This window comes from Polaromonas sp. (assembly GCF_036676035.1).
Taxonomy (GTDB): Bacteria; Pseudomonadota; Gammaproteobacteria; order Burkholderiales; family Burkholderiaceae_C; genus Polaromonas.
The window spans coordinates 1-108,779 of sequence record NZ_JAKFDR010000099.1; the positions used below are offsets into that span (position 1 = coordinate 1).

General features: G+C 62.3%; 106 protein-coding genes, 4 tRNA genes and 1 pseudogene. 47 read left to right on the forward strand and 64 right to left on the reverse strand.

Annotated elements, in window-relative coordinates:
* Positions 1 to 153: 153 nt before the first annotated feature.
* The 8 genes from V6M61_RS14790 to V6M61_RS14825 all read left to right on the forward strand — a co-directional run bounded on the left by V6M61_RS14790 (position 154) and on the right by V6M61_RS14825 (position 10,381).
* Complete coding sequence (locus V6M61_RS14790) at positions 154 to 2,403, forward strand: hybrid sensor histidine kinase/response regulator (protein ID WP_332777347.1); 2,250 nt, start codon at positions 154 to 156, stop codon at positions 2,401 to 2,403.
* Between the two features lie 214 nt (positions 2,404 to 2,617).
* A complete protein-coding gene (cheB, locus tag V6M61_RS14795; RefSeq protein ID WP_332777348.1) occupies positions 2,618 to 3,715 on the forward strand; it encodes a chemotaxis-specific protein-glutamate methyltransferase CheB in 1,098 nt (365 codons plus the stop codon).
* Positions 3,702 to 5,489 (forward strand): PAS domain S-box protein, encoded by a 1,788-nt coding sequence (locus V6M61_RS14800; protein WP_332777349.1) that lies wholly within the window; start codon positions 3,702 to 3,704, stop codon positions 5,487 to 5,489. Before cheB ends, V6M61_RS14800 begins: the two co-directional genes overlap by 14 nt.
* A gap of 66 nt (positions 5,490 to 5,555) precedes the next feature.
* A complete protein-coding gene (locus V6M61_RS14805; RefSeq protein WP_332777350.1) occupies positions 5,556 to 7,256 on the forward strand; it encodes a response regulator in 1,701 nt (566 codons plus the stop codon).
* Between the two features lie 9 nt (positions 7,257 to 7,265).
* Entirely contained in the window at positions 7,266 to 8,252 is a 987-nt protein-coding gene (locus V6M61_RS14810) for a response regulator (RefSeq protein ID WP_332777351.1), read from the forward strand.
* A 63-nt stretch (positions 8,253 to 8,315) separates the two neighbouring features.
* Positions 8,316 to 8,762 (forward strand): VOC family protein, encoded by a 447-nt coding sequence (locus V6M61_RS14815; RefSeq protein WP_332777352.1) that lies wholly within the window; start codon positions 8,316 to 8,318, stop codon positions 8,760 to 8,762.
* Positions 8,763 to 9,142: 380 nt separating this feature from the next.
* Complete coding sequence (locus V6M61_RS14820) at positions 9,143 to 9,781, forward strand: DUF502 domain-containing protein (protein WP_332777353.1); 639 nt, start codon at positions 9,143 to 9,145, stop codon at positions 9,779 to 9,781.
* 27 nt (positions 9,782 to 9,808) lie between these two features.
* Entirely contained in the window at positions 9,809 to 10,381 is a 573-nt protein-coding gene (locus V6M61_RS14825; RefSeq protein ID WP_332777354.1) for a glutathione S-transferase family protein, read from the forward strand.
* Between the two features lie 136 nt (positions 10,382 to 10,517).
* Here the strand turns inward: V6M61_RS14825 and infA are convergent, their stop codons facing one another.
* The 4 genes from infA to V6M61_RS14845 all read right to left on the reverse strand — a co-directional run bounded on the left by infA (position 10,518) and on the right by V6M61_RS14845 (position 16,016).
* Positions 10,518 to 10,778 carry a translation initiation factor IF-1 gene (infA, locus tag V6M61_RS14830; RefSeq protein ID WP_332777355.1) on the reverse strand — a complete coding sequence of 87 codons (261 nt, stop codon included), beginning with the start codon at positions 10,776 to 10,778 and terminating at the stop codon, positions 10,518 to 10,520.
* 52 nt (positions 10,779 to 10,830) lie between these two features.
* Positions 10,831 to 11,070 (reverse strand): hypothetical protein, encoded by a 240-nt coding sequence (locus V6M61_RS14835; RefSeq protein WP_332777356.1) that lies wholly within the window; start codon positions 11,068 to 11,070, stop codon positions 10,831 to 10,833.
* A gap of 349 nt (positions 11,071 to 11,419) precedes the next feature.
* Complete coding sequence (locus V6M61_RS14840; RefSeq protein ID WP_332777357.1) at positions 11,420 to 12,469, reverse strand: response regulator transcription factor; 1,050 nt, start codon at positions 12,467 to 12,469, stop codon at positions 11,420 to 11,422.
* 4 nt (positions 12,470 to 12,473) lie between these two features.
* Positions 12,474 to 16,016, reverse strand: a complete 3,543-nt coding sequence (locus V6M61_RS14845) for a hybrid sensor histidine kinase/response regulator (RefSeq protein WP_442957787.1) — start codon at positions 16,014 to 16,016, stop codon at positions 12,474 to 12,476.
* A gap of 163 nt (positions 16,017 to 16,179) precedes the next feature.
* On the opposite strand from V6M61_RS14845, the gene V6M61_RS14850 reads away from it, so the two are divergent.
* The 9 genes and pseudogenes from V6M61_RS14850 (at position 16,180) to V6M61_RS14890 (ending at position 21,641) form a co-directional block, all read left to right on the forward strand.
* On the forward strand, positions 16,180 to 16,482 hold the full coding sequence (locus V6M61_RS14850) for an urease subunit gamma (RefSeq protein ID WP_332777358.1): 303 nt from the start codon (positions 16,180 to 16,182) through the stop codon (positions 16,480 to 16,482).
* Between the two features lie 38 nt (positions 16,483 to 16,520).
* A complete protein-coding gene (locus tag V6M61_RS14855) occupies positions 16,521 to 16,706 on the forward strand; it encodes a hypothetical protein (RefSeq protein ID WP_332777359.1) in 186 nt (61 codons plus the stop codon).
* 7 nt (positions 16,707 to 16,713) lie between these two features.
* Entirely contained in the window at positions 16,714 to 17,019 is a 306-nt protein-coding gene (locus V6M61_RS14860) for an urease subunit beta (RefSeq protein WP_332777360.1), read from the forward strand.
* A gap of 24 nt (positions 17,020 to 17,043) precedes the next feature.
* Positions 17,044 to 17,712 carry a LysE family translocator gene (locus tag V6M61_RS14865; protein ID WP_332777361.1) on the forward strand — a complete coding sequence of 223 codons (669 nt, stop codon included), beginning with the start codon at positions 17,044 to 17,046 and terminating at the stop codon, positions 17,710 to 17,712.
* A gap of 31 nt (positions 17,713 to 17,743) precedes the next feature.
* The gene (gene ureC, locus V6M61_RS14870; protein WP_332777362.1) at positions 17,744 to 19,522 is read left to right on the forward strand and encodes an urease subunit alpha; all 1,779 of its coding nucleotides are present in this window, start codon (positions 17,744 to 17,746) and stop codon (positions 19,520 to 19,522) included.
* A 9-nt stretch (positions 19,523 to 19,531) separates the two neighbouring features.
* A pseudogene (gene ureE / locus V6M61_RS14875) lies at positions 19,532 to 20,047 on the forward strand (urease accessory protein UreE); the annotation flags it as partial.
* A 9-nt stretch (positions 20,048 to 20,056) separates the two neighbouring features.
* Entirely contained in the window at positions 20,057 to 20,797 is a 741-nt protein-coding gene (locus tag V6M61_RS14880; RefSeq protein ID WP_332777363.1) for an urease accessory protein UreF, read from the forward strand.
* 37 nt (positions 20,798 to 20,834) lie between these two features.
* On the forward strand, positions 20,835 to 21,491 hold the full coding sequence (gene ureG, locus V6M61_RS14885) for an urease accessory protein UreG (RefSeq protein ID WP_332777364.1): 657 nt from the start codon (positions 20,835 to 20,837) through the stop codon (positions 21,489 to 21,491).
* Positions 21,492 to 21,551: 60 nt separating this feature from the next.
* Positions 21,552 to 21,641: transfer RNA gene (locus V6M61_RS14890), tRNA-Ser, on the forward strand.
* A 9-nt stretch (positions 21,642 to 21,650) separates the two neighbouring features.
* Here the strand turns inward: V6M61_RS14890 and rtcA are convergent.
* The 4 genes from rtcA to V6M61_RS14910 form a co-directional block, all read right to left on the reverse strand.
* A complete protein-coding gene (gene rtcA / locus V6M61_RS14895) occupies positions 21,651 to 22,688 on the reverse strand; it encodes an RNA 3'-terminal phosphate cyclase (protein WP_332777365.1) in 1,038 nt (345 codons plus the stop codon).
* A gap of 18 nt (positions 22,689 to 22,706) precedes the next feature.
* On the reverse strand, positions 22,707 to 23,522 hold the full coding sequence (locus tag V6M61_RS14900) for a nucleotidyltransferase domain-containing protein (RefSeq protein ID WP_332777366.1): 816 nt from the start codon (positions 23,520 to 23,522) through the stop codon (positions 22,707 to 22,709).
* A 59-nt stretch (positions 23,523 to 23,581) separates the two neighbouring features.
* Positions 23,582 to 24,808, reverse strand: coding sequence for an RtcB family protein (locus V6M61_RS14905; RefSeq protein WP_332777367.1), 1,227 nt, complete (start codon positions 24,806 to 24,808; stop codon positions 23,582 to 23,584).
* 512 nt (positions 24,809 to 25,320) lie between these two features.
* Positions 25,321 to 26,895, reverse strand: coding sequence for a vWA domain-containing protein (locus V6M61_RS14910; protein WP_332777368.1), 1,575 nt, complete (start codon positions 26,893 to 26,895; stop codon positions 25,321 to 25,323).
* A 205-nt stretch (positions 26,896 to 27,100) separates the two neighbouring features.
* On the opposite strand from V6M61_RS14910, the gene rtcR reads away from it, so the two are divergent.
* On the forward strand, positions 27,101 to 28,702 hold the full coding sequence (gene rtcR, locus V6M61_RS14915) for an RNA repair transcriptional activator RtcR (RefSeq protein ID WP_332777448.1): 1,602 nt from the start codon (positions 27,101 to 27,103) through the stop codon (positions 28,700 to 28,702).
* A 676-nt stretch (positions 28,703 to 29,378) separates the two neighbouring features.
* Here rtcR and V6M61_RS14920 read toward each other — a convergent pair.
* The 7 genes from V6M61_RS14920 to V6M61_RS14950 all read right to left on the reverse strand — a co-directional run bounded on the left by V6M61_RS14920 (position 29,379) and on the right by V6M61_RS14950 (position 34,740).
* Positions 29,379 to 29,588 (reverse strand): DUF1059 domain-containing protein, encoded by a 210-nt coding sequence (locus V6M61_RS14920; RefSeq protein ID WP_332777369.1) that lies wholly within the window; start codon positions 29,586 to 29,588, stop codon positions 29,379 to 29,381.
* A gap of 205 nt (positions 29,589 to 29,793) precedes the next feature.
* A complete protein-coding gene (locus tag V6M61_RS14925) occupies positions 29,794 to 30,009 on the reverse strand; it encodes a hypothetical protein (protein ID WP_332777370.1) in 216 nt (71 codons plus the stop codon).
* Between the two features lie 18 nt (positions 30,010 to 30,027).
* The gene (gene hemW, locus V6M61_RS14930) at positions 30,028 to 31,236 is read right to left on the reverse strand and encodes a radical SAM family heme chaperone HemW (protein ID WP_332777371.1); all 1,209 of its coding nucleotides are present in this window, start codon (positions 31,234 to 31,236) and stop codon (positions 30,028 to 30,030) included.
* Between the two features lie 132 nt (positions 31,237 to 31,368).
* Positions 31,369 to 31,971, reverse strand: coding sequence for an RdgB/HAM1 family non-canonical purine NTP pyrophosphatase (gene rdgB, locus V6M61_RS14935; protein WP_332777372.1), 603 nt, complete (start codon positions 31,969 to 31,971; stop codon positions 31,369 to 31,371).
* A 42-nt stretch (positions 31,972 to 32,013) separates the two neighbouring features.
* Positions 32,014 to 32,742 (reverse strand): ribonuclease PH, encoded by a 729-nt coding sequence (rph, locus tag V6M61_RS14940; protein WP_332777373.1) that lies wholly within the window; start codon positions 32,740 to 32,742, stop codon positions 32,014 to 32,016.
* Positions 32,743 to 32,833: 91 nt separating this feature from the next.
* Positions 32,834 to 33,736, reverse strand: a complete 903-nt coding sequence (locus V6M61_RS14945; RefSeq protein ID WP_332777374.1) for a PP2C family protein-serine/threonine phosphatase — start codon at positions 33,734 to 33,736, stop codon at positions 32,834 to 32,836.
* Positions 33,733 to 34,740, reverse strand: a complete 1,008-nt coding sequence (locus tag V6M61_RS14950; protein WP_332777375.1) for a serine/threonine protein kinase — start codon at positions 34,738 to 34,740, stop codon at positions 33,733 to 33,735. Before V6M61_RS14950 ends, V6M61_RS14945 begins: the two co-directional genes overlap by 4 nt.
* Before the next feature lie 81 nt (positions 34,741 to 34,821).
* Here V6M61_RS14950 and V6M61_RS14955 point away from each other — a divergent pair, with 81 nt between their 5' ends.
* The 4 genes from V6M61_RS14955 (at position 34,822) to V6M61_RS14970 (ending at position 38,995) form a co-directional block, all read left to right on the forward strand.
* Positions 34,822 to 35,730: a YicC/YloC family endoribonuclease gene (locus V6M61_RS14955; protein ID WP_332777376.1), complete on the forward strand. Its 909-nt coding sequence runs from the start codon at positions 34,822 to 34,824 to the stop codon at positions 35,728 to 35,730.
* 61 nt (positions 35,731 to 35,791) lie between these two features.
* Positions 35,792 to 36,412, forward strand: a complete 621-nt coding sequence (gene gmk, locus V6M61_RS14960; protein ID WP_332777377.1) for a guanylate kinase — start codon at positions 35,792 to 35,794, stop codon at positions 36,410 to 36,412.
* Between the two features lie 22 nt (positions 36,413 to 36,434).
* Positions 36,435 to 36,638, forward strand: coding sequence for a DNA-directed RNA polymerase subunit omega (gene rpoZ, locus V6M61_RS14965; RefSeq protein WP_332777378.1), 204 nt, complete (start codon positions 36,435 to 36,437; stop codon positions 36,636 to 36,638).
* Between the two features lie 110 nt (positions 36,639 to 36,748).
* Positions 36,749 to 38,995: a RelA/SpoT family protein gene (locus V6M61_RS14970; protein ID WP_332777379.1), complete on the forward strand. Its 2,247-nt coding sequence runs from the start codon at positions 36,749 to 36,751 to the stop codon at positions 38,993 to 38,995.
* Positions 38,996 to 39,167: 172 nt separating this feature from the next.
* Here V6M61_RS14970 and greB read toward each other — a convergent pair whose 3' ends face one another.
* The 4 genes from greB to hrcA form a co-directional block, all read right to left on the reverse strand.
* On the reverse strand, positions 39,168 to 39,731 hold the full coding sequence (greB, locus tag V6M61_RS14975; RefSeq protein WP_332777380.1) for a transcription elongation factor GreB: 564 nt from the start codon (positions 39,729 to 39,731) through the stop codon (positions 39,168 to 39,170).
* A gap of 65 nt (positions 39,732 to 39,796) precedes the next feature.
* Positions 39,797 to 39,873: transfer RNA gene (locus V6M61_RS14980), tRNA-Arg, on the reverse strand.
* A 37-nt stretch (positions 39,874 to 39,910) separates the two neighbouring features.
* Positions 39,911 to 39,987: transfer RNA gene (locus V6M61_RS14985), tRNA-Ile, on the reverse strand.
* Positions 39,988 to 40,013: 26 nt separating this feature from the next.
* Positions 40,014 to 41,033: a heat-inducible transcriptional repressor HrcA gene (hrcA, locus tag V6M61_RS14990; RefSeq protein WP_332777381.1), complete on the reverse strand. Its 1,020-nt coding sequence runs from the start codon at positions 41,031 to 41,033 to the stop codon at positions 40,014 to 40,016.
* 48 nt (positions 41,034 to 41,081) lie between these two features.
* Here hrcA and V6M61_RS14995 point away from each other — a divergent pair, with 48 nt between their 5' ends.
* Genes V6M61_RS14995 through rapZ form a run of 3 tightly spaced genes read left to right on the forward strand, consistent with a single transcriptional unit; the run spans position 41,082 to position 44,495 of the window.
* A complete protein-coding gene (locus tag V6M61_RS14995; RefSeq protein WP_332777382.1) occupies positions 41,082 to 41,957 on the forward strand; it encodes an NAD kinase in 876 nt (291 codons plus the stop codon).
* Between the two features lie 22 nt (positions 41,958 to 41,979).
* A complete protein-coding gene (recN, locus tag V6M61_RS15000) occupies positions 41,980 to 43,623 on the forward strand; it encodes a DNA repair protein RecN (RefSeq protein ID WP_332777383.1) in 1,644 nt (547 codons plus the stop codon).
* Positions 43,620 to 44,495 (forward strand): RNase adapter RapZ, encoded by an 876-nt coding sequence (gene rapZ / locus V6M61_RS15005; protein WP_332777384.1) that lies wholly within the window; start codon positions 43,620 to 43,622, stop codon positions 44,493 to 44,495. The genes recN and rapZ overlap by 4 nt, the downstream gene beginning before the upstream one ends.
* A gap of 30 nt (positions 44,496 to 44,525) precedes the next feature.
* Here rapZ and mutY read toward each other — a convergent pair whose 3' ends face one another.
* The 3 genes from mutY to mutM all read right to left on the reverse strand — a co-directional run bounded on the left by mutY (position 44,526) and on the right by mutM (position 48,548).
* Positions 44,526 to 45,599 carry an A/G-specific adenine glycosylase gene (gene mutY, locus V6M61_RS15010; RefSeq protein WP_332777449.1) on the reverse strand — a complete coding sequence of 358 codons (1,074 nt, stop codon included), beginning with the start codon at positions 45,597 to 45,599 and terminating at the stop codon, positions 44,526 to 44,528.
* A 76-nt stretch (positions 45,600 to 45,675) separates the two neighbouring features.
* The gene (locus V6M61_RS15015; RefSeq protein ID WP_332777385.1) at positions 45,676 to 47,658 is read right to left on the reverse strand and encodes a dynamin family protein; all 1,983 of its coding nucleotides are present in this window, start codon (positions 47,656 to 47,658) and stop codon (positions 45,676 to 45,678) included.
* Between the two features lie 74 nt (positions 47,659 to 47,732).
* Entirely contained in the window at positions 47,733 to 48,548 is an 816-nt protein-coding gene (gene mutM, locus V6M61_RS15020) for a bifunctional DNA-formamidopyrimidine glycosylase/DNA-(apurinic or apyrimidinic site) lyase (RefSeq protein WP_332777386.1), read from the reverse strand.
* A gap of 76 nt (positions 48,549 to 48,624) precedes the next feature.
* On the opposite strand from mutM, the gene V6M61_RS15025 reads away from it, so the two are divergent.
* The 7 genes from V6M61_RS15025 (at position 48,625) to pth (ending at position 54,746) form a co-directional block, all read left to right on the forward strand.
* Entirely contained in the window at positions 48,625 to 50,379 is a 1,755-nt protein-coding gene (locus V6M61_RS15025; protein ID WP_442957788.1) for a tetratricopeptide repeat protein, read from the forward strand.
* A 14-nt stretch (positions 50,380 to 50,393) separates the two neighbouring features.
* The gene (locus V6M61_RS15030) at positions 50,394 to 50,903 is read left to right on the forward strand and encodes a lipoprotein insertase outer membrane protein LolB (RefSeq protein ID WP_332777388.1); all 510 of its coding nucleotides are present in this window, start codon (positions 50,394 to 50,396) and stop codon (positions 50,901 to 50,903) included.
* A 101-nt stretch (positions 50,904 to 51,004) separates the two neighbouring features.
* Positions 51,005 to 51,865 (forward strand): 4-(cytidine 5'-diphospho)-2-C-methyl-D-erythritol kinase, encoded by an 861-nt coding sequence (locus V6M61_RS15035; RefSeq protein ID WP_332777450.1) that lies wholly within the window; start codon positions 51,005 to 51,007, stop codon positions 51,863 to 51,865.
* Between the two features lie 108 nt (positions 51,866 to 51,973).
* A tRNA-Gln gene (locus V6M61_RS15040) sits at positions 51,974 to 52,050 on the forward strand.
* Positions 52,051 to 52,252: 202 nt separating this feature from the next.
* The gene (locus V6M61_RS15045) at positions 52,253 to 53,227 is read left to right on the forward strand and encodes a ribose-phosphate pyrophosphokinase (protein ID WP_332777389.1); all 975 of its coding nucleotides are present in this window, start codon (positions 52,253 to 52,255) and stop codon (positions 53,225 to 53,227) included.
* Between the two features lie 87 nt (positions 53,228 to 53,314).
* The gene (locus V6M61_RS15050; protein WP_332777390.1) at positions 53,315 to 53,977 is read left to right on the forward strand and encodes a 50S ribosomal protein L25/general stress protein Ctc; all 663 of its coding nucleotides are present in this window, start codon (positions 53,315 to 53,317) and stop codon (positions 53,975 to 53,977) included.
* 157 nt (positions 53,978 to 54,134) lie between these two features.
* Entirely contained in the window at positions 54,135 to 54,746 is a 612-nt protein-coding gene (gene pth / locus V6M61_RS15055; protein ID WP_332777391.1) for an aminoacyl-tRNA hydrolase, read from the forward strand.
* 937 nt (positions 54,747 to 55,683) lie between these two features.
* Here the strand turns inward: pth and V6M61_RS15060 are convergent.
* The 5 genes from V6M61_RS15060 to V6M61_RS15080 all read right to left on the reverse strand — a co-directional run bounded on the left by V6M61_RS15060 (position 55,684) and on the right by V6M61_RS15080 (position 60,050).
* On the reverse strand, positions 55,684 to 55,968 hold the full coding sequence (locus V6M61_RS15060; RefSeq protein ID WP_332777392.1) for a YfhL family 4Fe-4S dicluster ferredoxin: 285 nt from the start codon (positions 55,966 to 55,968) through the stop codon (positions 55,684 to 55,686).
* Positions 55,969 to 55,970: 2 nt separating this feature from the next.
* Complete coding sequence (coaD, locus tag V6M61_RS15065; RefSeq protein WP_332777393.1) at positions 55,971 to 56,480, reverse strand: pantetheine-phosphate adenylyltransferase; 510 nt, start codon at positions 56,478 to 56,480, stop codon at positions 55,971 to 55,973.
* 83 nt (positions 56,481 to 56,563) lie between these two features.
* Positions 56,564 to 57,214: a 16S rRNA (guanine(966)-N(2))-methyltransferase RsmD gene (gene rsmD, locus V6M61_RS15070; protein WP_332777394.1), complete on the reverse strand. Its 651-nt coding sequence runs from the start codon at positions 57,212 to 57,214 to the stop codon at positions 56,564 to 56,566.
* Positions 57,211 to 58,566 (reverse strand): M16 family metallopeptidase, encoded by a 1,356-nt coding sequence (locus V6M61_RS15075; RefSeq protein ID WP_332777395.1) that lies wholly within the window; start codon positions 58,564 to 58,566, stop codon positions 57,211 to 57,213. Before V6M61_RS15075 ends, rsmD begins: the two co-directional genes overlap by 4 nt.
* Positions 58,567 to 58,610: 44 nt before the next feature.
* Complete coding sequence (locus V6M61_RS15080) at positions 58,611 to 60,050, reverse strand: M16 family metallopeptidase (RefSeq protein ID WP_332777396.1); 1,440 nt, start codon at positions 60,048 to 60,050, stop codon at positions 58,611 to 58,613.
* A gap of 80 nt (positions 60,051 to 60,130) precedes the next feature.
* On the opposite strand from V6M61_RS15080, the gene ftsY reads away from it, so the two are divergent.
* Positions 60,131 to 61,216: a signal recognition particle-docking protein FtsY gene (ftsY, locus tag V6M61_RS15085; RefSeq protein WP_332777397.1), complete on the forward strand. Its 1,086-nt coding sequence runs from the start codon at positions 60,131 to 60,133 to the stop codon at positions 61,214 to 61,216.
* 115 nt (positions 61,217 to 61,331) lie between these two features.
* On the opposite strand, the gene V6M61_RS15090 is transcribed toward ftsY, so the two are convergent.
* Entirely contained in the window at positions 61,332 to 62,123 is a 792-nt protein-coding gene (locus V6M61_RS15090) for a GntR family transcriptional regulator (protein ID WP_332777398.1), read from the reverse strand.
* 118 nt (positions 62,124 to 62,241) lie between these two features.
* Here V6M61_RS15090 and V6M61_RS15095 point away from each other — a divergent pair, with 118 nt between their 5' ends.
* The 7 genes from V6M61_RS15095 (at position 62,242) to V6M61_RS15125 (ending at position 68,043) form a co-directional block, all read left to right on the forward strand.
* Entirely contained in the window at positions 62,242 to 62,523 is a 282-nt protein-coding gene (locus V6M61_RS15095) for a flagellar biosynthesis protein FlgA (RefSeq protein WP_332777399.1), read from the forward strand.
* Positions 62,524 to 62,622: 99 nt separating this feature from the next.
* Positions 62,623 to 63,798, forward strand: a complete 1,176-nt coding sequence (locus tag V6M61_RS15100; RefSeq protein WP_332777400.1) for a UxaA family hydrolase — start codon at positions 62,623 to 62,625, stop codon at positions 63,796 to 63,798.
* 40 nt (positions 63,799 to 63,838) lie between these two features.
* Entirely contained in the window at positions 63,839 to 64,738 is a 900-nt protein-coding gene (locus tag V6M61_RS15105) for a hydroxyacid dehydrogenase (protein WP_332777451.1), read from the forward strand.
* The gene (locus V6M61_RS15110) at positions 64,738 to 65,748 is read left to right on the forward strand and encodes an Ldh family oxidoreductase (protein WP_332777401.1); all 1,011 of its coding nucleotides are present in this window, start codon (positions 64,738 to 64,740) and stop codon (positions 65,746 to 65,748) included. Before V6M61_RS15105 ends, V6M61_RS15110 begins: the two co-directional genes overlap by 1 nt.
* Positions 65,749 to 65,830: 82 nt before the next feature.
* Entirely contained in the window at positions 65,831 to 66,802 is a 972-nt protein-coding gene (locus V6M61_RS15115) for a Bug family tripartite tricarboxylate transporter substrate binding protein (protein ID WP_332777402.1), read from the forward strand.
* A 364-nt stretch (positions 66,803 to 67,166) separates the two neighbouring features.
* The gene (locus tag V6M61_RS15120) at positions 67,167 to 67,628 is read left to right on the forward strand and encodes an Mpo1 family 2-hydroxy fatty acid dioxygenase (RefSeq protein ID WP_332777403.1); all 462 of its coding nucleotides are present in this window, start codon (positions 67,167 to 67,169) and stop codon (positions 67,626 to 67,628) included.
* Between the two features lie 97 nt (positions 67,629 to 67,725).
* Positions 67,726 to 68,043 carry a hypothetical protein gene (locus V6M61_RS15125; RefSeq protein WP_332777404.1) on the forward strand — a complete coding sequence of 106 codons (318 nt, stop codon included), beginning with the start codon at positions 67,726 to 67,728 and terminating at the stop codon, positions 68,041 to 68,043.
* Between the two features lie 15 nt (positions 68,044 to 68,058).
* Here the strand turns inward: V6M61_RS15125 and V6M61_RS15130 are convergent, their stop codons facing one another.
* The 3 genes from V6M61_RS15130 to V6M61_RS15140 form a co-directional block, all read right to left on the reverse strand.
* Positions 68,059 to 68,898 (reverse strand): nucleotidyl transferase AbiEii/AbiGii toxin family protein, encoded by an 840-nt coding sequence (locus V6M61_RS15130; protein WP_332777405.1) that lies wholly within the window; start codon positions 68,896 to 68,898, stop codon positions 68,059 to 68,061.
* Positions 68,870 to 69,925 carry a type IV toxin-antitoxin system AbiEi family antitoxin gene (locus tag V6M61_RS15135; RefSeq protein WP_332777406.1) on the reverse strand — a complete coding sequence of 352 codons (1,056 nt, stop codon included), beginning with the start codon at positions 69,923 to 69,925 and terminating at the stop codon, positions 68,870 to 68,872. The genes V6M61_RS15130 and V6M61_RS15135 overlap by 29 nt, the downstream gene beginning before the upstream one ends.
* Positions 69,926 to 70,236: 311 nt before the next feature.
* Positions 70,237 to 70,581, reverse strand: coding sequence for a hypothetical protein (locus V6M61_RS15140; RefSeq protein ID WP_332777407.1), 345 nt, complete (start codon positions 70,579 to 70,581; stop codon positions 70,237 to 70,239).
* A gap of 512 nt (positions 70,582 to 71,093) precedes the next feature.
* Here V6M61_RS15140 and rpoH point away from each other — a divergent pair.
* Positions 71,094 to 72,038 carry an RNA polymerase sigma factor RpoH gene (gene rpoH, locus V6M61_RS15145; protein ID WP_332777408.1) on the forward strand — a complete coding sequence of 315 codons (945 nt, stop codon included), beginning with the start codon at positions 71,094 to 71,096 and terminating at the stop codon, positions 72,036 to 72,038.
* 85 nt (positions 72,039 to 72,123) lie between these two features.
* On the opposite strand, the gene V6M61_RS15150 is transcribed toward rpoH, so the two are convergent.
* The 5 genes from V6M61_RS15150 to V6M61_RS15170 all read right to left on the reverse strand — a co-directional run bounded on the left by V6M61_RS15150 (position 72,124) and on the right by V6M61_RS15170 (position 76,481).
* On the reverse strand, positions 72,124 to 72,732 hold the full coding sequence (locus V6M61_RS15150) for an SCO family protein (RefSeq protein ID WP_332777409.1): 609 nt from the start codon (positions 72,730 to 72,732) through the stop codon (positions 72,124 to 72,126).
* Between the two features lie 11 nt (positions 72,733 to 72,743).
* The gene (gene cyoE / locus V6M61_RS15155) at positions 72,744 to 73,664 is read right to left on the reverse strand and encodes a heme o synthase (protein WP_332777410.1); all 921 of its coding nucleotides are present in this window, start codon (positions 73,662 to 73,664) and stop codon (positions 72,744 to 72,746) included.
* Positions 73,661 to 74,824, reverse strand: coding sequence for a COX15/CtaA family protein (locus V6M61_RS15160; protein WP_332777411.1), 1,164 nt, complete (start codon positions 74,822 to 74,824; stop codon positions 73,661 to 73,663). The genes cyoE and V6M61_RS15160 overlap by 4 nt, the downstream gene beginning before the upstream one ends.
* Positions 74,825 to 75,028: 204 nt before the next feature.
* A complete protein-coding gene (locus tag V6M61_RS15165) occupies positions 75,029 to 75,745 on the reverse strand; it encodes a hypothetical protein (RefSeq protein WP_332777412.1) in 717 nt (238 codons plus the stop codon).
* Complete coding sequence (locus V6M61_RS15170; protein ID WP_332777413.1) at positions 75,726 to 76,481, reverse strand: SURF1 family protein; 756 nt, start codon at positions 76,479 to 76,481, stop codon at positions 75,726 to 75,728. The genes V6M61_RS15165 and V6M61_RS15170 overlap by 20 nt, the downstream gene beginning before the upstream one ends.
* An 18-nt stretch (positions 76,482 to 76,499) precedes the next feature.
* Between V6M61_RS15170 and V6M61_RS15175 the strand changes: the two genes are divergently transcribed.
* A complete protein-coding gene (locus tag V6M61_RS15175) occupies positions 76,500 to 76,721 on the forward strand; it encodes a twin transmembrane helix small protein (RefSeq protein ID WP_332777414.1) in 222 nt (73 codons plus the stop codon).
* 58 nt (positions 76,722 to 76,779) lie between these two features.
* Here V6M61_RS15175 and V6M61_RS15180 read toward each other — a convergent pair whose 3' ends face one another.
* The 7 genes from V6M61_RS15180 to V6M61_RS15210 all read right to left on the reverse strand — a co-directional run bounded on the left by V6M61_RS15180 (position 76,780) and on the right by V6M61_RS15210 (position 82,730).
* Positions 76,780 to 77,661, reverse strand: coding sequence for a cytochrome c oxidase subunit 3 (locus V6M61_RS15180; RefSeq protein ID WP_332777415.1), 882 nt, complete (start codon positions 77,659 to 77,661; stop codon positions 76,780 to 76,782).
* 72 nt (positions 77,662 to 77,733) lie between these two features.
* Complete coding sequence (locus V6M61_RS15185) at positions 77,734 to 77,943, reverse strand: DUF2970 domain-containing protein (protein WP_332777416.1); 210 nt, start codon at positions 77,941 to 77,943, stop codon at positions 77,734 to 77,736.
* Positions 77,940 to 78,569 carry a cytochrome c oxidase assembly protein gene (locus tag V6M61_RS15190; protein WP_332777417.1) on the reverse strand — a complete coding sequence of 210 codons (630 nt, stop codon included), beginning with the start codon at positions 78,567 to 78,569 and terminating at the stop codon, positions 77,940 to 77,942. Before V6M61_RS15190 ends, V6M61_RS15185 begins: the two co-directional genes overlap by 4 nt.
* 17 nt (positions 78,570 to 78,586) lie before the next feature.
* Positions 78,587 to 78,697: a cytochrome oxidase small assembly protein gene (locus V6M61_RS15195; protein ID WP_332777418.1), complete on the reverse strand. Its 111-nt coding sequence runs from the start codon at positions 78,695 to 78,697 to the stop codon at positions 78,587 to 78,589.
* 21 nt (positions 78,698 to 78,718) lie between these two features.
* Positions 78,719 to 80,344, reverse strand: a complete 1,626-nt coding sequence (gene ctaD / locus V6M61_RS15200) for a cytochrome c oxidase subunit I (RefSeq protein WP_332777419.1) — start codon at positions 80,342 to 80,344, stop codon at positions 78,719 to 78,721.
* 109 nt (positions 80,345 to 80,453) lie between these two features.
* A complete protein-coding gene (coxB, locus tag V6M61_RS15205; RefSeq protein ID WP_332777452.1) occupies positions 80,454 to 81,668 on the reverse strand; it encodes a cytochrome c oxidase subunit II in 1,215 nt (404 codons plus the stop codon).
* 150 nt (positions 81,669 to 81,818) lie between these two features.
* Positions 81,819 to 82,730, reverse strand: a complete 912-nt coding sequence (locus tag V6M61_RS15210) for a biotin synthase (RefSeq protein ID WP_332777420.1) — start codon at positions 82,728 to 82,730, stop codon at positions 81,819 to 81,821.
* A 65-nt stretch (positions 82,731 to 82,795) separates the two neighbouring features.
* Here V6M61_RS15210 and V6M61_RS15215 point away from each other — a divergent pair, with 65 nt between their 5' ends.
* On the forward strand, positions 82,796 to 83,545 hold the full coding sequence (locus V6M61_RS15215; protein WP_332777421.1) for a ComF family protein: 750 nt from the start codon (positions 82,796 to 82,798) through the stop codon (positions 83,543 to 83,545).
* Positions 83,546 to 83,577: 32 nt separating this feature from the next.
* Positions 83,578 to 84,048 (forward strand): tRNA (uridine(34)/cytosine(34)/5-carboxymethylaminomethyluridine(34)-2'-O)-methyltransferase TrmL, encoded by a 471-nt coding sequence (trmL, locus tag V6M61_RS15220; RefSeq protein ID WP_332777422.1) that lies wholly within the window; start codon positions 83,578 to 83,580, stop codon positions 84,046 to 84,048.
* A gap of 164 nt (positions 84,049 to 84,212) precedes the next feature.
* On the opposite strand, the gene V6M61_RS15225 is transcribed toward trmL, so the two are convergent.
* Positions 84,213 to 84,668: a MaoC family dehydratase gene (locus V6M61_RS15225; RefSeq protein ID WP_332777423.1), complete on the reverse strand. Its 456-nt coding sequence runs from the start codon at positions 84,666 to 84,668 to the stop codon at positions 84,213 to 84,215.
* Positions 84,669 to 84,745: 77 nt separating this feature from the next.
* A complete protein-coding gene (locus tag V6M61_RS15230; protein ID WP_332777424.1) occupies positions 84,746 to 85,363 on the reverse strand; it encodes a ParA family protein in 618 nt (205 codons plus the stop codon).
* A 36-nt stretch (positions 85,364 to 85,399) separates the two neighbouring features.
* On the opposite strand from V6M61_RS15230, the gene kefF reads away from it, so the two are divergent.
* Positions 85,400 to 86,035: a glutathione-regulated potassium-efflux system oxidoreductase KefF gene (gene kefF / locus V6M61_RS15235; RefSeq protein ID WP_332777425.1), complete on the forward strand. Its 636-nt coding sequence runs from the start codon at positions 85,400 to 85,402 to the stop codon at positions 86,033 to 86,035.
* Between the two features lie 53 nt (positions 86,036 to 86,088).
* Positions 86,089 to 87,915, forward strand: coding sequence for a glutathione-regulated potassium-efflux system protein KefC (gene kefC / locus V6M61_RS15240; protein WP_332777426.1), 1,827 nt, complete (start codon positions 86,089 to 86,091; stop codon positions 87,913 to 87,915).
* An 89-nt stretch (positions 87,916 to 88,004) separates the two neighbouring features.
* Here the strand turns inward: kefC and V6M61_RS15245 are convergent, their stop codons facing one another.
* The 7 genes from V6M61_RS15245 to V6M61_RS15275 form a co-directional block, all read right to left on the reverse strand.
* Complete coding sequence (locus tag V6M61_RS15245; RefSeq protein ID WP_332777427.1) at positions 88,005 to 88,379, reverse strand: type II toxin-antitoxin system VapC family toxin; 375 nt, start codon at positions 88,377 to 88,379, stop codon at positions 88,005 to 88,007.
* A gap of 7 nt (positions 88,380 to 88,386) precedes the next feature.
* Entirely contained in the window at positions 88,387 to 88,584 is a 198-nt protein-coding gene (locus tag V6M61_RS15250; RefSeq protein ID WP_332777428.1) for a type II toxin-antitoxin system VapB family antitoxin, read from the reverse strand.
* A gap of 121 nt (positions 88,585 to 88,705) precedes the next feature.
* Positions 88,706 to 89,152: a hypothetical protein gene (locus V6M61_RS15255; protein WP_332777429.1), complete on the reverse strand. Its 447-nt coding sequence runs from the start codon at positions 89,150 to 89,152 to the stop codon at positions 88,706 to 88,708.
* A gap of 110 nt (positions 89,153 to 89,262) precedes the next feature.
* On the reverse strand, positions 89,263 to 91,332 hold the full coding sequence (locus V6M61_RS15260) for an AIPR family protein (RefSeq protein ID WP_332777430.1): 2,070 nt from the start codon (positions 91,330 to 91,332) through the stop codon (positions 89,263 to 89,265).
* Positions 91,332 to 92,297, reverse strand: a complete 966-nt coding sequence (locus V6M61_RS15265) for a PD-(D/E)XK motif protein (protein WP_332777431.1) — start codon at positions 92,295 to 92,297, stop codon at positions 91,332 to 91,334. Before V6M61_RS15265 ends, V6M61_RS15260 begins: the two co-directional genes overlap by 1 nt.
* Positions 92,290 to 94,941, reverse strand: a complete 2,652-nt coding sequence (locus V6M61_RS15270) for a Z1 domain-containing protein (RefSeq protein ID WP_332777432.1) — start codon at positions 94,939 to 94,941, stop codon at positions 92,290 to 92,292. Before V6M61_RS15270 ends, V6M61_RS15265 begins: the two co-directional genes overlap by 8 nt.
* On the reverse strand, positions 94,938 to 96,416 hold the full coding sequence (locus V6M61_RS15275) for an ATP-binding protein (RefSeq protein ID WP_332777433.1): 1,479 nt from the start codon (positions 96,414 to 96,416) through the stop codon (positions 94,938 to 94,940). The genes V6M61_RS15270 and V6M61_RS15275 overlap by 4 nt, the downstream gene beginning before the upstream one ends.
* Positions 96,417 to 96,561: 145 nt before the next feature.
* On the opposite strand from V6M61_RS15275, the gene V6M61_RS15280 reads away from it, so the two are divergent.
* Positions 96,562 to 97,056 carry a very short patch repair endonuclease gene (locus tag V6M61_RS15280; RefSeq protein ID WP_332777434.1) on the forward strand — a complete coding sequence of 165 codons (495 nt, stop codon included), beginning with the start codon at positions 96,562 to 96,564 and terminating at the stop codon, positions 97,054 to 97,056.
* On the opposite strand, the gene V6M61_RS15285 is transcribed toward V6M61_RS15280, so the two are convergent.
* The 12 genes from V6M61_RS15285 to V6M61_RS15340 all read right to left on the reverse strand — a co-directional run.
* Entirely contained in the window at positions 96,995 to 98,620 is a 1,626-nt protein-coding gene (locus V6M61_RS15285) for a DNA cytosine methyltransferase (protein ID WP_332777435.1), read from the reverse strand. The genes V6M61_RS15280 and V6M61_RS15285 overlap by 62 nt on opposite strands.
* A gap of 105 nt (positions 98,621 to 98,725) precedes the next feature.
* Complete coding sequence (locus V6M61_RS15290) at positions 98,726 to 100,831, reverse strand: serine/threonine-protein kinase (RefSeq protein WP_332777436.1); 2,106 nt, start codon at positions 100,829 to 100,831, stop codon at positions 98,726 to 98,728.
* 100 nt (positions 100,832 to 100,931) lie between these two features.
* On the reverse strand, positions 100,932 to 102,014 hold the full coding sequence (locus V6M61_RS15295) for a type VI secretion system-associated FHA domain protein (protein WP_332777437.1): 1,083 nt from the start codon (positions 102,012 to 102,014) through the stop codon (positions 100,932 to 100,934).
* 41 nt (positions 102,015 to 102,055) lie between these two features.
* Complete coding sequence (locus tag V6M61_RS15300; RefSeq protein ID WP_332777438.1) at positions 102,056 to 102,946, reverse strand: adenylate/guanylate cyclase domain-containing protein; 891 nt, start codon at positions 102,944 to 102,946, stop codon at positions 102,056 to 102,058.
* A gap of 217 nt (positions 102,947 to 103,163) precedes the next feature.
* Positions 103,164 to 103,925 (reverse strand): sulfite exporter TauE/SafE family protein, encoded by a 762-nt coding sequence (locus V6M61_RS15305; RefSeq protein ID WP_332777439.1) that lies wholly within the window; start codon positions 103,923 to 103,925, stop codon positions 103,164 to 103,166.
* 66 nt (positions 103,926 to 103,991) lie between these two features.
* Entirely contained in the window at positions 103,992 to 104,534 is a 543-nt protein-coding gene (locus V6M61_RS15310) for an NADPH-dependent FMN reductase (RefSeq protein ID WP_332777440.1), read from the reverse strand.
* A gap of 30 nt (positions 104,535 to 104,564) precedes the next feature.
* A complete protein-coding gene (locus V6M61_RS15315) occupies positions 104,565 to 104,867 on the reverse strand; it encodes a Dabb family protein (RefSeq protein ID WP_332777441.1) in 303 nt (100 codons plus the stop codon).
* A 22-nt stretch (positions 104,868 to 104,889) separates the two neighbouring features.
* Complete coding sequence (locus tag V6M61_RS15320) at positions 104,890 to 105,195, reverse strand: YciI family protein (protein WP_332777442.1); 306 nt, start codon at positions 105,193 to 105,195, stop codon at positions 104,890 to 104,892.
* A 1-nt stretch (position 105,196) separates the two neighbouring features.
* Entirely contained in the window at positions 105,197 to 106,072 is an 876-nt protein-coding gene (locus tag V6M61_RS15325; RefSeq protein ID WP_332777443.1) for a sugar ABC transporter substrate-binding protein, read from the reverse strand.
* Between the two features lie 133 nt (positions 106,073 to 106,205).
* Complete coding sequence (locus V6M61_RS15330) at positions 106,206 to 107,189, reverse strand: ABC transporter permease (RefSeq protein ID WP_332777444.1); 984 nt, start codon at positions 107,187 to 107,189, stop codon at positions 106,206 to 106,208.
* A complete protein-coding gene (locus V6M61_RS15335) occupies positions 107,186 to 108,100 on the reverse strand; it encodes an ABC transporter permease (protein WP_332777445.1) in 915 nt (304 codons plus the stop codon). Before V6M61_RS15335 ends, V6M61_RS15330 begins: the two co-directional genes overlap by 4 nt.
* 52 nt (positions 108,101 to 108,152) lie before the next feature.
* Positions 108,153 to 108,779 (reverse strand): ATP-binding cassette domain-containing protein (locus V6M61_RS15340; protein WP_332777446.1); only part of this gene is annotated, 627 nt, incomplete at its 5' end.

Sequence of the window (108,779 nt, forward strand, 5' to 3'; positions counted from 1 at the left end):
GGTGGCCGGCGCGATGGAGAGCATCAAGCAGGCCAGCACGCAGAACGTGGCCAGTGCCCAGCAGCTGGAGGTGGCCGCGCGCAACCTGGACGAGCTGGGCCAGCGGCTCAAGCAAATGGTCGAACGCTACAAAGTGTAGTCAACAAGATCATCATGAGCACCAAAGAAGACAAGTTCCTGCAGCAACTTCGGGCGACCTTCAAGGTCGAGGCCGAGGAGCATTTGCAGGCGATCGCGGCAGGTTTGCTGGAGCTGGAAAAAACGTCTTCAGCCAAGGCGCAAGGTCAGGTTGTGGAGACGGTGTTCCGCGCCGCGCACAGTTTGAAGGGAGCGGCACGGGCGGTGGACTTCACCGAAATCGAGTTGCTGTGCCAGTCGATGGAGGATGTGTTCGCCAGCTGGAAGCGGCAGGAAAACGTGCCGTCGTCCGATGCACTCGACACGCTGCACCGCGCACTCGATGCCGTCACCGGGGCACTGGCCGCGCCTGCAGGCTCCGCTGCGCAGCCTGCTTTGTCACTGCTGCGCCAGGCCTTGCGCCCGTTCGCAAGCGCTTCCTCTTCGGCCCACCAGGAGCCTGCCGCGGCAGACCCGCCCGCGATCGAGCTTGCTGCAACTGCTTCGCCTGTCGCAACGGGAAAAATGCCGCCCCAGGATACCGTGCGCGTCGCGGTATCGAAACTGGAGGCCCGGCTGCTGGAGGCCGAGGAAATGCTCACGGCAAAACTGACTGCCGACCAGCGGGTGGCCGATTTGCGCGAACTGTCCGGCCGCTTTGATGCCTGGCGCAATGCCTGGGCGGAGGTCGAACCGCAAGCGCGCCAGCTGCGCCAGCAGCCCGCACAGCCCGCCGCGGGGCTGGCCCGGCTCCTGGATTTTTTTGACTGGAGCCTGGACTACGTCAGAGCCGTGGAAAGCAAGGCCGTGGCGCTGGAGCGGACGGCGCAGCACGACCGCCATGCCATTGGAAAACTGGTGGACGACCTGCTGGAGGATTCGAAGAAGCTGCTGCTGCTGCCGTTTGCGACGATTTCGGCATCGTTCCCGAAACTGGTGCGCGACCTGTGCCGCGATCAAGGCAAGGAGGCCGACCTGACGGTCCATGGCGAGGACATCGAGATCGACAAGCGCATCCTGGAGGAGCTCAAGGACCCGCTCGTTCACCTGCTGCGCAACAGCGTCGACCACGGTATCGAGACACCCCAGTCGCGCACGCAACTGGGCAAGCCTGCCCGTGCCACGATCACGCTTGCCGTGTCTCAGGTGAGCGGGAGCAAGGTGGAAATTTCCGTGTCCGACGACGGCGCGGGCGTCGACACCGCCAAGGTCAAGGAGTCGGCCATCAAGCAGGGGCTTGTCTCGGCGGACGAGGCGCGCCAGTTGGACGACGCACAGGCGCAGACGCTGATTTTCCAGGCCGAAGTGAGCACCAGCGCGATGATCACCCGGCTGTCCGGTCGTGGCCTGGGCCTGGCCATCGTGCGCGAGAAGGTCGCAAAACTAGGGGGCACCGTTACGGTGGAGAGTCAGCCGCATCGGGGAAGCTGTTTCCGCATGGTGCTGCCGGCTGTGCTCGCGACGTTTCGGGGAATTCTGATCGAAGCCGAGGGGCGGCTGTTCGTGGTGCCCACCTTCCACGTCGAGCGTGTGGCGCGTGTGAAGGCCGACGAGGTTCAGGCCGTGGAAGGCCGCGAAACCATCGCCTTGGGCGGACGCGCCATGGCCCTGGTCCGGCTGGCCGAGGTGCTCGAGCTGCCACTCGTGCCGCGCAACGGCGAGCCGCCCGCCGACACGCTGGTCGTCGTCCTCGGCGTGGCCGATCAGCGTGTTGCGTTCGCGGTCGACGCCGTGCTCGACGAACAGGAAGTACTGGTCAAGCGCCTGGACAAACCGCTGGCGCGCGTGCGCAATATCGCCGGTGCCACGGTGCTCGGCTCCGGTCAGGTGGCGCCCATTCTCAATGTGGCTGACCTGCTCAAATCTGCCCGCAAAGCGGGCGGGGTGGCGCTGCGCGTTGCGGCTGGCGCGAAGCCGGTGGAGGCCGGGACCGTGCTCGTCGCCGAGGATTCCATCACCTCCCGGATGCTGCTCAGGAGCATTCTGGAATCCGCTGGCTACAAGGTCAAAACTGCGGTGGACGGGATGGAGGCTCTCACCCTGTTGCGCACCGAAAAATTCGAGCTGCTGGTTTCCGATGTGGAAATGCCCCGGCTGAACGGCTTTGACCTGACGCAAAGGATTCGCGCGGACAAGAAACTGGCGGAATTGCCGGTGGTGTTGGTGACGGCGCTGGAAACGCGGGAGGACCGCGAGCGCGGCGTGGACGTGGGTGCCCATGCCTACCTGGTCAAAAGCAGCTTCGACCAGAGCAACCTGCTCGAGGTTGTCAGGCGGTTGATTTAAAGGTGTTGGAGGCAATATGGTTCAGTTACTCAGCAGTCCGTAACAAAGGCGACGCCGCCCATGCTGTCATTCTGAGCAAGGCGAAGAATCTTGCCGGCATACCAAGATCCCTTCGCGCAGCCTGTCCTGAGCTCAGTCGAAGGGCTCAGGATGACAAAGCATGTCGCACTGCTTTCGGACTGCTGAGCAAGAATTTGGGAGGCGTGGAGCTTTTATGACCGACGACAAAATCAAGGTTCTGGTGGCGGAAGACTCGGCGGTGATACGCATGCTGCTGGTGCAACTGCTCGAGTCGGATCCGCAGATCAGCGTCATGGGCGCCGTCAGCGACGGCCGGGCTGCGTTTGATTTCGTCCAAAGCAACAAACCCGATGTGGTGCTCATGGACATCCATATGCCGCAGCTCAATGGTTTCGAAGCGACCCGGCGCATCATGGAAACGAAACCGGTGCCCATCGTTATTTGCAGCGCCACCTCAAATACCAAGGACCTTGTTTTCACCTTCGAGGCGATGGAAGCGGGCGCCATTGCCTGCGTCGAAAAGCCTTTGAACCGCGAGCGCGACGATTTCGAAGCGCTGGCCGCGCACATGCTGGAGACCGTGAAACTGATGTCCGAGGTCAAGGTCGTACGCCGCACGGCCCGTGCGCGCCGCAACTACTCCCCGCCCGAGGCGCATCCCGTGGCACCGCCGCAGCGCGCCGAGGCGCAGATCAAGTTGATCGGCATCGGCGCGTCCACCGGGGGGCCACCGGTGTTGCAGGCCCTGCTTGCGGCCTTGCCGAGGGACTTTCCCGTGCCCTTGCTGGTGGTGCAGCATATTACGCAAGGATTTCTGCCCGGCATGGCCGACTGGTTGAGTCTCACCACCGGCCTGCAGGCTCACATCGCTTCCAGCGGAACTCGCCCGCTGCCGGGCCATGTGTACCTGGCACCCGACGATTTTCATATGGGCATCGGCAGCGACGGCACAATTATCTTGACCCAACAGTCGCCAGAGAATAACCTTCGACCTGCGGTGTCGTTTTTGTTCCGCTCGCTGGCCGACGTGTACGGCCCCAACGCACTGGGCGTGTTGCTGACCGGCATGGGCAAGGACGGCGCTGAGGAACTGAAAGCCATGAAGAACAAGGGTGCCATCACCATCGCCCAGGATAGGGATAGCTCGGTGGTGCATGGCATGCCCGGTGTCGCCATCGCGCTGGGTGGCGCCACCCATGTGCTGCCGGCGGACAAGATTGCACAGACGCTGGTCACGCTGGTCAACCGCAGTAATGGCATCGCAAGAAACTCAGATCATGGGAACCCGTAATACGCCATCATCCAGTTTGCCCGTGAAAATCCTGATCGTGGAAGACAGCCCCACCCAGGCCCAGAAGCTGCGGCACATTTTCGAGGCGCATGGCTACGAAGCGCGCATCGCCAGCAACGGCCGCATCGCGCTGGAAATGGCGCCCCAGTTCCGGCCGGCGGTGATTGTCAGCGACATCGAGATGCCGGAAGTGGATGGCTACGAATTGACCCACCGGATCAAGGCGAACCCCGCTCTTCGCGACATCCCGGTCATTCTCGTCACCAAGATGTCCGATCCCGGGGACGTGATCCGCGGGCTGGTGTGCGGCGCCGACAACTTCGTCCTCAAGCCTTACGACGAGCGCTATCTGCTGAGCCGCGTGCAGTTCATGCTCGTCAATCGCGAGCTGCGCGAGGCACAGGATGCCACCATGGGCATGGAAATCGATTTCGACGGCCAGAGGCATTACATCACCGCCGATCGCCTGCAGATTCTCAACCTGCTCTTGTCCACTTACGCCGCTGCCGCCCAGCGCAACAAGGAACTCCACCAAAGCCAGGAAGAACTGCTGCAGGTGAATACCAGGCTGACCGAATTGACGTTTGAACTGGAAGACCGCGTGAACCAGCGGACCCGGGAACTGGAACGGTCCCACGACGAGCTGCGAGAGAGCGAAGCGCGTACCCGGCTCACTATCAACACGGCGTTGGATGCCGTAGTGACCATGGATGCCCAGGGCATCATCTGCGACTGGAACACGCAGGCGGGCGCCATTTTCGGCTGGATGCCCGACGAGGCCGTCGGCAAACCGATGGCCGAACTTGTCATCCCGCCACGATATCGCGATGGCCATGCGCGCGGGCTGAAGCATTTCCGGGCTACCGGCGAGGGGCCGTTGTTAAACCGGCGCATCGAAACCACCGCCTTGCACCGGGATGGCCACGAGTTTCCCGTAGAGTTGTCCATTACGCCGATGACGGTCAAGGGCGTCTGGATGTTCAGCGGATTTGCGCGGGACATCACTGAACGCAAGCAAGCGGAAGAACAGATCCGGCGTCTGAACGAGGGGCTGGAGCAGCGCGTCCATGAACGGACGGCCCAGCTCGAGATCGCCAACAAGGAACTGGAGAGCTTCAGTTACACGGTGTCGCATGACCTGCGTTCTCCGCTGATCGTGATCGACGGCTTTACCAGCATGCTCGAGAAGATTTTTGCCGACCGGCTGGACGAAAAAGGCGCGAGGTATTTCTCCCTGATTCACAGAAACACCCAGCGCATGGGCGCGCTGATCGACGATTTGCTGGCCTTTTCCAAGCTCTCCCGCCAGACTGTCGCCAAGGGCGAAGTGGACATGAACCGGCTGGTGCGCAAGGTGGTGGAAGAAGCGCTGCAGGATCAGCCGGACGGCCATGCGCCAAAGATCGAAGTGGGCGCGCTGCCGGTGGCCGTGGCGGACTCCCGCTTGCTGCGCCAGGTCTGGACGAACCTGGTCTCCAACGCGATCAAGTACAGCAGCAAAACGCCCAACCCCGTGATCGAAGTGAACGGGCGCACGGAGGGCATGGAAAATGTGTACTCGGTGCGGGACAACGGCGTCGGCTTCAGCATGGATCACTACGACCAGCTGTTCGAGGTGTTTCAGCGCCTGCATCACACCAATGACTTTGAAGGGACCGGTGTGGGACTGGCCATCGTCCGTCGGGTCGTGACGCGCCATGGCGGGCGCGTATGGGCTCAAGGCAAGGTCAATGAAGGTGCTGAATTCTATTTTTCGCTGCCTGCCGCGAGGTGATCGGCCGATGGTCGCCATCGGTCACGCTGGTTAACCGCAGCAATGGCATAACGAGGAGATCAAGTCATGAGAACCCGTAGTACACCATCGTCCAGTTCGCCCGCGAAAATCCTGATCGTGGAAGACAGTCTTACCCAGGCGCAGAGATTGCGGCATATTCTCGAGGAGAGCGGGTACGAAGTGAGCGTCGCCAGCGACGGCCGCATCGCGCTGGAAATGGCGCCCCAGTTCCGGCCTGCGGCGATCATCAGCGACATCGTGATGCCGGAAGTGGACGGCTACGAATTGACCCGCCGGATCAAGGAGGACCCTGCCCTTCGCGGCATCCCGGTCATTCTCGTCACCGCGATGTCCGATCCCCAGGATGTGATCCGCGGGCTGGAGTGCGGCGCCGAAAACTTCGTCCTCAAGCCTTACGACGAACGCTATCTGCTGAGCCGCGTGCAGTATGTGCTCGTCAATCACGAACTGCGCAAGGCGCAGGATGCCAGCATGGGCGTGGAAATCCATTTCGACGGCCAGAGGCATTACATCACCGCCGATCGCCTGCAGATTCTCAACCTGCTGCTGTCCACCTACGCCGCCGTCGCCCAGCGCAACAAGGAACTCAGCGAAAGCCAGGAAGCCCTGGAGCAGCGCTCCGCACAGGTGTTGTCGGCGAACCGCTTCCTGGATTCGATCATCGAAAATATTCCCGATGCGGTGATCATGAAGGATGCGGCCGAGCTGCGGTTTGTCCGCATCAATCGTGCCGGCGAGGAATTGATGGGCTACACGCGCGAGGAATTGCTCGGCAAGACCGAACACGACTTCTTCCCCAAGGAAGAGGCCGACGCCTTTACCGCCAAGGACCGTGAAACACTGGCGCATGGCAGGGTTGAGAACATCCCTGAAGAGCCGATTCACACGCGTAACAAGGGCTTGCGCGTCCTGCACACGAAAAAGGTTCCGGTGTTCGACGAGTATGGCCAGGCTAGCCATGTACTGGGGATTTCCGAGGACGTCACCGAGCAAAGGAAAATGGAACGCGAAATCCGACGCCTGAATGCCGCGCTGGGCGAATGGGCGTCCCATCTCGAAGCCAGCAACAAGGAACTGGAAAGCTTCAGCTACTCGGTGTCGCATGACCTGCGTTCTCCGCTGATCGTGATCGACGGCTACACAAACATGCTCGAGAAGGTTTGCGCCGACCGGCTGGATGAAAAAGGAGCAAGGTATTTTTCCCTGATCCACAAAAACATCAGACGCATGGGCACGCTGATCGACGATTTACTGGCCTTTTCCAAGCTCTCCCGTCAGCCTGTCGCCAAGGGCGAGGTGGACATGAACCAGCTGGTGCGCAAGGTGATAGAGGAAACGCTGCAGAAACAGCCGAATGGCAATGCGCCAAAGATCGAAGTGGGCGCGCTGCCGGCCGCCTTGGCGGACCCCGGCTTGCTGCATCAGGTGTGGACGAACCTGGTCTCCAACGCGATCAAGTACAGCAGCAAAACGCCCAACCCCGTGATCGAAGTGAACGGGCGCACGGAGGGCATGGAAAATGTGTACCGGATCCGGGACAACGGTGTCGGTTTCAGCATGGATCACTACGACCAGCTGTTCGAGGTGTTTCAGCGCCTGCACCACGCCAGTGACTTTGACGGGACCGGCGTGGGGCTGGCCATCGTCCATCGGGTCGTGACGCGCCATGGCGGGCGCGTGTGGGCTCAAGGCAAGGTGAATGAAGGCGCCGAATTCTTTTTTGCGCTGCCTGCCGCGATGTCATGAAAGGCCTCCATGCATCCTGAACTTTCGCCAACCGAAGAGTTGGTCAATCAAGGGCTTGAGCCCATCGTGCTGCGCGCCTTGCAGCGGTTCCGCGCCCTGCTTCCAAGCGAGGTTGAACTGGCCCTGGCGCTGACGCACGAAGATCCTCGCGTACGCGCCCATGCCGATAGGCTGGAACAGGCACTGCTGAGTGTTTTTATCGTGGCATGGCATTCCATGCTGGGCGTGGCGACGCAGGTCGTCGTGGAGATGAGCGAGGTCTTGCTGGATGACGTCGTGCTGGACCTGGATGCAGACAAATTGCAGGGCGGGCTGCCGCCCAGGCGCTACGCACGGCTGGTCGTCAGCAACAGCAGCCAGGTGACACCCGGCCCTTTCCATACGCTGGTGCCAGCGCCCGCGCTGATCGACGACAGGCCAGCCAGCGCGCACCGTCTCCATCTGGCGCAGGTACGCGACATCATTGCCCAGCACCAGGGCACGATGACCGTGTCCCCGGAACCAGGCCGAGGAACCGCTTTTGATATTTACCTTCCGACCGCGCTGCCGCTGGAAACCCAGGCGGTCAGCGAGTCGGGCTCTGAGGCCAATCACATCATCTACGTGGACGACTACGAAGGCATGCGCTCTCTGGTCAGCGATACGCTGCCCGATGCCGGCTTTCGGGTCACCTGCTATGAAAGCGGAGAAGAGGCCCTGTCGGCCCTTCACGCGAACCCGTTTGGATGTGATGTGGTGGTCACCGACTACAGGCTGCCAAACTCTTCCGGCATCGAACTTCTCAAGCAGGTCAAGCGGCTGCGTGCCGACCTGCCGGTGATCATTATTTCGGGCTACATGAACGAAGCGCTGAAATCCATGGCCAACGATCACGGGGCGGCGCTGGTCATCAGCAAGACCCATGACCTCAGTGAGCTGTGCATCGCGCTGCACGAGCTGCTTGGCCATCCGCCGGACCCTGCTTTGGTTAGTTATTCTTCCTGGGGCCAGCTGTAAGCAGCCACTAGGGTTGCCCCTGTTTGACTTGTTTGACCTTTGCCCTGTTTGTCTGGAGGCCCCATGGCTATTCACGAGTTGTTCGCTTACCTTCACGTCAAAAACGCCGGCGCGGCGATCGAGTTTTACCAAACCGTCTTTGGCGCGACGGAGAAGTTTCGCCTGGTGGAGCCCAGCGGGCGCGTGGGCCATGCGGAGCTGGACTTTAACGGCACGACGCTGATGATTTCGGACGAGTTTCCGGAGTACGGCCTCCAGGGGCCGGACGCGGCGGCACCGGCCACGATGACGCTGCACCTGCATGTGGACAACTGCGACGAGGTGATCGCACGGGCCATGCAGGCAGGCGCGAAGCTGGAGATGGCGGCGCAGGACCAGTTTTATGGCGAGCGCTCGGGCAGCTTTCGCGACCCGTTTGGCCACCGCTGGAACGTGGGCCACAGCATTGAAGACGTGGCGCCTGAAGAAATGCAGCAGCGCTATACCGGAATGATGCCGCCATCGGGTTGATGACATGGCGTGAGTGCTTGGAATCGATCCTCCATCCGTCATCATTCACTATAAAATCGATAGCTGTTTATGCAGTATTTGCTTGGGCTACAGGCTGATTTGACCTGTAAAACCCGCCCCCAGCACGGCGGGCGGTTACTCAGCAGTCCGAAAGTAGTGCGACATACTTTGTCATCCTGAGCGCAGCGAAGGATCTCGGTATGCTGGCAAGATTCTTCGCTGCGCTCAGAATGACAGCATGGCTGGCGTCGCCTTTGTTACGGACTGCTGAGTAATTCCCTGAACGTCCTCAAAACTGACACCCGAGACTGCTATGCTGGCGGCGCTGGCCGGGCGGTTGTACATGCGTGGCGTTGTCCCCGGCTGCGAAGGCCTTACCCATGAAACTTTTGTCCAAGTACTTTTTCCGTGGCCTCATCACGGTGCTGCCGGTGGCCCTGACGCTTTACCTGCTGTATATTTTTGTGGCCTGGATGGAAGGGCTGTCGCTATGGCTGCTGCGCCCGCTGATCGGCAGCTTTTACGTTCCGGGCCTGGGCCTGGTGTTTGCCATGCTGGGGATTTTCGCCATTGGCGTGCTGGTGTCCAGAAGCAGCGTGCGCCGGATGCTGTCGTTTGCCGAGCTGCCGTTTACCAACATTCCCGTTGTCAAAAGCATTTACTCCTCGCTCAAGAGTTTTGCCGACTACTTTTCCCCCACCAGCAAACACGGCTCGCAGCAGGTGGTGATCCTGCGCATGCCGGGCCATGCCATGGAAATGGTGGGTTTGATCACGCGCCGCAGCTTTGCCGATTTGCCGGCGGGGTTTTTGCCCGGTGAGCGTGTGGCGGTGTACCTGCCCATGGGCTACATGATTGGCGGCTACACCGTGTTTGTGCCTGCCGAGTGGGTGCAGCCGATAGCGATGTCGGTCGAAGAAGCCATGCGCTCGGCGCTGATCGCGTGGATGGCACGCCCGGATGCAGGCCCTGCCAATCCGGCCAGCCAAAGCGCCGCAGACGCCGCGCCATCGCAGTAATATTCTTGTTGAGCCGAAAGGATTGCCATGAAGCTGTACTACAACCCGAAAAGCCGCGCGGCCATTGCCAAGTGGATGCTGGACGAATGCGGCGCCGATTACGAGATCGTGCTGATTGACCTGGAAAAGCGCGAACACAAAACGCCCGCGTTTCTGTCCATCAACCCGGCAGGCAAGCTGCCGGCGCTGCTCGATGGCCACCAACGGCTGTATGAAACCCCCGCCATCTGCCTGTACCTGGCCGAAAAGTTTCCACAGGCCAAGCTGGCCCCCGAGCCGGGTGCACCGGGGCGCGGGCGTTTTCTGTCACTGATGATGTACTCGACCGCGCAGCTGGAGCCTTCGATGGGCGACAGCATGATGAAGGTGGAGACCCATCCCCAGCGCGGCTGGGATGACTTTGAGACGGTGAAGAACGTGATCGAGCAGGAGCTGGGCCATGGCCCCTACCTGCTCGGTGAGCAGTTCACCGCGGCCGACATCATGGTCGGCTCGATGTTCATGTGGCTGCGCCTGTGGGGCGTGCACACCGGGCGAGCCAGGCTGGAAGCCTATATTGACCGCCTGGCAGCCCGGCCTGCGGCCATGAAGATGGGATGAGGCGGCGCCCCCCACGCTGTCATTCTGAGCAACGCGAAGAATCTTGCCGGCATACCGAGATCCTTCGCTGCGCTCAGGATGACAAACCAGGGGCAAGGGCTTAACTGAACCGTATTGCGCTTATAGCCCCAAGCGCTCAACGCGCGTGCCTGGGCGCTCCGGGAGGGGCGCCACGGCCGGCGATGTGGCGGAAGGTGATGCGGCCCTTGCTGAGGTCGTAAGGCGACAGCTCCAGCGACACCTGGTCCCCCGCGAGGATGCGGATGTGGTTCTTGCGCATCTTGCCGGACGTGTAGGCCACCAGTTTGTGGCCGTTGTCCAGCGTGACGCGAAAACGCGAATCAGGCAGCACTTCGTCAACCAGCCCGTGCATTTCAATGAGTTCTTCCTTGGCCATGGTGCTATCTTTCGTAAAAGGTTGAAAAAAGGGAACAGTCGGCGCGTGTGGCTTAGGCGCAGCTCAGTGCCGCGCGCTCGCGAATCCAGTTCAGCGCGTGCTCGGTGGCGTAGTTGACAGCCGCAGCGGCATCGTCAAACAGGGTGCTGAACCGCAAAACGCGGTCATGCGTGGCGCTGCCACGGCCGGAACGGATGGAGACGGAAGCGGCGTAGCGGCCTTCGTCAAGCTGTCGGGCCAGCGGCGAGACAAGGTATTTGCCCACCGCCAATGGGGTGTGATCGTGATTCATAAAGTTTTGGGTGCCAGCGGCATCGGCCCTGGCGCAGTCAATAAGGGAGAACAGGCTTGCGAGCAAGCCAACGGGTGTTCGGAAGTCCACCGGCCAGCCCCTGGCGGGGCGGGGCTGGTTGAGCCATGAGTGGGCACCTGTCGGATAAGTGCTCGCTGGGAAAATAGAACAGTGCTGAGAGGGTTCAGGGCTGTATGGGCGCTGAAAGCAGTGTCAAAGCGCTGCGAATTCGGGCTCTGGGAAACGCCGCGCTTGAGAAGGAAGCCGGTCTAAAAAGGCTTCGATATGAAAAGCGGATGCGATACCGAAGCGCTTATTGTAACCGCAGACCAAAAAACGCGTAGCTTGACTACCCTTCGAACTGCGGATGCAACTGCCGGATACGGTTCATGGCCATGCCGGCGGCGGCCGTGCGCGTTTCCACGCCGAGCTTGGCATACACGCGCTCCAGGTGCTTTTTGACGGTCGCCGGGCTGGCGCCCAGGATGTCGCCAATGTCGCGGTTGATCTTGCCTTTGACCACCCAGTAAAGCACCTCCGCCTCGCGCGCGGTGAGCCTGAAGGACAGGCTCATGGCCTCGACCACCGCGTCGTCCGAGGTCTCGCGCATGATGATGAGCCAGTCACCACCCCCTTCGCCTGTGGCCTCGCTGCCCTGGTCACCGGTTTGCTGGTGCAACCGGAATGTCAGGCGTCGCGGGCCCTGCTCGACGGTCAGGCGCGGCGGCTCCATCATCGCCTGCGCCCCCCCGGGGGGCAGGCGCAACGCGCCGTGGGGGTCGTGACCCGTGTGGCGGCGCAGCCAGTTGAGCACCGGCTCGGGCGTTTGTGGCGCGCTGGTGCCGTAGTAGCGCATGAGCAGATCGCGCGCCAGCGGTGTTTGCCACATGAGCTTGCCGTCGTCCGCGCGCACGGTGATGCTGGCATAGCCAAACGCATCCAGCGCACTGCGCGCCTGCCCGGCCTGCCGCGCCTCCTGCCGCGCGCGGCGCGCGCCCTGCAGGTGCACGCCCATGCGGGCCATCACCTCCTTGGGTTTGATGGGCTTGGTCACGTAATCCACCCCGCCGGCCTCCAGCGCCGCCACCAGGTGCTCGGTCTCGGTGAGCCCGGTCATGAAGATGATGGGAATGTGCGCCGTGGCGGCCGTGGCTTTCAGGCGCCTGGCCACTTCAAAACCGTCCATGCCGGGCATCATGGCGTCGAGCAGCACGATGTCGGGCAGCGCCTGGGCGGCGCGCTGCAGCGCCGCCTCGCCGCTGGTGGCCACCAGCACGGTGCAGCCCGATTCGTCAAGCGCATCGTGCAGCACCGAGAGGTTGTCGGGCACGTCGTCCACGATCAGCACCACATCGCTGTTGGCGCGGTCCAGGGTCTGGTCGAGTGCGTTGGGTGGCATGGGCTCAGGTACGCAGGGTTTTATCGCCAACCTGCGGTTGGGTCGATTGCTCCGCCAATTGTTGAGCCAATTGCCGGCCCATGGCTTCAAACTGGAACTCGCGGGCCAGCGCGCGCATGTCTTCCACAAACGCGGCGCACACGGGTTGCAGGGCTTCAATCCTGGCCAGCTGGTTCAGGATGCCGCGGTAGTAGCCGAGGTTCACCACGTCGATCAGGGCCTGCAGGTGTGCGGCCTCCGGCAGCAGCCGCGCCACGGGTACCGGCACGGTCGCGGGAGCTGCCGTTTCGGGCGGCGGCTCATCGAGCCAGCTCAAAGCCAGGCGGCGCTCCAGCCAGTCCAGCAGCTCGGTATGCCGCACCGGTTTCAGGATGAAATCTTCGCTGCGGATGCCCACGTCGTTTTCCAGCCCCTTGTCAAAGGCATTGGCCGACACAATCGCAATGTGAATATCGGTAAGGGCCGGGGCACCGGACTGGCGCAGGCGGCGAATGGTCTCCCAGCCGTCAATGCCGGGCATGGCCAGGTCCATGAAGATCGCGTCGGGACGGTAGCCTGCGGCCAGCAAGTCCAGGCAGTCGTGGCCGCTGGCGGCGGTGCGCAGCTCAAAGCCCATGGGCTCCAGCAAATGAACCAGCAGTTCGCGGTCGGGCTCTTCGTTGTCCACCACCAGCAGCTTGCGGCGCGGGCCCAGGTAGCCGCGCGGCTGGTGCCGGGCGTGCGGCAGCGGGGCGCTCTGGCTGGCACCGGCGTGCGCCTCGGGCAAGAACAGGCGCACGCGAAACGCGGAGCCCACGCCGGGCGTGCTGGCCACCTTCATCTCACCGCCCATCAGGTCCGTCAGCATTTTGGCGATGGTCAGGCCCAGCCCCGCGCCGGGCGCGGCCTCGCTGGCGCTGGCGCCGCGTGCGAAAGGTTCAAAGATTTTCGCGAGCTCGTCTTCGCTCATGCCAGGGCCGGTGTCTTCAACTTCAAGGTGCGCCATCTCGCGTGCATGGCGCAGCCGGAAGGTCACCTGCCCCGTGGCCGTGAACTTGATGGCGTTGCCCAGCAGGTTGATGAGGATTTGTCGCACGCGTTTTTCATCGGCCCGCACCACCTCGGGCAAATTGCCTTCGGCCTCAAACCGGAAGCCCAGGCCCTTGCCCGCGGCCTGCAGCTCGAACATGGCGGCCATCTCGTGCACACAGTCGGCGAAGCGCATGGGCCTGACGTTGAGCGTGAGCTTGCCCGACTCGATGCGGGCGATGTCGAGCGTGCCTTCTATCAGCGAGAGCAGGTGCTCGCCGCCGCGCTTGATGACGTTGACCGCGTGCTTGCGGTGCGGCGGCACCGCTGTGTCTTCACCCATCAGCTGTGCGTAGCCCAGGATGCTGTTGAGGGGTGTCCGCAATTCGTGGCTGATGGCGCTGATGTAGCGGCTCTTGGCCTGGTTGGCCTGGTCGGCCGTGAGCTTGGCCTGCTGCAGGGCTTCGTCGGTTTGCCGGTGCGAATCAATCTCGCGCCGCAGCGCCTGCGTCTGCTCATGCAGCAAATGCGTTTGCCGGTTGGACTCTTCCTGCGCCACCTGGCGGCTCTTGTGCGCCAGCACCAGCCACCACGCCACCAGGCCGGCGATGACCAGCAAGGCCATGTAGGCCTTCAGAAAACCCGAGCGCAGTGCGGATTCGGATGCCAGCTCCAGCGCCCCCAGCGCACGCAGTTCCTGGTGGTACAGCAGGCCAAACACACTGGCCAGCAGCGGCACGATGATCAGCATCAGGAGCAGAAAGTGCCCCAGCCCGGTATCCAGATAGGGCCAGGTGCGGCGCGGCAGCAGCCAGCGCAAAGCCCCTGACCATTGCGCCGACAGGCTCGCGTGGGGCTTGCACAGGTCGCCACAGCGCGCATCCAGCGTGCAGCACAGTGAGCAGATCGGCCCCTGGTAGGCCGGGCAATGGGCCATGTCGGGGCCTTCATAGTCGCGCTCGCAGATCACGCAGCGCCGGGTGCTGTAGCGCCGGTAGCGGCCCGGCCCGGCATCCAGGGCTTCTGAACTGCGCGCCAGGTAGTACTTGCCGCGCGTGGCCCAGGCAATCAGCGGGGCGGTGACGAATGCCGTGCCCAGCGCGATCAGCGCCGAGAACGCCTGGGCCATTTCGCCAAACAAGCCCAGATGCGCCGTGACGGACAACGCCGAGGCCAGCGCCATGGCGCCGACGCCGACGGGGTTGATGTCGTAGAGGTGCGCACGCTTGAACTCAATGCCCCGCGGCGACAGGCCCAGCGGCTTGTTGATCACCAGGTCCGCCACCACGGCCATCATCCAGGCGATGGCGATGTTGGAGTAAAGCCCCAGCACATCGCCCAGCGCCTGAAAGACGTTCATCTCCATCAGCATGAAGGCGATCAGGGTGTTGAACACGACCCAGACCACCCGCCCGGGGTGGCTGTGCGTGACGCGCGAAAAGAAATTGGACCACGCCAGCGAGCCCGCATAGGCATTGGTGACATTGATCTTGAGCTGCGAAATCACGACGAACAAGGCCGTGGCGGCCACGGCCCAGCCGTAGCGCGGAAACACATACTCGTAAGCGGCCAGGTACATCTGGTTGGGGTCTACCGCCCGCTCCACCGGCACCATGTGCGTGATGGCCAGGTAAGCCAGCAGGGCGCCGCCCAGCATTTTGACCACGCCCAGAATCACCCAGCCCGGCCCGCCAACCAGGGTGCCCATCCACCAGCGGCGCCGGTTTTGCGCGGTTCGCGCCGGCATGAAGCGAAGGTAATCGGCCTGCTCCCCCATTTGGGTGATCAGCGCAATGCCTACGGTCAGTGCAGCACCAAACAAGTGCACATCAAATTGCGAACCTAAACCCCTATCACCTTTGTAGTGCGTGATACCGGCAAACGCACCAGGATCGCGCACAAAGACATAGGCAAAGGGAATGACCAGCATCAGCAGCCACAAGGGTTGCGTCCAGACCTGCAAGCGGCTGATGGCCGAGACACCGTGCGTGACCAGCGGAATGACCACCAGCGCGCACACCAGATAGCCCCAGCTCGGCGGAATGCCCAGCGCCAGCTCCAGCGCATAAGCCATCACGGCTGCCTCGAGGGCAAAAAAGATGAAGGTGAACGAGGCGTAGATCAGCGACGTGAGCGTGGAGCCGATATAGCCAAAGCCGGCGCCCCGCGTGAGCAAATCCATGTCCACCCCATAGCGGGCGGCATAAATGCTGATGGGCAGGCCGGCCAGGAAAATGATGAGCCCGGTGCAGACAATGGCCCAAAATGCATTGGTAAAGCCGTACTGCACCAGCAGCGTGGCGCCGACGGCTTCCAGGATCAGGAAGGAGGCCGCACCAAACGCGGTGTTGGCGACCCGCCACTCAGACCACTTTCGAAAGCGCTGCGGGGTGAAGCGCAGGGCGTAGTCTTCCATGGTTTCGCTGGCCACCCAGCTGTTGTAGTCGCGCCGGACCTTGATGATGCGCTGCACCGCCACTTCGGAGGGTGAAGCGGTCGTGGGCTCAGAAAGAGGGGGCGGCTGGCCCGTGAGGTCCATGGGTTTTCAAATGGGATGCATCTGTGCCAGGTGCAGGTTCCATGCCACGGCCGTCAGCGCCCCCTGTTAACACCTGCCAGGGGGGGGTTGACCAGGCGCTGCAATGGCACCATTCTTGCACCCTGATGGAGCAAACAAGACGCCAGACAGACCCGGAGAGACCATGGAATTGACGCCCCGAGAAAAAGACAAGCTGCTGATTTTTACAGCCGCTTTGCTGGCCGAGCGCCGGCGCGCGCGCGGCCTGAAGCTCAACTACCCCGAGGCCGTGGCCCTGATCAGCGCCGCCGTGATGGAAGGTGCGCGTGACGGCAAAAGCGTGGCCCAGCTCATGAGCGAGGGGCGCACGGTGCTGACACGCGCCGATGTGATGGACGGCATTCCCGAGATGATCCCCGACATCCAGGTGGAAGCCACCTTCCCGGACGGCACCAAGCTGGTCACGGTTCATCAGCCCATTGTTTGACGCACAGAACGCACAGAACCCACTCAACCGCCTGCACCATGAACATCCAAAACGCTCTCAAAAAAGTAGCTGCTTTCGCAATAACGACGGGGGCTGGAGCCTCATTTGCCCATGAAGGTCACGCAATGGCAGGAACGCACTGGCACGCAACGGATGCCTGGGGCTTCGCGGCCTTGGGCGGCATGATTGTTGTGGCTATCTGGCTCTCCAATAGCGGCAAGTGAGGCAAGCATGATTCCCGGCGAACTGTTCACCGACGGCCCCGACCATGTGCTCAACGCGGGGCGCCGCACACTGACCCTGGTCGTCCAGAACACGGCAGACCGGCCCATCCAGGTCGGCTCGCACTACCACTTTGCCGAAACCAACGGTGCGCTGGGCTTTGACCGGGCCGCCGCCCGCGGCATGCGGTTGAACATCGCCTCGGGCACGGCGGTGCGTTTTGAGCCGGGCCAGCAGCGTACTGTGGAGCTGGTGGATTTTGCGGGCGAGCGCAAGGTGTTTGGTTTTCGCGGGCAGGTCCAGGGACCGCTCTGAGTTTCGGCCAGCCAAGGAATGGTGATGTTGACGCTGTTTGTTTCCGCTTTCGTTCTCGGTATCGCCTTTAACGCGGCCCCCGGCGCCGTGTTTGCCGAGACCATCAGCCAGGGCGTGCGAGGCGGCTTCCGGCCGGCATTGGCTGTGCAGCTCGGCTCGCTGGTGGGAGACGCGACATGGGCCATCCTGGGTCTGGCCGGCATCGGCATAGCCTTGCAGTTTGATGCGTTGCGCTGGCCCGTGGGACTGGTCGGAGCCGCATACCTGTTCTGGCTCTCATGGGCCAGCTGGAAAACGGCAAAGGTGGAGTATTCGGTGGACGCGACGCCGGAGCGGAGCGCCAAGCAGGCCTTGAACAAGGGGATGATGCTTTCGCTGACCAATCCGCAAAACATCGCTTACTGGGCAGCCATGGGCGGTGCACTGGGGGCAGTCGGCGTCACGCATCCCAAAACTGCGGACTATGCGGTGTTTTTTGCCGGCTTCATGGTTTCTTCGGTGGCGTGGTCATTCTTTTGCGCCGCCGTTGTTGACAGGCTGTTCCGCCGTGCGGGCAAACGCTGGGTGAGCTTCACTTACCGCCTTTGCGCCACGGTGCTGCTGGCCCTGGCGCTGGGCACCTTGCGCGACCTGATCTACCCGGCGCAGTCAACCACGCCCCCGCAACACAAACCAATGCCCGTTCAGCGCTAGTTCAATCGGTCATTTGAATCAAGGAAAGAAGATGGCAACCATTGGCAGACGCGCCTACGCAGAAATGTTCGGCCCCACCGTGGGCGACCGGCTGCGGCTGGCCGACACCGACCTGATGGTGGAGGTGGAAGCCGACTACACCCTGCGCGCCGGCAGCTACGGCGAAGAGGTGAAGTTTGGCGGCGGCAAGACCATACGCGACGGCATGGCACAAAGCCAGCGCACGCGTGCCGAGGGTGCGATGGACTGCGTGATGACCAACGCGCTCATCATGGACCACTGGGGCATCGTCAAGGCCGACATCGGCCTCAAGGGCGGGCGCATTGCGGCGATTGGCAAAGCCGGCAACCCCGACACGCAACCCGGGGTGGACATGATCATTGGCCCCGGGACCGAGATCATCAGCTGCGAAGGCATGATCGTCACCGCCGGCGGCATTGACTCGCACATTCATTTCATTTGCCCGCAGCAGATTGAAGAAGCCCTGGCCTCGGGCGTCACCACCATGATGGGGGGCGGCACCGGCCCGGCCACCGGCACCTTTGCCACCACCTGCACACCCGGGCCCTGGAACATCGAGCGCATGCTGCAGGCGGCCGACGCCTTCCCGATGAACCTCGGCTTTCTGGGCAAGGGCAATGCCAGCCTGCCCGCCGCGCTGCACGAGCAGATCGATGCCGGTGTGATTGGCCTGAAACTGCACGAAGACTGGGGCACCACGCCGGCAGCCATCAGCAACTGCCTGGACGTGGCCGAGGCAAGCGATACCCAGGTGGCCATTCACAGCGACACGCTCAATGAATCAGGCTTTGTGGAAAACACCATTGCCGCCACCAAGGGCCGCACACTGTGCGCCTTTCATACCGAAGGGGCCGGCGGCGGCCACGCGCCCGACATTCTGCGCGTGGTGGGGGAGCAGAACTTTCTGCCCTCCTCCACCAACCCGACCATGCCCTACACCGTGAACACGCTGGACGAGCATGTGGACATGCTCATGGTGTGCCACCACCTGGACCCGGCGATTGCCGAGGACCTGGCTTTTGCCGAGAGCCGCATCCGCAAGGAGACGATTGCGGCCGAAGACATCCTGCATGACCTGGGCGCCATCAGCATGTTCAGCTCGGACTCCCAGGCCATGGGCCGTGTGGGCGAAGTCATCATCCGGACCTGGCAGACCGCCCACAAGATGAAGCAGCAAAGAGGGTGGCTCGCCCCCGGCCCTCACCCTCAATCCCTCTCCCAGGGGGAGCGGGAAGCGCCTGGTTCCGCTGCGCAGGAAAGCAGCAGGAATGACAACTTTCGCGTCAAGCGCTACATCGCCAAGTACACCATCAACCCGGCCATCGCCCATGGCATTTCCCATGAAGTCGGCTCCATTGAGCAAGGCAAATGGGCCGACCTGGTGGTCTGGAAGCCGGCGTTCTTCGGCATCAAACCCGCGCTGATTTTGAAGGGCGGCTTTATTGCCATGGCCGCCATGGGCGACCCCAACGCATCCATCCCCACGCCGCAGCCTGTGCACTACCGCCCCATGTTTGGCGCCTTTGGCGCTGCCACGGCGAAGGGCTCGCTGACCTTTGTGTCGCAAGCCGGCATGGCAGCCGGCATCAAGGAGCGGTTTGGGCTGGCCAAAACGCTCAGTGCCGTCAAGGGCATACGCGGTGTCCGCAAACGCCACATGGTTCACAATGACTACACTCCCAAAATGGAAGTCGATGCGCAGACTTACCTGGTGCGGGCCGACGGCCAGCTGCTCACCTGCGAGCCGGCCCGCAGCCTGCCCATGACACAGCGCTACTTTTTGTTCTGAGCATTTCCGATGCTGCAAGTATCCAAACTCATTGCCCAGGGCGCGGGTCTGGCCCCTGCACTGTTAAAGCGGGCGACCACGGTGGAACTGGATTGGGACGTCCGCCAGAAAAGCCGCTTTGACGCCACCGACTCGCAAGGGCGCACGCTCGGCGTTTTTTTGCCACGCGGCACGCAGGTACGCGGCGGCGATGTGCTGGTGGCGGAAGACGGCTCCATGATCCAGGTGGTGGCCGCGCCCCAGACCGTGCTGCGCATCACCCACTGCGCGGCGCATGGCACGCCGTTCGACCTGACGCGTGCGGCCTACCACCTGGGCAACCGACATGTGCCGATCGAGCTCAAACCCGATCATTTGAAGATAGAGCCTGACCATGTGCTGGCCGACATGCTGCGTGCCATGCATTTGATCGTCAACGAGGTCAACGAAGCGTTTGAACCCGAAGGCGGCGCTTATGCGTCCGCTACTGCGGGCGGGCATTCTCATGGCCACGCGCATGGTGCGCACGACCACGACCACAAGCACTGATCACCGATGCGTACCGTTCCTGGCCGGGTCCGACGGCTCCCCTCACGCCCGCGGCACACCGATAGCGCACTGCCTGCGACCAGCCTGCTGCAGCTGATCTGGCTGGCGTCTCCGGCCCTCCCGGTCGGCGGATTCTCTTACTCGGAAGGGCTTGAGACCGCCGTGGAACGTGCAGGAGTAGCTACAGAAAGCATAGCAACTCAATGGTTGACCGATCAGCTGCACCTGACCCTGGCGCGCGCAGAGCTGGCCGTGCTTGCCAAGGCCGTGCCGGCCTGGCGCCGTGGTGACCTGCCGCACCTCCAGGCCCTCAACGACTGGGTGCTGCAGACCCGCGAAACCAGCGAACAGCGCCTGCAGACCGAGCAGATGGGGCGCTCCTTGCTGGAGTGGCTGCGCAACCACCCGGACAGCCAGCCGGAGCAGATAGTCGCGTGCGCCCAATGGCATGCCACTTACCCGGTCGTCTACGCGCTGGCGGCCTCGCAAACGCAAGCCAGCTTGCGCGATTGCCTGCTGGCCTACGCCTTTGGCTGGGCCGAAAACATGATGCAAGCCGCGCTCAAGTCGGTGCCGCTGGGCCAAAGCTCGGGGCAGCGCATACTGGCCCAGCTCGCCGACAAAATTCCCGCTGCCGTGGCGCACGCGATGAGCCTCATGGACAGTGAGCGCCAGGCGTTCTCGCCCATGCTGGCCATCCTGTCATCGCAACACGAAACCCAATACTCGAGGTTATTCCGCTCATGATCGCAGCACAGAACCACTTCAAGAACGTGGGGTCGCCATGAATCTGCACCACATTGCCAACCGCACCAAAAAGCTGCCTCCCCTGCGCGTGGGCATAGGCGGGCCCGTCGGCTCCGGCAAGACCACGCTGCTGGAAATGCTGTGCAAGGCCATGAAGGACAAGTACGACCTGGTGGCGATCACCAACGATATCTACACCAAGGAAGACCAGCGCCTGCTGACAGTCAGCGGGGCGCTGCCGGCAGAACGCATCATGGGTGTGGAAACCGGCGGCTGCCCGCACACCGCCATCCGCGAAGACGCCTCCATCAACCTCGAGGCGATTGACCGCATGCTGGTGGATTTTCCCGATGCCGACGTGGTGTTTGTCGAATCGGGCGGCGACAACCTGGCTGCCACCTTCAGCCCCGAACTGAGCGACCTCACGATTTACGTGATTGACGTGGCAGCCGGCGAGAAAATCCCGCGCAAGGGCGGCCCCGGTATCACCAAAAGCGACCTCTTCGTGATCAACAAAACCGATCTGGCCCCCTATGTAGGGGCGGATCTGAAGATCATGGAAGCCGACACCATCCGCATGCGCACCACGCCCAAGGGGCTCAAGCCCTTTGTCATGACCAACCTCAAGACCAGCGCCGGCCTGTCGGAAGTCATTGCCTTCATCGAAACCCGGGGCATGCTGCAAGCGACCTGATTTGCGCTTTTTTCACGCCCACCGCCAGGCTTTGCGGCCAGCGGTTAAACTATTGGGCTTGGAAGCTTGGCAGAGCGGTTGAATGCAGCAGTCTTGAAAACTGCCGAGGATGCAAGTCCTCCGTGAGTTCGAATCTCACAGCTTCCGCCAGTCCGCTCGTTACGCGGGCCTGGCGAGGACGGTCCAGCCGTTCCCAGCCCCCAACGTCGAGAACCTCACCGGCAAGAACCGCTCGATCACTTCGAAGTTGGTTCTCGCGTGCGGGGTCAGCTCCGTGCAGGTGTAAGAGGCCTCGCATTGGCCCTTCCACACGGCGAGGGCCAGCGGTAGTGCCCACTGGTCGGCCAAGTGCGGGCCGAGCGCTGCTTCGCATACCTGATAAGCCCGCACCTCGCGCACAAGGTCGCGCGCGACCTTCTCGGCGCTGACGCCCTTCTCACCGAATTGAGTGAAGACCTCGCTGAGGTTCTCATACACGAGCGTTGCCATCAAGGCATTGCCAGGCCCTTCGTTCTGGCGGGCAGGCGCCTCGCGCAACTGATCGGTACTCCAACCGAGGGCAGCCCCCAGTTGCTCGAGCTCACGCCGGGCGACGGATCGGGGTAACGCCGGCGCGAAGCACTCGGCGAAACCCTCCACCTTGGCGCCGCGGTCCTTCAGGTCAAAGGGCCGTAGCTTATCTTGGGCAGGCCAAATCGCAACCTCGATTTCACCACCGCCGGCCGGGTAGAAACCCAGTCGGCGCAGCGTGAGCTCGACGTTGGCGCCGAGCCTGCGCATCAGCGGCGCATAGCTGCGTTCCAGGAAATGGAACGGAGGGGCCATCGGGTTGTGGGTGCCCCCGCCCAGCTTGAGGCGGCTGGGCGCATCGGCCATCAGCAGTGCTGGCCAGACGGTCTGCAGCACCAGCGTGCAGCTGCCCGCCGTGCCGACGTTGAAGCTGTAGTCACCCGCGCGCACCGAGCCCGGCGCGAAAGACAGTAACTGGGAGTTCAGCTCGATCCCATGAACCTCGGCGCCACAGACTTCGGCGGCAGCATTCACGCAGGTCAGATGCTGGCGCATCAGGCCGGGCTTTGCGCGGCCGGAGCGAATCTTGGTCAACGTGAAGGGCAGGCCCGTGCACATAGACAGGGCCAGCGAAGTGCGCAGGATTTGTCCTCCGCCCTCGCCGGCAGAGCCATCGATTTCGATCATTGTTCTTCTCTTGTTGTTCTAGTCCTGGGAATCAAAGTGCAGCACCGCGTCATGCAGATACTGGTCGAGTTGACGCCCGTCTGCCTTCGGTCCCTTGTCAAGGGTATGTGCCATCGCGGCAGCCAGTTCCGCCTCGATGAAGTCGTGGATTCCCACCCAGCGCGGGCTCGTCGCCGACTCACCCGCACGCATCTTGACCTCAAGCAGCGCGTTGATTTCGTCCAGCACGGCACGGTCAGTTAACGCCTCACCCGCCAGCTCCGCGAAGCGCATGGGAGGAACGCCTCGTCCTTCGCGTATCCAGCGCGCGGCCAGCAAGGGCCGCAAGACATACAGATACTTCTTGTACCGGACGACCTCGCCGTAGAGGTGCTCCCGCAGGTTCTTCTTGGCCATCGACACATAGTGGTGATAGCCCCGGACGGGCGAGAAACCCTCTTCCGCCAGCACTCGAAGGCGGTCCGCCCAGTGCGTCTCTTGCCGGTAGATGATGGGTGAGCGCAACCATTCGAGCAGCGTCGGGTTGGACTCGCGCAGCAGCTGGAGCGTCTTGCGCAAGTCCCAGCCATTGATGTCCAGATCGCCGCTGATGGGCTGCTCGATGACGTCGCGGCCGGGCTCGACCGTCAAGTACCAGGGCAGCCGATTGACGTAGACAAAACGCACGTCGTAATCGCTATCAGGCGAGGCAAAACCCCAGCCACGGCTGCCGGACTCGCAGGCGAACAGCACCTTCACCTGGTGCCGTTGCTCCAACGCTGCGAGGTTCTCCAAGACGGTGGCGCGCATCTCGTCCGAGACGGGGTGCGCGCTCAACACGGTTTCTTCTTTCATGCTCTCACTCCCCAAGTTCATTCTCGTGGGCGGGGTGAGAGCACGAAGCTCTCACCCGCTCAACCCTTCACGCACACCACCTGCTTCAAGGTGTGCACCACTTCCACCAGGTCAGTCTGCGCAGCCATGACCGCGTCGATGTCCTTGTAGGCCATCGGAATTTCGTCGATGACATCGGCATCCTTGCGGCACTCGACACCCTCGGTCGCCTTGACCTGGTCCTCGACCGTGAACATCTTCTTGGCCTTGGTACGGCTCATCACGCGACCGGCACCGTGGCTGCAGCTTTCGAAGCTCTCCGGATTGCCCAGGCCGCGAACGATGTAGCTGCGTGCGCCCATGCTACCCGGGATGATGCCCATCTCGCCGCGCTTGGCGCTCACCGCGCCCTTGCGGGTCACGAAGACGTCCTGGCCGAAGTGGCGCTCCTGCTGCACATAGTTGTGGTGGCAGTTCACCGCCTCGACATGCGACTCGAAAGGCTTCCCGATGACCGTGCGGACTGTGGCGATCAGGTTGGCCATCATCACCTCGCGGTTCTTCATCGCGAACTTCTGCGCCCAGGACACACTCCTCACATAGTCGCCGAAATACTGGGCACCTTCCTCGAAGTAGGCCAAGTCTTTGTCGGGCAGGTTGCGCTGATGGCGCTCCGCGTCCTTCTTGGCCAGCTCGATGAAGTGAGTTCCGATGGCGTTGCCCACGCCGCGCGAGCCCGAGTGCAGCATGAACCAGACAAATCCAACTTCGTCGAGGCAGACCTCGATGAAGTGGTTGCCCGTGCCCAGCGTGCCCAGGTGTTTGCGGTTGTTCGTGTTCTTCAGGCGCGGGTGCAGTTCGCACAGCGCGTCAAACTCGTCGACCAGCGTAGCCCAGACCTGGTCCACCGTCTCGGGCGGGTTCTCCCAGCTGCCGGGGTCGCGACCGCGATGCTTGGGCGCGGAGCCATGCGGAACCGCCTGCTCGATGGCCGAGCGCAGCGGTCCCAGGTTGTCCGGCAGGTCCTCGGCACGCAGCGTGGTCTTCGCAGCCATCATGCCGCAGCCGATGTCCACGCCAACGGCGGCGGGAATGATGGCCTTGAGGGTCGGAATCACCGAGCCGACGGTGGCGCCAATGCCCAGGTGCACGTCCGGCATGGCCGCGATGTGCTTGAACACGATGGGCAGGCGCGCAGCGTTGGCAAGCTGTTGCTTGGCCTCTTCCTCGACGGGGACGCCCTTGGTCCACATCTTCACCGACACACCGCCGGGGACGTCTTCAATGTTGTAGTTCTGGTCTGACATGTTCTTCTCCACAAAAAGTGCGATGACAAGGGTCGATGAAATCTTTACTCCGCCATCCATTGCTGGACCGGGATTCGGACCCGGGCGCCTCAAGATTTCTCTTGAGACACGCAGCTTGCGCCGCGTGCGTCTACCTGTAATTCCATCTGCATTCACCGCGAAAAGGTGACGCCTTGCTGCGACAAGGTCTTGGTGAAACGTCGTGCTCTACCACTGAGCTACGGCCCCTTGATGGAAGCCGGCGGGACTCGAACCCGCGACACCGAGATTAATAGTCTGTAGTTCCACCTGCATTCGCAGCAGGACATCTCAAAATAGCGCGACAAGGGACGGCAAGACGTAGCCATGACCGGTTTCCCGGCTGGGGAGTCGAACCCCAGGCATCCTATGTAGTCCTGCCAGCATTCGCGCAAAACCCGAGGCCCCCGCGTGGCGACAAACGAGTGGTGAGACTCGGTTGAAATGTAGTCCCACCCGCATTCGCCACGCGACGACGCTTATTCAACGTCGGTTTACTGCGGTACCAGCGAGACCTTGTCGATCTCGCCCACCCAGTGCTCGGCGTTCATCTTACCGTCGGCGAAGTTCGCCACCGTGGTGAACACCGCATCGGAGAAGCCGCCGACATTCAGGATGTCTTGGCGCTCCGCCGCCTGCGTGGTCACGGTCGGTTGGATATCGATGCACACCAGGCGCGCTTTCGGGTTACGCTGCTTCAGCACTTCCCACTCGCGCAAGGTCTGCGTCGCACCGCGCCGGTTGGCGTCGACCCAGGACTCGTTGTCCGAGACCAGGATCACCAGATCCACCGATGCACGCTCGCGGTTCAGCAAAGCCAGGGGCGCGCTGCAGTTCGTCCCGCCACCGCCGATCTTGGCCAGCGCCTGGGCGTTGGTCATGACCGAGTCACGGGCGTTCAGCGACAGCGTCACCACCTCCTGCTCGAACGGCAGCACACGGGCCTGCGGGTTCTTGCGGAGTACCGCCGCAGCCACCAGGGCAGCCACGTCTATGCAACGCACGCTGGACGTGGCCGAACCGCGATGACCGGTGACGGCCGAGCTCATGGAACCCGACACGTCAGGGCACATCACCACACGGCCCGCAAAGCTGGGTACGTTGTTCAGCGCGACTTCCATCGCATCCTGCAGTGCATCGCGAACCACCTGCGGCACGGCTTCACCCGTCGCCTTGAACGCAGCCATCAGCTGGTACGGCATCACGCGAGCCTTTGCCACGGCCTGCGGGTCGCTCAACTTGGCAGAGACCACCTCGGCCATGCCTTCGATGTCGAACACACCGTGACGAGCAAAGGTGTTCAGATTCTGACGAACCATCTGCCACGAACCGGTGCGAGCGATCTGCGCCCACTGGGCCGGGCTCAGCTCCAGTGCAGTCAACATCTGGAACGGAACGTCCGGCACATCGCTTGCAACGCCCTGAGCGCTTTCGCGCTTGAAGCGTTCGAAGGCCTGCGTGATGGGCGGCAGAGCCGCTTCATCGACCGGCTTGCCGATCAGCCACGCGAACCAGGCGGCACGCCAGGCCTCGGAAGGCTTGGGGTGAACCATCTTGACCACGTCGGCCAGCGAGGGCGTGTTGCCCACGGCGGCATTCAGCAGCTGCTTCTCGGTCGCCGTCAGCAGCCAGTGCTGTACCAGCTTCTTGGGGCGTGTACCCAGCGACTTGCGGCCAACAGCGCCGCTGCGCAGGATTTGCACGAAGTTGCGCAGCATCTTGCCGTTGTCGACCACCCGCGAGAACACCTGGTTCAGCAAGGCCACGTCACGCACGGCCAGGCCGGCCACCAGCAGCGCCGGCATGTCTTTCATGTAGCCGGACTCGCGGGCGTAGATCGCTGTCTTGGCGACGAAGGCGGCATCCACCTCCTGCGCCAGCGCCGTCACCTTGTCCAGCTGGTCTTCCGCATTGGCGTAGAAGGTCTGGCTCAGGCAACCGGTGGCTGCGAGTTGCGCCAGCTGATGGCGAGGGTTGAAGGCATAGGCCGGCGCTTGCTCGGCATTGCGTGCCAGGGCGGCAGGCAGCAGGGCGCCCTTGAGGGTTTGGAAGAGTTGCGTGTTGACCATGAGTGTTCTCCTTTTGCATTCAACTTGTCGTTTGTGTTCTTCTATCAGCAAAGGGTGTGCCAGGCATGCCAACTCTTGATGAACACACATTTAAGTTGTTGATTTACATGGAAATTTCTCAATAATCACGGCCTTGACGCTAAATTCACCTGCCGTAGATTTATAAAATTATTAGAATTATTGCTAGATAATTATCTAAATGGATATGGCCAAGAAAAACGTTGTGATCGGTTTCATGGGGACCCAGCTGGACTCGGGCCAGGGCGCCGGCCGCTGGGAGAAGTGGCGGCCGACGATTTCCCTGGTCCAGCATGAAGACACACTGATAGACCGACTGGAATTGCTCTACGCGACGAAGTACGAGGCTCTCGCGCAGACCCTTCAGCGCGACATCGCGAACGTGTCGCCCGACACCGTCGTGAACCTCGTGCCCATGGATGTTGCAGACCCCTGGGACTTCGGTGAGATGTACGCAGCCCTTTACGACTGGGCCCGGAGCTACCGGTTTGATCCGGCTCACGAGGAGTATTGGGCGCACATCACCACCGGCACGCACGTGGCGCAGATCTGCATGTTCCTGATGGTGGAGTCGCGCTTCATTCCTGGCGTACTGCTACAGACTGCGCCACCGAAGAAGCAGGAGCGCGGAAATCCAGGCAGCTACACACTGATCGACCTGGACCTCTCTCGTTACGACGTCCTGGCCCAGCGCTTCAGCCAGGCCCATACGGAGGCCCTGGAGTTCCTGAAGAGCGGCATTCCCACCCGCAACAAGCGCTTCAATGCCCTCATCGAAGAAATCGAGCGCGTCGCGGTGCGCTCGCAGGCGCCCATCCTGCTGACCGGCCCCACCGGCGCCGGCAAGTCGCACCTGGCGCGACGCATGTTCGAACTCAAGAAGTCGCAACACCGGGTACAGGGCGATTTCGTCGAGGTGAACTGCGCCACGTTGCGCGGCGATGGGGCGGCATCGACGCTATTCGGCCACAAGAAGGGCGCATTCACCGGCGCCGCGGCCGAACGGGCCGGACTGCTCCGCACAGCGCACCAGGGCGTTCTGTTTCTCGATGAAATCGGCGAGTTGGGTCTGGACGAACAGGCCATGTTGCTCAAGGCCGTGGAAGAAAAGCGCTTCTTGCCGATGGGTAGCGATCGGGAGGTCAGCAGCGACTTTCAGCTGATAGTCGGCACCAACCGTGACTTGCGGATCGATGTGGCACAGGGGCGCTTCCGGGAGGATTTGTTCGCACGGATCAACCTCTGGGCCTACACCTTGCCCGGCCTGGCACAACGCCCGGAGGACATCGAGCCCAATGTTGACCATCTGCTCGTGCGGGCGGCCACAGACACAGGGCGTGCCGTTCGCTTCAACGTCGAAGCCAAGGCTCGCTATCTCCAGTTTGCCAAGTCGGCGGACGCCCTCTGGAGCGGCAACTTCCGCGACCTGTCGGCCAGTGTCACCCGGATGGCCACGCTCGCGGACGGTGGGCGGATTTCGACGGGCTTGGTCGATGCCGAAATCCAGCGGCTTCGATGGCTATGGCAAACGGCCGCAGAGACGCAGGCGCCTGAACTTGACCTCGATGCCTTGTTGCCGAATGCCGCTGGCAAGCTGGATTTGTTCGACCGCCTGCAGCTCGAAGCCGTCATCAGGGTATGCCGGGAATCCCTGACGCTTTCCGACGCCGGCCGCCAACTCTTCGATCAATCGCGCACCCAGCGCTCGGTCGTCAACGACGCGGACCGGCTGCGCAAGTACTTGCTCAAGTTTGGACTGACGTGGGATGCGATACGTCAGTTGGCATGAGTTGCGGCAAGCGCCCCATTTGCTGGGCCTCTTCGTGCTTCGCGGTGATGCGTCGCAGGGCGCCTCGCCAAGCTTCCTCTTGCGTTCCGGCAAGAAATGACGCTCTGCACTGGCTTCAACCCGAATGGCCCACGAAAATTGCCCGGAATTAGTAGAGATTTTCTTTGGCCAACTTATAGTTGAACTTCCGGCGATCCGCCAACTTATGCTTTATTCGCAGCCCTGAAGAACCCCAAAAACCAAGACAAATCGGACAGCATGTGCTTTAAGTCGAAGTCATTTTTGGTTAACGGCACACAGAGAGTTTCCTCTCAAACCCCACATTCAACCCATCAATCGCCAAGGTGCTTGAAGCTGCCTTCGGAAGCGCTATCCAAACCGGCCTCCACCTCGGGCTCGTGACCCGAGGCGAACAGTGGGGCCGTTTTTATTGACTGATCCAAAATCATCCGGACAGTCTTACCCCGCCAAGGCAAAGACCGCCAAGGCACAGCCCGTGCTCCAGACCGATGTGGTCCGGGTGCATGTGGGTCACGATCACGCGTTGGCGCGCCTTCACATGCCAACGGCCTTGACCATGACGCGCACCGCATCCACCAGGATACGGTGCGTTGTTTTGAAGTGGCATGACTACAATCGCCGGCCTGCTCCAGGCAAGCCAGGCGAGTCAGGCCCGCTACTTGCCCGGAGCCTCGGCAGGCGGCGTGCCTTCCTTGAACAATTGCTGTAGCTGGGCGCGCAATTCCGGTGTGTCCTGATGCTGATGAACTGCCACCGCATGCTGCACTGCGGCCTCTAGCAACTCTTTGTCCGTATCGGCGGACATCGCTACCGTGCATTTCATGTCGCTCGGAAACTCCCGGCAATCGATGTATTTACGTGTCATTTCAACCTCCTCATCAAGCAAATGATGGCAAGGCTCGGGTTGGGGCGTAGTTTTAAGTGGCGTCTGCCCGGGCGAAGTACAAATGCGGACTGTGCCGCACCTCTATTTATAGTTAAGAAAATCCCCTCATGCAAGAACTCATCGGTCACAAGATGAAAGTGACTTTTTGCCTCTGGCAGCGTTCTCAGCGCGTGCCTGGGACTGATTACTTCGCGGCCTTGTCCCGCGCCTGCTGCTGGCGTTTGCGCTTGCTCTTGTTCAGGGACTGCGGCGCCATGAGCCTGGCGCGCTGCCGTTCGGCTTCCTGCAGCTCGGCTTGCCGGCGCTGCTTTTTGGCCTTGAAATACATGATCGTCCGGGCCACACCAAAGGCGATGGCAAACGCCGCGAGCGCGATGAGGACGCCGCTCACGTTATCCATGATTGAGCACTTCGGGCTTCATTCGGTCAGAAAAAGCGCCTGCAAGTCGCTCAAAAAATCAAAACCACGCGGTGTGGGCTTGACGCGCACCAAATCGCGCTCGATCAGGCCCTTGCGCTCGGCCTCGTCCAGCCCGCGCTGGATGGCCGTCAGCGGCAAGCCGGTTTTTTCTGAAAAATCCTGCAGCTTGAAACCCTCTTTGAGGCGCAGGGCGTTCAGCATGAATTCAAAGGGCAGCTCGGCCCGGCTGACTTCGTGCTCTTGCGTCACGGCCTGGCCTGCGAGAGCTTTTTCCATGTACAGCCTGGGCTCGCGAAAGCGCACCTGGCGCACCACACGGTGCGCAAAGCTCAGCTTGCTGTGCGCGCCGGCCCCAATGCCAAGGTAGTCGCCAAACTGCCAGTAATTGAGGTTGTGAAAACAGCGGTGGCCGGGCTTGGCAAAGGCTGAAACCTCATAACGCTGCAGCCCGGCGCCCTCCGTCAGTTCGGTGATGCGGTCCAGCATGGCGTAGGCCGCATCTTCCTCGGGGATCACCGGCGGAAACTTGGCGAAGTAGGTGTTGGGCTCAATCGTCAGGTGGTAAATGGAGATATGGGGGGGCTGCAAGGCCAGTGCCTGCCGCAGATCCTGCTCCAGATTGGCCAGCGTCTGGCCCGGCAGCGCGTACATGATGTCGAGGTTGAAGGTGTCAAACGCCTGCGCCGCCTCTTCCACCGCCGCAATGGCCTGCGCCCGGTCATGCACACGGCCTAGGGCCTTGAGGTGCTGGTCGTCAAAGCTTTGCACGCCAACAGATAGCCGCGTCACGCCCGCGCTGCGAAACGCGCGGAAGCGGTCTTTTTCAAAGGTCCCGGGGTTGGCCTCCAGCGTGATCTCGCAATCCGGCTCCAGCCGCAGCCGCGCCCGGATGCCGGCAAGCAGGCGGTCAATCGCCTGCGGTGAAAACAGGCTGGGCGTGCCGCCGCCGATAAAAATGCTGTGCACCATGCGGCCCCAGATCAGCGGCAAGGCGGCCTCCAGATCGGCCATGAGCGCGTCCAGGTAGCGCTGCTCGGGCATCTCGCCACTGACTTCATGCGAATTGAAATCGCAGTAAGGGCACTTTTTGAGGCACCACGGCAAGTGCACATACAGCGACAGCGGCGGCAAGGCGGCCAGCTGCAGCGTCCCCTCACGCATGTAGTGCTGAATGTCTTTCACGATCGGCTCAGTCAATAAATCCATGTGGCAGCGGTGGCACCATGCAACGGTCGCAGTTCAGGCCAGCGGACACCGCGGAACCGGCTGTGCCGGGCCGCTGGTGTCGCCCCTTGAGGGGGAGGCCGCGACACGAAGTGCGCCAGGCAACGGGGTGAGTCATGTCCACCACCGCTCGCGCATGAGGTCCATCATCTGGCGCGTCGCCCGGCCCCGGTGGCTGTTGGCATTTTTAAGCTCTACCGGGAGCTGGGCAAAGGTTTTGCCAAACTCGGGGATGAACATCACCGGGTCAAAGCCGAAACCGTTGCTGCCGGCGGGCTCCCGCGCAATTTCACCGGTCACGCGGCCCACCGAAATGAGCGGCTCGGGGTCTTGCGCGGAACGCAGCGCCACCAGGGTGCTGACCATGGCCGCACGCCGGTTGGCGATGCCCGCCATCTGCTCGAGCAGGGCCCGGACATTGTTGTCATCGCTTTTGGCGTAGCCAAACTGCGTGGCGTAAAACGCGGTGTCCACCCCGGGCAAGCCGCCAAACGCCTCCACGCACAAGCCGGCATCGTCCGCCAGCGCCGGCAAGCCGGAAAGCCGCGAGGCATGGCGCGCTTTGGCGAGCGCATTTTCGACAAAGGTGCGAAACGGCTCCTCCGCCTCGGGAATGCCCAGGTCCCCCTGGCACAGCAGCTCAACGCCCAATGGCGCCAGCATGGCCTGCAGCTCCGCCAGCTTGCCGGGGTTGTTGGATGCGAGTACGATTTTCATGAAAAACGGCCGTAGCCCTTGATAGTTGCGCGCAATCAGCTATTAATTTGATAGCGATTTTTCCTGCAGTGCCACCAGCTCACTGATGCCTTTTTCGGCCAGCACGAGCAAGGCGTCCATTTCCTGGCGTGAAAAAGCAGCGCCCTCGGCGGTGCCCTGCACCTCGACATAGTGGCCGGCGCCGGTCATCACCACGTTCATGTCGGTGTCGCAGTCGACGTCTTCCACGTACTCCAGATCCAGCATCGGCGTGCCCTGCACAATGCCGACCGAAATCGCGGCGACGTGGCCGTGGATAGGCGACTCCTTGAGCTTGCCTTCGGCCAGCAGCTTGCTCACCGCGTCCTGCGCGGCCACGAAGGCGCCGGTGATGGCCGCCGTGCGCGTGCCCCCATCCGCCTGGATCACGTCGCAGTCCAGGGCAATGGTGCGCTCACCCAGTTTCTTCAGGTCAAACACGGCGCGCAGCGAGCGGCCAATCAGGCGCTGGATTTCCTGGGTGCGCCCGCTTTGCTTGCCGCGGGCGGCCTCGCGGTCGCTGCGCGTATGGGTGGCCCGGGGCAGCATGCCGTATTCGGCGGTGACCCAGCCCTCGCCGCTGCCTTTTTTGTGGCCGGGCACTTTTTCTTCGACCGAGGCCGTGCACAGCACCCTGGTGGCGCCGAATTCGATCAGCACCGAGCCTTCGGCATGGACGGTGTAGTGGCGCGTGATGCGCACGGGGCGCAGTTCATCGGCGGCACGGCCGCCGCTTCGGATCAATGGATTCATGGTGAAAAAGCTTTCTGGCGAAGAAATGCCGGACCGGCAAGACAAGATAAAACAAACAGCTGCGCAGGCGGCGACTAAACCCAATCTGGGCTCAGGGTTTTCGGGCGGCAGAACGTCGTATGGCTTCGTTGATTTCCGCGATCGAGCGTTCAATGGCCGCGTCATCCAGCTCGTCCACCGCAGTGTCGAGCACACCGGCCTGAATGGTGGAGGCAAATACGCCGTCCATGATGCTGTCGGTGGAAATGCCGCGGGTGGACTCAAACGCATCCGGCGTTTCCCACTCCATGGCCAGCACCGTCACATTATCGCCGTGTTCGCCCCCATTGCGCAGCGCATGCTCCACCAGCTCGGGCACCGCATCGGACACGCCGGAGCCGGCCAGCTGGCGAACAATCTCATCGTCGCTCAGGCTGCCCCAGAGACCGTCCGAGCAAAGCATGATTTTGTCACCCTGCTGCAACACCACGGGCCCGGTCACGTCAAACACCGGTTTGGTCGGCGAGCCCAGGCAAGTGAACAGGATATTGCGGTTGATGCGCTCCAGCCGGATCACGCCGGCATTTTGTTGCTCCAGATAGGAATGGTCGCGCGTGCGCGTCAGCAGTTCTCCTTCGCGCACCACGTACAGGCGCGAATCGCCGCAGTGCACCCAGGTCGCGCCGGTGCCCTGCAGGATGGCGGCCACCAGCGTGGTCCGGGGGGTGTCGAGCATTCCTTTTTCACTGGCGTAACGGATGATCTGGTGGTGCGCGGCCAGCAGTGCCGATGAGAGGAATTCGACCGTGTCCTTGATGACCGGACGGGCTTCTTTCTGGTACAGCGCAGAAATGGTCTGCAGCGCCAGTTGGGCCGCTACTTCGCCTTCAGGATGGCCCCCCATGCCATCGGCCAGCACGAACAAGCCCGATTCGCGCGTGTAGCAATAGCCCATGCGGTCTTCGTTTTTCTCGCGCCCACCCCTGCGACTGACCTGAAAGACTGAGAATTTCATTTGAATTTGGTCGCAAAGCCGGTGGCTTTACGCGCGGTTTTCTTGGTGTCAGACACCATGTTGTCAAACTGGAGGCGGACTTTTTCGCTGACCGTGAGCTTGGTATAGCGGCGTTCGCCCTCGCGGCTCAGCTCTTTTTGCAGGGCAAACACCGACTGGGGCCGCGACAGCGGATCAAGGGACATGCACCATTCGACCACCTCGATCAGATTGTCGGAATACACTCCCCGCAAACGGGACAGCGCCAGCGACAGCCGGTCTTTTTCCAGACGCTGCGGTGCATCGTTGGGCGGATAGCCCTGCATGGTGGCGTAAATGCAGGCGCCAATGGCATAGATGTCGGTCCAGGGGCCCATCGACGAATCGCGGCGGTACATTTCAGGCGCCGCAAACCCCGGGGTGTACATCGGCCGGATGAAGTTGCCTTCCTTGCTCAAGACCTCGCGCGCTGCGCCAAAGTCGATCATCACGGCCCGGTTGTCGTCGGTGACGAAGATGTTGGCGGGCTTGATGTCCAGGTGCAGCATCTTGTGCTGGTGCACGATGCGCAGGCCGCGCAGGATTTCATCAAACAGGGAGCGGATGGTCGACTCGCGGAACACCTTCTGTTTTTTAAGCTCGCGCGCGGTGATGATGAAGTCCTGCAGGGTTCCGCCCTCCAGGTAATTCATGACCATGTACACGGTCTCGTTCTCGCGAAAGAAGTTGAGCACGCTCACGACCGAGGTATGCGAAATCTGGGCGAGCGAGCGGCCTTCCTCAAAGAAGCTTTTAAGCCCCAGACGGTATAGCGACAGCTTGTCAGGCTGCACCTGCGGCAACAATTCTCCCGGCGAACGGCTCGCCAGTGACGATGGCAGGTACTCCTTGATGGCAACCTGCTGGCCTTCGTTGTCGACAGCCAAGTAAACTACCCCAAAGCCGCCCGCTGAAAGCTTGCGCACAACGCGGTAGCCGCCAATGACGGTATCGGGTGGCAGTGGCGCCGGCTTGACCTTTGACATAATTTGGGACGAACCAGAGTGACAAGGTCACCCAGTCTGGTTTTATTTACCTGGTTTTCTTTGCGAAAAGCGTATTACTAAATGTCAGTTTACAGCATGACGGGTTATGCAACCGTGCAGTCCAGCACGGCGCTGCCCACTGAAACGGATGCCGCCGCCAGCTCCCGGCTGGGCGTCGAAATCCGCTCGGTGAACAGCCGTTTTCTGGATCTGGCCTTCCGTCTGCCCGATGAGCTGCGGCAAACCGAACCCGCCTTGCGCGAGCTGCTGACCGGCAAGCTCAAGCGCGGCAAGATTGAGCTGCGGGTGGCGCTGGACAACAGTTCGGCCAGCACACTGCGGCCGCCAACAACCGCCACCCTGCAGCGCTTGGGCGCCCTCGAAGACAGCATCAAGGCCTGGCTGCCCCAAGCCCCCGCCTTGAGCGTGGCCGATATCCTCAAAATCGCCAGCAGCGAAGATACCAAGCCCCATGACCGCAGCGAAGAGCTGCTCAAGCTGGCCAAAACAGCGCTGAAAGAGCTGCTGTCGGCCCGTGAGCGGGAGGGCGCCCGACTGGCGCAGATGCTGCTGGACCGCACCGCGCAGTTGCGCGTCCTGGCCCAACTGGCGGTGCCCATGGTGCCCAAGCTGGTGGAGCAGCAAAAAGCGCGCTTTCTGGAACGCTGGAAAGAAGCCATGGCGCTGACCGACAACACCGCCTTGCCGGAAGCCGCCCAGGACCGCGCGCTGACGGAGGCCACGGCGTTTGCGATCCGGATTGATGTGGCCGAGGAAATCACGCGCCTGTCCTCCCATCTGGACGAGATTGACCGGCTGCTGGCAGGCGGCGGTGAAATGGGCAAACGGCTGGACTTCCTGATCCAGGAGCTGCACCGCGAAGCCAATACACTGGGCTCCAAGTCAGCGGCCCTGGAGCTGACCCGCATTTCCGTGGACATGAAGGTGCTGATCGAGCAGATCCGCGAGCAGGTGCAGAATATTGAGTGACCAGGTGACGCTTTTTGCCTTTATTCACTATTAAATTGATAGCTATCCACGCACAACCGACATGGACTACCCCGGAAACCTGTTTGTAGTAGCGGCGCCCAGCGGCGCTGGCAAGTCCAGCCTCGTCAAGGCCCTGATGGAGCTGGACTCCCGCGTTCAGCCCTCGGTCTCGCACACCACGCGCCCGCCGCGCGGCCAGGAAAAGCACGGGCGGGAATATTTTTTCCTGTCGCCTGAAGAGTTCGATGGCATGGTCCAGCGCGATGCGTTTCTGGAGTGGGCCCATGTACACGGGCACCGCTACGGCACCTCGCGGCAAACCATCGAGGACCGGATCGCCCACGGCGCCGACGTGATTCTGGAAATCGACTTTCAGGGCGCCATCAACATCAAGAAGATTTTTGCCAATGCGGTGCTGATCTTCATCCTCCCACCCAGCTGGGAAGAGCTGCGCGCGCGCCTGCAGCGGCGGGGCGAAGACACGGCGGAAGTGATTGAGCTGCGCCTGAAAAACGCCGCCACCGAGATGGCCCAGGCCCATGAATTCGACTTCGTTATAATCAATGAGTTATTTGAACGTGCCGTTTTCGACTTGAAAACCATTGTTCATGCCCAACGGCTGAAGTTTGCGGCGCAGCGACGTGCACGCGCTGAAACCTTCCAGGCCCTGCAAATTTCTTAAGTTTTCCCCACCGGAGTTCACCATGGCCCGCATTACTGTCGAAGATTGCCTCGAAAAAATCCCCAACCGTTTCCAGTTGGTGCTGGCGGCCACCTACCGTGCCCGCATGCTCAGCCAGGGCCATGCCGCCAAAATTGAAAGCAAAAACAAGCCTGGCGTGACCGCCCTGCGCGAGATTGCCGACGGCAAAATCGGCCTGGAAATGCTCAAAAAAGTGCCTAGCTGAGCCGGTTCGCACCCCCTGTCAAAAGCACCGCCCGGCGGTGCTTTTTCGTTTCCAGCCCCTAAAAAACCCGTTTTTTGCATGTTTTCCCCGGCCCGGGATACATTTAAGGGATGAGCGCCCTGCTTTCGCCCACCCACACCAGCAAGTCGACCCCGGCAGCCGCCAATGCAGCGGCAGCCAGCTTTGCCGCGCTCACGGCCAGGCTCGACTACATGAGCGCGGCCGACGTCGACAGCGTCCGCCGCGCCTACCGTTTTGCCGACGAGGCCCATCTGGGCCAGCTGCGCAACAGCGGTGAGCCTTACATCACCCACCCGATTGCGGTCGCCCAGCAGTGCGCCGAATGGAAACTGGACGCCCAGGCGCTGATGGCCGCGCTGCTGCATGATGCGATCGAGGATTGCGGCGTCACCAAGCCGGAGCTGATCGAGCGTTTTGGCGCCCCGGTGGCCGAGCTGGTGGACGGGCTGACCAAGCTGGAAAAGCTGGAATTCAACACCCGCGAAGAAAACCAGGCGGAGTCGTTCCGGAAAATGCTGCTGGCCATGGCGCGCGATGTGCGCGTCATTCTGGTCAAGCTGGCAGACCGCACCCACAACATGCGCACGCTCGGCGATGTCCCGCGCGCCAAATGGGCACGCATTTCGCGCGAAACACTCGATATTTATGCCCCGATCGCTCACCGGCTGGGCCTGAACACCACGTACCGGGAGCTGCAGGACCTGTCCTTCCGGCATTTGCACCCCTGGCGCTACGTCACCCTGGAAAAAGCCCTGCTGCGCGCGCGCGGCCGCCGGCGCGATGTGATCAAGCGGGTCCAAAACGAGGTCGAACAGGCATTTGCCAACGCCCACATTGCGGTCCACATCTACGGGCGTGAAAAGGCGCTGTACTCCATCTACCGCAAGATGGATGAAAAACACCTGTCCTTCGCCCAGGTCACTGACATCTATGGCTTTCGCGTCCTGGTTGACAACCTGACAACCTGCTACACCGCCATGGGGGTGCTGCACCAGCTGTACAAGCCCCTGCCCGGCAAATTCAAGGACTACATTGCAATTCCGAAAATCAATGGCTACCAGTCGCTGCACACCACCCTGGTAGGCCCGTTCGGCACCAACATCGAGTTCCAGATGCGCACGGAAGCCATGCATGTGGTGGCCGAGTCCGGCGTTGCCGCGCACTGGCTCTACAAGGCCACGGACCCGGAAGGCGACGCCTCGCAGCGCCTGGGGGCGCAGTGGCTGCAGTCCCTGCTCGATATCCAGCATGAAACGCGCGACGCCGCCGAGTTCTGGGACCACGTCAAGATCGACCTGTTCCCGGATGCCGTTTACGTGTTCACGCCCAAGAGCCAGATCATGGCCATGCCCCGCGGCGCCACGATTGTCGATTTCGCCTACGCGATTCACAGCGATGTGGGGCACCGGGCGGTCGCCGCCAAGGTCAATGGCGAACAGGTGCCGCTGCGCTCCGAACTGCACAACGGTGACGTGATTGAAATCATCACCGCCTCCATCTCCAGCCCCAATCCGGGCTGGCTGGGTTTTGTCCGTACCGGCAGGGCCCGCTCCAAGATCCGCCATTACCTGAAAACCATGGCGCTGGCCGAATCGCAGGAGCTGGGCGAAAAAATGCTGGCCCAGGCACTGCGGGCCGAAGGCATAGTGTGGGAGCGCCTGCCCGAAGACGACGAAGCCCATCACGCCACCTGGGAAAAAATCCTCCGCTTTACCGGCAACCGGTCGCGAACTGACTTGCTCACCGATATCGGCCTTGGCAAACGCATTGCCAGCATGGTGGCCAAACGCATCGTGACCCTGCTCGCCGAGACGGGCGAAAAACCCGATGCCCTGCTGATGAGCCGGGAGCGTTTTACCGCCCATGAATCCGTGTCCCAGGGCGCGCTGGTGCTGGACGGCAGCGAAGGCGCCTCGGTGCAGTTTGCCCCCTGCTGCCGACCCATCCCGGGCGACGGCATTGTCGGCTACCTGGGTCGCGGAGAAGGCCTGGTGGTTCACACCGATGATTGCGCGGTCGCCAAGCGGCTTCAGCACCGCGACAGCGAGCGGTTTATCGCCGTGGACTGGTCGGATGAACCGGTCCGGACATTCGAGACCGGCCTGCTGGTCACCGTGTCCAACGGCAAGGGCGTGCTGGCGCGCGTTGCCGCGGCACTGGCCAGCACCGAAGCCGACATCACCCATGTGGACATGGGGAATGAGCCGACACTCGATGCCACGGATTTGCGCTTCGGCATTGCGGTCCGTGACCGCATCCACCTGGCCGCGGTCCTGCGCAGCATCAAACGCACGCCCTCGGTTTTGCGCGTGCAGCGCATCAAGCCTGCGGGGTAGAGGGCCCCCACGCTTTTCACACTCCCCCGTTCATCCTGAGGTATCGAAGGATGCCCCCGAGGGGGCTGAGCTTGCTCGGGGCGGCCCTTCGCTGCGCTCGGTGGCCCTCAGGCTTTTCATGGTTCCGCTTGCCCTGAGCCCATCGAAGGATAGGGCGGGAAAATGACTACCGTCAGTGCGCCGCCGCATCGGGTGCGGGATAGTCGACCCTCAGCACCTCGAGCACCTGCACGCCCTGGGGCGTGACCAGGTTGACCTCATCGCCCACCCGCGCCTTCAGCAGTGCTCGCGCCGCAGGCGATATCCAGCTGATCTGGCCCAGTGCCGTGTCCGCTTCATCAATACCGAGAATGGTGACCGTACGCTCGGTCCCGTTGCCGTCCACGTAGCTGACAGTAGCGCCGAAAAACACCTGGTCTTCGCCGTGATGCACCGAAGGATCGGTCATTTCGGCGATTTCAAGCCGTTTCGTCAGAAACCGGATACGCCGGTCAATTTCACGCAGCCGTTTCTTGCCATAGAGATAGTCGCCGTTTTCAGACCGGTCCCCATTGCTGGCCGCCCAATGGACAATTTCAACGACTTTGGGGCGTTCGTTGTCGATCAGGTCCAGCAATTCGGCGCGCAGGCGCGCATAGCCTCCCGGAGTGATGTAGTTTTTACTCCCGGCAGGCAGCGGCGGCAGGGCCAGTTCCTCGTCGTCAGCGTCGGTTTCTTTGGTGAAAGCTTTGCTCATGGCATACCAAGAATACACCCGGAAAAAAGAAAAAGCCTGCAACTTTCGTTGCAGGCTTTTCAGTGTGGTGCGGCTGGCAGGAATTGAACCCACGACCCCTTGGTTCGTAGCCAAGTACTCTATCCAACTGAGCTACAGCCGCTAAGCCTCGAATTATAACCTATTTACAAGCTATCCACTGGTAGGGCGTGTTGGACTTGAACCAACGACCAAAGGATTATGAGTCCTCTGCTCTAACCAACTGAGCTAACGCCCCCCGTTCACACCCGAGATTGTAAGGGGCTACTTGCTATGGCTGAGGGCCGTGCTCACCAGTTTGGAGGTGATGTCAACGATCTGGATCATTTTTTCATAGGGCATGCGCATGGGCCCGATCACGCCCAGCGTCCCGACGACCTGGCCATCGACCTCATAAGGTGCAGTCACAACGGAGAGCTCCTGGTAAGGAATGACCTGGCTTTCACCACCAATGTAAATACGCACCCCTTCGGCCCGGCTGGAGACGTCGAGCAGGCGCATGAGCTGGGCTTTTTGTTCAAACAGGTCGAACAGCTTGCGCAAACTGCCCATGTCGCCGGAAAAATCACTCACCGCCAGCAAATTGCGCTCTCCGGCAATCACAAGCTCATCGCGGGACTCAATCGCCTCCGAGCTGACCTGAACGGCGGCCTGCATGAGCGAGGCGATTTCGCCGCGCAGGGCCTCCACCTCGTGCTGCAGGCGCTCCCTCACTTCTTCAATGGCCATGCCCGCGTAGTGCGAATTCAGGAAATTGGCGGCCTCGATCAGCTGCGTCTGGGTATGGTCGGTCTCGGTAAAGATGACCCGGTTTTGCACATCGCCATCAGGCGACACAATGATGACCAGGAAACGTTTCTCGGACAGCCGCAAAAACTCGATATGCCGGAAGACCGAGGTGCGGCGCGGCGCCATCACCACCCCGACAAACTGGGACAGGTTTGACAGCATCTGGGCCGCATTGCTGATGACTTTCTGCGGCTGGTCGGGCGCCAGCCGTGGCGCGGCCATGGCGCCGACCGCCGGGAACTGGTCCCGCTGCATGGTCAGCATGGTGTCCACGAAGAGGCGATAGCCCTTGGCCGTGGGAATACGGCCGGCGGAGGTGTGGGGGCTGACGATCAGGCCCAGCTCCTCCAGATCGCTCATGACATTGCGTATCGTGGCGGGTGAGAGTTCCAGCCCGGAGGCCTTGGAAAGCGTGCGTGAGCCTATCGGCTGCCCGTCAGCGATATAGCGCTCTACCAGCGCTTTTAACAACAACCTCGAACGATCATCAAGCATGACAACATTCTACGAAGCTTGAAGCGAATGTTGTGATGTAATTTACCGATGAAGTCGCAATTCCGCCATGTCGCACTGATCGGGAAGTACCACGCCCAGGGCTCCCGCTCTGCATTGGAGGATCTTGCGCACTTTCTGAACGCGCAGGGCTGCGATGTAGCCATTGAAAAAGACACCGCCAGCAACACAGGTTTGACTCAGCACCCCATCCTCGACGTCGCAGGGATAGGCGCCCATTGCGATTTGGCCCTGGTCATGGGGGGCGACGGCACCATGCTGGGCATCGGCCGGCAGTTGGCCCAGTTTGGCGTGCCGCTCATCGGCATCAACCAGGGCCGGCTTGGCTTCATCACCGACATTGCGTTTGAAGATTACCCGGAGACGCTCGAGCCGATGCTGCGCGGCGAGTTTGAAGAAGATCGCCGCTGGATCATGCAGGCCAAGGTGGTTCGTGATGGCCGCTGCGTTTTCAATGCCACCGCAATGAACGATGTCGTGGTCAATCGTGGCGCGACGTCCGGCATGGTGGAGCTTCGTGTGGAAGTGGATGGCCGTTTTGTGGCCAACCAGCGTGCAGACGGCCTGATCATCGCGTCGCCTACCGGTTCGACGGCATATGCCCTGTCGGCTGGCGGGCCTTTGCTGCACCCTTCCATTGCCGGGTGGGTGCTGGTGCCGATTGCCCCTCACACCCTGTCCAACCGGCCCATCGTCCTCTCGGACAGCGGAGAAATTACGGTTGAAATCGTCGCAGGCCGAGACGCCAGCGCCAACTTTGACATGCAGTCGCTGGCCAGCCTGCTGCACGGCGACCGGATTACCGTTCGGCGCTCGGAACACCAGATGTGCTTTTTGCACCCCAAAGGCTGGAGCTATTTTGATACCTTGCGCAAAAAACTCCACTGGAATGAAGGCGGCGCGTGACGCGTGCCCATGAGTCTGCTGTATGAGTCTTAAAAGTATCACCCTGCGCGACTTTGTCATTGTTCATGAACTGACGCTGGATCTGGAGCATGGCTTTACCGTACTCACCGGAGAAACAGGCGCCGGCAAATCCATCCTGATCGATGCCTTGCAGCTGGTTCTGGGCGCACGCGCCGATGCGGGTGTGGTTCGCGAGGGCGCCCCGCGCTGCGAAATCAGCGCCGAATTTGACTGCCCGGCCACCCTGCTGGACTGGCTGGAACAGGCCGGGTTTTCTGCCGGTGACGACTTGTTGATGCGCCGCACGATCGATGCGCAGGGCAAGAGCCGGGCCTGGATCAATGGCAGCCCGGCAACCGCCACACAGCTGCGGGACATCGCCGATCTGCTGGTGGACATTCATGGCCAGCATGCCTGGCAAAGCCTGACGCGGCCCGATGCGGTGCGGGGTTTGCTCGATGCCTATGCCGGCCTGTCCACCCAGACCCTGACACAGCACTGGCAGCACTGGCGCCAGACACAAAAAACACTGTCGGATGCCCGCGACGCCCAGGACAGCCTGCAACGTGAGCGCGAGCGCCTGGCCTGGCAAATTGGCGAGCTGGACAAGCTGGCACCGGGCGCCGATGAATGGGAAGAACTCAATGTGCAGCACAGCCGTCTGTCCAACGCGCAAGCCCTGCGCGACGCGGTGCAGACCGCACTGGACGCGCTGCAGGAGTCTGAAGAAAACGCCTGCGGGCTGCTCGGCAAGGCACTGGCGGCATTGCAAAACCAGGCCCCTATCGAGCCCCAGTTCACGGCCCTGGCGGAGGTTTTAAGCAGCGCACTGGCACAAGCCGAAGACACCGTGCACTCGCTGCATGGTTACGCCCGGCACGCCGAGCTGGAGCCCCAGCGCCTGAACGAGCTCGACGAGCGCCTGTCACTGTGGATCAGCCTGTCAAGGCGCTACAAGCGCAGCCCTGCGGAATTGCCCGAACTGCTGGCCTCCTGGCGCAGCGATTTGCAAAAACTCGATGAGGCGGCAGATCTGGCCACGCTCGAGCAGGCCGAAAATCTTGCCCAAACCGCTTATCTTGAAGAGGCCCGGCTGATTTCGAAAACCCGCACCAAAGCAGCCCCCTCGCTGGCCAAGGCCATCACCCAGGCGATGCAGGGGCTGGGCATGCAGGGCGGCAAGTTTGAAGTGGCCCTCAACAAACTGGCGCAGGCGGCCCAGCACGGGCTGGAACAGGCCGAGTTTCTGGTCGCCGGCCACAGCGGCACCACCCCGCGCCCGGTCGGCAAAGTGGCCTCGGGCGGCGAGCTGTCACGCATCGCGCTGGCCATTGCCGTCACGACCAGCCAGTTGGGGCAGGCGCAAACACTGATTTTTGACGAAGTGGACTCCGGCGTGGGTGGCGCCGTGGCTGAAACCGTAGGCCGCCTGATGAAACAGCTGGGCAAGGACCGCCAGGTCATGGCAGTGACGCATTTGCCCCAAGTCGCCTCCTGTGCCGACCAGCACCTCGTGGTGGCCAAACGGGCGGAAAAAGGCACCACCGCCAGCACCGTGGCGCTGGTTCATGGTGAACCGCGTGTCGCCGAAATTGCCCGCATGCTCGGCGGCGAGCATCTGTCCGGCACGACGCTGGCGCACGCCAAGGAGATGCTGGGCCGATGAGCACCACCGCGCTGGAAATGGTCCTGATCACCGGCATGTCGGGATCCGGCAAGTCGGTGGCCCTGCATGCGCTGGAAGATGCCGGTTACTACTGCGTCGACAACCTGCCCCCCGCCTTGCTGACCTCTTTCGTGGCGCTGGAGCAGCAGCACGGCGCCAGCAAGGTGGCCATTGCCATGGACGCGCGCAGCGGCACCTCGCTGCCACTGATCCCCCAGCAGCTGCTGCAACTGCGCGCACAGGGCGTGGTGGTCCAGTCCCTGTTTCTGGACGCCAATACCGAAACACTGGTGCGCCGGTTTTCCGAAACCCGCAGACTGCACCCCCTGTCCCGAAGAGACGCCTCCGACCAACGCCGGGCGCTGGTGGATGCCATCGAGCTGGAGCGCGAATTGCTAAGTGACATGCGCGAGCAGGCCCATGTCCTGGACACCAGCATGATCCGGTCCTCGCAGTTGCAGGGCTACGTCAAGTCACTGATTTCAGCGCCCACCACGCAGCTGACCCTGGTGTTCGAATCATTTGCATTCAAGCGGGGCGTCCCCATGGATGCCGACTATGTGTTTGACGTGCGCATGCTGCCCAATCCGCATTACGAATCGGGGCTGCGGGACCTGACAGGCCGGGATGAAGCCGTGGCCAACTTCCTGGGCGCCCATCCCGAGGTGAATGACATGCTCCATCACATTGAACAGTTCATCAACCGTTGGCTGGAGGCACTGGTACGGGATCACCGCAGCTATGTCACCGTGGCCATCGGCTGCACAGGCGGCCAGCACCGCTCGGTGTACCTGGTGGAAAGGCTGGCCCAGGTGTTTGGCCAGCAATGGGCCACCCTGAAACGCCACCGCGAACTGGACGCTGCCGGCTGATGGCGACGTCTCGCCCTTCTCTTTTTCTCTTTAACTGATCCGTCCCTGCATCAGCAGTTTTCTGATCGGTGCCGGCAAACCCAGCTCCGGCCATGTCTGCGGGCCAAACCAGGCGCCACCGAACGCCGGCTTTGAAAGCGCCGATGGCATGGCCTGCTTTTCAGAGAACCCGACCAGGACCGGCGACAAGTACAAATCCTTGTGCGTCAACACATGCACAAAGGGCTGGAGCGGCTCCAGCCTGGCACGCAGGCGCTGGGGCAAAGCCGCGCACAGGTCCGCTTCGCTGTCAAACACCGGCAGGCAATACAGCCCGCCCCAAATGCCGGGGGTGGCACGCCGCTCCAGCCAGACCGACCCATCCGGTCTCTGCGCCCAAAGCAGGCTGAGCGCTTGCGAACTGCGTTTGAGTTTGCGGGTTTTGACAGGGTATTTTTCGGGCTCTCCCGTCCGCAAACCCTGACACATGGCCTGCACCGGGCAAACCGCGCACTGCGGCTGGCGAAGAGAACAGATCGTGGCCCCCAGATCCATCAAGCCCTGCGTATAGCGCGGCATCGCATCGGCAAGCTGGCGCTTGGGCAGCATGTGGGCCGCCAACGCCCAGAGCTGCCGCTCGTGGGCACTTTGGGCCAGGTCCGCCGAAAAACCGAGCACCCGCGTCAGGACGCGTTTGACATTGCCATCCAGAATGGCCACACGCTCGGCAAAACAAAACGATGCAATCGCGGCAGCCGTTGAGCGCCCAATGCCCGGCAAGGTCTGAAGCTGCTCGGCCGTGCGAGGAAACTGCCCGCCATGGCACGCCATGACCTCCTGGGCACAGCGATGCAGGTTGCGCGCACGGCTGTAGTAACCCAGGCCGCTCCACAAGGCCAGCACCTCATCCTGCGCGGCAGCGGCCAGATCGCCGACCGTTGGAAACCGCTGCAGGAACCGGGCGTAGTAATCCAGCACCGTGACCACCTGGGTCTGCTGCAGCATGATCTCGGACAGCCAGACCCGGTAAGGGTCACGCGTGTTTTGCCAGGGCAGGCTGTTGCGGCCATGCTTTTTCTGCCAGCGAACAATGGCGTCTGGAAACCCTGGCGGGACCGCCTGCATCGGATCGTCGGAATGGCCCCGGGCGGGCTTGATGACGGCTTCAGGGCCGGCTATGGCAGCAACCGCATACACGCCCTCAAGCCACCTGGCTCAAGGCCATGGGCTCCGTAGCGTCCAACTGAGGCTCCTGCGCTTTTTTCTGGGGCAATGGCGCGCCCACCAGGTGTGAGGTCAGTTCAGCCAGCTTGTGGTCCAGCTCGTTGAGGACGTTTTCCTGATCGCCGATTTCGCTGATGCGCTCATCCAGGCCGGAGGCCGCCTGCTGGATGCGCTCAATCGCTTCCAGCCGGCGTCCAAAATTGCGTCGGCGTTCCCGCAACTGGGCGTCGAGTTGGGAGGCGGCTGATTTGTTCCACAGTTCCACCTCGTTGAGCGCTGACTCGTAAACCACCCGCAGACGGGTAGCCAGCGCACGCGCCAGCCGTTCCGTGAACTCCGGCTGGGCCAGTTTCAGCACATTGGCCACCCCCAGGTATTGCAGGTGACTGCGTTCGATCTGCTCCAGGTCGTTCGCATAGTTGATCAATTCGGGCTCTGTGGGGGCCTGCAGAGAAAAACCGAATTCGGCATTGAGCTGGCGGAAGGAGGCCGTCAGCATGGACTGGATTTCTCCACTGGTCGTTGCGGCTTTCTGCAGCCCCTCGCGCAAACGCGCAAAGGTCTGGCCATAGGCCTTCTTGACACCCAGTTTGATACCCGGCTGTTTCAGCGCATCGGTCAGTTGCGCCAGTTCGGCCTTGAGGGTGGACGTACCCAGCAGGTTGAACATCTCCCGCAGCAACTTGAGGTGTACCGAGCGGACGGCCTGGATTTTGGCGCCGCTCGTATCAAACTCGCCCTGCTCCTGCTCGATCCGGGAGCGCATGTGCCTGATCACCGTGACGTTTTTGCCCCGAAGACCACGCAGCTCAACCATTTGCTCTGCCAGGTCGCGGCGACGGATGTGGATCACGCGGCCGGCCTCGGTCCTCAGCTCGGCAATGCCGCCGGCCACGGCCGAGCGCAAAATTTTCTGGCGCTGCCCCATCACGCCCTGGCCCAGCGCCAATTCCAGCGCCGGCAGGCAGCTGGCCTGCAGCAGTGCATCGTCACGGTTGACTTTGGCAACCAGCCCTTTTTGCGCCGATACCGGAATGACCTGCGACTCCGGCAAACCCAGTATCTCGGCAGAGGTGACCCGCTGCCGGTTGATTTGCGCCTGCACCTGCACGGGAGTGCTCAGGGCATCCCACATCGTGTCGATCTTGTTGAGCACGACCAGCCGGGCCTCGGTGTTGTCGCCTTCGGTGATCAGATGCTCGCGCCAGATGGTCAGGTCGGATTTGGTGACGCCCGTGTCGGCCGCCAGAATGAAGACCACGGCGTGGGCCTGCGGAATCAGGCTCACCGTCAGTTCCGGTTCGGCGCCGATGGCGTTGAGACCCGGGGTATCGAGGATTACCAGGCCCTGCTTGAGCAGCGGGTGCGCAATATTGATCAGGGCATGGCGCCACCTGGGTACTTCGATCATGCCGTCTGCATCGACCCGCGGGTTGTCGTCCGGACTCTCGTCGTGCCAAAAGCCCAGGGCGCGTGCTTCATCCTTGCTCACCCGGCGAATCTCCGCCACCTTCTCCAGCGCCTGCGCCAACTGCTTGGGGTCGTTCACGTCCAGGTCAACGCGGGTCCATTTTTCCGGCACCATGCGCCATTCCATCAGCGCCTGGGTTTGCAGCCGCGTTTCAATGGGCAGCAGCCTCAGGCAGGGCGGCACATCTGCGTCATAGCCCAGCTCCGTGGGGCACATGGTGGTGCGCCCGGCACTGGCCGGCATGATGCGCCGGCCATAGCCGGCAAAAAAGATCGCATTGATCAGCTCGGACTTGCCACGCGAGAACTCGGCCACGAAGGCCACCATGACCTTGTCGGAACGCACCTGCGACTCCAGCTGGCGCAAGCGCTCTTCCACCGCGGCATCGAGCAGGTCATGGTCCTTCATCCACTCGGCGAGCAACTTCAGGCGCAGGGCAAACTGGCGGCGCCAGGCGCCGTGCTGATCAAACTGTTCGTTAAAGGACATGGGTAAGCGTCAAGAGTGGTCTGGCAATATAGCATCGCCCACTCGAAAGAACCATCCGCTGCGCTACGTAGCGCTCACCGTTTCTGGCAGCGGATGCAGTAAAAAGTGGAGCGCTGGCCTTGCCGGATGCTTTTGATCGGGCTTGCACACACTTTGCAGGGCAGGCCGGCGCGGTCGTAAACCATGGCTTCCAGCTGGAAGTAACCCGACTCGCCTTGCGCGTTGGAAAAATCCCGCAAGGTGCTGCCGCCCTTTGTAACTGCCTGTGACAACACCTGCCGAATGGCGCGGTGAAGCAACGCCACCCGGGGTTTGCTCAGGCTGGCAGCCCGGGCCGTGGGACGGATGCCCGCCAGAAACAGGGCCTCGGAAGCGTAAATATTGCCAACACCCACGACGACTTCACCGGCGAGCAAGACCTGCTTGATCGCGGTCTGCCGCTGCTGGAGGGCCTGATGAAACGCGGCCGCGTCAAACCCCTCACCGAGCGGCTCCACCCCCAACCGGCCCAGCAGCTTGCGCGCCACCGGGGCGTTTTCGCCAGCCGCATAGACCACGGCCCCGAAGCGGCGCGGGTCGTTCAGGCGCAAAGTACCCCGGCTGGTCACCATCTCAAAGTGGTCATGCTTGCCGGGCAAGGGCAAGCCAGCGCCAAAGCTCACGCTGCCCGACATGCCCAGATGGATCAGCAGCAGGCCTTCGCTCAGGTCCAGCAGCAGGTACTTGCCGCGCCGCCGCACCTGCAGCACCTGCCGGCCTGCCAACTGCCCGGGCTCGCACCCCAGGGGCCAGCGCAAAGGCTTGCCCATGCTGACCACGGCGATGTGGGCACCGGCAATGCGGTCGGCAAAACTCAGACGCGTCACTTCAACTTCGGGTAGTTCAGGCATGGATTCCCAGCATGGATGACAACATAATTTCCGGCCGCCATCGCGGGCCTGATGCTTCAATTATCATGGGTTGATGATGAAAAAGCTTATCGGTGTTCTCGGTAGCCTGTGGTTGGGCCTTCCACTGGTGCTGGCGCAAACCGGCCTGCCCGACCCTGGCGCAACAAGCGCTCAGACCCCGGACGAGAAGACCATATCCCGCCTGGACGGTGAGCTTTTTTACGAACTGCTGCTCGGCGAGATCAGCGTCCAGGAAGGCGAGCCCGGCGCCGGTTTTTCCCTGATTCTGGACGCCGCCCGCAAAACCGGGGACCCCCAGCTTTACCAGCGCGCGACCGAGATCGCCCTGCAGTCACGCTCGGGTGACGCGGCGCTGCAAGCCGCGCAGGCCTGGAAACAGGCACTGCCCGCTTCCCGCGACGCCAACCGTTACCTGCTTCAGATCCTGATTGCACTGAACCGCATCAGCGACACCGCCGAGCCCCTGAAAACCGAGATCGAACTGGCTCCGGTGGCCGAGCGCTCGCTAGCCCTGGCGGCCATACACCGTGCCTACGCCCGGGCCAGCGACAAGAAGCTGGCCGTGACAGTGGTCGAGCAGGCGCTGGCCGGGTATTTGAGCAGCCCGGACACGGCGACAGCGGCCTGGACGGCCGTGGCCCGTCTGCGGCTGGCGGCAGGCGACAGCGCGGGCGCCCTCGAAGCCGTCCGGCGCGCCCAGGCAGGTGATGCGCACGCCGAAGGCCCGGCCCTGGTAGCCCTGGAGCTGATGCACCCCAAGCTGCCCGAAGCGGAAAGCCTGGTTAAAAAATACATCGAAGGCAATGCCAAAGCCCAACCGGAAATTCGCATGGGCTACGCCCGCAGCCTGCTGGATGCCCAGCGCTACGCCGAGGCAGGCGCGCAACTGCAGGTGGTGACGCGCGAAAAACCCGACTACCCCGAAGGCTGGCTGGTGCTGGGCTCGCTGCAGTTGCAGGACAACCAGCTGGCGCCCGCGCAAACCTCGCTGGAGCGCTATGTCGGGCTGGCCGAGCAGCAACCGGCCCAGGCCGAGCGCAGCCGCGGCCTGGCGCAGGCCTACCTGTCGCTGTCGCAAATTGCAGAAAAGCGCAAGGACTTTGCCGCCGCCGAGCGCTGGTTGGGAAAAATCGAAAATGCCCAGGACCTGGTGCAGGCGCAGACCCGGCGCGCCTCTATCCTGGCCAGCCAGGGCAAGCTGGCCGAAGGCCGCAAGCTGATTCGCCAGCTGCCCGAGCGCAACCCCGGCGATGCCCGCATGAAACTGGTAGCTGAAATCAACCTGCTGCGCGAACTCAAGCTATACCGGCCGGCCTACGACCTGCTGGCCGATGCCAACCGGCGCTACCCCAATGAGTCAGAGCTGCTTTACGACCAGGCCATGATGGCGGAAAAAATCGGTTCGCTGCCGGAAATGGAGCGCCTGCTGCGCCAGGTCATGCAGCTCAAGCCCGACTACCACCACGCCTACAACGCCCTGGGTTACTCCTTGGCCGATCGCGGCGTTCGCCTGCCCGAGGCGCGCCAGCTGATCCAGAAAGCGCTGGAGTTTGCACCGACCGACCCCTTCATCCGCGACAGCCTGGGCTGGGTCGAATTTCGCATGGGCAACAAGGCCGAGGCCGCCAAAATTTTCGAGGCCGCTTACAAGGCCAAACCCGATGCCGAGATTGCAGCGCATTTTGGCGAAGTACTCTGGAGCCTGGGCCAGCGGGACAAGGCCCTGGCGATCTGGAAAGAAGGCCAGTTGCTCAACCCTGACAACGAAACGCTGCAGGAGACCCTCAAGCGCCTTCGTGTGAAGTTTTAAGCCGGGGATTTCATTTGCTCACTGCCTGCCACCTGCGCGCCCTGCTCGTTTTCGGGCTTGCTTTCGCTATTTTTTTAATAGCTGGATGCGCCCATCCAACAAGGGCTACAGACATAAATAGCATCAAGAGTGAGCTCTGGACAGGCCGTCTCAGCCTGCAGGTGCACAGCGAACCCATGCAGTTTTTCTCCGCCGGCTTCGAGCTCAAAGGCAATGCCGGCGCCGGCGAGTTGACGCTCAGCAGCCCGCTGGGCAACACCCTGGCCGTGCTGCACTGGTCTGCCGGCGAGGCCGTTTTGAATTCGGGCCACCAGGTCCAGCGCTTTGCCTCGGTCAATGAACTGATGGAAAAAGCCACCGGCACGGCCGTGCCGGTGGCCGCCCTGTTTGACTGGCTGGGAGGCCGCAACACCGCGCTCGATGGCTGGACCGCCGATCTGTCCCAGCAGGCCACGGGGCGCATTTCAGCCCGCCGAACCGAGCCGCAGCCTCAGGCGGATCTTCGCGTGGTGCTGGACCAGTAAGCGGCTGGCCGATTTCCCGACTTTCCTGATCTTTCCTGACCCTTGGACACCTTTGGACTGATGCCCTTGTGAAACACCACGCCCCCGCAACGACCCCGCCACTGAAGGCCCTATACGACGTGCTGGCACCGGCCAAGCTCAACCTGTTTTTGCACATCACCGGCAGGCGGCCCGACGGCTACCACCTGCTGCAGTCAGTGTTCATGCTGATCGACTGGTGCGACACGCTGCACTTTGAACTGCGCCGCGACGGACAGATCAGCCGCAGCGATCTGGGCGCCGCCGGCACCGAGGCCCTGCCTGCCGAAGACCTCGCCGTGCGCGCCGCCAGGGCGCTGCAAGCGGCTTGCGGCACCACGCTGGGCGTGCATATCGGGCTGGAAAAACGCATTCCGTCGCAGGCCGGCATGGGCGGCGGCTCGTCCGATGCCGCCAGTTGCCTGCTCGCCCTGCAACGCCTTTGGGGGGTGCACCTGCCGGCTGAGAAGCTGCAGGCGATCGCCCTGTCACTGGGCGCCGACGTGCCGTTTTTCCTGTGCGGCAGCCATGCCTGGGTCGAAGGCATTGGTGAACAGATCACACCCATCGCGCTGCCCGCAGCCCGGTTTTTGGTCGTCAAACCGGCGCTCGGACTGTCGACCCCGGCGATTTTCAGTTCGCCGGCGCTCAAACGCGATACAGAAACTGCTACAATCCAAGGCTTTGCTGCAAACAGCGATCAAATTTACAAATTTGGCCGCAACGACTTGCAGCCAGTGGCCCAAAGCCTGTGTCCGCAGCTTGGTCAATCGCTCGATTGGCTCTCCGCGCAACACCTGCAAGGGCGCATGACTGGCTCGGGAAGTGCTGTATTTGCGCAAACGCTGCATGACACTGATTTGTCAGATTTGCCGGGAGCTCCCGGCGACTGGAAAATCCGCAAGTGCAGCAATTTGGAGGCGCATCCTCTGGCGGGTTGGTAAAATAGCCGCCGCTGATGAGTTTCCAAGCGACGATTAATAGGTGGCCTGTTGGCCCTCTGGAATTGGCTGAATTTTCAGCCGGCTTCAGATTCAACAGGCAACCTGTGTAGGGGTGTCGCCAAGCTGGTTAAGGCACCGGATTTTGATTCCGGCATGCGCAGGTTCGAATCCTTCCACCCCTGCCAAATTTTTTTGGCCCATGCCTTGAAAGCATGCGCTCTGGTCTGCAGAGACTGTAGAGTTTCTTCGGTTGATGGCCTCGTGCTTGCCGGTTCAGCCACGGCATGATGACCTGACGAAAGCTGCACGGGTATTGAGCGCCCGTGCTTTTAGTGCGTTTTTTGCCTTCATACATCGTTCAACCCCTAGCTACCCACTGGGCCTCACATGCAGACGCACCATCCCGATTTCATGGTTTTCACCGGTAACGCCAACCCCAGCATGGCCGCCGAAATCGCCGAGCACCTGGGCATTTCACTGGGCGCTGCCCAGGTCGGCCGCTTCTCGGATGGCGAGGTGACTGTCGAAATCCAGCAAAACGTGCGCGCCCGCGACGTGTTTGTGGTGCAGTCCACCTGCGCGCCGACCAACGAAAACCTGATGGAACTGCTGATCATGGTCGATGCGCTCAAGCGTGCCTCGGCCGAGCGTATTTCAGCCGTCATCCCCTATTTTGGCTATGCCCGGCAAGACCGCCGCCCGCGTTCGGCCCGTGTGCCGATCAGCGCCAAGGTGGTGGCCAACATGCTGCAGGCCGTGGGCGTGTCGCGCGTCCTGACCATGGATCTGCATGCGGACCAGATCCAGGGCTTTTTCGACATTCCGGTGGACAACATTTACGCGTCCCCGGTGCTGCTGGGCGACCTGCGCCAGAAGAACTACAAGGACCTGATCGTGGTCTCGCCCGACGTGGGCGGCGTGGTGCGCGCCCGTGCGCTGGCCAAGCAGCTGGGCTGCGACATGGCCATCATCGACAAGCGCCGGCCCAAGGCCAATGTGTCTGAAGTGATGCACGTGATTGGCGACATTGAGGGCCGCAACTGCGTGATCATGGACGACATGATCGACACCGCCGGCACGCTGGTCAAGGCCGCTGAAGTGCTCAAGGAGCGCGGCGCCCAGAAGGTTTACGCCTACTGCACGCACCCGATTTTTTCGGGCCCGGCCATTGACCGCATCGCCCAGGGCGCCGCGCTGGACGAAGTGGTGATCACCAACACCATTCCGCTGAGCCAGAACGCCCAAGCCTGCAAAAAGATTCGCCAGCTCTCCGTGGCCCCGCTGATCGCCGAAACGATACAGCGCATTGCCAAGGGGGAGTCGGTCATGAGTTTGTTCTCGGACCAGGACAATTTGTTCTGAGCTGAGGCAAAAAAGCCGGCTGCCCGTCTGGGCAGCCTTTTGATGTCGGGGTGTACTGGTCGCGGTCCACCTCTTTTGGAGAATATTATGAAATTCGTCGCTTTTGAGCGCGCCAAGCAGGGCACGGGTGCGAGCCGCCGTCTCCGCATTACGGGCCGTACGCCCGGTATCGTTTACGGTGGCACCGGTGAGCCCTCGCTGATCGAACTCGATCACAACGCACTGTGGCACGCCATTAAAAAAGAAGCCTTCCACGCCTCCATTCTCGAAATGGAACTGGGCGGCAAAACCCAGAAAGTGCTGCTGCGCGATCTGCAAATGCACCCGTTCAAGCAACAGGTTCTGCACATCGACTTCCAGCGCGTTGACGCCAAGACTCGTCTGACCATGAAGGTGCCTGTGCACTACAGCGGCGAAGAAAACTCCCCCGCGGTCAAGACCGACCTGTGCCTGGTCAACCACGTGCTGACCGATCTGAGCATCACCTGCCTGCCCGCCGACCTGCCCGAGTTCATCTCCGTCGACCTCAGCGGCCTGACCAAGGGCAGCTCACTGCACGTCAAGGACATCACACTGCCCAAAGGCGTGAAATTCGCGGCCAAGGGCACCCAGGACAACCCGGTGCTGGCTTCCGTCACGGCCACCGCAGAAGAAGCCGAAGCTGCCCCCGCAGCCGCTGCCGCACCTGCCGAGGCGAAAGATGCCAAGGCCGGCGCCAAGCCTGCCGCCAAGGCACCCGCCAAGAAGTAAGCTTCACGGCACGGCATTCGCCTGAAGATCAGCCTGAAAAGGCCGGCGGCCCATGTTCTCGCAAGAGGATGTGGGCCGTTTTTCATGGTGGCCGCGAATCACGCGATACCGCGATAATCAGGCAGGCCCTTCGGGCGCTGCACGCCCCTCACACGACATGATCAAACTCTTTGTTGGCCTGGGTAACCCGGGCCCTGAATACGAGGCCACGCGCCACAACGCCGGCTTCTGGTGGACCGATGCGCTCGCACGCGAACTCAAGGTCCAGCCCGCCCTGGACAAGAACTTCCATGGCCGGGTCGCACGCACCAGCGTCAACGGCCAAACCGTCTGGCTGCTCGAGCCCATGACCTTCATGAATGTGTCGGGCAAGTCGGTCGCGGCCCTGGCCCGGTTCTTCAAGATCAAGCCCGAAGAAATCCTGGTGGCCCACGACGAACTCGACATCGTGCCCGGACATGTCAAGCTCAAGTTCGGCGGCAGCCATGCGGGCCACAATGGCCTGCGCGACATTCATGCCCAGCTCGGTACCGACGATTACTGGCGCCTGCGCATCGGAGTGGGCCACCCGGGCGTGAAAGCCGAAGTCATCAACTGGGTGCTGAAAAAACCGTCGCAGGAGCACCGCGTGGCGATTGAAGATTGCATCACCCGCGCCATCAAGGCAGTACCGGCATTGCTGGCCGGCGAGATGGAAAAAGCCACCATGCTGATTCATACCAGCGCTCCGCCGCGCCCCAAACCGCCGCGCAAGCCCGACGCCGAATAATTGCTATAATTTTTATAGCATCTTGCGCCCGTTGTTATTGGGCTAGAGGCCATTTATAGTCTGAGTGTCTTTGCCGCGCGAGCAAGCCGGGTCTCGCCCCGGCGGGCGACTTACTTTGCTTTTGCTTCGCCAAAAGAAAGTAAGCAAAGAAAAGGCGACCCGCAGTCTGGGGAGTTTTTGGGGTCAGAGCCCAAATTCGCCGAGCCTATGGCTCGCCCGGAGGGTGCGGTGCGACGCACCGCAGCGAAATTGGTGTCTGACCCCAATAACTCAACCTGCGCTGCTCGACTCCGGCGGGGGTCCGCAGAACTCGCCTTCGGCTCAAACAACTGCGGCCCTGATCCCGCCTCCATCTGCGCTGCTCGGCCCAGCCAGGACGGGGTGGAGCGGATGCAAATACCAAGACAAAGAAAACAAAGACCAACAAGGACACGCCATGGCGTGTCCTTGTGGTTTTCGGTATTGGCTGTTTGTACTTCTCCCCACCCCCCTTCTGTATGCGCTGAGGAGCGGAGCTTCAGGCGGATCAAGGGCCGCGCATGTTTGAGCGCAGCGAGTTTGCGCGGACCCCGCCTGAAGCGAGCACCGCAGGGTGAGTTATTGGGGTCAGACACCAATTTCGCTGCGGTGCAAGGCACCGCACCCTCCGGGCGAGCCATAGGCTCGGCGAATTTGGGCTCTGACCCCAAAAACTCCGCAGACAGTAGGGTCGCCTTTCTTTTCGTTAGGTTTCTTTGGCGAGACAAAGAAAAGTAACTCGCCCGCCGGGGCGAGACCCGGCCTGGTGGTAAAGGGCGTTGCGGTGAACTCATACGCGGCTTCGACAAGCTCAGCCCGATCCTTCGATACCTCAGCCCGAACGGGTGCGCAAGATCAGTTCGCTATAAATTCAATAGCTACTCGCGCCCGTATCCAAAGGGCTGGGACCCTAAAAGACTTATAAAAGGCGCGGTTCCACCGCTGCAGCCGGCGGCTGCGCCGCCTGCAGGCGCTGGTATTTCTGCCAGAGCGTTTCCCGGCTCTCGATGTGCTGCGGATTGAGGGGGATGCAGGCCACGGGGCAGACCTGCACACACTGGGGCTCGTCAAAATGCCCCACGCACTCGGTGCATTTGTGCGGGTCGATCTCGTAGATTTCCTGGCCCAGGTAAATCGCCTGGTTGGGGCACTCGGGCTCGCACACGTCGCAGTTGATGCATTCGTCGGTAATCATCAGCGCCATGGTCAGCCCCCCTTCGCTGCGTCGGGCCCATGCACCGCCTTGAGCGCCGCCGCCACGGCCGGGCTGACCATCTGGCCGACCTCGCCGCCGAGCTTGCTGATTTCGCGCACCAGCGTACTGCTGATGCACGCCAGCTGCGCATCGGGCAGCAGAAACACCGTTTCCACCCTGGGAAGCAGTTTGCGGTTCATGGTGGCCATTTGCGCTTCGTAGTCAAAGTCCGTCAGGTTGCGGATGCCGCGCACCACGGCACTGGCCTGCTGGGCCGCACAAAAATCCACGATCAGCCCGTCAAACGACAGCACCTTCACGTTCGCCATGCTTTTGGTAGCGGCCTGCACCTGCTGGACGCGCTCTGTCAGGCTGAACAGTGTTTTTTTATGGTGCGCCGCGGCGACCGCAATGAGGATCTGGTCAAACAGGCCCGCCGCGCGGCGCACCACGTCCTCGTGGCCCAGCGTGAACGGATCAAAGGTGCCTGAATAAACGGCGATGCGCGGCGTGGTTGACATGGGGGAATTATGCCCCGTAGCCGCCCTCGCCGGGGTGCCCCTGCCCGTTGCAGGGCCAGGGCCATGGCGGCCGGGCGCAGCGCTCAGCCCGGCAAACTGCCAGCCTTGCCCAGCAGATGGAAATGCACCATGCCCGCCTTGCCGCTACGGACCAGCTGCAGCCCGCATGCTGCCAGCGCCTCAGGGCTCCACGCCTGGGGCGCTTCGAGGTAGACAAAGCCCTGGTCGGCCACGGCCTGCGAGGCAGCCTTCAGGGCCGGCTCAAACAGCGCCGACTCAAACGGCGGATCCAGCAGCACCAGCTGCATGCTGCCGGGGGCCAGCCGCCTGAGCGCGGCCACGCCGTCGCCCCGCTCTACCTTCACCATGCCGGCCTGCAGCTTCGTCTGCAGGCTCTTGAGTTGCACGACCAGGCCCGCGTCCTGCTCGCACAGCAGCACTTCGGCCGCCCCGCGCGAGGCGGCTTCAAAGCCCAGCGCCCCGGTGCCGGCGAAGGCATCCACGCAGCGCCAGCCGGTCAGGTCCTGGCCCAGCCAGTTGAACAGGGTTTCGCGCACGCGATCCGGCGTGGGCCGCAGGCCGGGCTTGTCGGGCACCGGCAGCTTGGTGCGCTTGTACTGGCCGCCGATGATGCGGATTTCGCCCCGGGGCTTGCCCCTGGACTGGATTGGGGGGCCGGCTTTGGCGGGCACCCGGCTGGCGGGCCTGACAGGTTTGACGGCGCTGACTTTCATGGCGTGGCTCCCAGAATCACCGTGACCATTTTTTCAGGCTGCAGCTTGGCACGAAACGCCGCCTTGATGTCGGCCACCGTGACCTTCTCCACCTGCTGCGTCCAGCTGTCCAGGTAGTCCAGCGGCAGCTTGTTCCACGCGATATTGGCCACGTTGTCGAGCAGCTTGCGGTTGCTGTCAATGCGCAGGGCGAAACCGCCGATCAGGTTGTCCTTGGCGGCCTGGAGTTCGGCATCGGTCGGACCGCCGGCCACAAAGGTTTGAATCACCTGGCGCACCACCTCCACCGCCTGCCTGGCCTGGTCCGGCCGGGTTTGCAGGCCCACCGTGAAGGCCCCGGCATGCAGGCCGGGTGAAAAATAGCTGTAGACGCTGTAGCTCAAGCCGCGCTTTTCCCGCACCTCGCTGGACAGGCGCGACACAAAACCGCCGCCGCCCAGGATGTAGTTGCCGACCGTGAGCGCAAAAAAATCGGGGTCGGTCCGCTTGTAACCGGGCTGGCCCATCAGCACATGGGCCTGCGCCGACTCGAACGGAATATTGCGCAGATCGGCCGCGGCCAGCGGGGCCACCTCGGCCACCGGCGGCAGCGGCGCGCAGCGTGCCGGGACGGTCAGCCGCAGACGCGAGAGCAAGGTGTTCACCAGCGTCTGCGCCTGCGCGCGCGTCACGTCGCCCACGATGCTGATCTTGGCGCGGCAAGGCTCGACCAGGCTGCGGTGCAGCGCCTTCATGTCATTCACGCTGATGCGCGCGAGCGTGGCTTCGGTCACCTCGAAGCCATAGGGATGGCTGCCGTAGACGGCCGCCGCATAGGCGCGGCCCGCCAGCGTGGACGGGCGCGTGTTGGCCTGCCTGATGGAAGCTGCCATGCGCTCGCGGTCGCGCAGCCACATGGCTTCGGGGAAGGCCGGCTCACCGAGCTGGCGCGCCGCCAGCTGCGCCGCCTTGGCCAGCAGCCCAGGCTCGCTCAGCGAGCGCAGGCCGAAGCTCATGCGGTCGCTGCCCGCGCTGCCGCCGAAGGAGGCGCCCAGATCAGCCCAAGCCTCGCCGAGGGCGTTTTCGTCCAAGCCCGGCTCGGCGCCTCTGGCGGCAACGCCGCTGGACGCCTGGGCCGCCGTCACGCTGGCCAGGCCCGCCTTGTCGGCCGGGTCGCGGCGACCTCCGGCATCGAAATCAATCTGCACATCGACCATCGGGATGGCGTGGCTTTCGACCAGGTAGACCTGTGCGCCGTTGGACGCCTTCCATTGCTGGATGGGAATGGCGGCCCTCGCGGACTCTTGATAAAAAAGGCCTGTAGCCAGCGCCAATATTGCGCAGGCAGCTATTTTTTTGGTAGCAATTTTCACGTCAGTTCCAGAGGTCCAGGGTGCTCACATTACATCAGGGAGGCTCAGTGCCGCAGCGCCGGGGCCGCCGCCCGGGCTGGGCGGGTTTGATCCAGGGGCTGGGGCAGCAAGGTGGCCTGCGTGAGCTGGTCATCGCCAAAGTAGCGGGCCGCCACGGCCTTGACCTCATCGCCGCTGACCGTGCGCAGACGGGCGATCAGGCGCGCGCCGGCATCCAGCGGCAAACCCAGGACCCAATGGGAACCCAGCTCCCGCGCCTGGCTGAACACCGAATCGAGCTTGTAGATTTCGCTGGCCACCCACTGGGTTTTGACACGGTTCAGCTCGGCCTCGCTCACGCCGTCACGGGCAATCAGCGTCACCTGCTGGCGCAGCGCATCGGCGACCTGCTGCGCGGTTTTACCCTCGGCCGGCACACCATCGAGCATGAAAACCTGGGGCCCACGCCCCATCAAGCCATTGGACGCGCCGGCGCTGTCGGCCATTCGCCCGGCGCCCTGCACCAGCGCACGCTCCAGCCGCGCACCGCTGTAGCCATCGAGCACGGCCGCCAGCACCGTCAGGGCCAGGGCGTCGCGGCCGGCCTGCGCAGTGGGGCTGCTGGCGGTCGCGGCGGCTTCGGCCGGATCGGCCAGATCGCGCGCGTCCAGCGCCGGCACCTTGAAAGCCAGGCTCACATAGGCCTGGCTGGCACTGGCCTTGAAGTCCAGCCGGCGCAGACCGGTTTGCAGTGGTTCGAGGCGCGGCTTGCGCACCGGCGTGGCCTGCGCCGGGATGCGGCCATAGTATTTTTCAGCCAGCTGCCGCACTTGGGGCCCGTCCACATCACCGGCCACCACCACGGCGGCGTTGCCCGGCACATACCAGCGGCGGTAAAAGTCGCGCACATCGTCGGGCGTCATCGCATCCAGATCGCTCATCCAGCCCACCACCGGCCGGCGGTACGGGGAGGCGGTAAACATCATGGCGGTAGCCGCCTCGTGCATCAGTGCATGCGGTGAATCTTCGGTGCGCAGGCGGCGCTCTTCCTTGATCACTTCGATTTCGCGCTTGAACTCGTCATCGGCCCACTGGTTGCGGGCAAAGCGGTCGGCCTCCAGCCGCATCACCGCCTCCAGCTGGCTGGCGGGTATTTGCTGGTGGTAAGCGGTAGCATCACGACTGGTGAAGGCGTTCTCGCGTCCGCCCAGGACCGCCACGCGCCGCGAAAACTCCCCGGGCTTGAGGTCGGGCGTGCCCTTGAACATCATGTGCTCCAGCGCATGCGCCACGCCGGAGGTGCCGTCCACCTCGTCCATGGAGCCCACACGCACCCACAGCATATGGGCCACGGTGGGCGCCCGGCGGTCGGGTTTGACGATCACCGTCAGGCCATTGGCCAGCGTGAACTGTTCAACTTTGGCGGGTGCTTGGGCAAAGAGGGCGGGCGCAAAAAACAGGGCAAAAACAAAAGCGAGGACAGGGGCTAGGAACGGAACAGGCATCGTGATAGGAAGTTTCAAAGAGGGAGCAAAGGGGGCCGGCGGGCTGTTTCATAGAATAGTGTGACTCCAAAGCACATCCAATGTTCAGTTTCTTCAAGAAAAAAGCCCCCCCTTCAGCGCCCGCGCCGGCCCCAGCCACGTTAGCCACGCCAACGACACCTGCCGCGCCCGGCCTGATCGGCAGCGCGCTGGTCGCCCCGATCGAAATCCCGGCAGCGGACGCGCTGCCGCCCGAGCGGCTGCGCTGGCTCGGCAAGCTCAAGGCCGGCCTGCGCAAGACCGGCTCCAGCATTTCCAGCGTCTTTACCGGCAGCCAGATCGACGACGCGCTGTATGAAGACCTGGAGTCCGCCCTGCTGATGGCCGATGCCGGCGTGAAAGCCACCGAGCACCTGCTGGACGAGGTCAAGCGCCGGGTCAAGGAGGGCGGCGTGACGCACCCGGTGGCGGTCAAGAACGTGCTGATCGAAGCCATCGCGCAACTGTTGAAACCGCTGGAACAACCGCTGGTGATCGGCCAGTACCAGCCCACGGTCATCATGGTGGCAGGCGTCAACGGCGCCGGCAAGACCACCTCGATCGGCAAGCTGACGCGCCATCTGGCCAGCGAAGGCGCCTCGGTGCTGCTGGCCGCTGCGGATACCTTTCGCGCCGCCGCGCGCGAGCAGCTCAGCATCTGGGCGGACCGCAACACCGTGGAGATCATTAGCCAGGAAGGCGGCGATCCGGCGGCCGTGAGCTTTGACGCCGTCAGTGCCGGCAAGGCGCGCGGCAAGGACGTGGTGCTGGTCGACACCGCCGGCCGCCTGCCGACGCAGCTGCACCTGATGGAAGAGCTGCGCAAGATCAAGCGGGTGGTGCAGAAAGCCGATGCCACCGCGCCCCATGAGGTGCTGCTGGTGATCGACGGCAACACCGGCCAGAATGCGCTGGCCCAGGTCAAGGCCTTTGACGACGCGCTGCAGCTGACCGGCCTGATCATCACCAAGCTGGACGGCACGGCCAAGGGTGGCGTGCTCGCGGCGATCGCGCTGTGGGCGCACGAGCGTGCCAAAGCTTCGCCGGGCTTGCGGCCTGCGCCGGTTTACTTCATCGGTGTCGGCGAAAAACTCGAAGACCTCGAGACCTTCAGCGCCAGGGAGTTCGCACAGGCGCTGCTGGCCTGAAGTTTTATGCGCCGCGCCGTCAACCAGACACAACCAGACACATCAGCACACCGGAAAATGCGAAGCCAGCCTGGTGCGACAGTGGCCCGTCACAGCGCCTGTACGCCAGCCACACTCATGATTTTTTCGACAGCACGCTGACATAGTCATGCGCCTGCGTGTTGATGGTCGAAATCCGGTACTCCACCGGTTTGTCACCGAAGGTCAGCGCTAGCCGGTGCACTTCCATGACCGGCGAGGCAGCCGGGACGGCCAGAACACGCGCCACGGTCGCACCTGCCGCCGTGGCGCGGGCCCGCTCCTGAGCCCGCAGCACGGTAATGCCGAAATCCGTCTGGTAAAGCGCGTAGACGGTGCTGGGCCGCTCGACAAAACGCTTTTCCGTGAGGTTGCGGAACATGGCGGCAGACAATGCCAGCTTGTCGTGCACCACCACACGCCCGCGCAGTCCCAGCTTGTTTTCTATTCTGAAAACGGGCTCACCCGGTTTGATTCGCAATGCCTTCGCTTCGGTTTCGTCGGCCCTGTCACGCGCAAAGCCAATGCAGGCGATCTCGGGAAACTCCTGCTCACGCGGGCTATCGTCGTCTTCCGGGTTCCAGCGCGGCTCCACATGGAAAAACTGGAACATGAAACGGGCTTTGTTGTGCGGCGCCACAAAGGTGCCTTTGCCCTGGCGCCGCACCAGCACATGTTCATGCACCAGTTCGTCCACGGCATGGCGCAAGGTGCCTATGCTGACCTGCAAGGCCAATGCAAGCGCTGCTTCGCTGGGTAGGGATTTACCCGGTCCATAGTGCCCGGCTTCAATGATTTTCTGCAGCTCGCGCTTGACCTGGCGGTACAGCGGCAGCGACTCGGCCCCGGTCGGCGGCTCCAGACGTCTGGGTTTGTTTTTTATCTCCACCGCCCCATTGGAACACCGGTGGCCAACGCCGTGCAAGTCATTTAGATGACTTGATTGACAAGCCTTGGCCCGTCCTTAGACTGGCGATTCGATTTAACTTCGGACCCTTGGAAACCCAATGATTCATTTCGTATTGCATGATGCCAAAGACACCGTGGCAGTCGTGGTGGTGGAAGGTGTGAAGTCAGGCACTGACATGACCGGCTGGATCATGGATGAAGATCGCATGATCAATGTGAAAGCGCAGCAGGACATCCCGATTGGCCACAAGGTGGCCCTGAAAGACATGGCCCCGGGGGACACCGTCTGGAAGTACGGCATCGACATGGGCAAGGTCGTGGCCGGCATCAAGGCCGGCCAGCACGCCCACGTGCACAACATCAAGACCAAACGCTGGTAGGCCGACGAAGGGCGAAAAGAGGGGCCCCGCGCAGCGGGGATCGGGCCCGTAGTCGGCCTGCGGCTCACAGGGCCGCAATCATCACATCAAGGATTCAACATGTCAGTCATCAACAAAGACACCACCTTCCTGGGCTATCGCCGCGAAAATGGCCGCGTCGGTGTGCGCAACCACGTGATCATTCTTCCGCTGGACGATCTGTCCAATGCCGCCGCCGAAGCCGTGGCCCACAACATCAAGGGCGCGATGGCGATTCCGCATCCCTATGGCCGGCTGCAGTTTGGCGCCGACCTGGAGCTGCACTTTCGCACGCTGATCGGCGCCGGCTGCAACCCCAATGTCGCGGCCGTCGTTGTCATCGGTATCGAGGACAGCTGGACCAAGCAGGTGGTGGACGGCATCGCCAAGACGGGCAAGCCGGTGGCGGGCTTTGGCATTGAAGGTCACGGCGACCACGACACCATCCTGCGTGCCTCCAAGGCCGCGCGCGAGTATGTGCAGTGGGCCAGCGAAAAACAGCGCGAGGTCTGCGGCATTGCCGAGCTGTGGGTGTCCACCAAATGCGGCGAGTCCGACACCACCTCCGGCTGCGGCGCCAACCCGACCGTCGGCAACGCCTTCGACAAGCTGCACCCGCTGGGCAACTACCTGTGCTTCGGTGAAACCTCGGAGATCACCGGTGGTGAAAAAATAGTCGCCGAACGCTGCGCCAGCGATGCCGTTCGTGACCAGTTCATGTTCATGTTCAACCGCTACCAGGCCATGATAGACCGCCACAAGACCAGCGATCTGTCGGACTCGCAGCCGACCAAGGGCAATATCGCCGGCGGCCTGACCACCATCGAAGAAAAAGCCCTGGGCAACATCCAGAAAATCGGCAAAAAATGCACGGTGGACGGCGTCATCGACAAGGCGGAGATGCCGACCCATCCCGGCCTGTGGTTCATGGACTCGTCCAGCGCCGCCGCCGAAATGGTCACCCTGTGCGCCGCATCGGGCTATGCCCTGCACTTCTTTCCCACCGGCCAGGGCAATGTGATCGGCAACGCGATTGTCCCCGTCATCAAGATCTGCTCCAACCCGCGCACCGTGCGGCTGATGAGCGAGCACATTGACGTGGACACGTCAGGGCTGCTGCAACGCGAGATCACCCTGGATCAGGCCGGCGACAAGCTGCTGGAAAACATGCTGCGCACGGCGAACGGGCGCCAGACGGCGGCAGAGGCGCTGGGCCACCGCGAGTTTGTTCTGACGCGCCTCTTTGAAAGCGCCTGAGGCCGTGGCGACCCGCGCCCGTATCGTCATCAGCGAGTTCATGGACGAGCGCGCGGTCGCTCAGTTGGCGGCTGTGCACGACGTGTTGTACGACCCCCAGCTGGTGGACGATGCCACCCGCCTGCTCACCGAGGCCCGGCGTGCCGACGTGCTGATCGTGCGCAATCGAACCCAGGTGCAGGGCGCACTGCTCGCCGCACTGGGTCAATGCAAGCTGGTGGGCCGGCTGGGCGTGGGACTGGACAACATCGACGTCAGCGGCTGTGCGGCCAAAGGCATCCAGGTCATTCCCGCCACCGGCGCCAATGCCCTGAGCGTGGCCGAATACGTGATGGCGAGCGCGATGCTGTTGCTGCGCGGCGCCTATGCATCGACGCAAGCCGTGGCCACCGGCCAGTGGCCACGCAATGCCCTGAGCAATGGCCGGGAGACCGCGGGCCAGACGCTGGGCATCATAGGCTTCGGCTCGATCGGGCAAACCACGGCGCGTCTGGCGCAAGGTCTGGGCATGAAGGTGATGGCGTTTGATGCGATGCTCCAGCCCGATGCACCGGTGTTCTCGCAAAACGGCGTGTGCTTCGCCGGCCTGGATGAACTCGTCAGCCAGGCCGACGTGGTCACGCTGCACGTTCCGCTGGTAGACACGACACGTGGCCTCTTCAATGCCGCGCGAATTGCGGCGATGAAAAAAGGCGCGGTGCTCATCAATACCTCGCGCGGCCACATCGTGGACCTGGCGGCCGTGGCGGCGGCACTCCAGTCCGGTCATTTGGGCGGTGCCGCCATTGACGTGTTTGATGTGGAGCCCCTGCCCGCCAATGCGGCGCTGCAGGACTGCCCGAACCTGCTGCTCACGCCGCATATCTCCGGCGTCAGTCTGGAGGCCAATGAACGGGTATCGTTCATGATCGCCGACAAAGTGCTGGAGAGTCTGAAGTAATGGCCCAACTGTCCATGGAAGAGGCAAACCGTCTCGTGGTGCGTGCGCTGCGCAAGGCAGGCGCGGGCCAAGCCATGGCGGCCAGCACCGCCAACGCGCTGATCAGGGCCGAGGCCCAGGGCCTGGCCTCGCACGGCCTGAGCCGTGTGCCGCAATACGCCACCCACTTGCGCAATGGCCGGGCCGACGGCAGCGCGCTGGCGGTGGTGGCACGGCACAAAGGCGCGGCCGTGCTGGTGGATGCCCGGCAGGGCCTGGCCTTTCCGGCCTGCGAACTCGCCGTCGCTACAGCGATCACCACGGCCCAGACGCTGGGCGTGTGTTTTGCCGGCGTCACCAACAGCCACCACTGCGGTGTGCTGGTCGACCATCTGCGCGCCGTGGCCGACGCCGGCATGGTGGGGCTGGGTTTTGCCAACTCGCCGGCAGCCATGCCTGCAGCCGGCGGCAAACATGCGATCTTTGGCACCAATCCGGTGGCCGCTGTCTTCCCGCGAAAAAGTGCCGACCCGCTGATGATTGACCTGTCGCTCAGCGAAGTCGCGCGCGGCAAGCTGATGGTCGCCGCCAAGGAAGGCCGGCCCATTCCCCTGGGTTGGGCGTTGGACAACCAGGGCCATCCGACCACCGACCCGAAGGCCGGGTTGGCCGGCGCCATGCTGCCGCTGGGCGCCGTCAGCAGCCCCAAAGGCTCGATGCTGGCGCTGCTTGTCGAGCTGCTGGTGACGGCCGTCGTGGGGGCGCAGTTCGGCTTTGAGGCGTCCTCGTTTTTTGTCGACGAAGGCAACCAGCCGCGCATAGGGCAGTCCTTCGTGGTGATTGACCCGGGCGCACTGGCCGGCAGCGATGTGTATTACGAACGCATGGAAACGCTGATTGCCGAAATGCTGCTCGATGACGGTGTGCGCCTGGCAGGCGCTCGCAGAATTAGCCTGGAGCAAGAAGCGAAACATTCAGGTCTGACCATTCCTGATGCACTGAAACACCAGCTCGACATGCTGGCGGCATAGGCTTGTTCACGCGGCACGCGTGCAGGTGCGGTACGGGCAGGCCTCAACATAAGCAAGTTAAGGAGACAACATGGAGACAAACATGAAACGCCGAGACATCGTATTGGCTTCTGCCGGCGCCGCTTTGGCCACGGTGTCGACTTGGGGCCTGGCCCAGGGCTTTCCCAAGCCGGGCACGACCATCAAATATGTCGTGCCCTTTGCGCCCGGCGGCTTGACCGACGTGATGGCCCGTATCGTGGCGCAGAAACTCAGTGAGGCCTGGAAAGTTTCGGTGATCGTGGAAAACAAGGCCGGCGGCAATGCACAGATCGGCGCGGAGCAGGTGGCCAAGTCCGCGCCCGACGGCAGCAGCCTGCTGGCCATCACGCTCACGCATGCAGCCAACGTCACCTTGTTTCCGAACGCACCCTACAGCTTTACCAAGGACCTGCGGCCGGTCGCGCTGCTGGCCGGCTCACCGATGCTGGTGGTGGTGCCGACAGGCAGTCCGATCAAGGACTTCAAGGACTTGATCGCGGTCTCCAAAAGCCGGCGGCTCAATGCCGGCTCCAGCGGCAACGGCACGCCGCCGCATCTGACCATGGCGCTGTTCAACGATCTCAACAAAACGCAGATGACCCATGTGCCCTACCGCGGTGGCGCGCCGTCCATGACCGATTTGATCGGTGGCCAGCTCGATGTGATTTTCTCCAACTTCCCGGAATCGATTGCGCACGTCAAGGGCGGCAAGTTGCGTGCATTGGCCATTTGCAGCCTGAGCCGCCACCCCACGGTGCCCGACGTGCCGACGGCCATGGAAGCAGGCATGCCCGGCCTCTTCGTCGAAAATTGGACGGCTGCGATGATCCAGGCCAAGACGCCCGATGCCATCGTGGACCGTTACTCGCGCGAAATGATCAAGATCATGTTCAGCGCCGATATGGAGGAACGCGCCAGGCAGCAGGGTTTCCGCGTCACGCAAAAGGGAGCCAGCGACTTCGCCGTCTTCCTGAAAAACGAGGTAGACCGCTGGAGCCGCATCATCAAGACCGCGAAAATCACGGCGACCTGATAGCGAATTTACGCAAGCGCCGGGTTCAGCTGGGCACAAGCCGGTAATTCCCCTGCTTTCTTAAACAGCTTCAATGCATTAAACCTAGTAACCGCAGTTGACCGCTCATTGACCGCTGGCAAGACCGCATGAACACCCACTTATCCGCTCACGCACAAGTTCACCTTTTGGGTGAGAGCGCTACGCACCCGATTGAGCCGCCCTGGCGCGCGCTGGCGGCGTTGCTCCTCCTTGCAGGCATCAGCCTGCTGCCTCGTCTCGCCTTGCCAGCCCACCCCATGACGGCTCACTCGGGCACGTCCAACTGCGGTTTCTAGGTTAAAGTCTCACCGCAGCCGGGCGCATTTCCGGCTCTGGAGGCCCCATGAACAGCACCACGACACCCACCCCTGCCGCCGAGCCCCGCCGGGTTGACCAGTTGCTGGCGCATTACGGCGAGAGCCACCAGCACCCGACCAACGAACTGATCCATTTCATGGCCATCCCGCTGATCATGCTGAGCCTGGTCGGCATGCTGTTCGCCCTTCACCCCTATGTGGCCTACGCCTTTGTGGCGGCCAGCATGGTCTATTACGCCCGGCTGTCCCTGGTGTTTTTGCTGACCATGATGTTGGGCTCGGTCCTCGTGCTGGCGCTGGTCCATGCCATGGGTGCAATGGTGCTCAAGTTGTCCGTGGTCATTTTTGTCGGCGCCTGGATCATGCAGTTCGTCGGGCACAAGCTCGAAGGCAAAAAACCCTCGTTTTTTGAAGACCTGCAGTACCTGTGGGTAGGCCCCCTGTTTGTCCTGAGCAAACTGTTCATCAAGCTCGGCATCCGCTGGTAGCCCCAAAAAACCCCAAGGCTCTGACGGATGGGGCAGCTGCCGGCTTGAAAAACGCGGCGACCGTCCCGATCTGTGAATTTTCCCAAGGACTCCTCACGTGCCCAGCCTGTTTAGCCGCATTCTCCGTTTTGCCCTGCGTCTGGTTTTAGGCTTGTTCGCGGCAGTCTTCGCCCTCAGCCTGCTGCTGGCTGCCCTGGTGGTTCTGGCAATCAGCCTGCTGGCCTCCCTGATCACCGGCCGCAAACCCAAGCCTGCCATGGTGTTTGGCCGTTTCCAGCGGTTTTCTTCCCAGAGGATGTGGCCCGGTGGCAGCTCAGCGACTGGCAGTGCCGCCCGAGCCCATGATGTGGTTGACGTGGAAGTGCGTGAAGTCCGCGACGACAAGCGCCTGCCCGGCGGGCAAGCGGATGGCTGAATTCCTTTTCTTGTCTTAAAGGGCGTTGATGAGTCCATCGCAAACCGCTTCTATCAGTCTGCGGGCTTTTTCGAGGTCAAGACCCGATTGCTTGGCGAGCAACAAGGGGCCTTGGGTATCAGTTTGAGGTATCAATATGCCAATCAAGCGTTCGAGGGCCGGCTTGTCCAACAGCAGCGCGATGTCGCGGCCCAGCAGACGAGCGCCGGTGGCTTCGTGATCGTAATCTTCCGCCATGAACAGATCGCCATGGTCGCGCGCCGCGCGGTCAATATTGTCGCAATCCATATAGCTTCGCAGATACAGCAGCAGGTCATCCGCGTCTCGCCCGGGGTGGCTATGTTTGCGGTCTTGCCAGGCGGTCACCTTGAGCAGAGCGAGCGCGGGAATCGAAGCAACACGCACCGTCACCGCCTGGGGCAGCAGCACAGATACGGTCGCATTGAATGCCTCGCGCGCGCCAAAACAATCGAACACCGTACTCTGATCGGGCGGCCAGGCAATGGTGCGGTCGGCGCGCTCGATGCCGCCAAAAGGCACGATATCCAGGGGCAAGCCACTTTGGTGACGCAGCCTGTGTGTGGCTGAGCCGGGGCGCTCCGAAAAATCATCGCCCTCTATCAGCGCTGCGCGCAGCGCGGCAAAAGACGCCCAGTCCGGCACCATCACCGCAAAATCCACATCTTTGGTCTGGCGTCCGGGCTCGATGTTATGAACATGGCGCAGCATCACGTCGCGTGCTGCGGCGCCCATCAAAAAGAAATCGACGTCCATAGGCTGAGCCACTCTTTGCAAAGAGCCCACCACCTGCGCCAACGGCACCAGGTCAGCCTTCGGTGAGAGGTCGAGCGACATAAGCGTCATAAATCATTTTGGCTGTCTCAATACAGCGGGCATCCCCCGTCGCCAGCAAGTCGGCATACACCAGCAACGGCGGCACGAGGTTGTTATGGCGAGGGTCACCGGGGAAATTCCAGAATCGCTTGCGTACTTCCACCACGGCCGTATGGCCGGGCGCAGGCTCTTTCATGAACTTTTGGCGAGCGGCCAACAGGCCAGGCAACTTGTCGGCGTAGAGAGTCAAGACACCGGGGCGCAGGTAATCTGTCAAAACAGCGGCAGCGGGCTCGCCCCCCCACAAGGCACCGTATTCGGCAAGTGGCCAGTCTTTCCAGCCTTCCAGCGTGGGCACATAGTAGCGGCCGAGCAACGTACGGGGCCGCAATACACGTGCGTAGGTGGTGACCCACTCGTCAAGCAAACGTTCAAGCTCGAAGAGCCGGCGCGTGCCACGTTTGCCCTTGAGGTCACGCACATAGCCCAGTTGCTGCAAGTCCGGGATCACCCAGCCGACGGTGCCGTGCGCCACGCCAGCCATTTCAGCCAATTCCCGGTAGGGGCGATTGACGGCCTGAGGGTTGCATAACAAGGTGAACAGCACCTGCAGTCCGGTGGGCTGGAAGGCGCGGCCAGCCGTCATGGCAGCGGGTTTGGCGGCCAACTTTTGCCCCTTGACCCAGACCAGGAGCGGCCCCTGCTCAAGGTACGCATTGCCTGCTGTGTCTAAAAAAGCGATATGCCTCGCCTTCAGCTCGTCCGCCAGCGGAGGCGTGACGTAGTCCGTGACCAGCATCGCCTGCTGCCCCAGGCGTTCCAGCTGCTGCAGTGCGGCGCCCAGCGTGGCGGGATGCAGCGTACGGCGCACTTCAACGGCATAAAGCACTTCCTGCCCGCCGTGGGTGACACGCACCAGCGCGTCCGCGCGGGTTCGGCCAAGCTGGGGGTTGCGCTGCACAATTTCCACGGCGACACCCAAGCCCTGCGCCGCTTCGATAGCGGCGTCCAGCAGGGCGTGCTCGGTACCAAGAGTTGTTTTGTCCATTTATTTTATTGTCCATTTATTATGGACAAGTGTCAATAATGGACAAATAAGAGTAGGGTGCAGCAAAAAATCTTATTTTGTCCACCAAATTAGACTGTTTATTAAAAGTGGACAGATCGAAATACTGAACAAACAACTTCACACCCGATCAACCCACGTCGCCGGCGCTCTTCAGGTGTGGCGCACCTTCTCGCCCGATATCTGAAGGATATTTGCCAGCTCCAGCTTTTTGGCAACCGACTGAACCGCGACTTGCGTGGTGCCCTTGCCCAGCATCGACTCTAGGTGCCGCAGAAAAGACTTGAGGGGGACTACGCTGCCAGAGCCGTGACAAGACCATTGCCATCGAACGCATCCAACAGCATCAAGGTGACTCCAAGATTGTTCGCGACTTTAGTGGCGTGCTCTAGTTCGGCAGCTTGCAACTCCGCGACGTCGATTAGTGTGTCGCAGCTTCCGTCTCTAGCCCGCAGTCGCGCAAGGATTGCCGCAGGGTCATCACGGTAGCAGATCAGCTTCGTAATACCAAGGGCGCGAAATACCGAAAGCGAGACGCACTCAATACCACCGGATGTACTACGAAGGGCGAAGTGTCCATCAAGCAGAATTTTCTGAGGTTGATCCGATAACACCCGAGTTAACGCACGGATCAGCAAGCTTTGGTTAACGTCAACATTTGCAACAGTTTTATCCGTTGGCTGAAGCAGCCTGAAGAGGCCCAGCCCTCCTTAAAACCGCTTAAATCGCTATTGAATTAGTAGCTGCGTTATCCCGTCCTTATTAGGCTAAAGGCCAATTTGACCTTCAAATTCGGGTTTTGTGCAGCCAGACGGCTTGGCAGGGGCAAGCCACCCAAAATCCCCCTCAAACCCGGTCAACTGCAGTCAAACGGTATTTTCAGCATCAAATCAGACATCAGCCCAATGACTACGGGCGCGGCCAGCTACCAGATCAATAGCAAACAGGCATCGGCCCCAGGGCACCCCCCCGCTGCCCTTTACAAACCCGCAACCTAGGAGCCTGAACTAAAACCCTTCAGGCCAGTCATATCGGAAAAACCAAGGGTTTTTACTGATTAGCCTCGCGCTATCCGAGTCATTGAACCTATTGCTTAGCACTCTCTCCAATGGAGTGCTAATATTTCAGCCTCAACGAAAGGAATCCTCTCATGACGGTTCACATCGGAGCGCCGCAGACCGCGCTGGCAGTTACCAGCCCTTGGGCCAACTCATCGATCATCTTGCCTCCGCTGGGCAATCTGGATGCCTATATTTCGGCAGTCAATCGCCTGCCCATGCTGAGCTTGGCTGAAGAGCAGGAATACGCCAGAAAACTCAAGAACAACAACGATCTTGAGGCTGCCGGTAAGTTAGTGCTCTCTCACTTGCGATTGGTCGTGTCGGTTTCCCGCAAATACCTGGGCTACGGCCTGCCGCATGGCGACCTGATCCAGGAAGGCAATATTGGCCTGATGAAGGCCGTCAAGCGCTTCGACCCCGACCAGGGCGTTCGGCTGGTCAGCTATGCCCTGCACTGGATCAAGGCCGAGATTCATGAGTACATCCTGAAAAACTGGCGCATGGTCAAAGTGGCCACCACCAAGGCCCAGCGCAAGCTGTTTTTCAACCTGCGTTCGATGAAACAGGGCTTCAAGGACGGCGCCGATGCGGCCACCCACCGCAACACCCTGACCGAAGGCCAGATCGACGTGATGGCGCGGGAGCTCAATGTCAAGCGCGAGGAAGTCATCGAGATGGAGCAGCGCATGTCGGGTGGCGACGTGCTGCTGGACCCGAGCCCGAGCGACGACGGTGAAGACGCATTTGGCCCGATTGCCTACCTGTCGGACGCCACGCACGAGCCCACCGCCCTGCTGGAGAGCCGCCAGCGCGACGTGCTGGCCAGCGACGGCATCACGGCCGCCCTGCAGGAGCTTGATCCACGCGCGCGCCGCATTGTGGAAGAGCGCTGGCTCAAGGTCAACGACGATGGTTCGGGCGGCATGACGCTGCATGACCTGGCCGCCGAATACGGCGTGAGTGCCGAACGCATTCGCCAGATTGAAGCGGCCGCCATGAAGAAAATGAAGAAAGTGCTGGCGACTTACGCCTGAGACTGGCTCCTGACCTGATTCAGGCCTGAAAAAGCCTGCCCCATCCAGGGTGCAGGCTTTTTTTGCCTGCATGAAACGACCCGCCTCAGGCCTTTTTGAGCAGCAGGCCGATGTCGGAGGCCAGCGCCTCGGCGCCGCTGCCGTAGCGGGTGTACAGGCGCACGCGCCCCTGAGTGTCAAAAATGTAGCTGCCGGCCGAGTGGTCCATGGTGTAGCTGCCCGGCGTTTTGCCCTCGACCTTTTTGTAGTAAATCTTGAAATCTTTGGCGACGGCGGGCAGTTGCTCCAGCGTCGGGCGCAGCGCCAGGAACGTGGGGTCGAAGTTGGCCATGTAGGCCTTGAGCACCGGCTGGGTGTCGCGCTCCGGATCCACCGAGATGAAGATGCCCTGCAGCTTGTCCCCGTTGGCGCCCAGCAGCTTTTTGACCTGGGCCAGCTCGGCCATGGAGGTCGGGCAGACATCCGGGCACTGGGTGTAGCCGAAAAACACCACGACCACCTTGCCCTGAAAGTCGCGGATGGCGCGTGGCTGGCCGTTGTGGTCCGTCAGCGCAAAATCCTTGGCGTAGTCGGCGCCGGTGATGTCGACGCTCCTGAACTGCGGCTTCTCCTCGAAACAGGCAGTCAAAACGCCCGTTGCCCCTGTCAACAGTGCGCCACCAGCTATTAATTTAATAGCGGATCGTTTGTTCATCAGGACGGTGTTCATACGAGGTAGTGATCCAGCAGCAGGGCTGCAAATAAAACGGACAAATGAATCAGTGAAAAGCGAAAGGTCTTGCGTGCCAGCGCGTCCGAGTAATTGCGCCACAAACGCCAGCCGTACCAGCTAAAGCCGGCGCTGAGCCCCAACGCCGCCACCAGGTAGAGCCAGCCGCTCATCTGGAACACAAACGGCATCAGGCAGGCGGCAAACAGCACCAGCGTGTACAAAAACACCTGCAGCCGCGTGAACTCGTTGCCGTGCGTGACCGGCAGCATGGGCAGGCCGGACTTGCGGTAGTCTTCGACGCGGTACAGCGCCAGCGCCCAGAAGTGCGGCGGCGTCCACAAGAAAATGATGAGGAACAGAATCAGCGCTTCGGGCCCGACCGAGCCCGTCATGGCGGCCCAGCCCAGCACCGGCGGCATGGCGCCCGAAGCCCCGCCGATCACGATGTTTTGCGGCGTCAGCGGCTTGAGAATCACGGTGTAAACCACGGCGTAGCCCACGAAGGTGGCAAAGGTCAGCCACATCGTCAGCGGGTTGACCCAGGTGTACAGAATCCACGACCCCAAGGCGCACAGGCCGGCTGAAAACGCCAGCGTGAGCGGGTTGCTGAGCTCGCCCTTGGCCGTGGGCCGCCAGGCCGTGCGCCGCATCTTCGCGTCAATTTGCTGTTCGACCAGGCAGTTGAAAGCCGCCGCCGCGCCTGCCACCAGCCAGATACCGGCACAGGCCACCAGCGCCAGCTTCACATCGGCCCAGGTGGGCACACCGGGCACGGCCAGCACCATGCCAATCAGGGCGCAAAACACAATGAGCTGCACCACGCGCGGTTTGGTCAGGGCGTAAAACTGCGCCCATCGGGAAGGCGCGCGGCTCACAGGCGTGGGCAGGGGAACAGGCTGGTCGGGGGAATTCATGCGGACAATCTGGAAGCTTGCAATTTTGACGCACTCACCGGGCTTTGAGCGCTGCGGCTGGAAAAAAGGGCCCCGGTCAGGGTGACCACGAGGGCGCCCGCCCCGCCCGTGTGCAGCACCGCGGCCAGCAAGGGCCAGCCCAGCACCACATTGCTCAGGCCGGTGGCGGCCTGCAGCAGGGCCAAGCCGGCGACCCATCGCGCATAGCCGCGCAGGGCGTGCGACCGCCTGAGCGCAAACGCCAGCGCCAGCAGCGCGGCAAACACCGCATAAGCCATCAGGCGGTGCACATAATGAATGGCGGTCAGGGCCTGGAAGCTGATGTTTTCACCGTCATGGCCCGCCCCCAGCTCGCGCCAAAGCGTGAACCCCTGCTTGAAATCCATCGCAGGCCACAGCGAGTTCTGGCAGCTCGGGAAGTCGCTGCAGGCCAGCACCGCGTAATTGGTGCTCACCCAGCCGCCCAGCGCAATCTGCAGCCACAGCAGCGCAAAGGTGGCCATCAGAAAAAACCGTGTGCCAGCTTGCAGCGGCACCACCGGGCGCTCACCCGCCGCCTGGGCATAGCGCACCGACTGCGCCTCCAGCAGCGCCAGCAACACCAGGCCGCCCAGCAGGTGCAGGGTCACAATCACGGGAAACAGCTTCATGGTGACGGTCAGCGCGCCGAACGCGCCCTGCAGGCAGACCCACAGCAGCGTCACCGTGGGCCACCAAGGGCTGACCGGCACGCCACCTTGGTTGTGCTTGCGCTGCAGCCAGGTGGTGACCGCCAGCGTGAGGATCAGCACGCCGACGCCGGTGGCCAGGTAACGGTGGATCATCTCGATCCAGGCCTTACCGTGCGTAACCGGCCCGGTCGGCATTTCGGCCTGCGCCTTGCTGATCTCTACATGGGCGCCGCTGGGGCTGGCGCTGCCGTAGCAGCCGGGCCAGTCGGGGCAACCCAGGCCGGAGTCGGTCAGGCGGGTGAAGGCGCCAAACAGCACCAGGTCAAAGGTCAGAAACAGCGTCACCAGCGTGAGCACGCGCAGGCGATGCGCCACCGGCGCATTCTGGCTGCGCAGCCAGACCCAGGCCAGCGGGCCCAGCGCCACCAGCAGACCCACGATCATCAGGCGCAGCGTCGGGCTGAGGTTGTAAAGGTTTTGCGCGTCCATGTCTAAATAGAGCCGGCCATTGCCATGCGCGATGGAGTTCTAAACCCGCAAGGGCCGCGGAACCGGCTTAGCCGGACCATAGCAGTCACCACAGGGGTTTTATGCAAGCAGGGGCCGCGGAACCGGCTTCGCCGGGCCGCAGGCGCAGCGGCCCCCTCGGGGGGCAGCGCATTACACGAAGTGAAAAGCGTGGGGGCCATCACTTCAGCGTCCAGCTTTGTCCCAGCTGCCGGAGGCCCGCAGCAGACGCTCGAGGTCGCGCTTGGCCTTGGCGGCGCCGGCCGCATCCATGTGCGCCGGAAAGCGCATCATCCAGCTGCCCAGCGGGTCCACCAGATACAGATGGTCGGGCAGTTGCTGCCCGGCGGCCGGCGCCAGCCACTGGCCCAGCGCCGCCGCCGGCACCCGCAGCACCGTCGCCTCTTTGAGAGCCGGGCGCAGGCTGTCGGGCAGCGCGGCCGTGTCATTGACCAGCCAGACCCAGTCAAGCCGGTCTTTTTCCTTGCCCAGCGACTCGCGCAGCTGCCGCTGGAAATACAGGTGCTGCTGGCAGGCGGTGTCGCAGGCGCCGCCTGCCACGCTGAGCAGCAGCCATTGCCCTTTCAGCGCCGCCAGCTCACCGGCTTTTCCTTCAGGAGACAGCGTGGCCAGGACCGGCAGGGCGCGCTGCGGCTCGATCAGCTCGCCATAGTTGCGCCGGCCTTCCGGGCGAACCACGTAGTAGGTGAAATAGGAGGCGATCACCGGTGCGGCGCACACCAGCAGAACGGCCAGCATTTTCCAGCGCCCGGTGGTGGTCGCGGACGCCTGACTCAGCCGGGGCAGGGCATGCACGGTCAGGCCCAGCGGCTGGTCCTGCGCGGCGCGCGCGCCGGCCGGGGCGTGGCGGGCGGAAGAAGGTTCAGGTTGGTCGTTTTGCACGGCGATAAAGACCCAGGGGAAGAATCAGTTGAAACCAGACATACAGGATGACGAGCAGCGCGCACAGGCCAAACCACTGGAAGGCGTAACCATGGTGCTTGTCCACGCCCAGATTGGCGGCGGGCCAGTCGCGCAGCAAACCTTCGCTGGCCGCGCCGGTCTGCAGCAGCGACGCGCCCAGCAGCGGCAAACCGGTTTCCGCAGCGAAAGCGCCGATATCGAGATTTTGCCGGATAGGCCCCAAGTCCGCGCCCTTGAACGCATAGAGCCTGGACGGCGGCGGGGCGATACGCCCTTGCACCGTCACCAGCCCGGACGGCGTGAGCACCTCGGGCAGACGGCTGCGGTCCGAAAAATCCCGGGGCACCCAGCCGCGCTGCACCACGATGGCCTGCGTGCTGCCTTCGAGCACCAGCGGCGTGAGCACCCAGAAGCCCGGCTTGCCATGCATGGGCCGGTTGTCCAGGTAGACCGTCTGCGCCGGCCGCCAGGCGCCTGTCAGCCGCGCTGGGCGGTACGTTAAATCTGCTATGTTTTTGCTAGCTATCAGCGCAGGATTATCAAGGGCCGGTAGCACTTCTTGTGCTTCAATCGCGGCCTGCTGCGCCTCCTTCTGGGCGGCCCGGCGCAACTGCCACTGGCCGAGCGAAAACGTGCCGCCGACCGCCAGCGCAGCCGCCAGCGTCAGCAGCCAGAACCTGCGCGTGCGCCAGGCCGCCTTCATGGCTTGACTCATGGGTGGATAATTCCGGGCATGAAGTACCTCATCGCACTGGCGTTTCTGGCCATCCTCGGCAGCCTGGCCTCTGCCCTGTTTTTCATGCTCAAAGACGGCACCGACGGCAAGGCCAAGACCAGCAACATGGCACGCGCCCTCGCGTTTCGCGTGGGCTTTTCGGTGTTGCTGTTCATCTGCATTCTGGTGGCGTGGAAATTGGGTTACATACAGCCCAGCGGGCTGCCGGTCGGTAAATAAAAAAAGGCCGCTTGGCGGCCTTTTTAGCGCTCTCAGAGCCTGACGCGCAGCAGCCGTATTACAGCCAGTAGACCAGCGAGTACAGGCCCAGCCACACCACGTCCACAAAGTGCCAGTACCAGGCGGCGCCTTCAAACCCGAAGTGGCGCTCTGCCGTGAAATGGCCTTTTTGCAGGCGCAGCGTGATGAACAGCAGCATCAGCATGCCGACAAACACATGGAAACCGTGAAAGCCGGTCAGCATGTAGAAGGTCGAACCATAGATGCCCGACGTCAGCTTGAGGTTCAGTTCGGAATAGGCGTGAAAGTATTCGTAGCCCTGCACGCCCATGAAGGTCGCGCCCAGCAGCACGGTGATCCACATGAAGCCAATCGTTTTGGCGCGATGGCCTTCACGCAGGGCGTGGTGGGCAATGGTGAGCGTCACGCCCGAGCTGAGCAGCAGGGCTGTGTTGATGGTGGGCAGCCAGAACGGGCCCATGGTCTGGAACGGCTCGATGATGCCGGCCGGGGACGCGGTAACACCGGCCGCCAAGGTGGGCCAGACCGCCTTGAAGTCAGGCCACAGCAGGGCATTTTCGAGATTGCCCAGCGCAGGCACCGAATGCGCGCGCGCCCACCACAAGGCCGTGAAAAAAGCGCCAAAGAACATCACTTCCGAGAAGATGAACCAGCTCATGCTCCAGCGGAAAGACAGGTCTATCTTGTGGCCGTACAAACCGCCCTCGCTCTCGGCAATCGATTCGCGGAACCACTGGAACAGCACGCCCAGCCACATCAACATGCCGAAAGCCAGCGCGTAAGCACCCCAGGCGGCGCCGTTGATCCACTGCGCGGCGCCCAGGATGACAAAAAACAGGCCCGTCGCGGCCATCACCGGGTGGCGGGATGGGCTGGGCACGAAGTAGTAAGGGGTTCCCCCGTGTGCGGTTGATGACATGTCGACTCCTGTTTTCTCTAGATTTCCGTAAATTTCAATAAATGAGATGGTGCGGGCTGCGGGCACTGCGGCTCAGCGGGCGACCATCCAGTTCACCAGCAGCACCAAAACACCTACAAACAAAACCACACCGACCAGGCCCGCCACGATGATGTGCACCGGGCTCAGGTTCTTGATGTCTTCCTCATAGGCGCCACGCGCGCGCAGCCCCACAAAAGACCACGCCACGGCCTTGACCGTACGCCAGATCGATACCTTGGGGCGGACCGCAGGCTCGCTCATACGCCACCAGACTCCGGCTTGATCTGGGCAGCAGCTGCAGTCGTGGCCGCAGTGGCGGCCTTCAGGGCCACCGGGGCGGCCGGTGTTTTGCCGCCGACTTCAAAGAAGGTGTACGACAGAGTGATCGTGGTCACGTCTTTGGGTAGCTTGGGGTCAATCACAAAGGCCACGGGCCATTGTTTCTTTTCGCCGGGCGCCAGGGTGTACTGGTTGAAGCAAAAGCACTCCAGCTTGTTGAAGTGTGCGGCCGACTGCTTGGGCGCATAGCTCGGAATGGCCTGCGCCGACATGGTCCGGGCTTGCACGTTCTGGAACTCGTACATCACCGTGGCCAGCTCGCCAGGATGGACCTGCAGCGTGCGCATGGCCGGCTTGAACTGCCAGGGGCCGCGCGCATTGGCATCAAATTCCACCGTGATGCTGCGGCTCGCATCAACCTGAGTGTTGGCAGGCAGCTGCGAGGTGGCACCGGGGATCTGGCGATCGGACAAGGCCAGGATGTTGATGCCGGTCATCTCGCAAATGGCCTTGTACAGGGGCACCAGCGCATAACCAAAAGCAAACATGCCGAGCACGATCACGCCCAGCTTGCCCAGCATTTTGAAGTTTTCGCGTTGAGGAGCCATGCCGTTTGCGCCCTTGCCTATTTGCCGATCAGGACCAGCTTGGCAATGAAGCCCGCGAAAAGCACCAGCGCCACCGAGGCCAGAATCAGCCCCAGGCGCCGGTTGTTTTTCTTTTGTTCAGGTGTCATGGTTTAAGTCGCAGCTGCGTTTCAGCCAACGATCCTGGTCGCGCTGGCATCGAGCTTGGGCGGATTCTCGAAGGTGTGGAAAGGCGCTGGCGAGGGCACTTCCCACTCCAGGCCTTCAGCCGCTTCCCAGGGTTTCTGGGACGCTTTTTCACCCTGGCCGCGCATGGCAGGCACCACAATGAACAGGAAGAAGTAAACCTGTGCCAGACCGAAGAACAAGGCGCCCACGCTGGCAATCGCGTTGAAATCGGCAAACTGCATCGGGTAGTCGGCGTAGCGGCGTGGCATGCCAGCCAGGCCCAGGAAGTGCATCGGGAAGAAGGTGATGTTGAACGAAATCAGCGACCACCAGAAGTGGATCTTGCCGCGCGCTTCGCTGTACATCACGCCAGTCCACTTGGGGGCCCAGTAGTAATAGCCGGCGAACATGCTGAACAGCGAGCCGGCCACCAGCACGTAGTGGAAGTGCGCGACCACGTAGTAGGTGTCCTGCAGCTGGATGTCAATCGGCGCCACCGACAGGATCAGGCCGGTGAAACCACCCATGGTGAACACGAAGATGAAACCCACGGCAAACAGCATGGGGGTCTCGAAGGTCATCGAGCCCTTCCACATGGTGGCGATCCAGTTGAAGATTTTCACGCCGGTAGGCACGGCGATCAGCATGGTTGAGTACATGAAGAACAGCTGGCCGGTCACCGGCATGCCGGTGGTGAACATGTGGTGCGCCCAGACGACAAAACTCAAAATGGCGATGGAGCCGGTGGCGTACACCATGGAGGCGTAGCCGAACAGACGCTTGCGCGAGAAGGCCGGGATGATGGCGCTGACGATGCCGAACGCCGGCAAGATCATGATGTAAACCTCGGGGTGGCCGAAGAACCAGAAAATGTGCTGGTACATAACCGGGTCACCGCCGCCGGCGGGGTTGAAGAAGCTGGTGCCGAAATGGCGGTCCGTCAGCGTCATGGTGATCGCGCCGGCCAACACGGGCATCACGGCGATCAGCAGGTAGGCGGTGATCAGCCAGGTCCAGCAGAACATGGGCATCTTCATGAGCGTCATGCCGGGGGCGCGCATGTTGAGAACGGTCACGATGATGTTGATGGAGCCCATGATGGACGAGGCGCCCATGATGTGCATGGCAAAAATGCCGGCGTCCATGGACGGCCCCATCTGCAGCGTCAACGGGGCATAAAGCGTCCAGCCGGCTGCCGGTGCGCCGCCAGGCATGAAGAACGAACCAACCAGCATGAGGGCCGCGGGAATCAGCAGCCAGAAGCTGAAGTTGTTCAAGCGCGCGAAGGCCATGTCGGACGCGCCGATCTGCAGCGGAATCATCCAGTTGGCGAAGCCCACGAAGGCCGGCATGATGGCGCCGAACACCATGATCAGGCCGTGCATGGTGGTGAGCTGGTTGAACAGTTCAGGGTTGATCAGTTGCAGGCCGGGCTGGAACAGCTCGGCGCGGATGCCCAGGGCCAGCAGGCCACCAACCATCAGCATGGTGAAGCTGAACAGCAGGTACAGCGTGCCGATGTCCTTGTGGTTGGTCGCGTAGACCCAGCGACGCCAGCCGGTGGGCGCATGGTGGTCATCATGCGCGTGCTCATGCGCGTGGTCGTGATGGTCTAGTACTGCACTCATCTTGGCTTCCTTTGGTGGCTTCTTTGCTGGCTTGCGCCTGTAGCTTTGTCGTTGCGGCCGACGGTCAGGTCGGGCCGGCTATTTTGGGAGGTTGTCGTCGGGCGACCGGTTACTTGCGAGCGGCCTGAACTTCAGCCGGCTGCACGATCTGCCCGGTCTGGTTGGACCAGTTGTTCTTGGTGTAGCTGATCACGGCGGCGAGGTCGGTATCGCTGAGCTGCTTCCAGGGCGGCATCGCGCCGTTGTTCTGGCCATTGAGCACCACCAGGATCTGCTTGGACTTGTCGGCATCGAGCACCACGGCCGCGCCGTCGAGCGGCTTGATCGGGCCCGCGCCCTTGCCATTGGCCTGGTGGCAGGACGCGCAGTTGGCGCCATACACCTTTTCGCCGCGCGCTTTCAGGTCCGCCAGGGTCCACACCTTGGAAGGATCATCGGCCTTGGCTGCGGCTTCCTTGAGCTTGGCGCTGGCCCATTTCGTGTAGTCCTCTGCCGAGACCACCTTCACGTGAATCGGCATGTAGGCGTGTTCCTTGCCGCACAGCTCGGCGCACTGGCCGTAGAAGTCGCCGGTTTTCTCGGCGCGGAACCAGGTGTCGCGCACAAAGCCCGGAACCGCGTCCTGCTTGATGCCAAAGGCCGGCACCATGAAGGCATGGATCACGTCGCTGGCGGTGGTGATGATGCGGATTTTCTTGTTGACCGGCACCACCAGCGGGTTGTCGACCTTGAGCAGGTAGTTGTCAGGCGCTTCGCCGGCTTTCGGGCCGCCAAGGTCGGACATTTCGCGGTGCGTGTTGTCCAGGGTTGAAACAAAACCGATGCCCTCGCCTTCGCCCTTGATGTAGTCGTAGCCCCATTTCCACTGGATGCCGGTGGCCTTGATGGTCAGGTCGGAGTTGGTGGTGTCTTTCTGGGCGACCAGCACCTTGGTGGCCGGCAGGGCCATGCCAATCACGATGACGAAGGGGATGATGGTCCAGGCAATTTCGACGGCGGTGGACTCGTGGAAATTGGCCGACTTGTGGCCCACCGACTTGCGGTGCTTCCAGATGGAATAGAACATCACGCCAAACACGGCCACGAAGATCAGCAGGCAGATGCCCATCATGAACCAGTGCAGCCATTGCTGCTCCTCCGCAATTTTGGTCACGGCGGGGTGCAGATTGAGCTGGTTGACGGCCGGACCGCCGGGCAAATCGTTCACGGCGTGAGCAGCAGTACTGACCAATAGGGCCACGCTTGCCACGAGGGCGGCTGCCTTGCGGGTCACTGCCTGTGCGCTTGACACTAACGGCTCCAAAATCGCTCCTGCGTGCTTCATGCCATGCCCTATGGTTTTGCTTGCGTTCATCGTGATTACTCTTATTGCCTCAATTACCGACCAAATTAACCCGCTGATTATAAAGTTAGCTTGGCGGCTGCCCTTCGGCCGCTGTTTGTGACCTGTTTCTGGCCTGCTTCAGGGTCTGTTTCAGGGCTTGGCCCGATGGCCGTGCAGCATGCTGCGCATGTCCTCAACCGATACGGCACTCAAGGGGCTGACCCTGATTTTGGGCCGGGGCTTCAGGGCATGGCCGTAAATCACCTCGAAAGTCAGCGACAGCCGGCCGTCGGCCCCGACCGCCAGATGCTGGCCCAGCGCCTGCTCCAGCCGCGCTTTCCAGGCGCGGCCGCGCAGCGCCGGAAAACGCGCCGGGTGGAAGTTGCGGCCCAGCTCGGCCAGCTCGGCCAGCAGCCGCGCCGGCGTCTCGTAGGTCAGGACAATGCGCTCCATGTCCATCACCGGCTCGGCAAAACCGGTTTGCACCAGCATGTCGCCCCAGTCGTGCATGTCGGTCAGCTCGTGGCCCGCCGGCGGCCAGCCCAGGGCGGCATACAGTTCCCGCAGCTCGCGGGCGGTGTCCGGGCCCAGGCACGAAAACATCAAAAAACCATCGAGCCGCAAAGCCTGGTGCCACTGCGCCAGCAAGGCCTGGGGGTCCGCGCTTTCATGCAGCGCCATATTGGCCCACAGCATGTCCACGCTGGCAGGGGCCGGCGCTTCAAAACGGACCGGCGCAGCGCCCCAGCGCCGCCAATGCCGCGGGCTCCACCAGGGTTTTGCTATGTTTTTCATAGCTTCCTGTGTACGTTCCGCGCTGGCTTCAACCACAAAACATGCAGCTTTCGGGTACCGGGCAAGCAGTTGCTCATGCGTCTGCAAACCACCGCGCAGCGCGCCCCAATGCGCCCAGGCCTGGGGCTGCAGCTTGATCCACTGCAGCCGGTCCTGCATGCGGCGCGCCACTTCCTCATGCAGCCACGGCGACGCCAGCGGCGCCACGCGCTGCCAGCGCTGGACGGCAACCGGGTCAAGGGTGGGGGGGCGCTCTGGGGTGGTCATGCGAAATGGGGGATGAAGAACTTACGAAGGGTAAATACGAAAAGGTAGGCGAGTATATTGACACGGTGCTCACACGCCTGCTCCCGCCCAGTTTCACGCTGCCCGACATCGCCAGCCAGTGCGCGGTCTGCCGCAGTTGGCCCGCTCGCCCCGTTTGCCAGCCCTGCGTGGCCCGTTTCGTATCTGTTGCTCCCCGTTGCCGCCGCTGCGCACTGACCCTGCCGGCCGATTTGTCGCTCGGCTTGAGGAGCCACCCGGGTCTTTGCCTGAGCTGCATCACGCACGCACCCCCGCTCGATGCCGCGTTGGCAGCCGTGGCTTACGCCTTTCCCTGGTCAGACCTGATTGCCCATTACAAATTTGGCGGCAAGTCGGGTTGGTCTTCTTTTTTTGCCGGGCTGCTGCTACAGACCCCAGGCGTTCCGGCGGCGTTGGCCGCCATGGGAGCCGATGACTGGATACTGCCCATGCCCTTGTCGGCGCAGCGTTTGCAGTCGCGCGGCTTTAACCAGGCCTGGGCGCTGGCGCAGGCCCTGGCCCGGCAGGCGGGGTGCCGCGCCCGGCCGGATGCCCGTTTGCTGCTGCGCGTCAAGGACACGCGCCCGCAAAGCCAGCTCAAGCGCGAGGCCCGCCTGGCCAACGTCAAAGGCGCTTTCATGGTCGAGCCTTTGCGTGCGGCCGCTCTGGCCGGGCGGCGCGTGGTGCTGGTCGATGACGTGATGACCAGTGGCGCCTCGCTGTCCACCGCAGCGCAGGCCTTGCGCGATGCCGGCGCCGCGCACATCACTGCTGTGGTGCTGGCCAGAACTGAATAGGCTCCACGCCCGGCACGGGCGACAATCCAGCCATGTTCAATATTGTCCTGGTCGAACCTGAAATCCCGCCCAACACCGGCAATGTGATCCGCCTGGCCGCCAACACCGGCTGCACGCTGCATCTGGTGGAGCCGCTGGGGTTTTCGATGGACGACAAGCACATGCGGCGCGCCGGACTCGACTACCACGAGTACGCCCAGGTGCTGCGCCACGCCAGCTGGCAGGCCCTGCTGGACAGCCAGCGACCGCCCGCCGACAGGCTGTTTGCCATGACCACCCGCGGCTCGCGCAGCCCGTATGAGACCGCCTTTGCACCGGGCGACTGGCTGGTGTTTGGCTCGGAAACCAAAGGGCTGGCGCCGGCGCTGCGCGACTCATGGCCGGCGGCGCAGTGCCTGAAACTGCCCATGCTGGCCGGCCAGCGCAGCCTGAACCTGTCCAATGCCGTGGCCGTCACCGTCTTTGAAGCCTGGCGGCAAAATGGCTTTGGCGGGCTGAGCTAGCCGCCGCGAAGGGCCGCCCCGAGCAAGCGACGGCCCCCGAGGGGCCGAGGCCCGCGGCTCCAGGCCTGCCTGTGCAGGCCTGGACGGGCAGAGGAGCCGCCGCGTCTCGCGGCGGCACGTCCAGCGCATTACACGAAGTGAAAAGCGTGGGGGCTAGCAACACCCTAGGGATAGCGCCGCACCAGCGACTCGGCGATGCACACCGGCTTGGCCGAGCCTTCCCGCTCTATCGTCACTTCCCAGGTCATTTGCATGCCCTGCTTGTCAATCGGCTCGCAGGCCAGCAGCTTCATGCGCGCGCGCAAGCGGCTGTCCACCGGCACCGGCGCCATGAAGCGCACCTTGTTCAGCCCATAGTTCACGCCCATGCGGGACTGCACGATCTCGAACGATGATTCAAAAAACTTCGGCAGCAGCGACAGCGTCAGGAACCCGTGCGCTATCGGGCCGCCAAACGGGCCGGCTTTGGCCTTCTCGGGGTCGACATGAATCCACTGGTGATCGCCGGTGGCCTCGGCAAACTGGTTGATCTGCTGCTGCGTGATGGTGGTCCAGTCGCTGACCGCGACTTCCTGGCCCACGCACGCAGCCAGCTCCGACAGGGTTTGAAAGGTTTTCATGCCCCCGACTTTACCGGCCGCCCGGGCTTGTCGCTTGTCGAGCCAGCGACACACTGCGGGCTGTTACTTGCGGGCCGTCACTGGTCCAGCCAGCGACAAATCCCCTGCCACTGCTCGAGGTCCTTCTCCACCCGGCCCGGCGCCACGTCAAACAGCGTCAGGCCGCGCGCCGCCAGGTGGATGTAGTTTTGCGTGTCGCGCACATAACCGAGCACCGGCAGGCCCAGCCCGTCGACAAATTCGTGCAGTTTGTCGGCCGAAATGGTGCGGGCATCCACCCGCATGCCGACAATGCCGACCTGCATCTTGCCCGCATGGCGGTGCTCGGCCAGCTGGTCCAGAAAGGTGCGGGTGGCAAAAATATCAAAGATGCTGGGCTGCAGCGGCACGATCACCTTGTCGGCCAGCTTGATCACATCGTTAAAGCGCCAGCCGTGCAGGCCGGCGGGCGTGTCCAGCACCACATGCGTTGTGCCCTTGGGCGGTTTGGCAATCAGGTCGCCATTCACATCCCAGGTGGCGATGGGGCGTGCAGCCGGCGGGCGCAAACCGAGCCAGAGCCGGGAGGACTGCTGCCGGTCGGCGTCACCGAGCATGACCGCATGGCCCTGAGCGGCAAAGTAACCGGCCACATTGGTGGACAGCGTCGATTTACCGACACCGCCCTTGGGATTGGCAATCACAACCACAGGCATGCGAATCTCCTGGAATTTTTACGCTATGGTAACGGCATGGACGCGATTGCCCCAAACACCGCCACAAACCCTGCCCCGGACACCTATGTGATCGCCGCCCACCCCAACTGGCGCGAGTCGCGGGTCAACCGCCCGCTGATGGCCGCGGCAGGGCAGCTGGCGCGGGTGCAGGTGCGCGACCTGTACTCCAGCTACCCCGACTATTGCGTTGACGTGGCGCGCGAGCAGGCCGCCCTGGCCCGCGCCCGGCTGGTGGTGCTGATGCACCCCATCCAGTGGTACGCCATGCCGGCGCTGCAAAAGCTCTGGCTGGACGAAGTGCTCACTTACGGCTGGGCCTATGGCGAGGGCGGCACCGCCCTCAAAGGCAAGGACCTGTGGCTGGTCGCCACCACCGGCAGCCCGCAAGCCTCCTACCACCCGCAAAGCCACCACCGCCATTTTTTCGACGCCTTCCTGCCGCCTTACAAGCAGACGGCGGCGCTGTGCGGCATGCGTTTTTTGCCGCCGCTGGTGCTGCACGGCGCCCGCCGCGCCAGCCAGCAGGAAGTGGCTGCACACCTGGAAATATTCAGCCAGCACCTGCAAAGCTACCCCGACTGGCCCGAGCTTGCCGACCTGGCGCTGCCCCCACTTGGCGAAGTGCCGGCCACGGACCGGCCCCTGACCTGAGCCCCACGCCTGCATCAATCCAACAACCAAAACAACAGCCAAAAAATCACCTCATGGAACATGCACCGGCCTGGCTGGTCAACAGTCTGATTTACCTGGGCGCCGCAGTCTTCGCCGTGCCGCTGAGCAAGGCGCTGGGCCTGGGCTCCATCATCGGCTACCTCGCCGCCGGCATCGCCATCGGTCCCTGGGGCCTGGGCCTGGTCACGAACGTCGAGGACATCCTGCACTTTGCCGAGTTCGGCGTGGTGCTGATGCTGTTCCTCGTGGGCCTGGAGCTCGAGCCCAAGCGCTTGTGGAGCCTGCGCCGGCCCATCTTCGGCTGGGGCAGCGCCCAGGTGCTGGGCTGCGCGGCGCTGCTTTTTGTCGCCGCTTATGCAGCGGGCGTGCCGTGGAAAATCAGCCTGGTCGCGGCGCTGGGCCTGGCGCTGTCGTCCACCGCGATCGCACTGCAGGTGATGGGCGAGCGCAACCTGCTGCCCACGTCCAGCGGGCGGGCGGGCTTCTCCATCCTGCTGTTCCAGGATGTGGCCGCCATCCCCATCCTGGCCCTGCTGCCGCTGCTGGGCTCGGTTTCAGAGACAAATGGGGCTGCAGCCCAGACCAATACGGCACTGGAAGCTATCAAAACCATAGCGGTTGTCGGCGGCATCATTCTTGGCGGTCGCCTGTTGCTGCGCCCGCTGCTGCGCTGGATCGCCAAGAGCGACACGCCCGAGATCTTCACCGCCACCTCGCTGCTGCTGGTGGTGGCGATCGCGGCGCTGATGCAGCTGGTGGGCCTGTCGATGGCGCTGGGCGCCTTCCTGGCCGGCGTGCTGCTGGCCGAAAGCGAGTACCGGCGCGAGTTGGAAACCGACATCGAGCCGTTCAAAGGCCTCTTGCTCGGGCTGTTCTTCATCGCGGTCGGCATGAGCATCGACTTCGGCGTGATCGCCCGCTCGCCCGGTCTGATGGCGCTGATCGTGGTCGGCTTTCTCGCCGTCAAGGGCGCCGTGATCTACGGCCTGGCCAAGGCCATGGGCCTGGCGCTGCAAGACCGGCCGGTCTTCACGCTGCTGCTGGCCCAGGGTGGCGAGTTCGCCTTCGTGGTGTTCCAGGCGGCGGTGGGCTCGAAAGTGTTCACGCCGGAAACCGCGTCGCTGCTGATCGGTGCGGTGGCGATCTCGATGCTGCTGAGCCCGCTGCTGCTGGTGGCCGTCGACAAGCTGCTGCTGCCGCGCTGGGCCAACTGCAATCTGCCGCAGCTGGAGGAAATTTCCGAGCCGCAGAACGCGCCCATCATCATCGCGGGCTTCGGCCGCTACGGCCAGATCATCGGCCGCATGCTGGGGGCCCAGGGCATCCCGGCCACCGTGCTGGACCACGACGCCGACATGATTGAGGCGGCGCGCAGTTTTGGCTACAAGGTGTTTTATGGCGATGCGACGCGGCTGGACCTGCTGCGCACGGCCGGGGCGGCCAGCGCCAAAATCCTGGTGCTGGCGGTGGACAGCGTCGAGCAGTCACTGGCCATTGTGGACCTCGTCCAGTCGCATTTCCCCCACCTGGAACTGGTGGCCCGCGCGCGCGACGTGACGCACTGGAACGAGCTGCGCGACCGCGGCGTGACGCGGGTGGAACGCGAAGTCTTCGAGTCCAGCCTGCGCAGCGCGCGCACCGTGCTCGAACTGCTGGGTCTGCCACCGCATGAAGCACGCCAGCACGCCATGCGCTTTCGCCAGCACAACCTCGACCTGTTCGAGCAGATGTACCCGCACCACAAGGACCGCGCCAAAGTGATTGCCGTGATCAAGCAGGGGCGCCAGCAGCTGGAAGAGCAGATGGCCAAAGAGCGGGCGCTGCAGGCAGAGCGTCGGCCGGCCGGCTGGAATGATTGAAGTTCTTAATAAAATCTGGCTGCAGCCCTTGATTGACTTGCGTAAGCAGCTATTGATTCAGTAGCAAATAGAAGCGAGAAGCGCTGGCGTTAATGAACAGACTCTACAAAAGCCAGCTCCCAGCGCGCTGCCACCGCCTGCAAGCGCTTGTCGCGCGTCCAGAGCTGGGAGCCGGGTGACAGGCGGACGCTGGCCAGCAAGTGAACATCCACATAGCCCAGCCCCAAACCAGCCAGCGACTGGCCGTCAATAAACGCCAGCACCTCCGAATCAGCAGCCACAGCCGCCTTGGGCAGGGCTTGCAGCGCCTGCATGACCAGCTGGCGCTGCCGTAAGTGGCCCAGCGCCATCTCACCCGCCACAAAGGGGTGAATCAGCACGCGATGGCTTTGCAGCAGACCCGCCAGCAAAGCGTCACCCGCGCGCAAGTGGTCAATCCAGACCGAGGTATCGACCAGCACCATGGCTGGCTCAGGCCGGGTCGGTCTGGCGCCGGGGCACGGGCACCAACTGGGTTTCGGTGCCCCCCAGCAGCGACAGTCGCCGGGCAGCTTCCCGCTCGATCAAGGCCTGCAAAGCCTCGCGCACCAGCGCCGATTTCTCTTTAAGGCCCGTGAACTGCTGCGCCTGTGCCAGCAAATCATCATCCAAGGCCAAGGTTGTACGCATCAAACACTCCAGAAACATATCGCAGCGACATGTTGAGGCATTAATTATGACATCATTTGATGACAATTAAGGCGCTATTCAAAATCCACTCGATCCCCATGCCGGAATCTGGATCAGCCTGCTATTTATTCATGAAATAGGCTTTAAGCCGAATACTCAACTCGTAGTCCAGATGGCCACGCGCCAGCTTGGTGACGACATTTCGCACACGATCCATGTCCGGCTGCCAAGTCTTCTGGCCTTCTTCGCGCAAGGACAGTTCGGCCAGGATTCTGCTGGCCAGTTGTGGCACGGCGCGAAGAATCCTGCGCACATTCGCCCTCTTCACGCCGGACGGATCTCCGGTGCCGCAGATCACGCACTCGATGAAGCAGGCTAAGTACTGCTCATCCAGCGAGAAGGACTGATTGCACTCGGCGCAGGCAAGTACAACAGGCAGGTTCGGTGGGAATGGCTCATCCAGCAGAACCTTCGATGGACAGTGATCTCGTGTGGTTGGCTCTGCACCGCAGTACACGCATGAACCAGCCAACCGTTCGTCCACAAAGAGTTTTCGAGGATCGTTCATGCAAATTCAAGCTGCGAGCAAATCCAGGAACTCAACTTACATCATTATGGTTTCCCGCATCCCTATGGCAATTCCGGTATCTCGCACTGCCCGCACCTCGCACCAAGAACTTACCCTTCAACCACAATGCCTTCCGCTCGCCCCCTGCCAAGGACATCAAGAAGAATCGCACACTGCTTCTCGGTGGGAAGCTTTGCAGGGATCTGCATGGCAATCTTGAGAATCCCAATCTCCTTTGGCGTGAGAAGCTCCTTTTCGAGAAGGGCCTGATGAAGGCGAGCCCACTCTCCTGCGGGAACAGCCAGCACATGCCGCTGCGCTTCGATGCCGTTGTCAACCTTCTGGGTTTGCTTGGCAGATCTGACCTCCGCCGCCTGATCGTCGATCGACAGAAGCTGATCGTAGAATTCGGGAGGGAGCAGCTTCTCGACATCTTCAATGCGCGTTTGAATCCGCGTCCAACAGGCTTCCCTCTTGCACCATTCGGAGATGTTCGAGATGCCAGCCGGAGGCCTGATGATGTCCTCGTTCACGACTCCGGACACGACCGCAATGGAGCTTTCAAGCACGGCGTTGACGCCTTGTGCATTCCATATGCCCGGAAAGTCCAAGCACGCCTTCCTTCGCTTCGCAAGTTCGCCGAGCATGGCCAGCGTGTAGGCCACTATGTTGGCCCGGTACCCGCCGTTGTACCAAAGCTGTGCAGACACGATCCGCTCGGTGGCGCGGAACATGAGCCCGCGAGCAACTGCTCGCTTGAAATAGAACTCATTGAACCCGTCGGATGATTTTTCCCACTCGCCGCCGATCCGGGTTGCGTATCGCGCAAAGTTTTTCTGAGAACCCAGGTTGACCCATCTGGGATGGTCATCCCAGACATTCTCGAACTTCGCCAGATCGGTCTTCGTGAACATCTGTGGCTTTGGATGTTCCGCCTTGAAGCGGCGCTGCTCACCAGGCGTGAGCTTCGATTGAGCGTCCGCGTACTGTCCACGCGCACGTTCGTAGAACCACTTCGTCTCACGCTGAGCCCCCTTCTGCGCTGGCGCCCATATGCGTCTTGAGAACCCTTCCATCCGAACATGGAATGGATGGTTCGAGAAGAAGTCTGCAGCATTGACCCGATTCTGGGTGTTCGCATACTCGGATATGCGCGGAACGACCGTTTCGCTCTGTTGGCTGTCGATGACGGACAGCTTCATCTGAACGAATATCTGTGACAGATCGGCTCGGTCACGCTTTCTCGTATGAAAGAGTGACGCAGTGGTCTGCCCACCGTTCACGATCTGAAGGTCGAGCATTCTTGTGATAGCAAGACCAGCATCTGTCGTCCTCGTTTCAATGCTCTGCGCAGTCGCCGTGACCCCGTTGTTGTAGGCAAAGAACATCCCCGGCTCATTCAGGATCGTTGCCCTGATGCCCTGATTGACGTTTCCTCGTGCCTGAAGAAACGTTCGCACATTCTGTTCGAGCAGGCGGGCGCCAAACTTCTCGTACAGGGCCGCCAGCACTTCGGCCGGCATGACCATCAGATATGACTGGTAGGCCTCTGCGCCCAGGTGAGCAGGAAGGCAGGATATGCCCTTGCCGAACATCTGCTCGAAGTCCAGGTCGAGCGGTTCCTTGTGACCGCGAGAGCTCCGCTGACGATGAAGGCGTGAAATGTCCCAGATGTGGTGGCTGGTAGGTACTCCCGCCACCTCCGTGTCGGGGATGGCCTGGATCTTTTCGCTGAGGGCGCGCTCCGAGAAGAGCACAAGATTGAGTTGGCGGATCGAGCCTCTCCGGTCGGCAATCTGCCGAGCAAGCCCGTACCCCGGCGACGTGACCTCAAGTTCGCCTGCCAATCCCTTGTTGATGCTCGCCTCGAAGAAGTTGGTGACACGCTTGAACGTGGCAACCACATCCGTCCGAATCAGGGATGCGAGCTCGCCGCGGGAATCGAAGTCCGCAATGAAAAGATCCAGAACCCCGTCATCGTTGAACCAGTAGCCATCCACGCGCATTCCGCGCGGTGCTTTGAAGTCACAGAGTTCGAAGCCCTCGACGAATCCCGTCTCGATCAACTCATTCGCGACAGTTTCCATGAATTCGGACAGTTGAAAGCTGCCATTCGCTTCGGCACTGGCCAGCAGTTCCTGACGGAAGTCATGGAAGAATTCCTCGCTGCTCTGCTCCATCATTCCCCTCCAAAGACGGCCGCACCGTCGCATTCGTACGGTGTGATGGCCTCCAACCTGATGTCGTAGGCCACCCTGGCGATCCCCGTCGACAGTTGCGACCGCATCAGACGCGGGAACCCATCCTGGACACGATAAGTGGTCACGCTGCCGATCACGAACGCCGGCTCGTCATAGTCAGGCAGCGGCGCGTAGCCATGCGCCACCAGCTTGCGGTCGAATGCCTCGACGGCCTCCGCTTCGCCGAGCCGTGCCTGGACCTCAGCGACGACTGCGTTGAGCGACCGCGCGCCTGCGGCATCCGGCAGATTGCTCAGCCGGTAGATGCGCAGGAACAATGCATCATTGAGAGATTCGAGCTGGTCCTCTGACGAGATGCGGACAGTGCTGCGTTCGGCTCCCGAGAGCGACTTGATCTCCACGGCCGTGTTGCCGAAGATGAAGTCCTGATGGGACTTGTCCGGGCCGAGCCAGGCTTGGAGCGCCGTACCGGCTGGAACAGGCCGGTCCAACAGCTCCAGCAGGAAGGTGAGCTCAGCAAAGAGGCCTCGGACTTCCTCGGCAGACAGGTGCTGACCTCGCCCGGACATAAAGGTCTTCCACCGGCGGATATGCGCCAGTGCAACAGCGAGCGAGCTCACGGAATCGGTCGCGTGCTCCAGCGCGGAAGCGAGAGTACGGCAGAGCCCCTCGAAGAGGTCTCGGTCGACCTCCGTCTCAAGGGAGAGAATCAGGCGCTGCCGACCTGCATCGCCGCCGCGAAGATCGACGTCGATGCCGTTCACGGTGACGGCATTCTTCCGATACTGTCCCGTGTGATCGCCATGCAGCTCCACGATGAAGAGGCAGGCACCGCTCCTGTCCCTTCCCCAGAAGCAGGGCACGACCGTCTTGCCCAGGACTTGGCGGACATTGAGGTCCGCCCCCGGAACGCTGATGCCATCCCACGGTGACGACTCAGGCATCGTAGTCCTCCTCTTCGTCCGGGTCATCCGGCACACCCTGCATCCGCTCCAGCCAGACCCGGTTCGCGACAACCTCGATCTCGGTCTCATAGTGGCCGGGTGGGAAGCTGACGCCGAAGGCCGCGATCGGACCCTTGACTTTGTCATCGCCGTGCGGATCAAGGCTGTGAATCATGAGGAGCGGTTTCCTTCGAACCTCGCGATAGTGGGTATCCGAGGCCGCAACCGGGTTGTCTCCTGACGCGGCCGCGGCCTCAGCCGCCGCCTTCTGTTCCTCGGCAAGGCCCAGCTTCTCGTCCCCGCGCGAGGCCACGCGGTCCTTGTTCAGCCGCCAGGCGGAGCCTTGGCGATCGCCGACAACGCGGGACTGGCCGTTCAACCTATGCGGCTTGCCGTCTCCATTACTCGGCGAGATCAGCAGCACATCACCGACTGCATGCTGGTCGGCGAGAGTGCGCAGATAGGCGACGATATCCGCCTTGCGATCGGCGAACTGGCTGTGCGCTTGGAAGGCGATCAGGAAGTCCTCGATCCGCTCGGTGTCGACGTCGCGGAAGATCACTCCCTTGCCAGTGTCCATCGGGTCACGGCCGCCGAAGCCTTCACGCCAGGATCGCTCGATCAGGGCGAAGTTCGCCTCATTCACATCGCTGTCGGTGGAGACGATGTAGCTCTCCAGCATGCGGCCACTGAAGTTCTGCCGGAATTTCACCTTCTCGCCGGCGCGCATCTTGTTGGCGGCGGTGATCAGCAGGCTGTCGGGATGCGCCAGGACATAGAGCCCGAACTGGCGCGGACTGAGCCCATCGCGGCGCATGCGCTTGACCTGCTGAGTCAGTTCCTCGGCAGCCAACGCGATGTGCGAATACCAGTTGATGGAATCACGGGAAAGATGGACGCGGCAGAGATCCTCGAAGCCTGGCCGATAGCCGAACCAGCGGCCCATCTGCATGAGCGTGTCATACATCTTCGTGTTGCGGTACATGTAGCTGACGGTCAGTCCCTCGATGGTCAGGCCACGGGACAGACTCAGACCACCGACGGCGATGGCTGTGAGCCCGACGCCCTCCTTTTCGTACTTCGTGAAGTCGAGGACCTCGTCGCTCTTGCTGTTGATGACGTAGAGGTGGAGATGCTCGAACACACCGTCGAGGGCGGTTTTGACCTGCTCCCAGGTGAAACCGGCATCGGCATATTCGTCGTCGAAGGCCTGTTTCAGGCCCCGCATGTAGACGTTCGCGGAGGATGCGGACTCGGGCATCCTGTAGTTGGCCCGCACGGCTTCCCTGATCTTCTTCTCCCGCAGGCTGAGGAACTCCCGCACCGCCCGCTGCACGGGCACGAAACGCGACACATTGACCATCATGGAGCAGTGCTTGCTTGCCTGCCCGCGCAGGTTCCGGATTGCGCGCGCCACGATGAATCCGTCCATGGCCCGGTACAGGCTCGGAGGCAATTCAGCGATCGGATGGTCCCTCTTGTGCGTATAGGGAATGAGGTCTTCGCAATCGTCGATCGGTCGCACGATCGACTGGCTGGACTCCTCGTTCAGGAACACCTTCTCCGCACCAAAATAGGTAGTCGGCGCGTCGAGGCAGTAGATGAAGTCGCGCGGAAACAGTTCCTCCCGAACGTCTTCGTCGTAGGAATCGGGATTGATGAAGATGTTCGCGAAGGGGGTGGCCGTGTAGCCGACGTAGCAGGATTTCGCGAAGAGACCAAGAATGCGCCGGATCATGGCGTTCGTGCGCGTCGGATCGAGATCTTCCTTGTTCGTGTTGATGGACGCGTTGTCGGCTTCATCGTCGATCAGCAAAATCGGCACATCGGAGATCCGTCCGTCTCCAGAGGCGTTGAGCTCCTTGAGCCACTTGTGAAGTGCGGTCAGCGTGGTGACGTTCTTCTTGATGACGAGAATGATCGGCTTGCTGAAATCGTTGATCTTCCAGCCGCTTTTGGCGGCCGTGTTCTTGTTGAAGTCCTCGTTGATGTTGGTGAGGGTCGCCGGATGCGGATAGCCGGGGTCCAGACCGACGCCAATCGTCCTGCGATCCTCCGGGTCGCTCGACCGGCCGATGAAGGCTTCGTCAACGCGCTCCTGCGTCTGCTTTCGCAGGTTGTTGTGAATGCCGGCGGTGACGATGATGAACTTGTAGCCGGCGTCGGCCGCCCTCGCAATCAGGCCAGTGTAGTTGGCGGTCTTGCCTGACTGCACATGGCCGATGACAAGGCCACGACGATTCCAGTTCGCCCCCTCGCTCTTCGGATCCTGCAGGTGCCCAAGAATCCGACCCGTCACGTCGCTCAGCGATTGCACCATCCGAGGTGGCCAACCCTCCTCGCGCAGAAATTTCCCGTAGGCGTTCGCATAGGTCCAGGTGATGTCCTCGCGCTTGCGAACCCACTGGTCGTCATGCTTCGCGGCGGGATCGACCAGCGACACGCCGGCCCCCATGCGCGTGTCAACCGAGATCATCGCTTCGGTGATGATGTTCCGGAGATCGCCCGTGTATCCAAAGAGTTCGGCGATCTGTTGCGCCTTCTTCTCGACCTGCTCGCGCGTCGGCGTCTCCTTCATGTTGGCGAGGCCCGAGATGAGCGCATTCGCGATATTCCGTTCTTCGGTGATGACTGGTCCGCTCATGTGAAGGCCTCGTTGATGAATGTCTTGGCTGTCTCGATCTGTCCCTCGAACAGATGGGTGGATCGCACGATCTGAAGAAATGCGTCCGGATCGCCTGGTCCGTCGCCATAGAGCACCTGCTTGAGGCTTCTCAGGCGGTCAATCGTGAGGTCGCTGTCGACTGCCGCCTGGCTCACCTCCCGGGGATGCGTCGAGTAGTCGGAGTAGATCATCTCGACGGGGAGGGATGCTGCGATCGAGTCGAGCAGAACCCGCAGCGAATTCGCGTCCTCGGGCTTCAATTTCATGCTCAACGAGAGAATGAGAGGATGCTGCGCATTGATCGCGAACCGAATGCCTCCATGATCCGCGTAGCGCTCCCACAACGGCGCATCGCTCTCCTGAAATAGCTTCTGGCCGCGGCCGCGATGCACGGTCACGCTGCGGGCTGTGATCCTGGCAATGATCTGGCGCAGCCGCTCCCGCACCGCGTGGGGCGGCCGGGCACGCGACTTCTTGATGTCGATGGTCCAGGCTTCGTCCAGACTGTTGGGGAAGTCGATCTGGACCCTGGCCAGTTTCGTGGCCTCCCCCTTGGGCACGAGCCGGAACCAGTCACCCCACGCCATCAGACGGCCATTGCGGTAGATGTAGGCTCCCTGATTCGAAATGAAATCACTGCGGCTCTGGTAGAAGTCATACTCGCGAGCGGTCAGCCTGGTGTGATGCGGCAGTACATACGGCTGCAGACGCACTTCGGCTTCACCGATGCGGACAACCTCCTCCGGAAGCAGCTGTGTGGCCGGGTTCTTTCGGCAGAAGGGATCGAAAGCCTCGACCGCGTGGCCATTGACCGCAATGGAAATCCTTGGATAGCCCTTGACATCGCCTGCGAGGAATCGATGGAAGACAAGCGATAGATGCCTGCCCAGGGCATCCAACTTCTCGCTGATGATCTCGTCCCGACGGTCGCCGGCCTCGTCTTCAGCGAGCCGGTCAAGCTCGCGCCATACAACGGCGGTACCATGAACGCCGATGCGATCGAGGTATGGCAGCGCATCGAGATCCACATCGTCCAGGATGGACAGGATCCATTCGTCGGCAGCATCGATGCGATCGAGATTCCATTCGGCTCCGCAAAGCACCCCATCCCTTGCGCTGGCCACCGTCAGCGACCGGCACTGGGAAAAGGATGCCGTCTTCAGCCCGAGACCAAAACGCCCCAGATCCCGTGGTGACCGCTGCTGCCTTGGGTTTGTCGTCCCATGGCGCATGGCATCGAGGAGTTCGGGCTCTGTCATCCCCCTCCCGTTGTCCAGAATGACCACCAAAGGCTGCGCACCGGACAGGTCACAGATGATGTCGATGGCATCTGCGCCTGCAAAAATACTGTTGTCGATCAGATCGGCAATCGCTGTCTCAAGCGAGTACCCAAGATCGCGCATCGATGCCGAAAGGCATGCAGCACTTGGCGGATGATTGTGATCGCGCGCCATCAGTATCCCCCTCGCGAATTCTCATGGATCAGTTTCATGGCAGGCTTCCGACTGCCGCACCTAGCGCTATTTTTCCACCGGCGAATTTTGCGTTATAAGCTTGTGATTGCCGCCGCAAACACCCAGGCGGAATGCACTCAAGCCCATGCGTATCCCGACCACTCCTCAGCGCAGCCGCATGATGTCGAGCATTCGCGGGAAAAATACTTGGCCTGAACGGATGCTTCGCTCCTTTCTGTTCGCCAGGGGATTCCGGTACAGGCTTCATGTACGAAATCTGCCGGGCTCTCCCGATCTGGTGTTCCCGAAACACAGGGCCGTGATATTCGTTCACGGTTGTTTCTGGCACAGGCACGAAGGCTGTCGATACACCACCACCCCGAAGGCGAACAGCGAATTCTGGAAGCAGAAATTTCAAGGAAATGTCGACCGGGACGCACGCCATGCAGCAATGCTTCGCGACCTTGGCTGGCGTGTAGCTGTCGTCTGGGAATGTTCCCTGAGACAGTCGATCGATCACACCGCGCAGATCGTTGAGGAATGGCTGCATGGCAAAGAGGCTTGCCTGGTCGTTGGCTCTAGTTCGCTTCCGCAAGCAGCGGAATCTGAACCTGCCTCGCCGGCAGCTGGCACGCAGTAGCCGTTCGACTCTTGCGCACAGAGTCACCCATTTCTCTCCGCTTCTTTCTGTTCATCTGATTCAGGAGGCCGCGCACGACCTTCGCCAGCTTGTGGGCCAACAACGGGGGAACTGCATTCCCGACCTGGGTGTACTGCTCGGTGCGATTGCCCGCAAAAAAGTAATTGTCGGGAAACGTCTGGAGGCGTGCGGCCTCCCTGACCGTCAGGCTTCTGCACTGAGCAGGGTCGTAGTGGATGTAGTAGTGGCCATCCTTGGCAATGTGCGCCACCACGGTGGCGGCCGGCTCATTCCTGCATTGAACCCGAAAGCGATCCTTGAATGGAATGGCCTCGGTTCCTCGTTCAACATGCACATTGATGTGATCGGGAAGCAGCTTGGGAGGAAAAATGTCCAGTCGTGGGGAGTAACCCCAGGAATGCGCGAAGCAGGCTGAGAAAAGATATCGAGCAAGGTCCGAGTCCATGTGGGATCGCGCCTCATGCTGACAGACCCCCCCAAGACTTCTGTCGTGCAGCCACTGCTGCAGTTCGGTGGGCTTCTTCGGTCGCCTGTAATCCCGGGCAATGAATGCTCCCCCGGTCGCCGTACTCGTCGCCGCGGTGGCAAACACTCGCATCGTTTCGATCATGCTGTTCTCGTTATCCGTTCGCCATCCCTTGACGTAGGCTGGCGCAGCCTGAACAGCCTTGCGCCATGCCTCGAGTGAGTCGCCACGGGATAGGCGGCTTCGAATACGCGGAAGGTCATCGATGGTCTGCCTGACCGTGACGGGCTTTGGGACCGGCGTCAGCAACTGATGCCGAGGCAGTCCGGCATCCTTCCTGACACCGAGCAGAATCACTCGATGCCTGTTCTGAGGAATCCCATAGCGTTCCGAGGGGATGACGTAGTCGACGGGCTCCAAGCTGTCGCCGTCACCGGCCTTGATGAAGGAGCGAATCTCGTACTCAAGCCCTTCGGCAGGCATCGAAAGATCCGCAATGATCCTGTCGAACATCGGATTGCCGGAGTGCTGCGAGGAGAGCAATCCCTTCACGTTCTCCATCACAAATATGGTGGGTCGGTGGACCCTGATGATCCTCAGGTACTCCTGGTAGAGAAAGTGCTTTTCGTCTTTATGGAAGGTCTTGTCATTGGCACGTCTCGCACGGCCCGCAAGAGAGTACGCCTGACAAGGTGGCCCCCCGATCAGTACCCAGGCTTCCTGCCCCTTCAACGCTGCCCGGATTTCGCTGTCGATGCCACTTTCATCGGACTTCCCCAGTTCCAGGCATCTGGCCTCGGTCTCCGCATGCGCAAAGGCACTGGCCACGGCAGGAATTCTGCGAAAGGCTGCCTCATCGATTTCGCCGCGTATGTAGCTGTAGTAGTGCTTTACATCCTTGGTTCCACGGAGACGCCTGAACACTGCACGCAGAGTCAGTGTTCGATGAGCGACAGGATTTTTTTCAATGGAAAGGCCAATCTCGAAGAATGCCTTCGCGCCGTGTCCCTTGAGAGAGGCAAACCCTTCCCCAAGTCCTCCAGGTCCTGCAAAGAGATCAATTATGGGAATCGGCATGCTTTACCATTATAAATAGTGCACTTACAGCTACTCTTTTAATAGCGAAAACCCACTTCACCATCACCCAGGCCAGTCGTCCGACAGGCCCTTGTTCGGCTCCGATCATTTCCCGTGCTGCTGCAACTCCCGCCGCTGCTGCTCCATGGCGCGCCGCTCCACGCAAATCGGGTGGTTTCTGAACACCGGCCGGGCGCACTGCTCGGACATGCAGATCTGAAAACCCAGCAGGACGCGGTTTTCGCAGGCCTGCCTGGGGCCGGCAGGCGCATCCGGTGCCGCAGCCGGCTCGGCCGTGGTATCGGTAGCGGTTGCCGGCTTGGCCGGCTTGGTGGTGTCATCAGGTTTGGGCGCCTCGGATTTGACGCCCCGGGCAGGGTTGGAGGCCGCCGTCTTTGGCACGGCGGCCGGTTTGGCAACTGCAGGCACAGGCCGGACCGGCGGCATGGTCGCCGCCACAGCGGCAGAGGCTGGTGCTTGCGCCTGGGGGGCTGGCGCCGGACTCGCAACGGGCAGTCCGGATGGCGTGGCAGTGGATGATGTGGCAGACACGGTGGGCGCCGGTGGTGCACCGCCGCCGGACAGCAGCTTGAACCCCACACCGACCGAGACAAGCGCCGCCAGGCCTGCCAGCACGAGTACCGGCAGCCTGGACTTGGGTGCGGATGGGGGGGCCTGCGCAGGCTGCGCGGATGCCGCGGTGGCAACGGGTGCTGTCACCGCTTGCACGGACGCTTCAGGGACAGCCACTGGCGTAACAGGGTCAGCCACCGCCGCAGCCGCGGCAACCGCAGGCGCAGGTCCCATCCGGGTCAAATCAGGGTCATCAGCCGCGTTGAGCGCAAGCGCTGGCGCGCCCGCCGACAGGCTTTGCGCTTCGGCAGCCAGCGCACTCAAGGCATCCGGTGGCGCAGCCTGCCGGGCGACAGTTGCCGTTGTGGCCAGTTTTTCGAACTGACCGACGGGTCCGGTTGAAGTGGCCTCAGGCCGTGGCGTTGCTGAAGCCAGCACCGTTTCTTCGCTGGCCATCCACCGGGTGGTGTCGTGCGCCGCTTCCTCAAAAGGGGGCGCGACCACGGAGCCACGGCCGGCACCTTCGGCGGCGGCCAGGCTGTCGAGTTTTTTCAGGCGGCGGCGCGCCAGATCGGCATAAATGCCTTGTGGAAACTTGACCAAAAAGCCTTCGATATCTTCGACATCCGTGGAGTCCTTGATGTCCTTCCAATACACCAGCTCCAGTTCCTGGGTCACGATGGACCCGCCGCTGCCCGTGCCCGAAGGCTCCAAAGCCACGCCGGGCAAGCTCCCCGCCTGCCGCACGCCTGTGGCCGTGCCACCGGTGCGCTTGAGCGGACTGGGCGGCGGAACAATGGTCGTGTCCGACGCCCGCTTGGTGGCCGCCTGCAGGGCCACGGCAAAATCGCGCGCCGTCGCAAAGCGCTGATCGCGCGCCTTGGCCAGCGCCCTGGCGACCACGGAGTCAATCGCCGGTGGCAGCTTGGCGTTGAACGCGCTGGGCGGCTCGGGCGTGTGCCCGATGATCTGGTGAATGGTTGAGAAATCGTTGTCGCCGTCAAACGGCCGGCGGCCGGTCAGCAGCTGGTAGAGCACGATGCCGGCCGAAAACAGGTCGGCCCGCGCATCGATCGGCTGGCCCTGCACCTGCTCCGGCGACATGTACTTGAGCGTGCCCACCATGGAGCCCTGAGTCCGGGTGGCCTCGCCGGAATCCTGAATGCGCGCCACGCCAAAGTCGGTGAGCTTGATGCGCCCGCCACTTTCGATCAGCAGGTTGGCGGGCTTGACATCGCGGTGCACGATGTTTTGCTTGTGCGCATAGTCCAGCGCCGAGAGCAGGTCGCGCACGATGCCCAGCGACTGCTCCAGCGAATACAGGGTACCCCGGTCCAGGTGGTGCTTGAGGTCTTCGCCCTGGATGTACTCCATGACCAGAAAGGCAATATCGCCATCCCGGTCGGAGTCATAGACACTGACGATGTTGGGGTGCTGCAGCCGGGCGGCAGAGCGCGCTTCGGTCCGAAAACGTGCCTCGTACTCGGCCGCGGCTTCTTCGGAGAGGTTCTCGACCTTGATGGTCTTGATGGCCACGCGGCGATCGAGGTTGGGATCGCGCCCCTCATAGACAAGGCCCATCGCTCCCTTGCCAAGAACACGGATGAGATCATATCGACCAAGCTTCTTGAGGCTCATGGGGCTTGCCAGCTGCAATTGGAAACAAAAAAATGATTCTAGCTTGCAAGACCTGCGCCAGAACAGGGAATTTTCCCCATGCCGCGCACACGCTGGACTGTCACCGGGCGGGCCCGCTGCGCTTGCTGCGCTCGGACTCCCGCACATAGACCGGCTTGAAATGCCGGTCGACTATTTTTTGCAGCCAGCCCTCCATGTTCTGACCCTGCTGGTCATAAAAGGCCTTGTAATGGGCCCACATGCGCGCGCTGTCGATCAGGGGCAGCGACTCGCGCCCCTCCAGCAACTGGGACTGAAGCCGGGACGGCTCGAAGTCACGCAGCGTCCCTTCCAGCGCCGCCCGGGTAGCCTGTGCCGTGGCCAGTTGATGGGCCTGCAGCTCGCCCAGCAGCTCGCCCAGGGCTTTTTCAGGGTCGACAAAGCCGATGGCGGCCGAGCGGCCGCCCAGCAGATAGTGCAGCTTGGTTTCCACAGGCCAGTCAGACTTGAGCGGGTTGAAGTCCTGGGGCGCCAGCCGGGTGCCGTCTTGTGCGCCCAGCGTCTGCTTCAGATCGTCCCGACTGGCCAGCAAATTCATCAGGCCCTCCAGCAGCATGCGCACTTTCTTGCCGGAGCTCTCCAGCTCAAACGGCCCCATGGGTCCGATTTTGTCCGGTGCCAGCCCCAAGCCCCGAAAGAAGGGCGACATGTCGCCTGCCGTGCCCGCAGCCGCTGCTTCCTGCGCCGCAGGCGCCTCGTGGGCCCCATCGTGAGAGCGCGAGAGCACATGATCCCAGTCGCTGAACGGGTCCTCGGCCTCAGTCACGACAGGTTCAAACAGGTCCGGGACAGTACTGCCGGACGTGGTTTCCGGGTCCGGCTCAGCCAGTTCCATAGCTTCGTCGCAGGCCGTGACGCTGTAGGCGCCGACTTTGAGCATTTGCCCGGGCAACAGCACGCCCTGCCCGCCGGGCGGGATGTCGCCGGAGGGCAGTGTCACGCCCTTGACGCCCGACAGCACCCGAAAATGCAATTGCCCGGCCTGCGTCCAGACCGCCAAATGGCGCCGTGAAAGATGCCGCGCCGGATCAGGCAGGCAAATCCCGCAGGCGGCATCGCGGCCCAGGGTCAATTCAGGTTGGCCCTCCGCAACCCTTCGCAGGGTCTGCAGGCTGGGCCCGGTGACAAGGACTTTAAGCGGCATGACGAACGGCTCCCGGAACACGGGAAATGCATGGTGTCACGTCAGTTGGCGACCGAAAATTCGATCACTGGAGCGCGCTCTTCCGTGCGCTCGCAGCCCAGAACGATCTGGCCGCTGCCCACCAGATAGCACTGGGTACGACGCAACACCACGGCCTCGCTCTGGTTGCCAAAGTAGACCCAGGTGCCATAGCTCGATGCATCCACCAGCACGAACTGTCCGCCGCGCCACTCCAGCGTGGCATGCATGCGCGAGACGCGGGGGTCATTGAGTGACAGGGCCGCATCAGCGGCGCGCCCAATGGAAATCCGCGGGCTCTTGGGGTCCAGCCGCACGGTCTGCTCCCCGGCAACGAGGTCAAGGAAGGCATCCTTGGGCGCGGAAAACATGGAGCTCCCTACCATGGTGGCGTCTTCGTCACGCCCCGCCTGCCATTCGACCCGGTACACATGGCTGGCTTCCGCCCGGCCCCGCAGGTACATGGGGCCCAGGCTGCGCAGCGAAGCCCGCTGGGCCGGCAGCAGCGCATCCCAGACGCTTTGGGTGGTGAGGATTTGCGCGGCGCCCGCCAGGTCGGCCAGGCGCGCAGCGGAGTTGACCGTGTCGCCAAAGCAGTCGCCATCGATCTCGACCACCTCCCCCGACTCGATCCCCATTTGCATCTGCACCGGCGCGCCTGTGCCGCCGGGCCGGATCAGCTTGTCCTGCAAGCGCTTCTGGATGTTGACACAGGCCGCCAGCGCATCGCCCTCATCGGGAAACACCACGAACAGGCCATCGCCCAACAGCTTGACCACGCGGCCGTGGTGCTGTTCAAACACCTGGCTGAGCGCGCCCGTGAGCTGGGTGACAAACCGGGACGCCGTCGCATCGCCCAGGCGCTCAAACATGCTGGTGCTGCCGACAAGATCAGCGAAGACAACGGTGGCCATGGGTGTGGGTGACAGCGAAAGAATGGATCAATGAAACAACCAAGGGTAGTCGGGGTGACAGGTCGAAAAGTGCAACCATAAGCATAGACACTTTTTTCGTACGCCCGGGATTTTCCCAGAATTTTCTGGCCAGCCCAGTGACAAAAAACGCTGCGAACCGTGTAAATAAACACAAGTTCACAGATCCTTGCCCCCCTCCTTTGCCCTGCACAAACTCCTAGCGAATACTAATGCCGTCCCACAGCAGCTTGCAACCGGTCAGCAGCATGCCCACGTAAAGCAGGCGGTAAAACCACACCGGGCTGATGCGTTTCGCGATACGCACGCCGATCCAGACCCCAACCGGTGCCAGCGGCAGCAGCACCAGCGAGGTCGCCAGGTTGCGCAGGTCCAGCAAACCCAGCCAAGCGTAGGGGGCCCATTTGGACAGATTGATCACGAAAAAGAAAAATGCCATGGTGGCAGTGAACTTGACCGGACTCAGGCGCAGCGGAATCACGTAGGCGCTGATCGGCGGGCCGCCGGCATGCGCCACAAAACTGGTGAAACCGGAAGTCACCGTGAGCAGCGCGCCGACCCACTTCGGCGGTGGCGGACTGTCAGGCTTGGGCGGAAACAGCAGGCGCTGCGCCAGGAACAGCAGCGTGAACACGCCCACGATGCCCGCGACCACCCGGGCGTCCAGTGTCTTGAACAGCAGCGCGCCGATCACGGTGCCGACCAGTCCGAAAGGAATCAGGAACCGGAGGAACTTCATGTCGAAGTCCTTGCGGAAAGCCGCCAGCCCGAGCAAATCCATCAGCAGCAACAGCGGCATCAGGATGGCGGCGGCCTGCGGCACCGTCACGGCCAGCGCCATGAGCGGCACCGCCAGCGAGCCAAAGCCGGCGCCGAAACCGCTCTTGCTGATGCCCAGCATCAGGACGGCGGGAATGGCGACGGCATAGAAATGCCAATCGGTGATCAGGGGAAGGTTCAAGGCGGGAGCGGCGCCGCGCGGCGCTTGAGGCTACAGGACAGTCCGTTATTGTGCCTGTCCCGGCGCTCAAACAATGCGCTGCTTGAGCTTTTGCAGCGACAGCAGCAACTCGCCGATGATCTTGCGCGTGGCCTCGTCGGTCAGCTCGCCCTGCTCGTTAAACTTGGTCGCCGCCAGGTTAATGAAGACTTCGGGCTTGTTGAGTGTGAAGGTGTTCATGAACACCAGCACCTGACGCAGGTGGTACTGCACGCGTGCCGTGCCCACGACGCCGGGGCTGGCCCCCATGATGGCCACGGGCTTGCCTTCAAAAGGCGGCTGGGGCGGGCGCGACAGCCAGTCCAGTGTATTTTTCAGCACGCCCGGAATCGAGAAGTTGTATTCCGGCGTGACCAACAGCACCGCATCCGCCAGGCGGACTTGCTCCCTGAGCGCCTGGACCGCTTCGGGCACGCCGGCGGTCTGCACATCGTCGTTGTACATCGGCACCTGCGAGATGTCGGCGATCTCCATGCTTATGCCCTGCGGCACCAGCTTCTGGGCGGCGCGCAACGCCAAGGTGTTGTAGGAGCCTTTGCGCAGGCTGCCCGAAATTCCAAGTACTTTCATTTCTGGTTTCTCCAATTCAATTTTTAATCCTCAGGCCGCGGCGTAGTCCACCTGATAGCGCGCCACCCGCATGTCGCCCAGGGCCTGCTTGACCCGCAAATGCTCGGGATGCGACGCATAGGCATCGAGCGCAGCCTGCGTCTCGAACTCCGAATACAGCACCACATCGCAGGCGTAGTCGATGCCGCTGGAATCGACACCCACCTCAAGGTGCAGCAGCCCCGGAATGCGCCCGCGCAGCGACTCGAAGCTGCGCGTGAGCAGCGCTATGTCCTGGACTTTTTCCGCCGGCGTATCGCCGCGGACGTTCCACATCACGATATGTTTGATCAATGCGATCTCCCCTTCTCTGTGCTTATCCCGCCGGTGCAAACCCGGCCTTTTGCGGCCACAGGTTCACAAAGGCATGTACGCTGGTACTGGCATACAGGCCGGCCCTGGTGAACGGCTCGCTGGTCAGCCATGCATGGGCCGCGTCGCGCGAATCGAAATCGATCGCCAGCAGGCTGCCGATCATGGTCTCGCCGTCGTCGGCCGTGAGCGGCCCGGCAAACGCGATGCGGTCGGCCACGGCTCCCAGGTAAGCCTTGTGCTCGGGCCGCATACGCTGACGCAGGGGCAGGCTGTCAGGTTTATCGATCAGGGTCAGGATGTAGATCATGTCAACCCTTGATGGCCTCGTCCCACGCCGGACAGCTGCGCTTGTCGGCCGGCATGTCGACGGCCTGGTAGTTGCTCTTGTCGATCACGGCCGCCTTGAACACCACTTCCTTGGGCACCGGCAGTTTGCGCAGCTCGCGGATCGCCGCCATGGTGCCGACACAGCCCTGCAGGAAACCGTTGTAGTCGCCGCTGGCCAGCATCTTGCCGGCCTTGATTGCATCGACCGCTTCCTTGGTGCCGTTGATGCCGACCACCAGCGCCTTGCGGTTCGCGCCTTCGAGTGCTTCGATCGCACCCGCGGCCATCGCGTCATTGGCGGCCAGCACGCCGTCGATCTGCGCGTGGGTCTGCATCAGGTTTTCCGTGACCTGCAGGCCTTGCAGGCGCTGGAAATTGGCGGGTTGCGAGGCCAGCAGCCGGACCTGCGGGGATTCCTTCATCGCATCGGCAAAGCCCCTTGCGCGGTCCGCCGAGACGATGGAGCCCTTGACGCCGTCGAGGATGATCACGTTGCCCTTGCCGCCCATGCTTTTAAACAGGTGGCGCGCCGTGACCAGCCCGAGTTCATAGTCGCTGGCGCCGACGAAGGAGACAAACTTGCCGGCCTCGGAGCGGTCGGTGATGTTGACCACCGGAATGCCAGCCGCATTCATCTTCAGTACGCCCGCACCCATGGCCTTGTAATCGACCGGTGTGAAAACGATGGCGTTGGGCTTCTTGATGACCACGTCGTCAACCTGCGACAGTTGCTCGGGAATGCTGTCCGGCTTGGTCGGCACGTAGTGCGTTACCACGGCGCCCATCTGCTTGGCGGCGCTGTCGGCGCCGAGGCGAACGACCTGGAAGAAGGGATTGGTCTGGTTTTTTGTGAACACCGCTATCTTCTCGCCTGATTGGGCTGAAGCCCCCATAGGTATTGCGCTTGCAACTATCAAAGCAATAGCTGTTGATGTGCCTTGCAGAGTTTTCTTGAAGTTCATGCTTTGTCTCCTGTTGAAATAAAAAATCTCAGGTGCCCCGGCGCTTGCGCGCCAGTGCGTCCGAGAGCACCGAAAGAATTACGATCACACCGGTGATCAGTGGTTGCCAGTTGGCGCTGACGCCGAGCAGGTTCATGCCGTTGAGCACAACGGTCAGGATCAACCCGCCGATCAGGGTGCCGCCCAGGGTGCCGGTTCCGCCGAACAGCGAAGTCCCGCCTATCAGCACGGCCGCAATCGCTTGCAGGGTGAGCGATTCACCCATGTCGCCTTCGGCCGAGTTGAGCCGCGCCAGGAACACCAGCGAAGCCAGGCCGCCCATCAGACCGCTGGCCGCATAGACCGCCAGGCGGCGCGTGAACACCGGCACGCCGGACAGCTCGGCCGACTCGGTATTGGCGCCGGTGGCGTAGACCTCCTGGCCCCAGGTCGTGTACTGCATGAGCACCGTGCCGACCAGCAGCACCGAGAGCATCAGGTAGACCGGTAGCGGCACACCGCCGAAATAGCCACTGCCCAATGCGCGAAACCCGGGCGGGAAGCCGTGAATGGTTTCGCCGTTCATGAACCAGTAGGTCACGCCGTGCAGTATCCACAGCATGCCGTAGGTCGCGATGAAGGGCGGGATGCGCAGCGCGGTGACCATCAGGCCGTTGAGCACACCAATCGCCAGGCCACAACCGGCGCCCACCGCGCAGCCCAGCATCACCGAACCTGTACCCTGGATCACCGTGCCGGCCAGGCAGGCTGAGAGGGCCACATTGGCACCGATCGACAAATCAAGGCCGCCGCACAGAATGACCAGCGTCAGGCCGGAAGCGAGCAAGAACATCAGGCTGGCCTGGCGCAACACGTTGAGCAGATTGCCCGGCGTGAGAAAGGCATTGCTGGCCAGGCTCAAGGCCAGCCCCAACAGGCACAGCACGGCCAGGCGCAGCACCAGGGCGCGCTGCTCGGGCGACAGCTGCGCGCCGCGTGGCCCGCCCAGGGCCGGTTGAACAATCGCATTCATGATTTTCCCCTTGCAGCATCAACCCAGAGCGCGGCGATCACCACCACGCCGACAGCGGCCACCTGGACCGACGACGGCATGGACAGCAGGTTCAAACCGTTGCGCATGACACCGACTGCCAGCACGCCCAGCACGGTGCCGGTCAGGCTGCCCTTGCCGCGCTCGAAGGCCGTGCCGCCGACGGCCACCGCGGCAATCGCATCAAACTCCAGCCCGATCGCCGCGGTCGGATGGCCGCCGTTGACCCTGGCCGTCATCAGCAGGGCCGCCAGCCCCACGCAGGCACCGCCCAGCGCATAGACCCAGAGCAGCGACCATTTGGCCGAGATGCCGGCAAAGCGCAGCGCTTCGCGGTTGCCGCCCAGCGCAAACACCCGGGTGCCAAAACGCGTGTGGTACAGCAGGGTGTGAATGACGGCCCATACCAGCGCAGCCATCCACAGCGGGGTTGCCACGCCGAGCAGGCTGCCTTCCCAGAACCAGCGCAGGCCTTCTGCCACGCCCATGGTGGTGCGCCCTTCGGCGGCCACCAGCGCCAGGCCCTGGGCCGCGCCCAGGGTGCCGAGCGTGACAACAAACGGTGGCAGATCAAAGGTAGCGATCAGCGCGCCGTTGGCCAGGCCGATGGCCAGCGCCACCAGCAGCGCAGCCACGAAGCCCAGCAAAATCGAGCCGGTGGCAATCTGCACTACTGCCAGCACCACCGTGCACAGTGAGAGCGAGGCACCCATCGACAAATCGAGGCCTTCGGTCAGGATGATCAGCGTCATCGGCAGCGCAAGCAGCAGCAGGATGGTCCCCTGCAGCAAGACATTGCGCAGGTTGGCGCCGCTCAGGAAATCAGGCGTCACCAGGCTGAACACCGCGCACAGTAGCAGCAACAGCCAGGCCGCCCCGGGAATAGCACTCAATCGGGCCGTAACTCTTATTCCACGGGCGCCACCAGCTATTGAATTGATAGTATTAAGCATGCTGCATCGCCAGCCTGAGCAGGTTGGCCTCCGAGAGTTGGTCGCGCGGCAGTTCTCCTGCCAGCTTGCGGTCTTTCATCACATAAGCGCGGTCGCAGACCCGCACCACCTCGCCGAGTTCTGAGCTGATCATCAGCACGGCGCAACCCTGGTGCACCAGCTCGTCGATCAGGCGAAAGATTTCTTCCTTGGCGCCCACGTCGATGCCGCGCGTCGGTTCGTCAAAAATAAACAGCCGCGTGCCCGCGACCAGCCATTTGCCGATCACGATCTTTTGCTGGTTGCCGCCGGACAGCGACTGCGCCGGCGTGCGTGGACCCGGCGTGGCGATGCGCAGCTGGTTGATGCGGCGGCGCCCCTCGGCATGGCCCACGGCCGGCCGGTACAGGCGTGACGGAAACAGCCGCCCGAGTCCGGCCAGCAAGAGGTTGTCGCACACCGTGCGCAGCAGCGCCAGGCCCTGCTGCTTGCGGCTTTCGGGGATCAGGCCCAGGCCGAGCTGGCGCGCATGGGTGGGTGAACCCCGCAGGGCGTTCCCGCCAAAGCTGACGCGCCCGCTGGTGAGTTTGTCGGCGCCAAAGATCGCGCGGGCCACTTCGGTACGGCCCGAACCCACCAG

Bases quoted from the DNA above. Each gene is read 5' to 3' on its own strand.
- V6M61_RS15280 (WP_332777434.1), top strand. From the start codon at position 96,562: ATGCGTATCCCGACCACTCCTCAGCGCAGCCGCATGATGTCGAGCATT.
- V6M61_RS14810 (WP_332777351.1), top strand. From the start codon at position 7,266: ATGCATCCTGAACTTTCGCCAACCGAAGAGTTGGTCAATCAAGGGCTT.
- V6M61_RS15255 (WP_332777429.1), bottom strand. From the start codon at position 89,152: ATGAACGATCCTCGAAAACTCTTTGTGGACGAACGGTTGGCTGGTTCA.
- V6M61_RS15080 (WP_332777396.1), bottom strand. From the start codon at position 60,050: ATGCCTGTTCCGTTCCTAGCCCCTGTCCTCGCTTTTGTTTTTGCCCTG.
- gmk (WP_332777377.1), top strand. From the start codon at position 35,792: ATGGACTACCCCGGAAACCTGTTTGTAGTAGCGGCGCCCAGCGGCGCT.
- V6M61_RS15095 (WP_332777399.1), top strand. From the start codon at position 62,242: ATGATTCATTTCGTATTGCATGATGCCAAAGACACCGTGGCAGTCGTG.
- V6M61_RS14860 (WP_332777360.1), top strand. From the start codon at position 16,714: ATGATTCCCGGCGAACTGTTCACCGACGGCCCCGACCATGTGCTCAAC.
- V6M61_RS15175 (WP_332777414.1), top strand. From the start codon at position 76,500: ATGAAGTACCTCATCGCACTGGCGTTTCTGGCCATCCTCGGCAGCCTG.
- V6M61_RS14820 (WP_332777353.1), top strand. From the start codon at position 9,143: ATGAAACTTTTGTCCAAGTACTTTTTCCGTGGCCTCATCACGGTGCTG.
- V6M61_RS14845 (WP_442957787.1), bottom strand. From the start codon at position 16,016: ATGGACCTCACGGGCCAGCCGCCCCCTCTTTCTGAGCCCACGACCGCT.
- V6M61_RS15195 (WP_332777418.1), bottom strand. From the start codon at position 78,697: ATGACACCTGAACAAAAGAAAAACAACCGGCGCCTGGGGCTGATTCTG.
- pth (WP_332777391.1), top strand. From the start codon at position 54,135: ATGATCAAACTCTTTGTTGGCCTGGGTAACCCGGGCCCTGAATACGAG.
- V6M61_RS15210 (WP_332777420.1), bottom strand. From the start codon at position 82,730: ATGACCACCCCAGAGCGCCCCCCCACCCTTGACCCGGTTGCCGTCCAG.
- V6M61_RS14800 (WP_332777349.1), top strand. From the start codon at position 3,702: ATGGGAACCCGTAATACGCCATCATCCAGTTTGCCCGTGAAAATCCTG.
- V6M61_RS14880 (WP_332777363.1), top strand. From the start codon at position 20,057: ATGCGTACCGTTCCTGGCCGGGTCCGACGGCTCCCCTCACGCCCGCGG.
- V6M61_RS14920 (WP_332777369.1), bottom strand. From the start codon at position 29,588: ATGACACGTAAATACATCGATTGCCGGGAGTTTCCGAGCGACATGAAA.
- V6M61_RS15130 (WP_332777405.1), bottom strand. From the start codon at position 68,898: ATGTCGCTCGACCTCTCACCGAAGGCTGACCTGGTGCCGTTGGCGCAG.
- coaD (WP_332777393.1), bottom strand. From the start codon at position 56,480: ATGTCAACCACGCCGCGCATCGCCGTTTATTCAGGCACCTTTGATCCG.
- V6M61_RS15330 (WP_332777444.1), bottom strand. From the start codon at position 107,189: ATGAATGCGATTGTTCAACCGGCCCTGGGCGGGCCACGCGGCGCGCAG.
- mutY (WP_332777449.1), bottom strand. From the start codon at position 45,599: ATGCAGGCGGTCCCGCCAGGGTTTCCAGACGCCATTGTTCGCTGGCAG.
- cheB (WP_332777348.1), top strand. From the start codon at position 2,618: ATGACCGACGACAAAATCAAGGTTCTGGTGGCGGAAGACTCGGCGGTG.
- V6M61_RS15180 (WP_332777415.1), bottom strand. From the start codon at position 77,661: ATGTCATCAACCGCACACGGGGGAACCCCTTACTACTTCGTGCCCAGC.
- V6M61_RS15015 (WP_332777385.1), bottom strand. From the start codon at position 47,658: ATGTCCTTTAACGAACAGTTTGATCAGCACGGCGCCTGGCGCCGCCAG.
- V6M61_RS15295 (WP_332777437.1), bottom strand. From the start codon at position 102,014: ATGCCGCTTAAAGTCCTTGTCACCGGGCCCAGCCTGCAGACCCTGCGA.
- V6M61_RS15100 (WP_332777400.1), top strand. From the start codon at position 62,623: ATGTCAGTCATCAACAAAGACACCACCTTCCTGGGCTATCGCCGCGAA.
- ftsY (WP_332777397.1), top strand. From the start codon at position 60,131: ATGTTCAGTTTCTTCAAGAAAAAAGCCCCCCCTTCAGCGCCCGCGCCG.
- V6M61_RS15190 (WP_332777417.1), bottom strand. From the start codon at position 78,569: ATGGCTCCTCAACGCGAAAACTTCAAAATGCTGGGCAAGCTGGGCGTG.
- V6M61_RS14925 (WP_332777370.1), bottom strand. From the start codon at position 30,009: ATGGATAACGTGAGCGGCGTCCTCATCGCGCTCGCGGCGTTTGCCATC.
- kefF (WP_332777425.1), top strand. From the start codon at position 85,400: ATGGACGCGATTGCCCCAAACACCGCCACAAACCCTGCCCCGGACACC.
- V6M61_RS14825 (WP_332777354.1), top strand. From the start codon at position 9,809: ATGAAGCTGTACTACAACCCGAAAAGCCGCGCGGCCATTGCCAAGTGG.
- rpoH (WP_332777408.1), top strand. From the start codon at position 71,094: ATGACGGTTCACATCGGAGCGCCGCAGACCGCGCTGGCAGTTACCAGC.
- coxB (WP_332777452.1), bottom strand. From the start codon at position 81,668: ATGAAGCACGCAGGAGCGATTTTGGAGCCGTTAGTGTCAAGCGCACAG.
- rpoZ (WP_332777378.1), top strand. From the start codon at position 36,435: ATGGCCCGCATTACTGTCGAAGATTGCCTCGAAAAAATCCCCAACCGT.
- cyoE (WP_332777410.1), bottom strand. From the start codon at position 73,664: ATGAATTCCCCCGACCAGCCTGTTCCCCTGCCCACGCCTGTGAGCCGC.
- V6M61_RS14850 (WP_332777358.1), top strand. From the start codon at position 16,180: ATGGAATTGACGCCCCGAGAAAAAGACAAGCTGCTGATTTTTACAGCC.
- V6M61_RS15135 (WP_332777406.1), bottom strand. From the start codon at position 69,925: ATGGACAAAACAACTCTTGGTACCGAGCACGCCCTGCTGGACGCCGCT.
- ctaD (WP_332777419.1), bottom strand. From the start codon at position 80,344: ATGAGTGCAGTACTAGACCATCACGACCACGCGCATGAGCACGCGCAT.
- V6M61_RS15245 (WP_332777427.1), bottom strand. From the start codon at position 88,379: ATGGTGCTGGTCGATACCTCGGTCTGGATTGACCACTTGCGCGCGGGT.
- V6M61_RS14865 (WP_332777361.1), top strand. From the start codon at position 17,044: ATGTTGACGCTGTTTGTTTCCGCTTTCGTTCTCGGTATCGCCTTTAAC.
- V6M61_RS15270 (WP_332777432.1), bottom strand. From the start codon at position 94,941: ATGAGCGGACCAGTCATCACCGAAGAACGGAATATCGCGAATGCGCTC.
- V6M61_RS14905 (WP_332777367.1), bottom strand. From the start codon at position 24,808: ATGTCAGACCAGAACTACAACATTGAAGACGTCCCCGGCGGTGTGTCG.
- rtcR (WP_332777448.1), top strand. From the start codon at position 27,101: ATGGCCAAGAAAAACGTTGTGATCGGTTTCATGGGGACCCAGCTGGAC.
- V6M61_RS15300 (WP_332777438.1), bottom strand. From the start codon at position 102,946: ATGGCCACCGTTGTCTTCGCTGATCTTGTCGGCAGCACCAGCATGTTT.
- V6M61_RS15150 (WP_332777409.1), bottom strand. From the start codon at position 72,732: ATGAACAAACGATCCGCTATTAAATTAATAGCTGGTGGCGCACTGTTG.
- kefC (WP_332777426.1), top strand. From the start codon at position 86,089: ATGGAACATGCACCGGCCTGGCTGGTCAACAGTCTGATTTACCTGGGC.
- ureG (WP_332777364.1), top strand. From the start codon at position 20,835: ATGAATCTGCACCACATTGCCAACCGCACCAAAAAGCTGCCTCCCCTG.
- ureC (WP_332777362.1), top strand. From the start codon at position 17,744: ATGGCAACCATTGGCAGACGCGCCTACGCAGAAATGTTCGGCCCCACC.
- V6M61_RS15105 (WP_332777451.1), top strand. From the start codon at position 63,839: ATGGACGAGCGCGCGGTCGCTCAGTTGGCGGCTGTGCACGACGTGTTG.
- V6M61_RS15050 (WP_332777390.1), top strand. From the start codon at position 53,315: ATGAAATTCGTCGCTTTTGAGCGCGCCAAGCAGGGCACGGGTGCGAGC.
- V6M61_RS15170 (WP_332777413.1), bottom strand. From the start codon at position 76,481: ATGAGTCAAGCCATGAAGGCGGCCTGGCGCACGCGCAGGTTCTGGCTG.
- V6M61_RS14970 (WP_332777379.1), top strand. From the start codon at position 36,749: ATGAGCGCCCTGCTTTCGCCCACCCACACCAGCAAGTCGACCCCGGCA.
- V6M61_RS14805 (WP_332777350.1), top strand. From the start codon at position 5,556: ATGAGAACCCGTAGTACACCATCGTCCAGTTCGCCCGCGAAAATCCTG.
- V6M61_RS15310 (WP_332777440.1), bottom strand. From the start codon at position 104,534: ATGAAAGTACTTGGAATTTCGGGCAGCCTGCGCAAAGGCTCCTACAAC.
- rsmD (WP_332777394.1), bottom strand. From the start codon at position 57,214: ATGAAAGTCAGCGCCGTCAAACCTGTCAGGCCCGCCAGCCGGGTGCCC.
- rdgB (WP_332777372.1), bottom strand. From the start codon at position 31,971: ATGAAAATCGTACTCGCATCCAACAACCCCGGCAAGCTGGCGGAGCTG.
- trmL (WP_332777422.1), top strand. From the start codon at position 83,578: ATGTTCAATATTGTCCTGGTCGAACCTGAAATCCCGCCCAACACCGGC.
- rapZ (WP_332777384.1), top strand. From the start codon at position 43,620: ATGAGCACCACCGCGCTGGAAATGGTCCTGATCACCGGCATGTCGGGA.
- hemW (WP_332777371.1), bottom strand. From the start codon at position 31,236: ATGGATTTATTGACTGAGCCGATCGTGAAAGACATTCAGCACTACATG.
- mutM (WP_332777386.1), bottom strand. From the start codon at position 48,548: ATGCCTGAACTACCCGAAGTTGAAGTGACGCGTCTGAGTTTTGCCGAC.
- V6M61_RS15115 (WP_332777402.1), top strand. From the start codon at position 65,831: ATGAAACGCCGAGACATCGTATTGGCTTCTGCCGGCGCCGCTTTGGCC.
- V6M61_RS15275 (WP_332777433.1), bottom strand. From the start codon at position 96,416: ATGGCGCGCGATCACAATCATCCGCCAAGTGCTGCATGCCTTTCGGCA.
- V6M61_RS14790 (WP_332777347.1), top strand. From the start codon at position 154: ATGAGCACCAAAGAAGACAAGTTCCTGCAGCAACTTCGGGCGACCTTC.
- V6M61_RS15225 (WP_332777423.1), bottom strand. From the start codon at position 84,668: ATGAAAACCTTTCAAACCCTGTCGGAGCTGGCTGCGTGCGTGGGCCAG.
- V6M61_RS14840 (WP_332777357.1), bottom strand. From the start codon at position 12,469: ATGCCACCCAACGCACTCGACCAGACCCTGGACCGCGCCAACAGCGAT.
- V6M61_RS14995 (WP_332777382.1), top strand. From the start codon at position 41,082: ATGAAGTCGCAATTCCGCCATGTCGCACTGATCGGGAAGTACCACGCC.
- V6M61_RS14900 (WP_332777366.1), bottom strand. From the start codon at position 23,522: ATGAAAGAAGAAACCGTGTTGAGCGCGCACCCCGTCTCGGACGAGATG.
- V6M61_RS15120 (WP_332777403.1), top strand. From the start codon at position 67,167: ATGAACAGCACCACGACACCCACCCCTGCCGCCGAGCCCCGCCGGGTT.
- recN (WP_332777383.1), top strand. From the start codon at position 41,980: ATGAGTCTTAAAAGTATCACCCTGCGCGACTTTGTCATTGTTCATGAA.
- V6M61_RS14815 (WP_332777352.1), top strand. From the start codon at position 8,316: ATGGCTATTCACGAGTTGTTCGCTTACCTTCACGTCAAAAACGCCGGC.
- V6M61_RS15290 (WP_332777436.1), bottom strand. From the start codon at position 100,831: ATGAGCCTCAAGAAGCTTGGTCGATATGATCTCATCCGTGTTCTTGGC.
- V6M61_RS15320 (WP_332777442.1), bottom strand. From the start codon at position 105,195: ATGATCTACATCCTGACCCTGATCGATAAACCTGACAGCCTGCCCCTG.
- V6M61_RS15185 (WP_332777416.1), bottom strand. From the start codon at position 77,943: ATGAGCGAGCCTGCGGTCCGCCCCAAGGTATCGATCTGGCGTACGGTC.
- V6M61_RS15260 (WP_332777430.1), bottom strand. From the start codon at position 91,332: ATGGAGCAGAGCAGCGAGGAATTCTTCCATGACTTCCGTCAGGAACTG.
- V6M61_RS15025 (WP_442957788.1), top strand. From the start codon at position 48,625: ATGAAAAAGCTTATCGGTGTTCTCGGTAGCCTGTGGTTGGGCCTTCCA.
- V6M61_RS14910 (WP_332777368.1), bottom strand. From the start codon at position 26,895: ATGGTCAACACGCAACTCTTCCAAACCCTCAAGGGCGCCCTGCTGCCT.
- V6M61_RS15060 (WP_332777392.1), bottom strand. From the start codon at position 55,968: ATGGCGCTGATGATTACCGACGAATGCATCAACTGCGACGTGTGCGAG.
- V6M61_RS14950 (WP_332777375.1), bottom strand. From the start codon at position 34,740: ATGTCAAAGGTCAAGCCGGCGCCACTGCCACCCGATACCGTCATTGGC.
- V6M61_RS15045 (WP_332777389.1), top strand. From the start codon at position 52,253: ATGCAGACGCACCATCCCGATTTCATGGTTTTCACCGGTAACGCCAAC.
- V6M61_RS14955 (WP_332777376.1), top strand. From the start codon at position 34,822: ATGTCAGTTTACAGCATGACGGGTTATGCAACCGTGCAGTCCAGCACG.
- V6M61_RS15110 (WP_332777401.1), top strand. From the start codon at position 64,738: ATGGCCCAACTGTCCATGGAAGAGGCAAACCGTCTCGTGGTGCGTGCG.
- V6M61_RS15160 (WP_332777411.1), bottom strand. From the start codon at position 74,824: ATGGACGCGCAAAACCTTTACAACCTCAGCCCGACGCTGCGCCTGATG.
- rtcA (WP_332777365.1), bottom strand. From the start codon at position 22,688: ATGATCGAAATCGATGGCTCTGCCGGCGAGGGCGGAGGACAAATCCTG.
- V6M61_RS15230 (WP_332777424.1), bottom strand. From the start codon at position 85,363: ATGCCTGTGGTTGTGATTGCCAATCCCAAGGGCGGTGTCGGTAAATCG.
- greB (WP_332777380.1), bottom strand. From the start codon at position 39,731: ATGAGCAAAGCTTTCACCAAAGAAACCGACGCTGACGACGAGGAACTG.
- V6M61_RS15250 (WP_332777428.1), bottom strand. From the start codon at position 88,584: ATGCGTACAACCTTGGCCTTGGATGATGATTTGCTGGCACAGGCGCAG.
- V6M61_RS14855 (WP_332777359.1), top strand. From the start codon at position 16,521: ATGAACATCCAAAACGCTCTCAAAAAAGTAGCTGCTTTCGCAATAACG.
- infA (WP_332777355.1), bottom strand. From the start codon at position 10,778: ATGGCCAAGGAAGAACTCATTGAAATGCACGGGCTGGTTGACGAAGTG.
- V6M61_RS15285 (WP_332777435.1), bottom strand. From the start codon at position 98,620: ATGCCGATTCCCATAATTGATCTCTTTGCAGGACCTGGAGGACTTGGG.
- V6M61_RS14945 (WP_332777374.1), bottom strand. From the start codon at position 33,736: ATGAAATTCTCAGTCTTTCAGGTCAGTCGCAGGGGTGGGCGCGAGAAA.
- hrcA (WP_332777381.1), bottom strand. From the start codon at position 41,033: ATGCTTGATGATCGTTCGAGGTTGTTGTTAAAAGCGCTGGTAGAGCGC.
- V6M61_RS14835 (WP_332777356.1), bottom strand. From the start codon at position 11,070: ATGAATCACGATCACACCCCATTGGCGGTGGGCAAATACCTTGTCTCG.
- rph (WP_332777373.1), bottom strand. From the start codon at position 32,742: ATGAATCCATTGATCCGAAGCGGCGGCCGTGCCGCCGATGAACTGCGC.
- V6M61_RS15265 (WP_332777431.1), bottom strand. From the start codon at position 92,297: ATGCCTGAGTCGTCACCGTGGGATGGCATCAGCGTTCCGGGGGCGGAC.